This window comes from Lysinibacillus sphaericus (genome assembly GCF_001629735.1).
GTDB lineage: Bacteria > Bacillota > Bacilli > Bacillales_A > Planococcaceae > Lysinibacillus > Lysinibacillus pinottii.
This window is the reverse complement of the sequence record NZ_CP015224.1, coordinates 2,879,756-2,995,098: the sequence shown is the minus strand read 5'-3', so window position 1 is coordinate 2,995,098 and position 115,343 is coordinate 2,879,756. Positions and strand designations below refer to the sequence as shown.

110 protein-coding genes, 1 other RNA gene, 2 pseudogenes, 1 riboswitch and 1 other annotated feature are annotated in these 115,343 nt (G+C 36.4%); of the genes and pseudogenes, 73 read left to right on the top strand and 40 right to left on the bottom strand.

All coding sequences use genetic code 11. The features are described 5' to 3' along the window. The first annotated feature begins 460 nt into the window (after positions 1 to 460). Positions 461 to 997, top strand: a complete 537-nt coding sequence (locus A2J09_RS14705) for a DUF6241 domain-containing protein (RefSeq protein WP_012292249.1) — start codon at positions 461 to 463, stop codon at positions 995 to 997. A 117-nt stretch (positions 998 to 1,114) separates the two neighbouring features. Beyond that, the gene (locus tag A2J09_RS14700; protein ID WP_012292250.1) at positions 1,115 to 1,636 is read left to right on the top strand and encodes a GNAT family N-acetyltransferase; all 522 of its coding nucleotides are present in this window, start codon (positions 1,115 to 1,117) and stop codon (positions 1,634 to 1,636) included. Between the two features lie 64 nt (positions 1,637 to 1,700). Here A2J09_RS14700 and dltD read toward each other — a convergent pair whose 3' ends face one another. From dltD to A2J09_RS14665, 7 genes are all read right to left on the bottom strand, one after another. Further along, the gene (gene dltD, locus A2J09_RS14695; protein WP_012292251.1) at positions 1,701 to 2,876 is read right to left on the bottom strand and encodes a D-alanyl-lipoteichoic acid biosynthesis protein DltD; all 1,176 of its coding nucleotides are present in this window, start codon (positions 2,874 to 2,876) and stop codon (positions 1,701 to 1,703) included. Next, positions 2,873 to 3,106, bottom strand: a complete 234-nt coding sequence (gene dltC / locus A2J09_RS14690) for a D-alanine--poly(phosphoribitol) ligase subunit 2 (protein WP_012292252.1) — start codon at positions 3,104 to 3,106, stop codon at positions 2,873 to 2,875. The genes dltD and dltC overlap by 4 nt, the downstream gene beginning before the upstream one ends. 48 nt (positions 3,107 to 3,154) lie before the next feature. Continuing rightward, entirely contained in the window at positions 3,155 to 4,318 is a 1,164-nt protein-coding gene (gene dltB, locus A2J09_RS14685) for a D-alanyl-lipoteichoic acid biosynthesis protein DltB (RefSeq protein ID WP_012292253.1), read from the bottom strand. Then, the gene (dltA, locus tag A2J09_RS14680; protein ID WP_012292254.1) at positions 4,315 to 5,790 is read right to left on the bottom strand and encodes a D-alanine--poly(phosphoribitol) ligase subunit DltA; all 1,476 of its coding nucleotides are present in this window, start codon (positions 5,788 to 5,790) and stop codon (positions 4,315 to 4,317) included. Before dltA ends, dltB begins: the two co-directional genes overlap by 4 nt. A 17-nt stretch (positions 5,791 to 5,807) precedes the next feature. Next, the gene (locus tag A2J09_RS14675) at positions 5,808 to 5,945 is read right to left on the bottom strand and encodes a teichoic acid D-Ala incorporation-associated protein DltX (RefSeq protein WP_004228095.1); all 138 of its coding nucleotides are present in this window, start codon (positions 5,943 to 5,945) and stop codon (positions 5,808 to 5,810) included. A gap of 280 nt (positions 5,946 to 6,225) precedes the next feature. After that, entirely contained in the window at positions 6,226 to 7,872 is a 1,647-nt protein-coding gene (locus A2J09_RS14670; RefSeq protein WP_012292255.1) for an alkaline phosphatase, read from the bottom strand. 178 nt (positions 7,873 to 8,050) lie between these two features. Then, complete coding sequence (locus A2J09_RS14665) at positions 8,051 to 9,316, bottom strand: transglutaminase domain-containing protein (protein WP_036160515.1); 1,266 nt, start codon at positions 9,314 to 9,316, stop codon at positions 8,051 to 8,053. A 208-nt stretch (positions 9,317 to 9,524) separates the two neighbouring features. Between A2J09_RS14665 and secG the strand changes: the two genes are divergently transcribed. The 5 genes from secG (at position 9,525) to ssrA (ending at position 14,644) form a co-directional block, all read left to right on the top strand. Then, positions 9,525 to 9,752 (top strand): preprotein translocase subunit SecG, encoded by a 228-nt coding sequence (gene secG / locus A2J09_RS14660; protein WP_008173196.1) that lies wholly within the window; start codon positions 9,525 to 9,527, stop codon positions 9,750 to 9,752. A gap of 188 nt (positions 9,753 to 9,940) precedes the next feature. Then, entirely contained in the window at positions 9,941 to 10,687 is a 747-nt protein-coding gene (locus tag A2J09_RS14655; RefSeq protein ID WP_012292258.1) for an alpha/beta hydrolase, read from the top strand. 39 nt (positions 10,688 to 10,726) lie between these two features. Further along, on the top strand, positions 10,727 to 13,198 hold the full coding sequence (gene rnr / locus A2J09_RS14650; RefSeq protein ID WP_031417774.1) for a ribonuclease R: 2,472 nt from the start codon (positions 10,727 to 10,729) through the stop codon (positions 13,196 to 13,198). Positions 13,199 to 13,269: 71 nt separating this feature from the next. Continuing rightward, the gene (gene smpB, locus A2J09_RS14645) at positions 13,270 to 13,737 is read left to right on the top strand and encodes an SsrA-binding protein SmpB (RefSeq protein WP_012292260.1); all 468 of its coding nucleotides are present in this window, start codon (positions 13,270 to 13,272) and stop codon (positions 13,735 to 13,737) included. Positions 13,738 to 14,288: 551 nt separating this feature from the next. Beyond that, positions 14,289 to 14,644, top strand: a transfer-messenger RNA (tmRNA) gene (gene ssrA, locus A2J09_RS14640). 124 nt (positions 14,645 to 14,768) lie between these two features. Here the strand turns inward: ssrA and A2J09_RS14635 are convergent. The 3 genes from A2J09_RS14635 to A2J09_RS14625 all read right to left on the bottom strand — a co-directional run bounded on the left by A2J09_RS14635 (position 14,769) and on the right by A2J09_RS14625 (position 18,276). After that, a complete protein-coding gene (locus A2J09_RS14635; RefSeq protein ID WP_012292261.1) occupies positions 14,769 to 15,941 on the bottom strand; it encodes a site-specific integrase in 1,173 nt (390 codons plus the stop codon). A 108-nt stretch (positions 15,942 to 16,049) separates the two neighbouring features. Then, a complete protein-coding gene (locus A2J09_RS14630; RefSeq protein ID WP_012292262.1) occupies positions 16,050 to 16,289 on the bottom strand; it encodes a helix-turn-helix domain-containing protein in 240 nt (79 codons plus the stop codon). A gap of 16 nt (positions 16,290 to 16,305) precedes the next feature. Further along, positions 16,306 to 18,276: a DNA primase family protein gene (locus A2J09_RS14625; RefSeq protein WP_012292263.1), complete on the bottom strand. Its 1,971-nt coding sequence runs from the start codon at positions 18,274 to 18,276 to the stop codon at positions 16,306 to 16,308. Between the two features lie 132 nt (positions 18,277 to 18,408). Between A2J09_RS14625 and A2J09_RS14620 the strand changes: the two genes are divergently transcribed. Then, the gene (locus A2J09_RS14620; protein ID WP_012292264.1) at positions 18,409 to 19,692 is read left to right on the top strand and encodes a hypothetical protein; all 1,284 of its coding nucleotides are present in this window, start codon (positions 18,409 to 18,411) and stop codon (positions 19,690 to 19,692) included. A gap of 154 nt (positions 19,693 to 19,846) precedes the next feature. Here A2J09_RS14620 and A2J09_RS14615 read toward each other — a convergent pair whose 3' ends face one another. Then, positions 19,847 to 20,308, bottom strand: a complete 462-nt coding sequence (locus A2J09_RS14615; protein WP_227256890.1) for a JAB domain-containing protein — start codon at positions 20,306 to 20,308, stop codon at positions 19,847 to 19,849. A 447-nt stretch (positions 20,309 to 20,755) separates the two neighbouring features. Then, positions 20,756 to 21,112: a helix-turn-helix domain-containing protein gene (locus A2J09_RS14610; RefSeq protein WP_258858660.1), complete on the bottom strand. Its 357-nt coding sequence runs from the start codon at positions 21,110 to 21,112 to the stop codon at positions 20,756 to 20,758. A 173-nt stretch (positions 21,113 to 21,285) separates the two neighbouring features. On the opposite strand from A2J09_RS14610, the gene A2J09_RS23790 reads away from it, so the two are divergent. Both A2J09_RS23790 and A2J09_RS14605 read left to right on the top strand, forming a co-directional pair. Further along, on the top strand, positions 21,286 to 21,462 hold the full coding sequence (locus A2J09_RS23790) for a hypothetical protein (RefSeq protein WP_012292267.1): 177 nt from the start codon (positions 21,286 to 21,288) through the stop codon (positions 21,460 to 21,462). Between the two features lie 716 nt (positions 21,463 to 22,178). Further along, on the top strand, positions 22,179 to 23,210 hold the full coding sequence (locus A2J09_RS14605) for a hypothetical protein (protein WP_012292269.1): 1,032 nt from the start codon (positions 22,179 to 22,181) through the stop codon (positions 23,208 to 23,210). Between the two features lie 698 nt (positions 23,211 to 23,908). Here the strand turns inward: A2J09_RS14605 and A2J09_RS14600 are convergent. Genes A2J09_RS14600 through A2J09_RS14590 form a run of 3 tightly spaced genes read right to left on the bottom strand, consistent with a single transcriptional unit; the run spans position 23,909 to position 28,058 of the window. Then, positions 23,909 to 25,228, bottom strand: coding sequence for a hypothetical protein (locus A2J09_RS14600; RefSeq protein ID WP_012292271.1), 1,320 nt, complete (start codon positions 25,226 to 25,228; stop codon positions 23,909 to 23,911). A 16-nt stretch (positions 25,229 to 25,244) separates the two neighbouring features. Further along, the gene (locus A2J09_RS14595) at positions 25,245 to 27,230 is read right to left on the bottom strand and encodes an ATP-binding protein (RefSeq protein WP_012292272.1); all 1,986 of its coding nucleotides are present in this window, start codon (positions 27,228 to 27,230) and stop codon (positions 25,245 to 25,247) included. A gap of 12 nt (positions 27,231 to 27,242) precedes the next feature. Beyond that, on the bottom strand, positions 27,243 to 28,058 hold the full coding sequence (locus A2J09_RS14590) for a DNA adenine methylase (RefSeq protein WP_036160521.1): 816 nt from the start codon (positions 28,056 to 28,058) through the stop codon (positions 27,243 to 27,245). A 418-nt stretch (positions 28,059 to 28,476) separates the two neighbouring features. Between A2J09_RS14590 and A2J09_RS14585 the strand changes: the two genes are divergently transcribed. Beyond that, the gene (locus A2J09_RS14585; RefSeq protein ID WP_041658734.1) at positions 28,477 to 30,222 is read left to right on the top strand and encodes an AAA family ATPase; all 1,746 of its coding nucleotides are present in this window, start codon (positions 28,477 to 28,479) and stop codon (positions 30,220 to 30,222) included. Next, a complete protein-coding gene (locus A2J09_RS14580; RefSeq protein ID WP_012292275.1) occupies positions 30,219 to 30,950 on the top strand; it encodes an HNH endonuclease in 732 nt (243 codons plus the stop codon). The genes A2J09_RS14585 and A2J09_RS14580 overlap by 4 nt, the downstream gene beginning before the upstream one ends. A 321-nt stretch (positions 30,951 to 31,271) precedes the next feature. On the opposite strand, the gene A2J09_RS14575 is transcribed toward A2J09_RS14580, so the two are convergent. From A2J09_RS14575 to A2J09_RS14565, 3 genes are all read right to left on the bottom strand, one after another. Then, positions 31,272 to 32,552, bottom strand: a complete 1,281-nt coding sequence (locus tag A2J09_RS14575) for a DNA cytosine methyltransferase (protein ID WP_012292276.1) — start codon at positions 32,550 to 32,552, stop codon at positions 31,272 to 31,274. A 101-nt stretch (positions 32,553 to 32,653) separates the two neighbouring features. Then, positions 32,654 to 33,550, bottom strand: a complete 897-nt coding sequence (locus A2J09_RS14570; RefSeq protein WP_036160533.1) for a hypothetical protein — start codon at positions 33,548 to 33,550, stop codon at positions 32,654 to 32,656. 556 nt (positions 33,551 to 34,106) lie between these two features. Continuing rightward, entirely contained in the window at positions 34,107 to 35,855 is a 1,749-nt protein-coding gene (locus A2J09_RS14565) for a methyl-accepting chemotaxis protein (RefSeq protein WP_012292278.1), read from the bottom strand. 392 nt (positions 35,856 to 36,247) lie between these two features. Further along, positions 36,248 to 36,499: a binding site (T-box leader), on the top strand. A gap of 81 nt (positions 36,500 to 36,580) precedes the next feature. On the opposite strand from A2J09_RS14565, the gene A2J09_RS14560 reads away from it, so the two are divergent. Further along, positions 36,581 to 37,942, top strand: coding sequence for an amino acid permease (locus A2J09_RS14560; protein ID WP_012292279.1), 1,362 nt, complete (start codon positions 36,581 to 36,583; stop codon positions 37,940 to 37,942). Positions 37,943 to 38,083: 141 nt separating this feature from the next. Continuing rightward, positions 38,084 to 38,233 (top strand): hypothetical protein, encoded by a 150-nt coding sequence (locus A2J09_RS23985; RefSeq protein ID WP_012292280.1) that lies wholly within the window; start codon positions 38,084 to 38,086, stop codon positions 38,231 to 38,233. 149 nt (positions 38,234 to 38,382) lie between these two features. Here A2J09_RS23985 and A2J09_RS14555 read toward each other — a convergent pair whose 3' ends face one another. Both A2J09_RS14555 and A2J09_RS14550 read right to left on the bottom strand, forming a co-directional pair. Next, the gene (locus A2J09_RS14555; protein WP_051563314.1) at positions 38,383 to 38,724 is read right to left on the bottom strand and encodes a GNAT family N-acetyltransferase; all 342 of its coding nucleotides are present in this window, start codon (positions 38,722 to 38,724) and stop codon (positions 38,383 to 38,385) included. Positions 38,725 to 38,873: 149 nt separating this feature from the next. Next, positions 38,874 to 39,158 (bottom strand): annotated as a pseudogene (locus A2J09_RS14550) (transposase); the annotation flags it as partial. A 309-nt stretch (positions 39,159 to 39,467) separates the two neighbouring features. Between A2J09_RS14550 and A2J09_RS14545 the strand changes: the two are divergent. Further along, positions 39,468 to 40,409, top strand: a complete 942-nt coding sequence (locus tag A2J09_RS14545) for an alpha/beta hydrolase (RefSeq protein ID WP_171821101.1) — start codon at positions 39,468 to 39,470, stop codon at positions 40,407 to 40,409. Positions 40,410 to 40,563: 154 nt separating this feature from the next. On the opposite strand, the gene deoC is transcribed toward A2J09_RS14545, so the two are convergent. Continuing rightward, positions 40,564 to 41,208 carry a deoxyribose-phosphate aldolase gene (deoC, locus tag A2J09_RS14540; protein WP_031417744.1) on the bottom strand — a complete coding sequence of 215 codons (645 nt, stop codon included), beginning with the start codon at positions 41,206 to 41,208 and terminating at the stop codon, positions 40,564 to 40,566. 395 nt (positions 41,209 to 41,603) lie between these two features. Here deoC and A2J09_RS14535 point away from each other — a divergent pair, with 395 nt between their 5' ends. After that, entirely contained in the window at positions 41,604 to 42,875 is a 1,272-nt protein-coding gene (locus tag A2J09_RS14535; RefSeq protein ID WP_031417743.1) for an MFS transporter, read from the top strand. Between the two features lie 40 nt (positions 42,876 to 42,915). On the opposite strand, the gene A2J09_RS14530 is transcribed toward A2J09_RS14535, so the two are convergent. Continuing rightward, positions 42,916 to 43,356, bottom strand: a complete 441-nt coding sequence (locus A2J09_RS14530) for a cell wall hydrolase (protein WP_025116607.1) — start codon at positions 43,354 to 43,356, stop codon at positions 42,916 to 42,918. 141 nt (positions 43,357 to 43,497) lie between these two features. Beyond that, complete coding sequence (locus A2J09_RS14525) at positions 43,498 to 44,049, bottom strand: ECF transporter S component (protein ID WP_012292287.1); 552 nt, start codon at positions 44,047 to 44,049, stop codon at positions 43,498 to 43,500. Positions 44,050 to 44,224: 175 nt separating this feature from the next. Between A2J09_RS14525 and A2J09_RS14520 the strand changes: the two genes are divergently transcribed. Together A2J09_RS14520 and A2J09_RS14515 are read left to right on the top strand one after the other, a co-directional pair. Beyond that, entirely contained in the window at positions 44,225 to 45,073 is an 849-nt protein-coding gene (locus tag A2J09_RS14520; protein WP_012292288.1) for a pyridoxamine kinase, read from the top strand. A 63-nt stretch (positions 45,074 to 45,136) separates the two neighbouring features. After that, positions 45,137 to 45,646 (top strand): GNAT family N-acetyltransferase, encoded by a 510-nt coding sequence (locus A2J09_RS14515; RefSeq protein ID WP_012292289.1) that lies wholly within the window; start codon positions 45,137 to 45,139, stop codon positions 45,644 to 45,646. A gap of 30 nt (positions 45,647 to 45,676) precedes the next feature. Here A2J09_RS14515 and A2J09_RS14510 read toward each other — a convergent pair whose 3' ends face one another. Then, positions 45,677 to 45,940, bottom strand: coding sequence for a hypothetical protein (locus A2J09_RS14510; RefSeq protein ID WP_012292290.1), 264 nt, complete (start codon positions 45,938 to 45,940; stop codon positions 45,677 to 45,679). 107 nt (positions 45,941 to 46,047) lie between these two features. Next, positions 46,048 to 46,203, bottom strand: a complete 156-nt coding sequence (locus A2J09_RS23125; RefSeq protein ID WP_080695160.1) for a YvrJ family protein — start codon at positions 46,201 to 46,203, stop codon at positions 46,048 to 46,050. Between the two features lie 172 nt (positions 46,204 to 46,375). On the opposite strand from A2J09_RS23125, the gene A2J09_RS14505 reads away from it, so the two are divergent. Beyond that, positions 46,376 to 46,927, top strand: a complete 552-nt coding sequence (locus A2J09_RS14505; protein ID WP_036160539.1) for a sigma-70 family RNA polymerase sigma factor — start codon at positions 46,376 to 46,378, stop codon at positions 46,925 to 46,927. Positions 46,928 to 46,930: 3 nt separating this feature from the next. Further along, positions 46,931 to 47,128, top strand: a complete 198-nt coding sequence (locus A2J09_RS14500) for a hypothetical protein (RefSeq protein ID WP_012292293.1) — start codon at positions 46,931 to 46,933, stop codon at positions 47,126 to 47,128. Positions 47,129 to 47,178: 50 nt separating this feature from the next. Here A2J09_RS14500 and A2J09_RS14495 read toward each other — a convergent pair whose 3' ends face one another. Then, entirely contained in the window at positions 47,179 to 48,078 is a 900-nt protein-coding gene (locus A2J09_RS14495; protein WP_012292294.1) for a 3-hydroxyacyl-CoA dehydrogenase, read from the bottom strand. A gap of 226 nt (positions 48,079 to 48,304) precedes the next feature. Continuing rightward, entirely contained in the window at positions 48,305 to 49,201 is an 897-nt protein-coding gene (locus tag A2J09_RS14490; protein ID WP_012292295.1) for a copper oxidase, read from the bottom strand. A 335-nt stretch (positions 49,202 to 49,536) separates the two neighbouring features. Between A2J09_RS14490 and A2J09_RS14485 the strand changes: the two genes are divergently transcribed. After that, the gene (locus tag A2J09_RS14485) at positions 49,537 to 50,598 is read left to right on the top strand and encodes an S-layer homology domain-containing protein (RefSeq protein WP_012292296.1); all 1,062 of its coding nucleotides are present in this window, start codon (positions 49,537 to 49,539) and stop codon (positions 50,596 to 50,598) included. A gap of 150 nt (positions 50,599 to 50,748) precedes the next feature. Here A2J09_RS14485 and A2J09_RS14480 read toward each other — a convergent pair whose 3' ends face one another. Next, a complete protein-coding gene (locus A2J09_RS14480) occupies positions 50,749 to 51,435 on the bottom strand; it encodes a ZIP family metal transporter (RefSeq protein WP_227256897.1) in 687 nt (228 codons plus the stop codon). A gap of 229 nt (positions 51,436 to 51,664) precedes the next feature. Between A2J09_RS14480 and A2J09_RS14475 the strand changes: the two genes are divergently transcribed. Then, entirely contained in the window at positions 51,665 to 53,353 is a 1,689-nt protein-coding gene (locus tag A2J09_RS14475; protein ID WP_012292298.1) for an FAD-dependent oxidoreductase, read from the top strand. Positions 53,354 to 53,488: 135 nt separating this feature from the next. Further along, positions 53,489 to 55,108: a GNAT family N-acetyltransferase gene (locus tag A2J09_RS14470; RefSeq protein WP_036162526.1), complete on the top strand. Its 1,620-nt coding sequence runs from the start codon at positions 53,489 to 53,491 to the stop codon at positions 55,106 to 55,108. Between the two features lie 48 nt (positions 55,109 to 55,156). Here A2J09_RS14470 and A2J09_RS14465 read toward each other — a convergent pair whose 3' ends face one another. Then, positions 55,157 to 55,780 (bottom strand): hypothetical protein, encoded by a 624-nt coding sequence (locus tag A2J09_RS14465; RefSeq protein ID WP_012292300.1) that lies wholly within the window; start codon positions 55,778 to 55,780, stop codon positions 55,157 to 55,159. Between the two features lie 279 nt (positions 55,781 to 56,059). Between A2J09_RS14465 and A2J09_RS14460 the strand changes: the two genes are divergently transcribed. The 8 genes from A2J09_RS14460 (at position 56,060) to A2J09_RS14425 (ending at position 64,054) form a co-directional block, all read left to right on the top strand. Further along, positions 56,060 to 56,509, top strand: a complete 450-nt coding sequence (locus tag A2J09_RS14460; protein WP_012292301.1) for an SACOL1771 family peroxiredoxin — start codon at positions 56,060 to 56,062, stop codon at positions 56,507 to 56,509. A gap of 140 nt (positions 56,510 to 56,649) precedes the next feature. Beyond that, complete coding sequence (locus A2J09_RS14455; protein ID WP_012292302.1) at positions 56,650 to 57,285, top strand: sugar transferase; 636 nt, start codon at positions 56,650 to 56,652, stop codon at positions 57,283 to 57,285. 10 nt (positions 57,286 to 57,295) lie between these two features. Next, a complete protein-coding gene (locus A2J09_RS14450; protein WP_012292303.1) occupies positions 57,296 to 58,426 on the top strand; it encodes a glycosyltransferase family 4 protein in 1,131 nt (376 codons plus the stop codon). 1 nt (position 58,427) lies between these two features. Beyond that, positions 58,428 to 60,101, top strand: a complete 1,674-nt coding sequence (locus A2J09_RS14445) for a GNAT family N-acetyltransferase (protein WP_036160542.1) — start codon at positions 58,428 to 58,430, stop codon at positions 60,099 to 60,101. A 22-nt stretch (positions 60,102 to 60,123) separates the two neighbouring features. After that, positions 60,124 to 60,828, top strand: coding sequence for a hypothetical protein (locus A2J09_RS14440; protein WP_012292305.1), 705 nt, complete (start codon positions 60,124 to 60,126; stop codon positions 60,826 to 60,828). A gap of 4 nt (positions 60,829 to 60,832) precedes the next feature. Continuing rightward, on the top strand, positions 60,833 to 61,825 hold the full coding sequence (locus A2J09_RS14435) for a polysaccharide deacetylase family protein (protein ID WP_012292306.1): 993 nt from the start codon (positions 60,833 to 60,835) through the stop codon (positions 61,823 to 61,825). Positions 61,826 to 62,065: 240 nt separating this feature from the next. Continuing rightward, positions 62,066 to 63,058 (top strand): agmatinase family protein, encoded by a 993-nt coding sequence (locus A2J09_RS14430; RefSeq protein WP_031417726.1) that lies wholly within the window; start codon positions 62,066 to 62,068, stop codon positions 63,056 to 63,058. A gap of 108 nt (positions 63,059 to 63,166) precedes the next feature. Then, the gene (locus A2J09_RS14425; protein WP_171821103.1) at positions 63,167 to 64,054 is read left to right on the top strand and encodes a 5'-3' exonuclease; all 888 of its coding nucleotides are present in this window, start codon (positions 63,167 to 63,169) and stop codon (positions 64,052 to 64,054) included. 90 nt (positions 64,055 to 64,144) lie between these two features. Here the strand turns inward: A2J09_RS14425 and A2J09_RS14420 are convergent, their stop codons facing one another. Further along, on the bottom strand, positions 64,145 to 64,648 hold the full coding sequence (locus A2J09_RS14420) for a C39 family peptidase (protein WP_036160547.1): 504 nt from the start codon (positions 64,646 to 64,648) through the stop codon (positions 64,145 to 64,147). A 59-nt stretch (positions 64,649 to 64,707) separates the two neighbouring features. Next, entirely contained in the window at positions 64,708 to 65,025 is a 318-nt protein-coding gene (locus A2J09_RS14415) for a thioredoxin family protein (protein WP_031417721.1), read from the bottom strand. Positions 65,026 to 65,401: 376 nt separating this feature from the next. On the opposite strand from A2J09_RS14415, the gene A2J09_RS14410 reads away from it, so the two are divergent. The 15 genes from A2J09_RS14410 to A2J09_RS14340 all read left to right on the top strand — a co-directional run bounded on the left by A2J09_RS14410 (position 65,402) and on the right by A2J09_RS14340 (position 83,803). Next, positions 65,402 to 67,786: a 3-hydroxyacyl-CoA dehydrogenase/enoyl-CoA hydratase family protein gene (locus tag A2J09_RS14410; RefSeq protein WP_012292311.1), complete on the top strand. Its 2,385-nt coding sequence runs from the start codon at positions 65,402 to 65,404 to the stop codon at positions 67,784 to 67,786. Between the two features lie 48 nt (positions 67,787 to 67,834). Next, positions 67,835 to 69,007 carry an acetyl-CoA C-acetyltransferase gene (locus A2J09_RS14405; RefSeq protein WP_012292312.1) on the top strand — a complete coding sequence of 391 codons (1,173 nt, stop codon included), beginning with the start codon at positions 67,835 to 67,837 and terminating at the stop codon, positions 69,005 to 69,007. 256 nt (positions 69,008 to 69,263) lie between these two features. Continuing rightward, positions 69,264 to 71,048 carry an acyl-CoA dehydrogenase FadE gene (locus A2J09_RS14400; protein WP_012292313.1) on the top strand — a complete coding sequence of 595 codons (1,785 nt, stop codon included), beginning with the start codon at positions 69,264 to 69,266 and terminating at the stop codon, positions 71,046 to 71,048. A 186-nt stretch (positions 71,049 to 71,234) separates the two neighbouring features. After that, entirely contained in the window at positions 71,235 to 71,591 is a 357-nt protein-coding gene (locus A2J09_RS14395) for an arsenate reductase family protein (RefSeq protein ID WP_031417717.1), read from the top strand. 81 nt (positions 71,592 to 71,672) lie between these two features. Then, the gene (gene gcvH / locus A2J09_RS14390; protein WP_025116632.1) at positions 71,673 to 72,053 is read left to right on the top strand and encodes a glycine cleavage system protein GcvH; all 381 of its coding nucleotides are present in this window, start codon (positions 71,673 to 71,675) and stop codon (positions 72,051 to 72,053) included. A gap of 91 nt (positions 72,054 to 72,144) precedes the next feature. Beyond that, positions 72,145 to 72,486, top strand: coding sequence for a toprim domain-containing protein (locus A2J09_RS14385; protein WP_031417716.1), 342 nt, complete (start codon positions 72,145 to 72,147; stop codon positions 72,484 to 72,486). Positions 72,487 to 72,501: 15 nt separating this feature from the next. Then, positions 72,502 to 72,813, top strand: a complete 312-nt coding sequence (locus A2J09_RS14380; RefSeq protein WP_012292318.1) for a thioredoxin family protein — start codon at positions 72,502 to 72,504, stop codon at positions 72,811 to 72,813. 56 nt (positions 72,814 to 72,869) lie between these two features. Further along, positions 72,870 to 72,973: riboswitch (SAM riboswitch) on the top strand. An 83-nt stretch (positions 72,974 to 73,056) separates the two neighbouring features. Beyond that, entirely contained in the window at positions 73,057 to 74,085 is a 1,029-nt protein-coding gene (locus A2J09_RS14375; protein WP_031417715.1) for a methionine ABC transporter ATP-binding protein, read from the top strand. Further along, positions 74,075 to 74,743, top strand: coding sequence for a methionine ABC transporter permease (locus A2J09_RS14370; protein ID WP_031417714.1), 669 nt, complete (start codon positions 74,075 to 74,077; stop codon positions 74,741 to 74,743). The genes A2J09_RS14375 and A2J09_RS14370 overlap by 11 nt, the downstream gene beginning before the upstream one ends. A gap of 66 nt (positions 74,744 to 74,809) precedes the next feature. Further along, the gene (locus A2J09_RS14365; protein ID WP_012292322.1) at positions 74,810 to 75,661 is read left to right on the top strand and encodes a MetQ/NlpA family ABC transporter substrate-binding protein; all 852 of its coding nucleotides are present in this window, start codon (positions 74,810 to 74,812) and stop codon (positions 75,659 to 75,661) included. A 669-nt stretch (positions 75,662 to 76,330) separates the two neighbouring features. Beyond that, a complete protein-coding gene (locus A2J09_RS14360; protein ID WP_227256893.1) occupies positions 76,331 to 77,656 on the top strand; it encodes a nucleotide sugar dehydrogenase in 1,326 nt (441 codons plus the stop codon). A 16-nt stretch (positions 77,657 to 77,672) separates the two neighbouring features. Next, positions 77,673 to 79,103 (top strand): polysaccharide deacetylase family protein, encoded by a 1,431-nt coding sequence (locus tag A2J09_RS14355; RefSeq protein ID WP_227256894.1) that lies wholly within the window; start codon positions 77,673 to 77,675, stop codon positions 79,101 to 79,103. Beyond that, on the top strand, positions 79,100 to 80,971 hold the full coding sequence (locus tag A2J09_RS14350) for a glycosyltransferase family 2 protein (protein WP_012292325.1): 1,872 nt from the start codon (positions 79,100 to 79,102) through the stop codon (positions 80,969 to 80,971). The genes A2J09_RS14355 and A2J09_RS14350 overlap by 4 nt, the downstream gene beginning before the upstream one ends. After that, positions 80,968 to 82,719 (top strand): polysaccharide deacetylase family protein, encoded by a 1,752-nt coding sequence (locus tag A2J09_RS14345; protein ID WP_012292326.1) that lies wholly within the window; start codon positions 80,968 to 80,970, stop codon positions 82,717 to 82,719. The genes A2J09_RS14350 and A2J09_RS14345 overlap by 4 nt, the downstream gene beginning before the upstream one ends. A 22-nt stretch (positions 82,720 to 82,741) precedes the next feature. Continuing rightward, a complete protein-coding gene (locus tag A2J09_RS14340; RefSeq protein WP_099806109.1) occupies positions 82,742 to 83,803 on the top strand; it encodes a glycosyl hydrolase family 18 protein in 1,062 nt (353 codons plus the stop codon). A 323-nt stretch (positions 83,804 to 84,126) separates the two neighbouring features. Here A2J09_RS14340 and A2J09_RS14335 read toward each other — a convergent pair whose 3' ends face one another. Next, entirely contained in the window at positions 84,127 to 85,029 is a 903-nt protein-coding gene (locus tag A2J09_RS14335; RefSeq protein WP_031417711.1) for a glutamate biosynthesis transcriptional regulator GltC, read from the bottom strand. A 520-nt stretch (positions 85,030 to 85,549) separates the two neighbouring features. On the opposite strand from A2J09_RS14335, the gene sufC reads away from it, so the two are divergent. The 13 genes from sufC to A2J09_RS14270 all read left to right on the top strand — a co-directional run bounded on the left by sufC (position 85,550) and on the right by A2J09_RS14270 (position 98,543). Further along, positions 85,550 to 86,329: a Fe-S cluster assembly ATPase SufC gene (gene sufC / locus A2J09_RS14330; protein WP_016994918.1), complete on the top strand. Its 780-nt coding sequence runs from the start codon at positions 85,550 to 85,552 to the stop codon at positions 86,327 to 86,329. 18 nt (positions 86,330 to 86,347) lie between these two features. Further along, positions 86,348 to 87,655: a Fe-S cluster assembly protein SufD gene (sufD, locus tag A2J09_RS14325; protein WP_012292330.1), complete on the top strand. Its 1,308-nt coding sequence runs from the start codon at positions 86,348 to 86,350 to the stop codon at positions 87,653 to 87,655. Then, the gene (locus A2J09_RS14320; RefSeq protein ID WP_012292331.1) at positions 87,655 to 88,884 is read left to right on the top strand and encodes a cysteine desulfurase; all 1,230 of its coding nucleotides are present in this window, start codon (positions 87,655 to 87,657) and stop codon (positions 88,882 to 88,884) included. The genes sufD and A2J09_RS14320 overlap by 1 nt, the downstream gene beginning before the upstream one ends. Further along, positions 88,874 to 89,299 carry a Fe-S cluster assembly sulfur transfer protein SufU gene (sufU, locus tag A2J09_RS14315; RefSeq protein WP_012292332.1) on the top strand — a complete coding sequence of 142 codons (426 nt, stop codon included), beginning with the start codon at positions 88,874 to 88,876 and terminating at the stop codon, positions 89,297 to 89,299. The genes A2J09_RS14320 and sufU overlap by 11 nt, the downstream gene beginning before the upstream one ends. 98 nt (positions 89,300 to 89,397) lie before the next feature. Beyond that, complete coding sequence (gene sufB, locus A2J09_RS14310; RefSeq protein WP_031417705.1) at positions 89,398 to 90,795, top strand: Fe-S cluster assembly protein SufB; 1,398 nt, start codon at positions 89,398 to 89,400, stop codon at positions 90,793 to 90,795. Between the two features lie 189 nt (positions 90,796 to 90,984). Next, the gene (locus A2J09_RS14305; RefSeq protein ID WP_012292334.1) at positions 90,985 to 91,953 is read left to right on the top strand and encodes an ABC transporter substrate-binding protein; all 969 of its coding nucleotides are present in this window, start codon (positions 90,985 to 90,987) and stop codon (positions 91,951 to 91,953) included. A 134-nt stretch (positions 91,954 to 92,087) separates the two neighbouring features. Further along, positions 92,088 to 92,945: a DUF72 domain-containing protein gene (locus A2J09_RS14300; protein WP_012292335.1), complete on the top strand. Its 858-nt coding sequence runs from the start codon at positions 92,088 to 92,090 to the stop codon at positions 92,943 to 92,945. Continuing rightward, on the top strand, positions 92,945 to 93,769 hold the full coding sequence (locus A2J09_RS14295; RefSeq protein ID WP_012292336.1) for a sulfite exporter TauE/SafE family protein: 825 nt from the start codon (positions 92,945 to 92,947) through the stop codon (positions 93,767 to 93,769). Before A2J09_RS14300 ends, A2J09_RS14295 begins: the two co-directional genes overlap by 1 nt. 35 nt (positions 93,770 to 93,804) lie before the next feature. Then, positions 93,805 to 95,169, top strand: coding sequence for a bifunctional metallophosphatase/5'-nucleotidase (locus A2J09_RS14290; RefSeq protein WP_031417701.1), 1,365 nt, complete (start codon positions 93,805 to 93,807; stop codon positions 95,167 to 95,169). A gap of 36 nt (positions 95,170 to 95,205) precedes the next feature. Continuing rightward, positions 95,206 to 96,315 (top strand): HD-GYP domain-containing protein, encoded by a 1,110-nt coding sequence (locus A2J09_RS14285; protein ID WP_012292338.1) that lies wholly within the window; start codon positions 95,206 to 95,208, stop codon positions 96,313 to 96,315. A 23-nt stretch (positions 96,316 to 96,338) separates the two neighbouring features. Next, complete coding sequence (gene yunB, locus A2J09_RS14280) at positions 96,339 to 97,136, top strand: sporulation protein YunB (RefSeq protein ID WP_012292339.1); 798 nt, start codon at positions 96,339 to 96,341, stop codon at positions 97,134 to 97,136. A gap of 106 nt (positions 97,137 to 97,242) precedes the next feature. After that, positions 97,243 to 98,160: a lipoyl synthase gene (gene lipA, locus A2J09_RS14275; protein ID WP_031417697.1), complete on the top strand. Its 918-nt coding sequence runs from the start codon at positions 97,243 to 97,245 to the stop codon at positions 98,158 to 98,160. A 32-nt stretch (positions 98,161 to 98,192) separates the two neighbouring features. Beyond that, on the top strand, positions 98,193 to 98,543 hold the full coding sequence (locus tag A2J09_RS14270; RefSeq protein WP_031417695.1) for a YutD family protein: 351 nt from the start codon (positions 98,193 to 98,195) through the stop codon (positions 98,541 to 98,543). 161 nt (positions 98,544 to 98,704) lie between these two features. Here A2J09_RS14270 and A2J09_RS23115 read toward each other — a convergent pair. Beyond that, positions 98,705 to 99,282 (bottom strand): annotated as a pseudogene (locus A2J09_RS23115) (transposase); the annotation flags it as partial. A gap of 256 nt (positions 99,283 to 99,538) precedes the next feature. Here A2J09_RS23115 and A2J09_RS14255 point away from each other — a divergent pair. Next, positions 99,539 to 100,066 (top strand): D-glycero-alpha-D-manno-heptose-1,7-bisphosphate 7-phosphatase, encoded by a 528-nt coding sequence (locus A2J09_RS14255; RefSeq protein WP_012292342.1) that lies wholly within the window; start codon positions 99,539 to 99,541, stop codon positions 100,064 to 100,066. Positions 100,067 to 100,128: 62 nt separating this feature from the next. After that, a complete protein-coding gene (locus A2J09_RS14250) occupies positions 100,129 to 100,311 on the top strand; it encodes a hypothetical protein (protein WP_031418564.1) in 183 nt (60 codons plus the stop codon). Between the two features lie 128 nt (positions 100,312 to 100,439). Here the strand turns inward: A2J09_RS14250 and A2J09_RS14245 are convergent, their stop codons facing one another. Continuing rightward, a complete protein-coding gene (locus tag A2J09_RS14245; protein WP_008178058.1) occupies positions 100,440 to 100,706 on the bottom strand; it encodes a DUF3055 domain-containing protein in 267 nt (88 codons plus the stop codon). Positions 100,707 to 100,794: 88 nt separating this feature from the next. Here A2J09_RS14245 and A2J09_RS14240 point away from each other — a divergent pair, with 88 nt between their 5' ends. Both A2J09_RS14240 and A2J09_RS14235 read left to right on the top strand, forming a co-directional pair. Continuing rightward, positions 100,795 to 101,247, top strand: a complete 453-nt coding sequence (locus tag A2J09_RS14240) for a DUF86 domain-containing protein (protein WP_031418562.1) — start codon at positions 100,795 to 100,797, stop codon at positions 101,245 to 101,247. Next, on the top strand, positions 101,244 to 101,996 hold the full coding sequence (locus tag A2J09_RS14235; RefSeq protein ID WP_012292345.1) for a TIGR01457 family HAD-type hydrolase: 753 nt from the start codon (positions 101,244 to 101,246) through the stop codon (positions 101,994 to 101,996). Before A2J09_RS14240 ends, A2J09_RS14235 begins: the two co-directional genes overlap by 4 nt. Before the next feature lie 81 nt (positions 101,997 to 102,077). Here A2J09_RS14235 and A2J09_RS14230 read toward each other — a convergent pair whose 3' ends face one another. Beyond that, entirely contained in the window at positions 102,078 to 102,314 is a 237-nt protein-coding gene (locus A2J09_RS14230) for a YuzB family protein (protein WP_008178065.1), read from the bottom strand. Positions 102,315 to 102,583: 269 nt separating this feature from the next. Between A2J09_RS14230 and A2J09_RS14225 the strand changes: the two genes are divergently transcribed. Further along, positions 102,584 to 103,648, top strand: coding sequence for an NAD(P)/FAD-dependent oxidoreductase (locus tag A2J09_RS14225; protein ID WP_036160550.1), 1,065 nt, complete (start codon positions 102,584 to 102,586; stop codon positions 103,646 to 103,648). A gap of 46 nt (positions 103,649 to 103,694) precedes the next feature. Here A2J09_RS14225 and A2J09_RS14220 read toward each other — a convergent pair whose 3' ends face one another. Continuing rightward, positions 103,695 to 104,030, bottom strand: a complete 336-nt coding sequence (locus A2J09_RS14220; RefSeq protein WP_012292349.1) for a YuzD family protein — start codon at positions 104,028 to 104,030, stop codon at positions 103,695 to 103,697. Between the two features lie 84 nt (positions 104,031 to 104,114). Between A2J09_RS14220 and A2J09_RS14215 the strand changes: the two genes are divergently transcribed. Next, complete coding sequence (locus tag A2J09_RS14215) at positions 104,115 to 104,351, top strand: NifU family protein (RefSeq protein ID WP_004228295.1); 237 nt, start codon at positions 104,115 to 104,117, stop codon at positions 104,349 to 104,351. 47 nt (positions 104,352 to 104,398) lie between these two features. Here the strand turns inward: A2J09_RS14215 and A2J09_RS14210 are convergent, their stop codons facing one another. After that, positions 104,399 to 105,091: a DUF2225 domain-containing protein gene (locus A2J09_RS14210; protein WP_012292350.1), complete on the bottom strand. Its 693-nt coding sequence runs from the start codon at positions 105,089 to 105,091 to the stop codon at positions 104,399 to 104,401. A gap of 186 nt (positions 105,092 to 105,277) precedes the next feature. Here A2J09_RS14210 and A2J09_RS14205 point away from each other — a divergent pair, with 186 nt between their 5' ends. Further along, positions 105,278 to 105,652 carry a HesB/IscA family protein gene (locus A2J09_RS14205; RefSeq protein ID WP_025116662.1) on the top strand — a complete coding sequence of 125 codons (375 nt, stop codon included), beginning with the start codon at positions 105,278 to 105,280 and terminating at the stop codon, positions 105,650 to 105,652. Between the two features lie 240 nt (positions 105,653 to 105,892). Here A2J09_RS14205 and A2J09_RS14200 read toward each other — a convergent pair whose 3' ends face one another. Next, positions 105,893 to 106,414 (bottom strand): GNAT family N-acetyltransferase, encoded by a 522-nt coding sequence (locus tag A2J09_RS14200; protein ID WP_031418555.1) that lies wholly within the window; start codon positions 106,412 to 106,414, stop codon positions 105,893 to 105,895. Positions 106,415 to 106,573: 159 nt separating this feature from the next. After that, on the bottom strand, positions 106,574 to 107,125 hold the full coding sequence (locus tag A2J09_RS14195) for a hypothetical protein (protein ID WP_036160554.1): 552 nt from the start codon (positions 107,123 to 107,125) through the stop codon (positions 106,574 to 106,576). A 171-nt stretch (positions 107,126 to 107,296) separates the two neighbouring features. Between A2J09_RS14195 and A2J09_RS14190 the strand changes: the two genes are divergently transcribed. The 5 genes from A2J09_RS14190 (at position 107,297) to A2J09_RS14170 (ending at position 112,764) form a co-directional block, all read left to right on the top strand. Beyond that, complete coding sequence (locus A2J09_RS14190; protein WP_031418553.1) at positions 107,297 to 107,794, top strand: NUDIX hydrolase; 498 nt, start codon at positions 107,297 to 107,299, stop codon at positions 107,792 to 107,794. A 24-nt stretch (positions 107,795 to 107,818) separates the two neighbouring features. Further along, complete coding sequence (locus A2J09_RS14185; RefSeq protein WP_036160556.1) at positions 107,819 to 109,570, top strand: sensor histidine kinase; 1,752 nt, start codon at positions 107,819 to 107,821, stop codon at positions 109,568 to 109,570. A 6-nt stretch (positions 109,571 to 109,576) separates the two neighbouring features. Next, positions 109,577 to 110,320, top strand: coding sequence for a LytR/AlgR family response regulator transcription factor (locus A2J09_RS14180; RefSeq protein ID WP_012292357.1), 744 nt, complete (start codon positions 109,577 to 109,579; stop codon positions 110,318 to 110,320). Positions 110,321 to 110,438: 118 nt separating this feature from the next. After that, entirely contained in the window at positions 110,439 to 112,232 is a 1,794-nt protein-coding gene (locus A2J09_RS14175; protein WP_031418550.1) for a carbon starvation CstA family protein, read from the top strand. 202 nt (positions 112,233 to 112,434) lie between these two features. Continuing rightward, entirely contained in the window at positions 112,435 to 112,764 is a 330-nt protein-coding gene (locus tag A2J09_RS14170) for a YuiB family protein (RefSeq protein WP_012292359.1), read from the top strand. A gap of 97 nt (positions 112,765 to 112,861) precedes the next feature. Here A2J09_RS14170 and A2J09_RS14165 read toward each other — a convergent pair whose 3' ends face one another. Then, positions 112,862 to 113,344 (bottom strand): divergent PAP2 family protein, encoded by a 483-nt coding sequence (locus A2J09_RS14165; RefSeq protein ID WP_036160560.1) that lies wholly within the window; start codon positions 113,342 to 113,344, stop codon positions 112,862 to 112,864. Between the two features lie 123 nt (positions 113,345 to 113,467). Here A2J09_RS14165 and A2J09_RS14160 point away from each other — a divergent pair, with 123 nt between their 5' ends. Both A2J09_RS14160 and A2J09_RS14155 read left to right on the top strand, forming a co-directional pair. After that, complete coding sequence (locus A2J09_RS14160) at positions 113,468 to 114,976, top strand: leucyl aminopeptidase (protein ID WP_036160563.1); 1,509 nt, start codon at positions 113,468 to 113,470, stop codon at positions 114,974 to 114,976. Between the two features lie 134 nt (positions 114,977 to 115,110). Beyond that, complete coding sequence (locus A2J09_RS14155) at positions 115,111 to 115,314, top strand: hypothetical protein (RefSeq protein WP_012292362.1); 204 nt, start codon at positions 115,111 to 115,113, stop codon at positions 115,312 to 115,314. The last annotated feature ends 29 nt before the right edge of the window (positions 115,315 to 115,343 follow it).

The window sequence follows — 115,343 nt, the reverse complement described above, 5'->3', positions numbered from 1 at the left end:
TTGGTAAAAACCATTAACACTATAATTCAATTGTTGAGGTCGTTTTCCACGTATTTGGTGGCAGAAGAATATGTCACATTAATAGAAGTATACGATTTTAACACATAGTTAACCGCGGAAGTCATGGGTTGCTTTGTTTGCAGATATAGCCATTAGATGTTCAGAATTAATAAATTTAGAAGTGGATTAGATGCAAGAGACAACAAGAGTACCTGCCAACTTTGAGGTTATGTTTAGTCATAAAATTGAGTATATGGAAATTTCTCTAGTAAGGGAGTCCTTGAGTTTTTCCAAGTTTTTCGGAAAAATACGACAAAACAAATGATGGACGTGGTCGATTTTGACAACATAGAATAGCGGACGTTAAATAGTATCCATTGAACGCTATTTCAATATTTTGTTATTATTAAACTAATTACTTAAAATAAACCAATTATAATAATAAGTGAGGTTTAATAAGATGCAGAGAAAAACCAAATCGGCTATTGTCATTATTGCAGTATTGGTCATTTTTGGAGGGATTTTTGGTTACTTCAAATTCACGGAACCAATGGAGAAACCTACGCCAGTAAAAGAAAAAGCAATTGTTGAAAATGCTGGAGTAACGCTTGATGATAAAAGAGTTACAAAAGAAGAATTACTTTATCCTGACAACTTAATAGAGCACAAAATGAACGAGGCTATCCATAGCATGTCTCACCAAAAGGTTGAAGCTAAAACAAAATGGGGTCATACGCAAATAACACAGGCTAAAGTTGACCGATTGTTGGAAATTTCCAAAGAAAGCAATTATAAATTTAGAGAGCTTTACATTGAAATATTGGAAAGATGGTCAAAAGGTGATTTTTCTCATGCTATAGAAGATCATAACGCAATTTGGGAGATGCAAGGAGGTGACGAGTCAGGAAATTCAGGGAAAGCTATTCGTTTGTTGACTCCTGCTGAAGAGCAAGCTTATATTGAAAACAATTTAACCTATGACCTATATGATAAATAGCGCCCAATAATGAGCACCATTTTTTATGTATACGCCATTTTAGATTTGTTATCATAAAAGTAATGACTAAAATCCTCCAATCTTAAGATAAAAAAATAATCAGAGGAGGTTTTCTATATGAAAATTCTTGAGACCGAACGACTTATCCTGCGCTTACAAACAACGGAAGATGCGCTATTTATTCTTGAGCTAGTGAATGATCCCTCGTGGATACAATTTATTGGTGACCGCGGTGTGAAGACCGTAGAGGAGGCAGCTAGTTATATAGAAAATGGGGCAATACGTATGTATGAGCAATTTGGATTCTGCTTATATGTAGTTGAAATAAAAGAAAATCAAACCCCGATTGGGATATGCGGTTTTGTCAAAAGAGAAACGTTAGAAGATGTAGATATTGGTTTCGCGTTTCTCCCTGATTATTGGGGAAAAGGATACGCCTATGAAGCAGCGTCTGCTGTATTAGCCTATGGTTTAGTTACACTAGGATTTAATCGAATTGTGGCTATTACTACCCAAGAAAATTATGCGTCAGCTAAATTACTCGAAAGAATAGGCTTACAGTTTGAAAGAGTCATCCAATTTTCCAATGACTCTGAAGAACTTAGACTTTTCTCATTAAATGGTGAAAAAAGCAAATGAAACAAAAAAGGTCAGTCTGTAGTGAATGAACACTTCAGACTGACTTTCCATTAGCTACTATAGATTATTGCTGTGCCCAATATTTATCCATATGCTGGTCTAAATAAACCCAGCCCTTCCAGCCAATATGAATCGTATCCATAATAAAATAAGGATCATACTCATGGTCTGTAAAATCAACATAGTCGACATCGGCATCCTTTAATAGTTGTGCCATCTTCTCATAATATTGTTGGCGTCGTTCCTTAGGATAGCCATTATAATCATACCAATAACCGTTAACGGGAATAGAGATAAATAATGGCTTAGCACCAGCATCCTTTAACACATCCATAACTAACTGAAAATCCTTATACTCAGGAGACTCCGTATAATCTTCATGCTTTCTCATGTCCTTAAACTTTGAAAAATTAGCGTTCACCAGTCGTTTAAAAGCTCGATTTTCAATCATATATTCATTGGAGACTCGTTTCTCCCCATAGGCTTCAGCATGCTGTATTTGCTGTTCAAAGCTTTGGTCTGTAACAAGCTTATCATTATTTTTTAAAGGATGCCCCTTCCGAGGAAATAGCGAATAGTAGAGGTCCTTTTTCTCTAGTAATTCCTTATGAAAGCGACCGGCTACCATAGCCATACGTCCAGTAACTGGATGTTTTTTGCCATTAGACATTTGATATTGATACATCGTTTTTAAGAGACGATCTCGCTCAACGGTATCAAATTCTAACAAGCGTTCCATAGCCTGTTTACGAAGATCAGCATCCATGTCATCATTAAACGCTAAGTCATAGGCATGTAACATAGAGTAATTCGGTGAAAAATGGAATTCACCCATGCCTTTTTCCGTAAACCATTGCGGTGAAATAATAAAGACTAATTTTTTGCCCGCTAAATTTTTCTCTTGCGCAGCAAAATTTAAGAAATGCGTAATGGACTGCATCCCCCCACGACCAATCATAAATGTCGAATACGGAGCGTCTGTTGCTCGCGTATAATTATAAGGATGAAACGGGTCAAACCGATTTAATTCAGAGGAACCGTATAAAGGCATGGAAGTAGGTTCCTGTAACATTCGCTCCTGTAAATACGTACCTTGAAAGACGAGTGGGGACATGTTTGTTTTGGCTTGCTCCACATCATCTTCTGATATCCAGGCTTTAATCCATGAGTTTGGAAAAAAGACAAAGCCAGTAAACAGGGCAAAGGCAATAAATAGTGATAGAAAGCCTTTTTTTATCATTGTCTTTCAGCTAATTTCCCTGCAATACGATTCGGCGTATTCCATTCTTCTCGATTAAAATCAGTGATAGGTACAGAAATATTAAAGCGATTCTCAATTTCCACTAATAAATTAATCGTACCAAAAGAATCGAGAAGACCTTCCTCGAATAGATCGATATCTGGGTTTTCTACAATAATTTCATCTTCACATAACTCCACTAGCATTTCTAAAACTTGTTGTTTATCCATTAATAATTCTCCTTTATTGAACAGGCTTTATTTGTAGAAAGCCTTTGGTTAAAATAATTTTCCTGAAAAAATATAGAAGCCAAAACATACGGCATTGAAAGTGATAAATACACCGATGGCATGGGTCCATTTATTTTTGGGCCAAAGCTTATGCTTTTTATTCCAGCGTTCGAATTTATCAAAGCTAATAATTAATAAAGCATGATAGAGACCATAAACGACAAAATGCCATTCTAGACCATGCCAAATGCCCATTAAAAAGAACAGTAAAAAGAATCCTATATATGAAATGGTGAATTTATTTTTCAACCATTTTTTCTTCGTCATCCAAAGTACAAAGCGCATATAGACATAATCTCTAAACCAGAAGGAAAGACTCATATGCCAACGATTCCAAAAGTCTTTAATATTGCGACTGGCAAATGGACGGTTAAAGTTAATAGGTGTTTGAATGCCCATTATTCGGCTCACACCCACTGCAAATGCACTATAGCCTGCAAAATCAAAGAATAAGTAAAAGCTATACATATACATATACGCCAGTTGTCCCTGGAAAGGTGTCAAATAGTTATACGTATGATTTGGCAAATAAATAAGTGTGTAGTTGTAGATTAAGTATGCCAAAATAAATTTATATAAAAAGCCTACAAAGATATAGTTAATGCCACTTAATAACAGCTTTTGATAGTCTTCCGAAGAGGGAACCGAATGAAAATCCTTTGTAAAACGGCGCCAACGATCGATAGGACCGGATGAAACTGTAGGAAAGAACAGTAAAAAATAGGCCAATTCTGCGATAGAGATTTTTTCCTTCATTAAGCCATCGCGTGTTTCTAAAATCATTTGCACAGCTTTAAACGTAATGTAGGACACACCTAGAAAGCCAAATAAATGATGCAGTCCAAGGATAGGCAAAACCTTCACTAGTACAAGCGGCAAAATCGACAGGAGCACGGCCATGACAAAAACGGGTCCATTATTTTGTCGTAGCCTATAGCGTTGATAGGCTGTAATCAGGATTATTTGAAAGACTGTAAACAAAATTAACGAAATTGATCCGTTCAATGAGTGTCCGAAGATAAGGGCTAAAACAATCAACGAAACAAATAAATTATAATGCTTCGCAGACTTACCACGTAAACCTAATAGGATGGTAGGTAGCAATAATAGTCCAATAATGAGAAAGAATGCTATATTTCCATAAGGCGTCATACTGTTTCCATAACCGCCAATCCTTTACGATCAACTTTACCATTTGCGTTTAGCGGTAAAGCGTCCATATATTTAAAAGTTCTAGGAATCATATAGGCTGGTAAATATTCCGATAATAGAGCCTTCAATTGCTTAGTCATTTTGAAAGCAGAATCTGCTAATGGTTCACGCAAAACGATATGAGCATTAAGAGAAACAATTTCCTTATCCTTATAAACAGGAACCACTACGCAGCTTGAAACAGGTGGTAGGTTACTAATTTGTTTCTCAATCTCCTCGATTTCTAAGCGATAACCATGTAGTTTTACTTGGAAATCCTTGCGACCTAAAAAGAACAAATAACCATCCTGCTCATAGCCCATATCTCCAGTTTGATAGATGCGATGACCATCTACAGTCGGAAAGGCTTTAGCTGTTAGCTCGGGTGCTCCTAAATAACCTGCACTAACCGTTGACCCCGAAATGACAATTTCTCCATCATCTAATAAAGACACGTTCGGCTCAGAAATGGGTGCAATCGGTAATTGCTCAAATTGTTCTAATAATGCTTTGGTTACCTTTACATAGGATACAGCGACAGTCGTTTCTGTAGGCCCATATAAATTATAGATAGTAGCCTGTGGAAACCGTTGCATAAGCTCTTTAATGACGGCTATTGGTAAAACTTCACCACAGAATAAAAAGGTATCTAATGCAGGCATGAGCTGTTGCTCCCATTCCTTGTTCATTAAGCACATTTTGGCAAAGGAAGGGGTAGACGTCCAAACACGCGTATTGGACAAAGCTAATGAGTCAAATAATGCTCGCGGGTTGGCGATTTCTTGTTGTGTAATTGCGTAAAGCGTGTGTCCTCCTACAAGAGCTGGGTACAAATCCATTACGGATAAGTCAAAGGAATAGGGTGCTTGATTTAAAAATACACCTGATTTCTGTAAGGGAAAATGCTCCTGCATCCAAGTAACAAAATGGGCTAGATTATTGGCAGTTATTTGGACACCTTTTGGCTGCCCAGTTGAGCCAGAAGTGTAAATAATATAATGAATGTCCTCCTGCTGCACCCAGTCTCTTGTTGCTGGACTGTTTGGGAGGGAGGGTGAGTCTAACACGTCGCTCACTGCAACTACAGGTATGTTTGTGAGCATCTGTAAAGGCTCTGTCGTGAATAGTAAACCAGCCTTCGATGCCTCTAAAATTAACTGTAATCTTTCAGAGGGTGTAGACGAGTCAACTGGTACGTATGGATGGCCTGCTTTTACAGCACCCAAAAAGGCAACAATCTGTAAAGGGGACATATGTCCATAAACGACAATTGGTTGCTGTCTCTGCAAATGATGGGTCATGATATAATCGGCTATACAATCCGAAAAATGCCAAAGCTCACCATATGTTAAGGAAGCATTATGGGTTTGATAAGCAGTTTTTTGTGGCTGTTGGATGGCCACACGTTCAATAGCTGCTAAAATACTTAACATCAGTAAAACTCCTTTATTTAAAATTCCGTATATATAAATGGTCCAGCGTTCATATCATGAAAGCCATGTATAAGAAACAATAGTACCAAAACGATTAAATAAAATAACGTGAATCCAATAAAGCGTAGATACTCATTATTTTTGATGGATTGCATTTGTCCACCTCCATTGAAAAAAAGTATAGGATTAAACTTTCAAAAAATACTAATTTACTAGTTAAAAATCCTTACCTTATGTTTTTAACACTGATTTGACGGAATGTGGAGAAAAATGTTGCTGGATTAAGGTGAATTCAGTAAATCATAAGATTAATTTAAGGTAAATTTAAGGTTTTGGGGGAATGTACATAAGTTACAAACGATTGGAAGGCTATTTTTATGTAAAAAGGGCACGAACATAAGGGAATAATCTCAACTTATGTTCGTACCCTTGTCTTTATTTCACTGCATTAATAACTTTTTTAGAAACATAAAATTCAGAGCCATTGTAGACATTTATAGTATTGAATGTATGTGTTTTTGTTGTATTCTTTGAAGCTTGTTCATAAATCATGGTGTTTTTATTGACAGGAATTTTCACTGTCACATCCGCCTTTTGAGCAATGAAGATTGGGTTTTCTTTATCGGATAGATCTATTTTAGTTGTAAAACCTTTCTTTGTGAATGCTTTTGTCGCTGGCACATACAAATCATCTGTTAATGACTTCAGATCGAAGCCCATAAACTGCGCCATTGTATGAGCTACATCTGTATTTTCAACAAGTCCAGTTAATTTAGAAGGACCAAATGAGTAAAGAAATACATCTTCACCCGTATGACCGCCTGTTGTATAACCAATGTTTGCACGGTTTGCTAGCATTTTTACCATTTCACTGCCTACATCTTTAGCAGATTTTAAAGTTGAAAGCTCGTCCTTTGTCAATGGATCTAATCCATACAGAGCAGCTACCTCCACTAAGTTGGAGCGGTCTTCTTTTAGTTGGCTTAAAGCCCCTTCAACGGTCATGGAAGCCTTTTTCAGCGGATCAATATAAGCTGAAACAGGAATGCTTGAATAGGTACTAGTCGTATTGGCGTTCCCCATTGTAATTCCGCTATTCCCATGGTCTGTGACAGCAATAACTAATGTATTACCATCTTCCTTCGCAAAATCAACGGCTTCTTTTACCGCATCATCAAACGACAATATATCACTAATAATACCGATTGTGTCATTGGCATGTGCAGCCCAGTCTACCTTACTACCTTCAACAAAAAGGAAGAAGCCGTCCTTATCCTTTTTAAGCGTGTTGATTGCTTTATTCGTCATTTCAGCAAGTGTAGGCTCAGATTTTCTAGTTTTGGCACGATCTAAATCATATGCCAGGGCACTTGGTGCAAAGCTGCCCCAAATTTTTGATGAGGGACTATTCAATAACTCATCACGAGTATGCACTAAATCATATTGATGATCTTTTAATACCTTCAATAAATCCTCGCCGTCCTTGCGGGCATTTTTAGAGGTACCAGGTGTCAGCGATTCTAAGCCTCCACCTAGGACAACGTCAATATTTTGGTAAACCTGTTGTTCGGCAATATCTCCATATTGGCTCCTATTATTAGCATGTGCAGAGAAACCAGCAGGCGTTGCATGTTGAATTTCAGAGGTAGAAATCAAGCCAGTAGCTTTTCCCTGTTGTTTAGCACCTTCTAATACATTAGCTACGGGTCTAAACGCATCCTTTTTATCTATTTGCGCTAATCCAGGTGAATTAATCTCAGAAGGGAGTACACCTATATATTTATCATTCGATTTATTGCCCGTAGCTAACGCAGTAGCGGCAGGGGCAGAGTCTGTTATGGCTGATTCAGCAGAATATGTGCGCATCGCACCCGATAAAATTTCATCCATTGCTAAGCTCTCACCTTTATACCAACGGGAAAGTGTTACAGCATTATTACTGCTCCCATCCATCACCAGCATGATGACATTTGTCGGTTTCTTTACTGGAGCTGCTTGTACATCTTGCTGTGGAATACTGACTGCGGATAAAGTCACTGCACTTGCTAAAAACAATGAAGCCCATTTTTTTGCGTATTTCATGAATTTCCTCCTTTAGGTGAATGATCAACTGTAAGTGTAAAGGAAGGGTGTAAAGCTACTGTTAAAAACTTGTTAATAAAATATGGTAATACTGTAAATGTGAAGAGATAGCGGTGTATTAGCCAACTGAAGGTGAGGGGGAGAATCTGTGAGGCAGTCGCACAGATTCAACTTAGACTTACAAATTTTGTTGATGCTTGGAGCCGTCAAGCGTTTCGTAATACAAAATACCATCATGGATGTTTAAGTTCAGTACCTCGTCTTCGAATAATACTTCCTCGGACCCGTCATGGACATTTATTTTTGTTAAATAGCCAGCATTATCATAGTCACTACAATAAATAGATTGTTGGTCAGTCACTAAATAATAGCAGGCAGTGTCTGTAATCTGCTTATTTTCATTTGTCGTTAAGTCGTAAGAATAAACGGTACTATCACTCATGCTGTTATAATAGATCACATGATCTACTGTGTTGGCATACCACATATCATGCATAAAATCATAGTCATTACTAGTAGCAGCAAAATAGTTTTCATTAGCCCATAAATGATCTTGGCTTAGTTTTTCATCATTGACCAAAAAGTATTCGTAGGAAATTGTAAAAGGCTCAGTAGGAGCAACGTCATTCCAGGTTGTATCGAGATGATACCAATTGCCATCAACATTGACTAGATTCCAGGCATGTAACTGATCCTCACTATAGCCATAAACATACTTCGCATCGAGATCAGATGCTGTTAATAGGCGGTATGTTAGTAAAGCATAGGCCTGACACACAGCAGTTTTTTCATTAATTAATTCGAAAACCGATTGACCCTCAGTAGAGCCCTTTTCCGTATAAGTGGCTAACTGTACAACATAATCATTAATGACTTTAGCGCGATCAAAGTCTGTCATATCTTTGGTAATATATTGATTGGCAAACGTCTCTACATATTGGTCTACCTTTTGTTCCTTCTTGGCATCGGTTAAATATTGAATGGATAATTCAACTGAATAGCCATTATCGGTTTCCCAAGCTACCCATTCATAATATAAAAAATACCCAGCAGTATAAGGGTCAACAAAGGTAATCAGGTTATTTAAGTCATTCAACTGTACTTCAAAATCCTCAAAATCAAGCTTCCCAGTATAAGAAATCTCAAAGTGCTCTTCAAATTGAGCAACCTGCTTCTCCACTTTTTTCGCAAATTGTAGTAATGCTGGATCATCCTTAAATAAAGTGGTCGAAAATAAATCGGTAGGTGAAAATGAATCAGATAATGCTTTGCTTTCTGGCATCTTTACTTCTGCATTTGTTTCACTTGTTTCATTTGTTTCTTCTAAAGTTGTCATTGTGACATCCTCTTCTTCTTGTAATAGGATGTCGATTGCCTTTGAGCATGCTGTAAGAAAGGGAATGGTGCAGCATAATAAAAGCAACAGTACTATTTTTTTGTTCAATCGTTAAATCCTCCAATAAAATATCATTTTTTCCATTATAATCTAAAATTAGAGGGAGTGTTATCCACAAATAGTCGTATAATTCGACAAATAGAAATACGTGAAGAGGAAAAATTCCTACTAAACAGAAAGCTAAGTTTGTCATGGCACCCTTTTTTTGTTATAATATAGTCTGTTGTGATGTTTCAAAGTTCGGGAGGTGCAGTGAATGCATACAGTAGTATTAGTTTCATTAGTTATCGTATCATTAGCGTTGATCGTTGTGGTATTACTTCAATCTAGTAAAAGTGCAGGCTTATCAGGTGCCATCTCGGGTGGAGCTGAGCAACTATTTGGAAAGCAAAAAGCGCGTGGTATGGATTTAATCCTTCACCGTGCAACAATTGTGTTAGCTATACTATTCTTTATTTTAGCAATCGCTATTACAAAAATCTAATAGTTGAAGATATATCGCCTAACCACATTGGTTGGGCGTTTTCTTTTATCATAACCGAATGGGAAATTTTATCGATGGAGTAAAAATTGATATGTAAACTTATAGCCAATGTTATTCTCGAGGCATAATGGAGAGGGCTATAATGGGTATAGTATATATGAGTGTTTTAGGATGAAGGAGTGCTTACCATGAACAAATCATTATCGCAGCCATTTTTCTTTCAAGCAGGACCTCGTGCCGTTTTATTACTACATGGCTTTACAGGTAGCTCGGCAGACGTACGAATGCTTGGTAGATTTTTAGAGAAAAAAGGGTATACTACTTTAGCACCTCACTATAAAGGTCACGGTGTGGAACCTGAAGAACTAATCACAACAGGTCCAGCAGACTGGTGGCAAGATGTCGTGGCCGCCTACAAACAGTTACAGGATGCTGGCTATGAAGAAATTGCTGTTGCTGGCCTTTCATTAGGCGGTGTAATGGCATTAAACGTTGCCTTAAATAACCCTGTTAAAGGAATTGTTACAATGTGTGCACCTATGACTATGCGTACTACTGACGTCATGTTTGACGGTGTTTTGAAATATGCTAAAGACTATAAAAAGTTCCAAGGTAAACAGGAGGAACAAATCGAAACCGAAGTAGCACTCATTGCTGAAAAAGGCATGCCATCTCTTCAAGAGCTACGTGAATTTATTGTGCGTACTCGTCAAGAAATTGACATGATTTATGCCCCAATTTTTGTTGTTCAAGCTACAAATGATGAGGTAATAGAGACAGAATCTGCCAACATTATATATAATCAAACTGAGTCACTTGATAAGCATATTAAGTGGTATGAAAACTCAAAACATGTTATTACATTAGATCAAGAAAAAGATCAATTACATGAAGACATTTATCGCTTTTTAGAAAGCCTAAATTGGGCACAATAAAATTATAAATAGGATTTTCTCATGAAGGAGGGAATATGTATGAAAGACCAAAAAGATACACTACAAGGTCGGTTACTTGTTTTTTTCGGCCAAGATGATTACGAGCCATTAACTGTCGGCGAAATCGAGGATGAATTCGGCTTTGAGGATGCGGAAGAATTTAAGGAGCTTGTCAAAACATTAGTCCGTATGGAAGGACAAGGCTTAGTTGTTCGTTCTCGTTCCAATCGTTATGGCCTACCAGAACGTATGAATTTACTAAGAGGTAAATTTATCGGTCACGCGAAGGGCTTCGGTTTTGTAGCGCCTGATATGGAAGGCATGGATGATGTATTCATTCCACCACATGAAATTAATGGGGCTATAAATGGCGATATCGTTCTTATTCGTGTGTTAAAAGAATCATTTGGTGACCGCCGTGAAGGGACCGTAACAAAGGTCGTTGAACGTGGTCAAACAAGCTTTGTTGGCACATTCCAAGCTAACCGTGGCTTTGGCTTTGTTGTCCTTGACGATAAGAAGCTACCAATGGATATCTTTATCGCAAAAGGTGATACATTAGGCGCGGTTGATGGACACAAGGTTGTGGTCGAAGTAGCAACTTGGCCAGAAGATTTAAAATCTGCTACAGGTTATATTACAAAAATTTTAGGACATAAAAATGATCCAGGTGTGGATATTTTATCGATCTTATATAAGCACGATATTCCACCCGAATTCCCAGACGAGGTCATTGCTGCTGCACAAAGAGTGCCAGATGACATTACAGAGGCTGATTTAGTAGGTCGTCGTGATTTACGTCATGAAACGATTGTGACAATTGATGGGGCTGACGCTAAGGACTTGGATGACGCAGTAACCGTAACAAAAAATGTAGATGGTACTTATAAGCTTGGCGTACATATTGCAGACGTTAGTTATTATGTAACGCAAGGCTCTGTCATTGATCTTGAAGCCTATGACCGTGCGACAAGCGTTTATTTAACAGACCGTGTTATCCCGATGATCCCGCATCGTCTATCAAACGGCATTTGTTCATTAAATCCGCAGGTTGATCGTTTAACACTATCCTGTGAAATGATTATTGACGCGAATGGAAATGTTATTGCACATGAAATTTTCCAAAGTGTTATTAAAACAACTGAACGTATGACGTATAAGGATGTCTACAAAATTCTAGAAGAGCAAGATGAAGCGTTAATGAAACGCTACGAGCCACTTGTACCGATGTTTAAAAATATGGCAGAGCTGTCTGGCATATTACGTCGTAAACGCGAATCGCGAGGGGCCATTGACTTTGACTTTAAAGAATCCAAAGTGATTGTAAATGAGGAAGGTTGGCCAGTTGATATTGAGCTTCGTGAGCGTACAGTAGCAGAGAAGTTAATTGAGGATTTCATGCTAGCTGCCAATGAAACAGTAGCGGAGCACTTCCACTGGATGAATGTACCATTCCTATACCGTATTCACGAAGATCCAAAGCCAGAAAAGCTTCAACGCTTCTTTGAGTTTGTTACGAACTTCGGGATTTTAATTAAAGGTACAGGGAATACGGTGCATCCTAAAGCATTACAGGATGTCTTAAAGGCGATTGAAGGTATGCCAGAGGAGCCTGTTATTTCAACGATGCTGCTACGCTCGATGCAACAGGCAAAATATTATCCAGAAAGTCTAGGTCACTTTGGTCTATCAACGGATTTCTATACACACTTCACATCACCAATTCGCCGTTATCCGGACTTAATCGTACACCGTTTAATTCGTACGTATTTAATTAATAAGGATACTTCACGAGAAACGGTCGCTCAGTGGGGAATGGCAATGGATGAAATTGCCGACCACACATCAGAGCGTGAACGCCGTGCGGTTGATGCAGAACGTGATACAGATGCTTTGAAAAAGGCACAATATATGTCAGATAAAATTGGCGAAGAATTCGAAGGAATCGTGTCATCCATTACCAACTTCGGTATTTTCGTGGAGTTGCCAAACACGATTGAAGGACTTGTCCATATTAGCAATATGACAGATGATTACTACCGTTTTGATGATCGTCAAATGATTATGATCGGTGAACGTACAAATCGTCAATTCCGTATTGGTGATGAAGTAACAGTCCGTGTGGCCAATGTCATTATTGAGGAGTCATCCATTGACTTTGAAATCGTTGGAATGGTAACTTCATATGGACGAACACGCAAAGCAGCGCCAACGGTTATCCACGCACGTAAAAATTATAATGACAACAAAGGTGGACGCAGTAGCAGAAGCACACGTAGCGATGACGAAAAAGGAGGGCGTGGTGGCAGCCGTAGAAGCAGTCGCCATGAGGAGGAAAGCGGAAGTCGTAGTACAAAACGCGGAGAACGCCGTGAAGGTGATCGCGACCCACGTGGACGTCGCAAAGATGACTCCAGCAGCCCAGGTCCTAAAAAACGCGTGAAACAAAAGCAAAAATTCTATGAAGGCATTGCAAAGAAAAACAAAAAGAAAAAATCAAAACGTAAATAAGCATGCGCGAAAGTGTCCTAGGAAAGGATGCTTTCGCTCAAGCTCAACCTTTAAGTAGAGGGTGAATCAAAATGGCAAAAGGTTCAGGAAAAGTATTAGCACAAAACAAAAAAGCTGGACATGATTACTTTATTGAAGACACAATCGAAGCAGGCATGGTACTAACCGGCACAGAAATCAAATCCATCCGTGCAGGAAAGGCCCAACTAAAAGATTCTTACGTTCGAATTACAAATGGCGAAGCATGGATTAGCAATATGCATGTCAGCCCCTTCGATCAAGGAAACCGTTTCAATCACGACCCACTGCGGGCCCGCAAATTGCTTCTTCATAAAAAGCAAATCGGCGAGCTAGTCGGTGCCGTCAAACGTGACGGCTACACGATAGTGCCATTGAAAATGTACATCAAGGACGGCTATGCCAAGCTCTTAATCGGTGTCGGCAAAGGGAAAAAAGACTACGATAAACGTAACGACATGCGCAAAAAAGAAGCCAAACGCGAAATGGAGCGTACCTTCAAATCCAAAAATCAATATTAAGAGATTACGAGAAAGCTCACCTAGTTGAGCTTTTTGTTTTGGTTGGTGCAGTTGCGGAGCGGGTGAGACAGATAGGATCGGGAAAGTGATGGATAAAAGTAAGAATGGGGTGGATAAAGTAGAGAAAGTGGCGAATAGAAGTTAAAGGTGGGGGATAGAACAGGGAAAGTGAAGGATAGAAGTTACAGTGTGGCGGATAGAACAGGAAAAGTGACGGATAGAAATTAAAAAGTAGTGGATAGGAGAGGGAAGTGATGGATAGAAGTTAGAGTGTGGAGGGTAGAGCAGAGAAAGTGATGGATAGAATCGAGAAAGTGACGGATAGAATCGAGAAAGTTGCGGATAAAAGTTAAAATGTCACGGATAGCCTCTAAGTCCAAGCCTTATGTTTCCTACTAAAGCGGGACACTTGAACTATCGCTCATTATGTTCTATAATATGAATTACTGATTGCCAGATTTCATGGAAGCGTAATTTAAGCTCCCACCGTACTAGAAGCAATTCTAGCTCTTTGTTTGAACGAGGCCAAACCGCTTCGATTCATATATCAAGGGGACGTTACGGATTCGACAGGGATGGTTCAAGCTTTAGTCGCGCGTCGGAGGGCTCGGCTCCGTCATCAACGACAGTTATATAATAACTGGCAAACAACAAAACTTAGCTTTCGCAGCGTAAGCTCGTAAGCGCTCTGCCTCTCTATCGCCCATGTAGAGAACGTGGGGCCCAACTTTAGTGGGATACGGTCGATGGTGCCACCTGAGTCATCGTCAAGAGATTTCCAGGTTAGCGTACAGGACGCCTGTTTGTCGGCATAATGTTACGCGAATCGTAAATAGGCAAACTACACGCGTAGAAGCTGAAGTATTGGAGTCTTTGGACGCGGGTTCGACTCCCGCCGTCTCCATTTTAGAATTTTATTGAGTTTCACTGAACGTCAAAACCCTTGATATATATGGGTTTTGGCGTTTTTTCTATATCATGCAATTTCATCTAATTTCAATCGAACGTAGTCAAAATCGTAGTCGTTTATCTTACATTTCAAGATAGCTAGCAAACTTTTGGATAGCTTCCTCTTTTGCTTTTTTCGTAACATGTGCATAGATGTTCATCGTAGTTTGCACATCACTATGTCCTAAGCGGTCTTGTACTTCTTTCAAGCTGGCACCCGCTTCGAATAACAATGAACAATGAGTATGACGTAAGCCATGTGTAGTAATGGTGCCAAGCTTATATTTCTTTTGCACATGTAAAATCCATTTACGTGTTTTTGTTGGCTGTAGAAATTCATTACGTTCATTGCTAAATACAAGCTGTTTTGGCTGCATTGTATTAAAGCCAAGCACTAAATATTCCTGCTTCTGTTTTTTCTTCCATTCTTTTAAAATAGCCATTGTTTTATCGTCCATTTTAATGGTACGAGCAAAACCTGTTTTTGTAGATTTAACATAAAGCTTATTGTTTTTACCTCGTGAAAGTGCCTTGTTAATACGCATTTCATTTGTAGTAAAATTTAAATCATTCCATGTAAGAGCCAAAGCCTCACCTTTACGCATACCACTAAATGCTAATAAACGGAATAGTGCATAGGCTTTGTAGTTATTTTCTTGCTCTAAACAAGCTAAAAATTGAATAAGTTGTTCACGAGTATAAAAGTTCTCCGCTTCCTCTTCTTCTATTATAGTAACCTTTTTAGAAGCGGCAATAGGCATATCTACATGTGTAAATGGATTTGTTTGCATATAGCCACGCTTAATGGCAAAATCCAATACCTTCGCTGCATATGCTTTTACTACACGAAACTTCTTTAATTTTTCTGCCCATTTGTCCACATGCTTTTGACATACATCTACTGTGATTTTGTCAATTTTGTATTCACGCATAGCTGGTAAAATATGATTTCTAAAAATACCCACTGTTTTAGTAAATGTACTTTCTTCAACAGTCTTTTCATAATGTGGTATCCATAGATCATAAAGCTCTTGATATGTTTCAGCACGTGCTTGTTTGTACGTACCGTTTGCAACATCTAGTTTAATACGTGCTAATGCTAATTCAGCTTGTTTATGTGTTTTAAAGCCACGTTTCATTGTCCGTTTTTGTTTACCTGTTAGTGGATCAATCCCTAAATAAACAGGGAATTCATATCTAGTTTCACCGTTTTTTAGTTCATAGCTTTTGATGGGCGATACTTTTTTCTTTGCCATGCTTATACCTCCTATATCGCTTGCGAGGGCAAAATATAAAAGGAGAGGATTAAACCTCTTAGTAATAATATATACTTTCACTAATGGAAATTCCTCTCCAGAGAACTATTAGAAGCTATGACTTTCTAAAAAGCTGTCTATTTCTTTGCGTGATACGCGTTTAATACCATCAATTTCACATACTTTAAGACCCATATGACGGAATTTAATAAAGGTGTTATAAGAAACACCGATGTATTTTGCAGCCTCAGAAAGTGAGAGCCATTCTTTTACTAAGCCATTATTTAAAGCTGAGTTTAATGTTTTTAAAATTACATCTTCAATTTTTTGTATATTTGTATATTCCATATTTATAACTCCTATATTAAAAATTTTTTAGTCCAATTCCAATAAAACCATATTTATTAGTACCCCTCATCCGAAAACGCCTAAATGATAAATTAGATTGTTTTTTTAAAATTTGGATGAATGATTTTTTGCTTATGATTTTGAAAGAATAATTTTCACAATATACAATGTATGCCTGATATAAGTCATCAGTATGGATTTGATACTTTGTTTGATAAGCGCACTCTGATAGTAAAAATTCTTCTAAAGAATTAGATAAATAAGGTTTAAAAGTATCTTCAATTTCAAAAGATGTAGTAAATTGGAAATTATTATTTAAAAGCCTGTGTATCCCCTTGATAGACCAATGAGCGATATAGTCTATTTCTGCTATTAGTTTATCTATTAATTCATTATCTTGGTGCTCCTTCGGAATAGGGTTATTAAAAGGAAATAACAGTAACCGTTCTTTGAAAGCACTAGAGGAATCTAAGTTTTCTATATTAGGTAAATTGTTACCAGCAAATAATAATACTGATTGGTTGATAAATTTTATAGGATCACTATACATGGGTCTAGCAGTTACATAATCATTACCAGATAATTTTTTTAAGATATCTAGCCTTTTTAAATTTAATTCTGAAATTTCAGCACATGAGTTTAATCTTTTACCATATAATTCAGCTAAATATACACTGTTGTTAAATTGATCAATACTAATATTAGAAAAATTATCTTCACCAATTATATATTCAAGTAATTTTAGAATTACTGATTTACCAGTATCCTTTTGGCCTATTAGAATAGGAATATACTTTATATCTCTAATCTCAGAAAGAACATATCCAAATAACTCTTGAAGACGATCATAGAGAACAGAGTCATTTTGAGTTATAGTATTTAAAAATTTCTCGAAGTGAATTCCTGAATCTGAAGTCAGAGGAATTGTAAAATTTGCATTCAATTTATTAGTAATAAAATACCTTGATGAATGATCTAAAGTGATTTCATTTTTTATGTCATATACATAATTGGAAAATGAAATGAGGTATTTTGAAGATAAAGTATTTGTTTCAGCACAAACTAATTCATCACTTGATTTTATCCATACTAATATTTCAGTTATTTTATTTGAGTTAATATATTTTTTACTGTTTTCAGGGATTATTTTTCTGATTATTCTATCTGAATTTTTATTGACTAAAGCAATATAATAGCCTTTTAAATTATCCCAATAATATAGAACACCATATTTATTCATAACAAATTGGTTATTTGCTAATAAAATTTTTGATAATTCATATTCACTTAGTCTATAGTTGGATTTTTCATTAGATTTCTTTTTATTAGATAGTGCCATCTCTGTTACCCTTTGTGATTGTTTTGGTACAAGTTGGTCATCTCCATCTTGTTCAGTCAGTTCACTAAAATCAGATTGAGGAATCTGCTTAGAGCCTGAGCGTACTGTGAAGTTAAATAGATCATCAGTTGCCGATGTTACAGTATGCTGTTCATTGTGTTCAGTCAGTTCACTAAAATCAGATTGAGGAATCTGCTTAGAGCCTGAGCGTACTGTGAAGTTAAATAGATCATCAGTTGCCGATGTTACAGTATGCTGTTCATTGTGTTCAGTCAGTTCACTAAAATCAGATTGAGGAATCTGTTTAGAACCTGAGCGTACTGTGAAGTTAAATAGATCATCAGTTGCCGATGTTACAGTATCCTGTTCATTGTGTTCAGTCAGTTCACTAAAATCAGATTGAGGAATCTGTTTAGAACCTGAGCGTACTGTGAAGTTAAATAGATCATCAGTTGCCGATGTTACAGTATCCTGTTCATTGTGTTCAGTCAGTTCACTAAAATCAGATTGAGGAATCTGCTTAGAGCCTGAGCGTACTGTGAAGTTAAATAGATCATCAGTTGCCGATGTTACAGTATCCTGTTCATCTTGTTTAAAATAATCCCTAATGTTATTTTTCTTCTGGTTATTGGATTTTTTTTTTGACATAATTTTTCTCAGTTTCATTATTTGACATAGTATTACAATAAACATTTGGCTACAATGAAAAAAGGGAATTACTCGCCCGTGTTTTTTATTATGAGAATTTTAGATGACTTGTAATTTAGGAGGAAATATGATATGGACAAACCTTGCTTTAGCAGAAAGATATTAAAAACTAGGATAGATGAATATACAAGTAATGTAGATGAATTTTTACAGAATTATAAAGGGGATATGCTCTCCATTTCTTTGAGTAATAAAGATATTCAATTCAACGGATTAAAGCAAATATATCAATATATGAATATATTTAATTTAGCTAACGCTAATAATTTTTACACAAAAGAAGCGCAATTACAGGCTCTTAATATTGAAGAAATTTGTGCGCTACAAGATAAATTTATAGAGGATTTAATTATAGTGAAGTTGGCTGAGTCAATTCAGAATATTAGAGGATTTTTTAGAAAGAAAAAGAATCAGAAAGAATTTAAGCCTATTTTTGAAAAAATGACTTTTAGTGAAAAAGAAATAGAGAAAATAAGTAAAAATGTATTTTTTTCAAAATTTGAAAAGATTAGAGATTATTTTGAAATGTATGCAGATGAAATTGCTCAAAATATTGAAAGAGCATATTTACCTATATTCATATATAGTTTGTACCTTAGACATAATGAGGATGGATTTATGGATATAGAAGTAAAATCAGTATTAAAAAAACGCAGTATGGAATTAAGATACACAAAAAGTAAAAAATATGACTTAGATAGTGAGACAAATGTATTTGAAACTGCCCAAGAGAATTTAGCTATATTTATTGAAATTAATACGATCTTTAGTGAGGAGTATAATTTAAATTGGTCATTAAGTTTATATGAATTTAATAATTACACAAATTTACTAGATATATATGAATTATCAAACTCAATCTCCAATTCTAAATTAAAAAATACACTACTCGATGATAAATTATATAAAATAGAGAAAAAGAAACAAAAAAAACGCTTGAAAAAATTCATACAAAATGAGAAAAGTTTGTTGCTTGATTTAAAAGAGGATAAAAAGTTTTTCAATGATAATTTTTACAAACTTGAGCCAGTATCATTTAAATTATATATTGGAGATGCTTTATATAATCCCATAATAAATGATAACTCTGATATTTGGATAATATGTGAAAAATTATTTAAACATTGTAAAGTAGAAATTGAACGGTTTGTTGAAAATAATAAAATGGGGATATTAGGTAATAATAAAAAATTTCCATCTGAAATTATTAATGACTTAATTATAATTGAATTATTTGGTAAACATAATCCTTATGATATTTGGAAAAATATTAACTTTTATAAAATGGATCCAATACATAAAAAGGTATATAGAAGGATTTATAAAGAGGCGTATTCATCAATAAATAAAAAGTAATTTCTGTTTGATGTATATAATAAGGATTGTAGAAGGCTCAAATTGAACCTTTCTACAATTTATTACTTAATTAGTTCTATCATCTTCTAAAACCTTTGTTACTACCACAACTATTACAGTTAAAATAATATCTTTCAGCAAGAAACTTCTCCCCCTAGATATACCCTAATTCTTTTAATGATTTAAATGAATCTGTACTTAGTATCAAATGATCCATTAGTGTTATACCAATGATTTCAGCAGCTTTAATTAAACGCTTAGTGACTTCTATATCTTCAGGGCTAGGTTCACAATTATTGCTAGGGTGGTTATGTGCAACAATTATAGAAGCAGAGTTACTTAATATGGCACTTTTTAGCACCTCTCTTGGATGCACAATGGAAGCATTTAGATTACCTATATGCACGATTTGTAGGCATGTAGGCTGATTTTTAGTATCCAAACACAATACAACGAAATGTTCTCGATCGTTATCTCCTGAAAAGTTCTGAATTATCTCACAAGCATTTTGAGGGGAGCGGATTTGACGATCTTTGTATAAAATACTTTTTTCTCTAATTAATTTAATCTGTACAATATTTATACGTTTTGCAGGTAGGGATTTTATTTTATCCATTCTATCCAATCCTTTCATAATGTAATAAAAAGACGTAGAATGATTGTTTGATTGCAATCATTCTACGTCTTTCTGTATTTATAATATATATTTATTTTTAGGTTCAAAACCGAAATCTGTTCTTGACATAAAAAAGTACATGGAGCGAAGGATGGCGACTCCAGAACAGCACGAGCTGAAAGCCCCGCAGGAACGCAGTGACGAAGAGATTAAATCCGTGCCTGCGAAAAGCGTCCACTCGTAGCGGAATGTACAGTCAAGCACACGTTTTGGTAAAGAGCCTATTTTTAAATAAAACTTAAAAATTTTACTGTGTAGTATAGGGTATTATGATTTGATATGTAATTATTAACAATGCAACTCAATGAATTGTTAACAAAGTGGCAAGATATTTAAAGTATATATCGTTTCTTAAATTATTGATTGAACTTAGTGGTTTTGAAAAATTTATTGATTATCATCTATATATTTAGAGTTTAATAATTTTTGTTGGGTGTTGAGCAATTCTTTTGCTATAACCAATAGATATTCTTGTGTTTCAGGAGTAAGGCTATCAAAGATTTCAATTAGCTCCTTTTCATATAGAGAAGAATTAAACATTTCACCTTTCCCATTTCGTAACCAATCTTCATTAATATTAAAGGTAGAACAAATAATTTTAATATGTTTATCACTAAATGTACGTTTTCCTACTTCAATCATAGCAAGAGTTGATTGACTTAAACCAAGATGTTGAGCAAATTCTGTTTGATTCATACTTAGTGCATTTCTAATCTCCTTAATTCTTGTATAAATTATAGCCACCTCATTTCTGTGTAATTATAATTTATCACAAACAAATTTTATGTTCAAATATCACAAGTGAAGTTTTTTGTTTAATTAAAACTTCATTTGTGATATTTTTTGTTTTAAAAATACTTTATTTGTGATATTCTGTAATTGGAAAATAACATAAGAAAAGTAAATGGGGCAGCATAATGAGAAATGAAACAATTATTACTGAAATAAATGAAATCGTAAAACAATTGTCTACTGAAAACCAACGATATTTCCTTACCTTGGTAAAAGTAGCCGCCTTTGCTGAAGATGCAGCTAAAAAACATGAATGCTATGGAAAAAATAAGAAGCCAGATGCAAACCAACAAAATGAATAAACCTAGTGTGATTTATTAAATAGTTTTTGAATATTTAACAATTATCTATTTAATCATGTTAGGAGGTTTTACATGAATACAGGAGTAATTATTTTTTGGGGAATTATTTTTATTTAATTTGTATTTTAAGCGTATCGAAATTGCGTATTGGTTTATTTAGCTTGATAGGTTATTTTTTAAAATTGATAGGGTCTATTATTGTGCTAACTATTTAGAGTGTTTTATTTTTATCAGGTTTTATAGAGAAAGCAAGAAAGGATCGATCATTTATCTTATGGTATGAAGACTCTCTTAATCTTAGATACACCCCTAACTTGGTTAGGTACATATAATCCAAACGTACAAGTAATGAAGTCTGTTATTCTCCCGATATGACAGAAATATTTGATCAATATTTGAAGGAGCCAGTTTGAAAGTAAGAACTACTTAATTATTAATGGAGAAGTTGAAAACACCGATTTATTTATATGGTCTGAAATATATGAACTATGACTTTTACGATAAAAATGGAAATCAATTAGCTACATTTGAATCAGAGAATGGCTTAGACCAATTTCTTAATGTGGATTATGAGATAAATTTTGAAGAGTAGCTACCAGATTAAATTTATTTATGTTAAAAAAACAGAAATACTGTCTATTATATTTAAATATAATTTCATAGGAAGTTGCAAGCATATTATTTTTATTCTAATTACAAAATTTAAGGAGAAAAGTATGGGAAATTTAGTTTTATTTCTTGCAGTATTTGTGGTATTTGTTTTAGGTTCATTCTTTATTATTCAATCATTGATTAGACAAATAAAAATTCGTAGAGCTATCCAAGCGAATAAACTTTTACTAAATCGAATGAGAGATAAAAATGAAGATGGAAATTTTCATACATACAATAATCTTCTTCATCAAACTTTAGTAAATTTAAAGGGGAGAATAAAAAATTTACCTTACAAAAAGTTGCAAAGTGTTATTGATAAGGAAATCAATAATTTAACTGGTGGATACGTGCGGAGGTTTGTAAGCAGTATCTGGGTACTTTTAAAGTTCACATTTGCATTGGTTTTTGTATTTATGAGTTTTATGTTTGCACTTATTGTTATAGACGAATTTAAAGTAGTGGAAAACGTACAAGATGTATTTGATATTAATTCCAATAATGATGTAAGGGATATTGAATCAGATGATAATCCTTTGACAACTCAAGAATCAAAAGATGATAGAGACAAGCAAATTTATGAAGAAGGTTTGACTGCTTATAATGAAGGTAGAACGAGCGAAGCAGTTGAGGCATTAAATAAAATCAATGGGAAATCTGAGTATTACGAAAAGTCGCAAGAAATGTTAAAAGATATTGATAAAAAAATCTATTGGGAAAATATCAAGTATCCAAATTATGCAGAAATTACAAAGAGCCCCCAAAATTATATTGAAAAAAAAGTAGGCTTTACTGGAAGTATACTTGATGTTGTTGAATATAACGGAAAAACAATGATGATTATTGGAACTGATCTAATAAATGATTACTATAAAGTTTATGGTGGAGATATTTTAGTTCTTTATGGTAATGTAACAGGTTATGAGGAAGGAGATTTTGTTAGTATTGCTGGAACGATGAAAGGGAGTTACATTGAAACAGAACAAAAGGGTTTAATAGGAAGCTATTTAAATAATGCTTCTAGTTTTTCTCCATCTGGTTATGTAAATATCAATCAAATGCCAGTAATAATTGCAGACATAATTGACTATCAATAATACCGTTTGCACACGTTTTTAAAGAAGCTTCACCATAGTATCTTTACAAAAAAAAGTTTATTGATTTATGTATATGGCGAAGTTAGTTACTTTGTATAAAATTGTTAATACAGGAGAATAGATATGCCCAATTGTACAAAATGTAATATATTTAATAATAGTGGAGTAATATCATGTATTTATTGTGGGACAGTGAAAGTAAATGATGAAGGTTATTATTGTGTAGATTGTGGAGCTTATAATGGTTCATTCGCAAAAAAATGTAAAGGCTGTTACATAAAAATCATGTAAAGTCAGTTAGAGTATCTAGAATTAGAAGCCTAAAATATATACTATTAATCTTCAAATTATCAAATGTATTTTATTCTTTTAAGTGAACTAGACCCTTTTACAATAGCGACTTTAATTGAAAACTATGAATTGATTTCTAAGGATTTGGATGTTATACCGACGATGATAGTACATAAAAGAGGGACTCATCTACCGGGGTAGGGGCCATTGTGATTTACAGAGCTGCCAAACTTACCGATTTATCAACAACCTGAATTTTTAAATTGGTACATGTCTTGGTCGAAAGAATGCAACCCAAATGTGCAAAATAGCCAGCTATCTGAAAAAATTTCAGATAGCTGACCATTCGTTGTGCGCACCGAAAAGGTGCGCTTATTTTTATATTTCATAGCTTCTCTATGTTGAAGTTATTCTAATAATTTTTGAAGTATTTTAGCTGATGGATAACTTGAAAGTGAAGCTATACCATTCGCTAATTCAATAGGATACAAACCTCCTAAAAATCTTCTACTAATGATATGTGGTATGACAGTTAGAATGACTTCTAAATTAATTAATTCATTTGCTAAAGGTGCATTTTTTCTATCTAAATAATCACCTGTTGGTACATTAATTACCAATTGTGTAACTGGGTCGACTTTTACAAGTACTTTTTCTCCCCAATTAGATCTTTGTCCATAGTTGATTGTACTTGGTTTATCCTGTACTTCCGTTTCAACATATTTATGACTTAAAACATGGTAATGAAGTCTATCGCACTTTTCCAAAGGTTTAACGTAGCGGGCTATCGTAGACAAGTGATCAACAAACTTACCAGACTTCTCCTGGCCAAGTATATTAATTAATATACCTTGTTGTTTAGCATACTCTAAAAAATCACGAATACGTGGAATCAATTTTACATATTGGCTATTTAAACTTAACGGTCCATCTTTAATAAATAAGGTATTAATAAATAACGATTTGTCTTGTTTAGACCAATATAATCTAATGATAGTAAACAACATTAGATGTTCCATGATAGACATATAAGCTGAAGCAATAGCGTCTGTAGCTTTATCTTCAGTCATATCTAAGTGAAAACCAATCATATCAGTTAAATATAGTTCTTTACTACAAGTTGTACAGTTCATTTTTTCAAGATCAGCTGTAAATTCTAAATTAGTTTCACAGTATGGACAGTTAAATGAAGGTGAGTTAGTAGGCGCAACTAACCATTTTTGATAAGCTAGCCATTTCAATGTTTCGAAATATTCACCCTTCTCATCAATTTTTATAGATTCAAATATAATATTCCTAATGGTATCAAAATTAGTACCTTTGCTAGATTTAATATTTCTTAATGGTAAAACAGTAGAATGGAATAGAGCATTATCTTTCATGATTTTTTGTAAATCCATAGGATGTGGATTGTATTTATCAATATTTTTCAAAGACGCTTCAGAGATGTTTAAAATAGCAGTTTTAATAAATGCTACTTCTTTTGGAGGTGTTGCATCTGATTGAACTGGAACATAAGATCCATCTACAACCCAAATTTGGTCAATAAGATTTTGTGAGCTACTATTAAATTCGGTCCAATTTGAAGTAACGCTTGAACTGGGTGAACTAAACTGAGCTTCGAAATCTTTTACTAAAGAATTGATCCATTCCGAATTCATTAGAGATAGATGTCCTAATTTTGAAGCACTTTCAAATGGTAATCCACCTTTAGAATTATAAGCCATAAAATATTGTGCCTCCTTAAACCGTAAACTTTTTCACTTGAACAGGTATTACAAATCGATGTGAATTTGTTAGAGTTCTCATATATCCAGGAGTTCTAGACTTTTTAATATCTTCTTCAAGTCCGCTAAACGTATGCTGTAGTTTAGATAATGCATTTGCTTCATTTGTAGAGGCTAAATGACCTACAAAGAAGTTTTCAGTTTGAACTAATAATTCTTGGCTAATTGTAGAAGGAGATTGTGTTGAATACACCATACCGATATGGAATTTTGCACCTTCTTTTGCGAAACGATGATAAACTGTATCATTGTCTTTATTGCTATTAGGAAATAAATTGTGTGCTTCTTCAAAATATAATTGAATGAAATGATTACCTAGAGTGTTTGAAACGAATTTATTTTCTTGTGCAGCAAATACGGCTTTAGATAACATATCAGAAAAATACTGTCTTATTTCTTGTGCAGCATTTCCTAAATCTAAAATAACTGTTTTTCCATCATTTAAGAATTGGATAATCTCATTAATAAAATCTCCAGCATTTGGAGAGTGGTATTGTCGATAGCTTGTTAGAATTTGTGGACCAGAACCTGTACTAGGATTTAGAAATCTTAAAAGTGCTAATGCATCTTGGTCAAATAAAGGCTCGGAAGAACCCATTAATAATTTTGAATCTTTGTTATTTTGCACAAATGTTGATAGAATTTTTAATTCATTAACTAAATCATTAAGAGAACTAGGATGATTAGGTACATTTCCACTATAAATTGCTTCCCTTAAATTTTTACTATAGCCTGGATTAAATCCTCTGCTAGTTCCAGATGATAGATTCAATGAATTTAATTTAGACTCATCCATACTAAAACCTGCACTTTTTAATATTGCCCAAAACATTTGGATTTTCCTAATACCTCTAGTTTGTTTCCCCTTATCTGACTCGGACTTTATTTCCATAATAGAAGGCAGTTCTACGTTAGCAAAACTTTTAATATAATCAGATGTTTTTTTGTCTCTTTCTAAAAAAGATTTTAAAATAGATATAGCACTATCTGGTTGATCAGAAAAATTTATTTTTAATTCTTTGAAACTAGAATTCCTAGGATTAAGAGCATATACCACACAATCATTAGGGTGTGCTGAAGCTAGTGAGCGATTTCCATCCTGTGGGTTATCGTTCGCATATTCACCATTAATATCGAAAATTAATTGGCCAACACTTTGTGTAGTTATAGAAGTTCGAATGATAGCATCAGCCAACACTTTTACTACGTTTGATTTACCAAGTCGAGTTTTACCGAACATGGCAGTACGGCGCCCTTTAAAATCCTCTATTGATATATTTATTTCTGGATAATTGTTATTTGATAGCCCAATTTGACACTCTGTAGGTCTAAACACACCAAGCTGTTGTTGGTTTTTCTTGTTTACTAACCCATTGAGTATTAAGTCTAATAAATCTTTATCAGGAGAAAACACTTTATATTTATGAGCGCTTACTACATTATTCACATCACCTGAAAATTCTACCAAATTGTTATCAGATGGGTTTGGATAGAACATTCCAATAACATCACATTCTAAAGCTCCCCATTGTAGTTCCGCCTGCGTCCAGATATCTAACTCAGGCATTGATTTCTTATGAAGTTCAAAGTAAGTTTGCTGTACTTGATTACTCAGAGGAGTTGAAGAAACAGATTTCACTCGTAATAAAGTAAAATGTGGTGGCAACCCAGTCTGAATAGGATTTCCCTGTTCATCTCTTTCATCTAAAGCTAAAATTAGGAAACTGCCTCTTGGAATTCCACCTACAGCAATTTTATAAGGGTCTGAAGTAATAATTTTAGCTGTATCATATCCTAAATCTAAAACATATCCAATAAAACGATAATCTTGTTTTACCCCTGCGGAATGAAGTTGATGTTGATTATCTAAGAAGTCTTTTAACATTATTAGGGGGTTGTTACTTAATACTGCATTAGATACTAAACCTTGAATCGCTGACATAATAACACCTCTTTAAAAGTTAGATTTTACAATAATTTCTTCGTATTTTTTTCTACCTTTAGCTTTTGATGAAATTCCAGAAAAACGTGAAACAATTTGATATTCAAAGCCATGCCCTTCGTATAAATTTCTAACAGATTCATGATTAGCATTTGTTACTATGATTTTTGCGCCTCTATCACGAGCTCTTCCTAGTGCTTCACAAAGTCGAACTTGGTCAGCCCATGAAAAAAGTTTTTCATTGTACTGAATGAATCCATTATCATTGTGATTAACGGTATATGGAGGATCAACGAATATAAAGTCATCTCTAGTAGCCATGTTAATTATAGCTTCGTAATCATGATTTAAAATAAGGACACTTTTCAATCGATCTGAAATTTCTTTAAAGTCGTCTGTATTCAAAATTACATTTTGTTTAGAGCCGATTGGAACATTAAATTTCCCTTGCTTATTAACTCGATAGATACCGTTAAAGCAAGTCCTATTTAAATAAAGAAATCTGGCAGCTTTAGTTTCTAGTTTCCTAGGGGTGTAATCGCGTATTTTGTAGTAATAATCAGGGGAATGTTTTCTTTGATGAATTTTTAAATGTTTATATACATTCTGCCAGTCCGTTTTTAATGCTATATATGTATTGATTAAATCTTCATTTATATCCGATAAAATAGCTTTCTGAGGTTTTAAATGAAAAAAAACTGAACCAGACCCTAAAAATGGTTCGATATAGACGTTAAAATCGGAAGGGAAAATTTCAGGGTAGTTGTTGACTAGCCATCTTTTTCCGCCAGCCCAAGTTAAAAACGGTAGGATCTCCTTATTAGACATTGAACACCTCCTATCTAACTCCATTTTAATAGATTAAAGGTAAAATAGGTACTATATAACAAAAAAATAATTACATTTACATTTGTGGTTTGGTTGATAGAGTAACTGAAAGTGAATATTTGTTATAATAATAGTATTTAATAATGATTAGACTTATATATAATTATAGAGAATAAAAGAAAGTAAGGTGAATAAACTTCCTATTTTTATTGATTTATTTAATTTAAAAGTATCATTAAGGAAGTTAAAAAATTAGTCTTATAAGGAGTATTATCTAATTCAGGGGATTGAGTATAGAATATCCTTGACATGTTAATTCTTAGTTAGTAGGTTATTATTTATAATCAGAATATCTAATTAGATAATTATATTTTTGGGGCGTAAAATATATATGACTATTGTTGTTGGGGAGGTACAGATGGAATTATTTAGACAGTTTATTGAACTCAGAGAAGAACAGGAAAGGTTAACAAATTTAATTAACGATATCCAGGAAAATGGTTTTGAAATAAATTTCATTAAGAAAAAGATTTATCTATATAAAAATGGGATTGCCTATATAGGTTTAGATTGTCAAAATATAGAGAGAGAAAAATTGATTTCAGTTTTTTTGATTAAAGAAAGTAAATCTAGACGTATACAAGAAATTGATTCCTATTTTATAGATTATTTTAATGCAAATCTAAAAGATATTGTTATCAATTTAGAAATTGAAAACCTGTTTTTAGAATCAAAAGCTTATTTATTAGAAGAGTTATTTATGTTAGAACAATTGATCTCAGAAGATTTAACAGTTGATTTTAGAATTAATTCAATTAAATTTGAAGAATATAAATGTTTTAAAGATGAAGAAATTACGTTTGAAGAAAGAATAACTGTATTAGTTGGAAAGAATGCAAGTGGAAAGACAAGTATTCTAGATGCGATCTCTGTTGCTATTGGTGCATATTTAAGTGGGATTGATGAAAGTACCGATACAAAATCAATTTTAAAAAGTGATGTTCGTTTTACTTCTAAAGATGTTCATGGTACTAAGGTAGTAAAACATCATGCACCTACAAGAATCAATTTTAATTCAGATTTTATTAATAAAAGATTTGATTGGTCTAGAACTAGATCGAAATTGAAATCAACAAAATTAACTACAAAGGACTCTAAACAAGTTGTAAATTTATCTAGATTTTTATATAGGGAAATAAATAATAATGATCTTAGAAATATAACATTACCTGTTTTTTCTTACCATGGAACCGGTAGGGTCGCGAATTTTACAAAAAATATGAATCAACTAGAGAAAACGGAAAATATTTCTAGGTTTTTTGGGTATAAAGATTGTTTAAAACCAGCATCAAATTATAAAACGTTTATTTCTTGGTATTCGAAGATGCAGTATAGGGCATTTATGTTGAATAAAAGGATAGAAGTATTAGACCAAGTGACTAAGTGTTTAAAAGAAACCTTTGTCTTTTTAACAGAAGAAGATAAAAATAAAGTTTCTGATGTAATATATTTAGAGGGCAGTTTACATTTGAAATATTCAAATGGGGATATGATTCCAATAGAGTTTCTAAGTGATGGCTATAAAGATATAATAGGTATTATTTCAGATATTGCTTATCGAATGGCTATTTTAAATCCTCACTTAGAAAAAGATGTAATAAAAGCAACACCAGGTATTGTTTTAATAGATGAAATTGATTTACATTTACATCCAAGATGGCAACAAAAAATAATTAAACTGTTAAAAAATCTTTTCCCAAAAGTACAATTTGTTGTTACAACTCACTCAGCTTTGGTAGTCTCATCAACTGAATATAGAGAAGCAAAAGAATTAAAAGTAGTTGAAGAAAACCTGAATGAAAATTTTACAATAGTTGCTGAAATAATCGGAGATTCCAAAGAATGGTATATTCATGATATTTTAAGAAACGTTTTTCATGTAGATCCATTATTGCATACACGTCTTACATCTGAATATATAGATCAGGATGAAGTTGATGATTTAATTAATGACTTGAACGAATATGTTAAGAAATATTTAGTTAGTAGAGAAGAGCATATTTTAAAAAAAATAAATACTTTAAATGGAAAGTTGAATACTTGCTTAACGCCTAATACACCTAAAAAAAGAGTAGTTGATGCTTTAATGGAGATGGTGAGATGAAAGCATATTATCGTAATCCAAAAGAAATACCCAAAAAGCTTATCGATGATATTAATAAAAAGAAATGGTATGAAAATTTAAGAGATGGTAAAAATAATATTAGAGACCGTTGGAATACTACACAGGAAGATAAGCGTCCAATTATCAGAGAGAAGCTTTATCAAATTACAAATGGATGTTGCGCATATTGCGGTAAAAAAATAAAAATAAGTGAAATGGATGTAGATCATTTTTTACCATCACATAAATTTAATTACTTGTCTTATTGTTGGCTAAATTATATACCTAGTTGTAAGACTTGTAATCAGAGTTTTAAGCATCAATATTACCCTAAGTCTATAGCGGAGAAACAAATTATTGAGCATTGTTGCCAAGGAATTGTTGTTCCTTTTGATGCAACATATAATCAAAATATTTTATTTACTGTTACACAAGATAGAATCATAGATCCTTTTTATGATGACATTTCTATACATCTTACTTTTCAACCATTAACATATTCTTATAAAGCTCATACAGATATAGGAAAAGAGATGAATAAGATATTTTTCCGTAGACAAGAATTTATAGAATATATAGAAGGAATTAGTTTTGCAGTGAAGAGACTTGTAAAAAATAATAATCCAAGAAATATTTTGGATCCATTTATTAATTTATATGGTAGCGAATTTTATTATAATGCATATTGGGATTTTTGGAGTGAAAGAAAATCCGATGGATTACTTTAATCTTTTTTCCTAATCAAAAATATAGCTTAAATAGATTATTTAATTATAATTAAATTTACAATAGGGAGTACTCTATAATCTATCTTACTATACAAGTATAGTCAAAAGCGTAGTAAAGAAAATCAATTGACGGTTGGTTTAACTCCTGTTATTCCCATAAGTAGAAACAATCGGAGTTTAATTCCGTGTATTATCAAACCCTTGAGATTCAAGGGTTTTTTTTATTTGATTTACAATTAACTACATCTTTACAAAAAAAGCCAAAGTACAGTGTGTTGTACTTTGGCTTTGAAGATTAAAAACAAAATATTCCATTAAATTTTAAAATAAACTTAATTGCAACATCGGCTCTTCTTGTTCATCCTTATTCTGTAAATGCATTTTTGCAAATTCTGCAATTGGTTTAGCTATTTCTTTAGCTAGAAGTACTGGAACAGCATTACCAATCTGTTTATATTTTTTATCTAAACGTCCACTTTCAGACATCTTTTCTTTAGCACCGTCACTAAATTCAAACCAATCAGGAAAAGTTTGGATGCGGGCAATTTCTTTTACAGATAGTCTTCTGTTTTCACCAACAAGCTCCCATTTATTCTTTTCAATATATCTCATCGGCTCTCCACTTGGATGTATTGGTGCTTGTCTACCTGAAGCTTGAATAGTAAAACTTTGCTCTTCCCATGTTTTCTTCCTATTTCGTGATAAGTAAATAGGTGAGTATGTTCCCTCAAAATAAGGCCCCGGTGATTCTTCTAAATCCCCAATAGCATCTCTTAACGTAACATAAGGTTTCAAGCCATCGCCATGTGTGGGTTGAGGTTTAGGATATTTAAAGCCATATTTTTCTGCAATTTTTTCCTTATGAACCCCTATTAAAAATACCCTTTCACGCAATTGAGGTACACCAAAATCTCTGGAATTTACTAAATACGGTGTAACTTCATAACCGGCTGAAGAAAAATCCTCCACAATTTGGCGTAGAACTTCACCTTTACCTAAAGTCATCATTCCTTTAACATTCTCAGCCACAAAAAACTCTGGCTGGGTTTGCATTAATGCTCTAATAAAGTGAATGTATAAAAAGTTACGTTCATCATCAATTAATCGAGGTCCAGCCTCCGAAAATCCAGGACAAGGGAACCCTCCAAGCATTAAATTACACATTGGAAAATTTGCTACTTTACGAATATCTTTTTCATGCTGAATAATATGGTCAGGGAAATTTAATTTATATGTTTCATTTGCTTCCTTAAACATATCATTGGTATAAATGGTATTAAATACACTTTTATGTCGAATTTCATCAAACTTCTCTTTATTTTTAAATGCTGTCATTGCATTTTCTTCACCTATTTCAGCTATTAAACCCGCTAATTCAAAACCTAAGTCTAAACCTCCACAACCAGAGAATAATCCAACAACATTATATTTTTTTGATTTATACTGAACTTGCTTTAAAACCTCTAAATCTTTTGGGTCATCTATAATTAAAGCTTTTTCTTCGCTAATTTTATTTAGCAATACATTTCTAACTGTTTCTCTATCTAAATCAGGAGCAGGTTTAAACTTTCCTCTGCCTTTTTCTTTTCCTTTAAATTCCATATTATCTCTCCTTTTAAATCTATTTCATTATATCATTTTAAAGAACATAAAAAAGCGATTGGATCGAATCCAATCGCTTTTTTCCATTACTAAGTATTGAATTAATTAACAATTTGGAATGAAGCAAAATTATCTTCGTTTATATCATTTGTATTACTAATTTTTAGTAAATTCAGACTTTCTTTTAATTTATCTCTAACTTCATTGCCTTTAGTTAAAAGTGGATTAGAGTATACTAAATTTGGAACTAACTTATTATCAACAACTTCCCAATTAATAAATACTGATAAAGGTCGGTTACCTTCGATTTTATCATCAAAGCTACGATAATTTAGTGCCTTACAAACAAAGTAAACATTAGGATTATTTTGAGCGAAGTCTTCGATTGAAATAATACTATCTATAGCATCTTGAATCGATTGTAAACTTGAGACGTCACAGTTAATCATACAATTAGCAACACCTGAATCCTCTATAATTCTTCCATTTACGATTGCGTTTTTCTTGCTAGCTGCTAATTTACGTCCAGCATATACTTCTAGAACTTGCTCAGGCGTTAAATTTGCTAAACCCGATAAACCACCTCCAGATTTGTTCACTAGTTCAAAACGCCAACCTAATGTAATACTTCCAGCAGATGTTCTTCCTTCTTTATTTTTAAAAATATAATTACGAGTTGCAAATTTCTGATCTATTGATGACGTGAAAGATTCAATGATATTTTGCCAATTTGGACCAAAAATTTGCTCTGCACGTTCTGCGGTCATTTTATTTTCTAAGAAGTCTGCATTGTCTTGTTTAAAGGATATCTTAAACTCTAAATATTTTGAATTGTCTAATGATATGCTCATAACGTAAATATCTGTTTTTGGTTCACCTTTAGAAGACGTAGGCTTACCTGATTCAACAACTTTATATCTTACGCCGCCGTATACAAATTCATTATTAGGTGAAAATAACGATAAAACATATCTTTCGTTCTGGCTGAAATTACTCAAAAAAGTCCCTCCCAAATACAGTTTATAGAAATTATAAACTATATTTGGAGGAATGTCCTACCAAAACCCCACATAATTAAGATATGGTTCACTTTATCATAAGAGAGTAAAATAGAAGAATTGATCTAATGTATACATATAATTTTGCCCTCGCAATTTGTTTTTGAATTATACGTAGTCAATTACGTAGTCAAACATTTTCAATAGCATCTGTTAACCCTTATAAACACTAGTATTATAGCGATTTGTGAGATAGTTGGTTCGATTCTCGCCGTCCCCATCTTACAAAATTATTGAATTTCATGGAGAGCCATATTGTAAACAACCCCAAAAGAGTATGGATATCATTTTTTGAAATTGAAGTGAAAAATTGAAGTATCAACCTACCGAAAAACAAAAGCATCGAATCATTTGATTCGATGCTTTTGTTTTTCAATCTACTGTATGTTTCATCAAAAGCTCCAAACAGTCTGGAATACCTGCAGTTTTGTAAAGTCTTTAAACCGGCTTTTTTTTCGGCTTAGACCATGTTCAATGTTCAAAACATTGCTAGCTTTTATATAGTATATCGCTCCATTAAAGTATTTAATTCACGATTTAGTTCCGTTAGTTTTTCAGCAGCATGAGCTACATCCGTAATTGCTTTAATGTGCTCGTCAATGGAAGACGCAATTTCCTGTACTGAAGCGGCCGTCTGCTCTGATACGCTGGACGCACTTTCGATTCCTTCACTCATCAACTTATTATAGGATGTCATCACATCCATTTCTTTATTAACGGCTAATATGGATTCTACAATTTGTTTAACAGAATCAGACATCTGATTGAATTTACTTTGTGTTAGGGCTACATCATCATTTAACTTTTTAGCAGTTTCCATTGTTCCTTCTACAGTTTCAACTGTTTTAGTAGTTTCTGAAACAATGGATGAAACTACTCCTTGTACTTGGTGGGTGGCCATTTTCGATTGTTCTGCTAGTTTTCTTATTTCATCGGCAACCACTGAGAATCCTCTACCATACTCACCTGCTCTTGCAGCTTCAATACTCGCATTTAAAGCTAGTAAATTAGTTTGTTCTGCGATTGTTTCAATGGTTTCCATCACCTGTGTGATTTGATTTATTTGATCATGTAATTTTTTAATTTCATCACTGACTTCTTGTGAGGCTGCTAGTGAAATAGTATTGGACTGTTGTAATTGTTGTACTATTTCAATTCCCTCGGATGATATTTTTTCTGCATGTTTTGTAATGTCGTACATAACTTTACTTTGTTTTTCTGTGGTTTCTATAGAATTGGATAATAGCTCTACTGTTTGGTTTATGGTATCCAAATCGTGGGCTTGTTCCTGTGTACCAGTAGCAATTTCAGTAATGGCTCTACCAACTTCGTCACTACTAGCAGATGTTTCTTCTGAAACGGCAGATAAGTTAGTTGCTGAATCCAATAAATGTTCACTTGTATTTTTAGTCTTTTCGACGAGCGTGCATAATTGCTGTGACATTTTATTGAAAGCGGTCGCAAGTTGTCCAATTTCGTCATTTGATTCAGGTAGATGGGTAACCATTATATGACCATCAGAAATTTTCGTTGCGGCTTCAGCTACTTCTTTTAACGTGTTTAATTTCTTCCGAATACCTAAATAAAATACCAGTGAGCTTAAAGTAATAAGTACGACTGTTGCACCAAAGATAATATATTGTAAAATGTTTAATCCTTCATAAAATTCATCTTGAAAGACAGCAATTCCAATAGTCCAGCCCCAAGGCTCAAAATATTCTGTATAGGCTGTTTTATCTTTAAAAGAACCATCTGGCTGTTTATCAGAATAAATGACAAAGCGATCTGATTCATTTTTGGACTTGCCGCCTGCAATGATTTTTTCGCGATTACTTCTGTTCAGGTCATCGGCAGGAGCTCCACCTATTTTAGAAGGATGGAGTTGTAACACTAAATCCTCGTCAAAAGCTAATATATATCCATTTTCTTTGTAAGTAAAATTGGATTTTTGATAATCGTACTCTCCCATTTCATTGACGGGTCCATTTAGAATAATTCTGGCTTGTTCTTTTCCTTCTTCTAGTGTTATTTTGCCACTTTCCACTTCTTCATTAATCAATTCTATTGAAGTATAGGCCCCTTTGACAATGCTTTGGAGTTCTCTTTGACCTGATTCTAAGAGCTGATCTTTGGCAACCCAATAGCTTGTTGAGCCAATAATCACAACTGTTACAAGTATAATAATTGTGATTAGTAGCATTAACTTCCCAGAGATGCTTTGTAACCGTAAATTTTTCTTCATCATTCGCTTCCTCCCGCAACTATATATAGGTATATTTCGACAGTAATCTACATAATTCAATAGTATGGAAATTATTTTTTATAGTAGGCTAAAGGTTCTATCATAAACTAGAAGCAAATTCTTATGATTATAAGGATGAGTATGATTCTATTATTGGCCAGTATGCTGAAGGGAAGTGGAAAAATGGTAAATACTATCGTCAATATTTGGTGATAATCAAATAATGTGTAAAACGTCTTTCTTTATAAAAGGGCTAAATTACTGAATAAAATTTGGTGAGTTGTATGTATTTAGTAAAATGTCATATATAAGTTAAGCGGGTTATGAAGAAAATGGTATTGACAAAATATTTTTTTTCTGTAAAATGAAAAACAATTCAAAAATATTTGTATAGAACAAAGGCTATGAAAAGAAATAGTATCAGTTATTTTTACGAACAGAAAGTTACCGGTTGATGAGAGGTGCATGTAAAACGATTGAGAATTCATCTTGGAGCTGTGTACCGAAAGGATCATTCTGAGTAGGCTACACCGGTAAGCACCCGTAATCATGTGCGAGAGTATCGTCAAATGACCGTACTTCTTAAGGTAAGTAATGTGAATTGCTTATAAATTAAAGGTGGTAACACGAGTTGAATCGTCCTTTTGGTTAATCCAAAAGGGCGTTTTTTTTTATTCCTTTTTTGAGCAAAGTATTTGAAAATCTATACGTATTAGGAGTTAGACATTATGAATGACAATCATCAAGATTCACAGCTAAAACGCGGATTAAGTACTCGTCACATGCAATTAATTGCACTTGGCGGGTCCATTGGGGTCGGTTTATTTTATGGCTCTAGTTCAACCATTCAAATGGCTGGACCATCTATTTTACTAGCTTATTTAATTGGCGGATTAGTTATTTTCACCATTATGCGTGCATTAGGCGAAATGGCAGTAGCGGAACCTGTATCAGGCTCGTTCAGTACGTACGCGAATAAATATTTAGGACGCTTTGCGGGGTTCTTATCGGGCTGGACGTATTGGTTTATGTGGATTGTCGTTGGTATGGCAGAATTAACAGTAGTCGGTGTATACATTAACTATTGGTTTCCTGATATTCCACAATGGGTAACTGCTCTTGTAGTACTTGTTATGATGACGCTTGTAAACTTAGCAAATGTAAAAGCCTACGGAGAATTTGAATTCTGGTTTGCAATGATTAAAGTTGTTGCGATTATCGGGATGATCGTTCTTGGATTAACCATTATTTTCTTCGGTGTTGGTAACCACGGTGAAGCAATTGGCTTCGAAAATTTATGGGCACACGGTGGCTTCATGCCAAACGGTTTCCATGGTATTTTAATGTCACTTGTATTAGTTATGTTCTCATTCGGTGGGGTTGAATTAGTTGGTATTTCTGCAGGAGAAGCAAAAAATCCTAGCAAGTCCATTCCTTCTGCTATTAACAACATCGTTTGGCGTATTTTAATTTTCTACATTGGTGCATTGGGCGTTATGATGGTTATTTATCCTTGGAACGAAGTTGGTTCAGAAGGTAGCCCGTTCGTTCAAATTTTCGATTACGTCGGCATCCCTGCTGCAGCTCACATTATTAACTTTGTTGTCATTACAGCAGCGATGTCTGCATTTAATAGTGGTTTATATGGCTCAGGACGCATGCTTCACAACTTATCGGTACAAAAAAATGGTCCAAACTATTTTAAAACGGTAAGCAAAAACGGTAGTCCGCGTAGAGGGATTTTATTTTCTTCAGCGGTGTTATTAATGGCAGTTGTCTTAAACTATGTAGTACCTGAAAAAGTGTTCATCTATATTTCTGCTGTTGCGACTGTTGCAGTCATTACAAGCTGGATGATTATTTTATTTGCACAATTGAAATTTAGAAGGGCAAAAACGAAAGAAGAAGTAGCTGAACTAAAATTTAAAATTCCGCTTTATCCACTATCTACGTATATTGCCATTGCTTTCTTATTAATGGTTATTGTGTTAATGGCATTTATTCCGGACATGCGTGTTGCCCTATATGTCGCACCAATTTGGTTTTTAATCTTATTTGTTGGATACAAAGGTATCAATATTAAAAAATAGTTACAACATTTCATTTAACATCAAAAAAGTCCTTTTGGTTAACTCGGTTGGCTATGCCTATAATGTATACATCAGCAAATTAAGGTATATTATATTTGTTGAATAGAATATTTGTAAGACAGGAAAAGTAGGTGAACCAACATGGGGAAATATCAATTAGATACTAAAGGTAAGGTTGCTGTGGCAAAGTATCATGAAAAACACAAGCCTGCCAAATTTGATAAAAAGCAGCAACTTGAGAAAATACGTGCGGAGTATTTGAAAAAGAAGCAAGAACAAACAGATCAATAATATGAATGAAAACATAGGAAGATCTATATTATCAAGACCTAATTTAAAAAAAGATAGCAAAATTAAAGGGTTCTACATATTAGTCATATTTAATATGTAGAACCCTTTCTTCTTTTACTAAAGCACCCCGTTAGTCTTATAAGAAGTTATCATTTTCTATGCAAAACAAATTGTGATTTACTGTATTTAAAATTATTTTTTTTGTAAAAAGGAATTAAATGTTCTTCACAAAACAAGCTAATAACATCAATGTGAGATAGTTCGTCTAACAATTTTGATACAAGATTCTTTCCAATACCTGATTTTTGATATGCTTTATGTATAACAACGTCTTCTATATAAGCCCTAAATTTACCGTCCGTTACAGCCCTTGCAAACCCAATAAGAGTACCATCTTTCCATACACCAATTGAAATTTCCCTTTTTAACATTTCTTCAATATCTTGTTCTTTTCTTTCCTCCCACCAACCTGCATCGTTATAAAGTTTCATAAGTTCGATTGCTTTAATTGGTTTTTCATAAAATCTAAAATATTCAAGTTCCAAGTCTTTATCCTCGATTCGTTTTTATTCTAATTTTACATAAATAGTACAGAGTTGTCTTATTCAACTTGGTATGTCAACACTAAACTGGTCAAAAATTATAAGGTCTGTTGCTTGAATTCCACTGGAGTTAAATAGCCTAGTGTTCCGTGAATTCGAATGTTATTGAACCAATGAACATAATCATCAAGTTCAAGAGCGAGCTGTTCAAGAGTAGAAAAATGTGCTCCGTTAGCGAATTCGGTTTTAAATACCTTAAATATCGCCTCAGCCACGGCGTTATCATAAGGGCATCCCTTCATGCTCAGAGATTGCTGGATTCCAAATGTTTCCAGGGCTTTTGAAATGAGCGTATTATCAAACTCTTTTCCTCGGTCTGGATGAATATCTCCCTATGTTTTTTCAATTTGATAATAGCGTTTTTGATTCTTGACAAAAACTCGTCATCAGGTATCCATTCTTTGTTAATAGATTTTGACATTACGTGAACCGCCCTAGCATTTTTTTATTTGTTCATCCTCTGTTCATATGGTTGTCATGAGGGGGACATCTTCATTGTATAGGGTATTCTTAACGGCTTGCGAAAGTGGCCGGGATTGAAGATGCGAAGTTGATAACGAAAGGGAGGAGTGGCACGAGATCAAAATAGTAAAAGGCTTTCACTGGCTGTTTTATATCGTCGTGCAAAGAGAATGAAAAAAAAGATAACCATTATAGGTAAAATACTAGCGGGTTTAGTTATAGCTATATTACTTTTTTTATTGATTGTTTTCTTAGTCAATACAATTTGCAGCAAAATGGAGCAGGGGAAAATAGAAACGTATGGTCAGTCTGTAAGAGTAGACGGAAAAAATATGAATGTTTTCATTCAGGGAGAGGGCGAGGAAATTGTCGTACTTTTACCTGGTTATGGAACGGCAGCACCGGGACTTGATTTTCAACCATTGGTAGATGAATTGTCTCCATTTTACAAGGTTGTTGTCGTTGAGCCATTTGGTTATGGATTGAGTGATTTAACTGAGAAGGAGCGGAGTTCAGAAAATATTGTTAGTGAAGTACATGAAGCTTTACAGCAGCTTCATATTGAGCGGTATATTCTAATGGGTCATTCGATTTCGGGCCTTTATGGACTGGATTATGTGAATAAATATCCTAATGAAGTGAGTGGATTTGTGGGGCTCGATAGTAGTGTACCGACGATTAGCGAGAAAAAGATTGGTGCTTCCATCATTACCACTATAAAATTCCTTAAACAATCGGGTTTAGCAAGATTGCAGGTGAAGCTGGGTGATGACCCATACGCCGAGCTATCATATGATGAAAAAACAAAAGAACAATTAAGAATGCTACAGCATAAAAACCTGTATAATTCCACTCAGTTAAATGAAGCTGAAATTATGTATGAAAATTTTAAAGCAGCTGAAAATTTATCATTTCCAAAAGATCTTCCTGTTATTTTCTTTATCCAAGCGAATCATCCAGTCACTGATAGATGGGTACCAGAACATCAAAGGCAAATAAAAAATTCAGTGTATGGTCAGGTCGTGACATTTGACGGGGATCATTATTTGTATCGTGCACAAGCAAAAGAAATTGTGGATAGCTTAAGAGAATTTATGAAAGTGGTAAGGTAGTGAGCTAATCTGTAACCTAGTCGAGTCAACTAGGTGAGTCATCAATTAAGCGTAAAAGCCTCATGGGTTCTACAAATAAACGCTCATTTAAATTTCCCTTTATGCATATGGCTAAGTGATTTAAAACCGCCCATTTGGACGGTTTTTTTCACTTTTAACGAAGTATTTTTACAGCAGAGCTAGTGCCTATTCTTGAGGCACCTGCATCTATCATAAATTTTATATCTTCCATGGTACTTACTCCGCCTGAAGCTTTTACTCCAACATTTGGTCCGACTGCTTGTCTCATTATCGCAACGTCTTTAGCAGTTGCTCCATGCAGTGAAAAACCTGTGGAAGTTTTAAGAAAATCGGCGCCAGCTTTTACGGCTATTTGGCATGCACGAATTTTTTCTTCATCTGTTAAGAGACATGCTTCTATAATCACTTTTACTAGCGCTTTTCCTTGTACAGCGTTGACAATCATTGAAATTTCTTTTTCCACTAGCATGTTGTTTTTGTTATTTTTTAATTCTGCTATATTCATCACTACATCTATTTCGGTGGCTCCGTTACCAATGGCATTTAAAGTCTCGAATACTTTCGTTTCAGTTGTGTTTGCACCTAAAGGAAATCCTATTACTGTGCATATATTCACATCCGACTCACGTAATAGATCAGCAGATAAGCTCACCCATGTAGGATTCACGCATACAGATGCGAACCCGTATTGTATGGCTTCTTGGCATAATTGAATGATTTCTTTTTCGGTCGTATTAGGTGAAAGTAATGTGTGGTCTATTAATTTTGCATAGTCCATAAATATATCATCTCCGGCTTCAAAATATGTTTCTGAAAAATAGGCGATAGGACATGTTTAGCTGGAAAGCGATGTTTCCCTACTAAAAGCTTTGTGAGGATGTTAAGCAACCTACGTGTTATATATTAAAGGGTTTAACATTTTTTAGACCATCCAGTTTATGTGATTTTTCCTCATCCATTAGGACCTAGGTCTTTATGTGTTTTTAAGTTCAATTTTCTAGAAATTAAATATGGTCCATATATTTCCAACATTTAGCTTGCAGTTGGGTGCAATTGGTTATTTGAAATTTTTGAAATAGGTTTGAAATATTAAATGTGACACTGGCAAAAAAAGGTCTCCCCCCAACCACCAATTCATATACATAAGGTAAAAACTAATAGGAGTAGTGATTATTGGACAAACAACATCACAGATATAGATGGGTTGTGTTTGTTGCGGTATTGTTTACGTATTTGTTAATGGCCAGTCAAAGAACTGCTCCCGGGTTAATTACAGACCAATTGATGAGCGATTTTGGGGTGATGGCATCGACCATTGGGCTATTGACGAGTATCCAATTTTTTGTGTATACGAGTTTACAAATTCCGATGGGGGTTTTAGCTGATCGGTTTGGACCGAACTTGTTTCTTATAATGGGTGCTATCCTTACAGGGCTAGGCACGATTCTGTATAGTCTAGGTACACATGAATTCATCCTATTTTTTTCTAGAATACTTACTGGTATAGGAGACGCGACCATTTGGGTGAATATGGTGCTTATTTTGGCACAATGGTTTCAGAAGAAGGAATTTGTTCGTTTAATTGGCTTTGCAGGTATGACAGGTAGTCTAGGGTTCTTATTGGCGACGGTTCCTTTTGCTACTTTGATTCTTTTATTGGGTTGGAGAATTTCATTTTTTTCAACGGGACTCTTATTATGTTTATGTGGTGTTCTTCTTTATTTTGTACTTGTTAAAAATGCGAAACGTATCTTTTCAGTAAAATCGATAGTGGAAGCTGAAGTGCTACAACGTGAGAAAACGTCTGTTTTATTACGGAAAATATTTTTAAATCGACAAGCTTGGGCTTTATTTTTTTGCCATTTTGGGGTTGTTGGGGGATATGTTGGCTTTATCAGTTCGTGGGCTGTTCCCTACGGAATCCATATGTATGAGATGACACGTTCAGAGGCCAGTCAGCTAATTATGATTGGTCTTTTTGGAGCACTTATCGGGGCTCCTCTAACAAGCTGGCTAGCTGGCCGGCTAGAAACGATTAAGAAGCCTTATATAGGTGTTCAATTGGCTGTTTTATTGAGTTGGTTATCCTTTCTCTTACGGAAGGGTCATCCGTCCCTTTATTTACTTATTATACTATTCTTCATCATCGGCTTTGGATATGGAGCAAGTGCCTTAACATTCGCGGCGGTTCGCCAAACTTTTCCTATCAGTGAATCTGGTATCGTTTCTGGCTTTGCGAATACGGGAGGCTTTTTAAGCGCTGCATTACTACCGATTATTTTTGGCTATGTGTTGGATTATTTTCAATCCACTTCAGGTTATTTAGGGGATGGGTACTACTATGGGTTTTTCACCCCAGTTTTATTCTCCGCCATTGGCTTGATGGGAGTACTATTATTGAAGGAACAGCGTATGAGAGCAGGCAAAAAAATGTCAAATAGATGAAAGGAATACCTGTAAAATAAGGTATTCCTCTTTCAACGACTTACCCCATATAAACACTTTCACAAGTATCTGGTGCTGGTTCATAGAAGCAATGATTTTTAAATTGCCCTGTAAACGGTTGGCCGTACCATGTTGGGGGACATGGGGCATACGGATTGAAGTACCAAAGGGCGTATTTGGCTGGGTGCTGACGCCAGAAGTCTAAGTTCTGTTTGGCTAATCTTTTTTCCGTTTCTCTGGCACGTTGGTAAAACATATTGCCTTTTTGAACGGCTTCAAATGAATAATTTCCTCCTTGCACTTGATAAATCACTTGCTCGATAGTTCTAACATCGTTAAAGTCTAAGCAAGATGCAACAGCGCGATTGACAATCACATTGCCTACGTATAACATACCTTGCTGTCCTTCACCTTCAGCCTCTGCTCGCATCATCCTTGCCATTAATGCAACGTCTGCATCACGGTATTTTACTCTTGGCATTTTTACCACCTCCACCATATAGTATGAAAATGATCGAGGCTAATTTCACGTTATCCTGAAAATTAGCCGTTTTCTATATACGAGGAAAGAAAAAAACGCCATTCGAGCTGCAAAATAAATGAGCAGGATGGCGTGTTTATATTAAAAATTCCTTTTGAAATAGGGGGTTTTTTTCAGAACGACACATACTGGAATAGCGATAATTAGGCCAACCATGTTTTGAATAACATCACCAGGAATGGATGCTAACGGTGCAATCCAGCTATTGAACATAATCGCTTGCCCGATATAATAGACGGCAATCATTACGGGCATGGATACAACAGCCCCTAAAATGTTTAAACCAATATGGTCGCCTTTATATCCTTTTGACCAAGCAATTTTACCAACGATAAAGCCTTGTAATGCGCGTGAAATAATAGTAGTGGGTGCCCAAATTAACCAGCCCCCTACGATATCGAACAAGCCCATTCCGATGGCTCCTGCAAGTGCTCCCTTTTTTGGACCAAATAAAATGGCTGAGATAAACAGCATGGATGTCCCTAAGTGAATCAGCCCACCTTGACCAAAAGGTAATTTTAGATTAATAAACATGGTTGCAACGAAAACAAGTGCCGCTAAAATGGCTGTAATGACTAAATCAAATGTTTTCGTACGTGGTCTTGTATAGGATGATCTTTGTATATTTTGCATCTTTATCTTCCTCACTATGATGAATATTTTGATGATTTTTACTTTAGCAAAGGACTGACTGTTGTAAAAGTGTCAATTTTATAAAAAAGTTAGAGGTCAGTTGATGGATATTTTCGCATTTTACGAATTGTGATACGATGAGGTGAGTATAAACAGGATGAGTTAGGTGGAATGTATGATGAAAAAAGTGGCTGTAATTCAGGATATGTCATCCTTTGGGAAGTGCTCGTTAACGGCTGCAATGCCTGTATTATCTGTGATGGGTATGCAGGCGGTGCCATTGCCAACTGCGATTTTAACGGCGCAAACAGGATACTCGAGCTTTTATTGTGAGGATTTAACCTCAAGGATGGACTACTTTATGGATGAGTGGAGCAAACTTGGGGCGAGCTTTGATGGCATTCATACGGGCTTTGTTACAGGGAAAGAGCAAATCGATAATATTTTTCGTTTTTTAGGCGTGTTTCACTCAACAGATACAACCTTGCTAGTTGATCCTGTAATGGGGGATCACGGTGAGGTATATAAAATGTTTACGGGCGACTTACTGGAGCGAATGAAGGAGCTAGTAAAGTGTGCCGACATTATTACGCCAAATGTGACGGAATGTTGCTTGCTCACAGGTTTGTCGTTTGAGAGGATGCAAAGCTATCAGCATGAAATAGATTATATTCAGGTCCTAGAAGAAGCGGGTCAGCAGCTCCAACAGGCCACTGGTGCAAAAGTCATTATAACTGGCTTGAATCCACCAACAGCTGCGGGCAAGCGTTATGTGGGCAATATGTTTGTCGATGCGGAGCGGTCTTTCCATAGTATTCGTGACTATAATGGTGAAAGCTACTCAGGCACGGGTGATCTATTTGCGTCTGTTATTATGGGCGGCATGATGCGTGGGCAGGATTTAGTGGAATCCATGAAGCTAGCAGAGACGTTTTTAGCAGCTGCTATTGAAGCGACTTCCAAGGAGCAAGTACCTCGCGAGGCAGGCGTTCATTTTGAACAATTTTTACGGATGTTACTTTAGAAAAAAGTTTTTAACGTTTTAAAAACGTTGTTAGCAATCAATAGAAATGGGAGGGGAAGACATATGGAAATTAGGTTATTAACAGCACAAGATGCTACATCCTATCGAACATTAAGATTAGAGGGATTACAAACAAATCCTGAGGCATTTGGTTCAAGCTTTGAAGAGGAAAAAGATATGGGGCTTGAGTTGTTTGCAAGTAGACTGGAAGCGCAAGGTTCTTTTACCTTCGGAGCATTTGATCAGAATGAGTTGTGTGGGGTTGCCACATTAGTGCAGGAAAGCAAAATGAAGCTAAAGCATAAGGCAAGCATTTTTGCTGTTTATGTGTCTCCCAAAAAGCGAGGGCATGGCTTAGGTAAACGTTTGATGCAGGAAATAATCAAGCAAGGAAAGCAATTAGCCGATGTAGAGCAGATTAACTTAACCGTAGTATCTTCTAATGAATCGGCAAAAGGACTGTACACATCATTAGGCTTTCTAATGTTCGGGACAGAGAAGAGAGCTTTAAAAATAGACCACCAATGCTTTGATGAAGATTATATGGTTCTATATGTAAAGCCTTTGAAGTAAATCCAAACTTCAAAGGCATTTATGCAAAATTCAAAAAAACAATACAATGAATAAAGTAATGACCGCAATAAAAAGAGCTAATAAAGTGCTAACCATACTTACTTTCTTTTTCAGTAACCATAAGCTTAGCGCAACAATAATGATTGATAATGGGAGTATCAGCCAAAATACAAGATTGCCCAAGTATTCAATTTGAATGGGGAATGAATCATAAAAGTAATTATAAGTGATGCCTAGCATGAAAAAAATGGTTATGGCTATATCGGCTGATACCATTGTATTGTGAGTAATCATAATCCCCTCCCATCTCAGAAATATTTATTTTTACATATATTGTATGCATAGACAGAGCGAAATCACACGGCAGCATTCATTAACAGGATGCTGCCGTATTTTTTTTACTATTCCTCATGTTTATTTAAACTTCTTATGATGACAGCTTCTAAATTTTCCATTTTCTTTTCAAATCGCATAAAGAGATAGATGGTGATGGCCATTGGAAATCCTGAATTACCAATTAAGTTCATCCACATTTGAATATTTTCGGGTGTTAACATGACATCTTCCTCCTTCACCAATGTTGTGTCTTACATATGTAAAAGTGGTTTTAAGTTAAATAAAAACAATATTAATTTGATTTTTAAGAACATTTGTTCTTATTTTGGTTTATAATAGATAGATGATAGTCACTTTATTTAGCAAGAAGGCGGATAGATAGGAGTGATGATGATGAAAAACGAGAACTATAAAATCGAGAATTTTTTTGGCAGGAATATGGAACAGATAAAAAATCCAATTATCAAAAGCTTTTTGGCTAATGCTAAAAACCTTTATTTGGTTGAAAAAGCAATCTTATATCCAACTGATTGTAATATGAAATTGGTTGATGAAACATTTCAATTACACTATATAAATGTTCAAAAAATAAAATATGTCAGTAATTTAATTTATTTCTATAGCTTGGATTTTGATAAAAAAAGGAGAAGATTACACGACCGTTTCTTATTAATTGTAGACGATGGTCTATTTGAGACTGGGATGGTGAGAAAGGACGAAATCATTCAAGAAGGGTTATTAGACGCTGTTGAAAACGAAGAATTATTTCAATCTTTGAAAAGCTTAACGGATAAGCAGCTTCAAATTTTAGAAATGATTTATGCTCATGATTATTCGATAAAAGCTGTTGCTGAAACATTACAAACAACACCCCAAAATATATCGAATCTTCATCGAAAGGCATTAAAAAAACTACAACAAAAGCTTCGTAAAGAGGAGGGGTAAGGGATGGAAAGGGAAAATAGCTATCACGAGGAGTCACTTCAATTCATCGAGAATTTTTCACCTAAAATTAAACAATGTCTCCATCAGACAAGCTATCAGGAAAGAGAAGATTTGGAGCAGGAGATTAAATTAAAAATTATTGAAAAACTTGCGACAAAGGAATTTATCAATACCCCTAGCTTTTGGGATTTCTTCACCTAAGCCAAAAAAAGAGCAATTATCCTTGTTTGTGGACAATTGCTCTCTTTTCATTAACCTTTTAAGAAATCTGGTTTAGCAAAGCTTGGGTTTGGATAGGTATAGAAGCCCTCACCTGTTGCACGACCGAGCTTACCTTTTTCGATGTACTCTGTTTTCAGTAGGTTGGCAAGCTTTTTCATGTTTTCATCACCAGTAGCCGTTGCTTTTGCTTCAACAATGTTATAGGCAGTGTTGATACCAACGATGTCTAAGATGGCGAATGGACCAAGAGGCGCGCCTGTACCAATCATCCATGTTTTATCAATCGTTTCCGGGTCTGCCACTTCTTTTACTAATAAAGATTCGGCGGCATCTAAAAATGGTACGAGCAATGAGTTTAAAATATAGCCAGGTTGCTCCTTATATAATGGTAGTGGAACCATGCCGATTGCACGTGCAAATGCAACAACCTCATCGAATACTTTCATATCTGTGCCTGGGTGTTTCATAATTTCAGCTGTGTTGTTTTTCCAAATAGTATTGGCAAAATGTAGAGCTAAAAATTTCTCAGGACGGCCTGTTGCTTCTGCAAATTGGCTAGGTAATAAAGTAGATGAGTTAGTCGCAAAAATTGTTTTGGCAGGTGCTACTTTGCCAAGGTTCGTATAAAATTCTGTTTTAATTTGGACAACTTCAGGGATTGCTTCAATTACAAGATCAGCATCAGCAACAGCTTGTGCTAAGTCGCTTTTAAATGTTAGTCGAGCATAGGCAGCATCTACTTCTTCTTGTGTAGCTCCTAAGTCTTGTTGATAAAGTGGTTTCAATTTTGTAATACGATCCTGTGCATTTTTCAACGCCTCGTCGTTAATATCGTAAATGGTTACTTGAAAACCTTTAAAAGCAGATTGATAAGCAATTTGACTTCCTAAGACACCGCTACCTGCGACCGTAATATTTTGATAATTCATCGAAATTCCTCCTTTAAAATTGTTACATTAATATAATAGTGTGGATATGTAAAAAATCCTTCGATACTATTAAATACTACTTCTTTAGGTAATATAAAATCAAATGATAGCCTCTATTATTATAATGATATAAAGTTTATGGTCTTGCTCCTTTACAAGTATGTACCCAATATCGACTAAACATAACTGTAGAAATAAAAAAGACAGCAACTAAGCTGTCCATGTCTTAACAATAATCCACTGTGGTAAACATCCCGCCAACATCAGGAGCGCCGTTATTGGTAACGTGGTGAGGCATATGACAATGGAGAGGCCAAATGCCTGGGTTATTGGCCAGAAATTCTATATCCCACGTTTCACCAGATGCCACAAGAATAGTGTTTTTTGCGATTTGGGTATGACGAGCAATTGGAAAACCATCTGCGCCAACAACATGAAATTGATGGCCATGCAAATGGATGGGATGGTGATGCATTTGGATATTGCCAAAACGAATTTTTACTGTATCACCGAAATTTACAGATAAGGATTTGGTGAAGGGATAGCACTTCCCGTTCATCGTAAAAAAATTAAATTCTGGCTTCTTAAAATTTAAAGGATACGTGCCCTTCGTAAGAGCCCCCCAGGGTAATTGATCAACTGCCCATTCCTGTAATAAACATAAATAATCTTTGTGCTGTGAAAGGTTCTGTTTGCTTGGATCTTCAACAATAAACCCTCCTAATAGGCCAGCATTATCTTGCACAGCTACATTTACATGAGAGTGATACATATACGTCCCTGGTGGATTTTTTATCGTAAAGTGATAATCAAAATAATGCCCCGGTTCAATAAAAGGGGATGGTTCAATAGGTGGTACACCATCCATAGCATTTGGCACCATTAAGCCATGCCAATGTACACTTGTTTTTTCGGGCAACCGATTAATTACACGAATACAAACACGATCCCCTGGAAAAACGCGGATGGTCGGACCGGGTGTAGAACCATTGTAGCCCCATACCTGAATGAATATCCCATTTACTAGCTCCCATGTTATTTCCTCTGCAGTCAAGGTGAACAGCTTTGTTCCATCTACTTGAATTCTATAAGGTAAATCTGAAATACCAGGGGTAATAACCATTTAGCACCCTCCTGAAGGTTAATCTTCACTATTGTATGTCAATGGTGATTCAATGTAGGACTAGTTACTTTATACCTATTTTTTCATATTTATTACATTAGTAGCATATATAAGGGGAATGATGTTTTGTAAATGACTAGCCTATGCATACATAACATAAAAACTTATCTTATTTCTTCAATGGTCTTTGCTGTGAGTGAAAATAGAGGTAGTCCTATTATAATAGGACGAAAATAGGTCTTTTTATATAATTATTGTAGAATTTACATATTTTTATAGAAATACAAACTATTGATTTAGTACACTGAATTTATAGATCAAAGGAGGAAATAGTAATGATGAAAATAATGTTAGCCGGAGCACTAAGCATTGTATGTTTTACAGGAGGATTGGGTGGACAAGCGTATGCACAGGAAGCGGTAGATGTTGCAAATTTGATTCATCAAAAGCAAACAGTAGCAGCTGCTGATCAATTACAAGCCATGTCCTATCAAGATATCTATAAAATATTACTACTATCTAAGGTAGGCTATGAAAATAATGAGGTTACAATCGTTACAACAAATACAAATATAACCGTGAAAATTTCACTAGAGGCGATTCTTCAATCCTATAAAGATGGTACAAATCTTTATCCGGAAGGCGAAAAAGATTTTACGGAAAACTATGAAGAAATTAAGAAATTATTCGGTAACGCTATCCAAATTCGAATTACGCAAACTGGAAATGGCTTTAAGAGTGAAATCTTTACGGCAAATAAATGGGAAGCTATAAGTGCGGCAGATTTAAATAGTATGTTAGTAGTATTTGCTCGTGCAGATGTGGAATTAAAACCAGGTGGGTACTTCAAGGATGCAATTGGACATTGGGCAGAGAGCTATATTCAATTGCTCTATCAAGCAGATATTATAAATGGCTCATCTGCCACAACATTTAATCCAAATGGACAAGTTACTCGTGGAGAACTGGCAGCTATTATTTTCAGAGCATCAGGTTTAGATGTAAATGAAGATTATGAAGGACCAGCTACTTATACGGACCTTAACGGCTTTTGGGGTGCGAAGGAAGTAGCCATTTTAGAAGAGTATGGCTTAATTGATATTTTCGATGGTAGTAAGTTCGAGCCCAAAAAACCTGTTACACGTGAGGAAATGGCATACGTGACAGCGAGATATTTAGAAGCTATGGAAGTGGATCTTTCTAAAGTAAGCAAGGCCAATACATTTACAGATAAAAATCAAATGCGCAAGGAAACAGTAGAGTCTATTGGTTTATTGCAGCAATTAGGGATTTTAAATGGTACGAATGGTAAGTTTAATCCGAAAGGAAATCTTACTCGTGCAGAGGTTTCAAAAATTCTTACACTCACACTAATGGAATTAAGTGACGAGGAATAACAATAAAAAGCAATCCACCTTATGATTGTGGATTACTTGAATTCATGGCAAAGGTCGTCGAAAAGCTTACTCTCGATGGCCTTTGTCATTTTTTCTCGCAGCTCATGGCAAAGCAAGTAGGAATAAACGGTTTTACTTTAATTTCATAGTCTATTCGACCAGTGTATGGAAGATATAGCTTAGGAGATAGCCTAAAATGAGATACATAAAAAATGATCTGAACGAGACATACCTTAGTTGATGCAAAATGAATTCAGAGATGCTGGCTGTGGCAATCAACCCTATAGATATGCCCATTAAGATACCCTGTGCCTTTTCGGGTAATGCCCAATATTGCCCAAACCAGATGAAAATACTGAAAAAGACAGAGAAGATAAAGAAATAAATAAAAAGTCTCCATAGCCTCTCGCCCTGAGAAATGAGTGCGGTTGATAGGGCAAAACCTTCAGGAACATGGTGAAGAATAATGGAGGCTGTGAGAGAAATACTTAGTGCTGCATTACCAAGTAAATTGCCAACAGTAAGACTAATGGGTATGGTATGAATAATCATGGCAAGGGTTAGTAGGGAGACAGAGGGATTTTGCGCATGAGAAGCATGGAATAAAGTATCTAACAGTTGAAAAATGAAATAGCCAATAAAAATACCGAGTATAATTCCAAATGATTGATAGATTTGAAAGGAAGAAGGAATGATATCTAGAACGAGTAGGCCTACTAGAAAACCACCACATAATAATGACAGCCCTTGTGTTGTATGTTGAAATAGCTTAGAGAAAATCCAGGCAATTGCGCCACCAAAGCTCACACTGAAAAATAGAAATCCACCAAGTATCATTGCACTCACCTGTAAAATCCCCCGCCTCATCATAAACTTAAAGTCGTTTTTTCAAATATATGCTAAGTAAAGTTGAATATGCTTGTAGCAAACTTTCTTGAAATGGGATGTCAGCTTTATGTAGGAAAATGGCGAACCTATTAAATTGACTGAAAATTAGTTTAATTCTATACTTCTTTAAGAGGGAGATTATATTCATCGATTTAGCTCATAGGGGAGGAATGGTTGAATGAAGTGGGATGCAAGTTTTGATGTAGTTGTAGTAGGGTCTGGAGCAGCGGGATTGACAGCAGGTTTATCAGCAAAATTACAAGGATTGAAATCATTAGTCATTGAAAAAACAGATCGTTATGGTGGTGCTTCTGCAATTTCTGGTGGTGCCTTATGGATTCCCAATAATCATGTTATTAAAGGTGAAGGTGTCCCAGATACACATGAACTTGCACGCCAATATTTAGATGCCACAATAGGTGATCGTGTACCCGAAGCGTTAAAGGAAGCTTATATCACGAAAGGGCCAGAAATGTTGCGTTTTTTATACAATAAAACGAACCATATGCGCTTCCAATATGCCAAAGGCTATTCCGATTATTATCCTGAAAAATTGGGTGGTTTGTCGCAGGGACGCTCCATTGAACCACTTATTTTCGATTTAACAAAAATGGGCTCACTAGCTGATCATATGCGTCGAGCAACTCTATCGACCAAAGGCTTTACGATGAATAGTTACGAGTTTCATAAGGTCAATATGATTACGCGAACGTTCAAAGGGAAAACAACAGCATTGAGATTAGGAATACGTTTAGTGAAATCTAAGGTGACAAAGAGCGAGCCAGTAGCGCTAGGTGAAGCATTAGTGGCTCGTCTACGATTATCACTTGCCGAAGCAAATGGAGAGCTTTGGTTATCAACGGCTTTTAAAAATTTCATAATGGATAATGAAAGAGTAGTTGGCGTGATAATTGAACGTGATGGACAAGAGCAGCGGATAGAGGCAAAAAGAGGTGTTGTCTTGTCGTCGGGTGGCTTTTCACATCATCAGGCATTGAGGGAAAAGTATTTACCAGCTCCTACTAATGCTGCTTGGACATCTTCACCTGTGGGGCAAACAGGGGATATCATTGAACCTAGTGTGACAATTGGAGCTACTCTCGATTTAATGGATAAGGTATGGGGAGCACCTTCTGTTATTGATCCACAAGGACAGCCATTCTTCCTTGTGGCTGATAGGGGTGTACCTAATATGGTGGTTGTAGATAGTGCAGGACAACGCTATGTCAATGAAGCAGCACCTTATCATGAGTTTGTAGATACAATGTACAAACATCAAGAGGAGACGAAGCAGGCTGTACCTTCCTGGATACTTATTGATGCTGCTGCTAAAAGCCGTTATATTTTTACAGGACTGTTTCCTGGACAAGCGTTTACGAAAAGCTGGTATGACCATGGAATCGTGAAAAGTGCCGAAACGATTGAGGATCTTGCGAGGCAAATGGATGTGCCGAAAGAAAACTTAGTCGAGACGGTCAATCGTTTTAACATCTTTGCACACAATGGTCATGATGATGACTTTAATCGAGGCGATAGTGCTTATGATAATTACTACGGGGACCCGACATTACCTAACCCTAATTTAGCAGAGTTAAAGAAAGCTCCATTTTATGCTTTGCGTCTCTATCCTGGAGATATTGGTACAAAGGGTGGAGTAGTAGTGGATGAATTTGCTCGTGTTGTGAAAAAGGATGGCCAACCAATAGAAGGATTGTATGCATCAGGTAATTGCTCAGCGTCTATTATGGGGGAAACCTATCCAGGACCAGGTGCAACGATTGGACCTGGTATGACACTTAGCTATATAGCAACTACACATATGGCTAATGCCGTCACTAAAATAGAGGAACCACTTATAAAGGTATAGTGTGTGCGAAACCCTTCCTATTCATTTGAATAGGGAGGGTTTCACGTTGGTGGACTGTTCTAATACTTTCTTGCTAGGAATATAGTGGCTACTAAATATGTGGTGAGGATAACGAAAAGGGAGCGATTCAGTGCGGTGCTAGACTATAAAATAATCACTTCAATGGACATGTTAGAGCCCTATCGAAGTACTTGGTCAGGTATACTCGAACAAGAAAAAAATAATAATCCTTTTATTGAATACGAATGGGTTACGACATGGTGGGCAACGCTTGGTATACATGACAATGTAGAAATATTTATAGTCGAACATCAAGGGACCGCTGTGGCATTTTTTCCGTTAGTTCATACTGTCGGTTTTGGTAAAATTCATTACTTTGGTTTTTTAGGACAAGGGTATGCGACTTATATGGAAGTGATAGCAGAGAAGCAATGGATGGAGCGGGCCATTCATTATATATTGAAGGTGTTCACGCAAAAATATAAGCGTTATTTGCTCGTGTTTCAGGGGCTCATTGAAAGTAAAGATACTTCTCAACAACTTGAGAAATATGCGATAGAATACCAGATGCCTTATTCTATATTTCGAACTGTAACGTCATTTATAGATTTTCAATCAATGACAGTTGATGACTTTTTAAAAAAGCATCGCAAGACATTTAAAAGCATTAAGCGTTATGAGAAGAAATTAAAATTATTTGGACGCCTTGACTTTCAGGACGTTGGCGTCAATCATTTTCATAAAATGTTTACGCTTTTTATGCGAAGATGGCGCAAGAAGCTGGACAAAAGTCGATTTACCGAAGCACAGACTCGATTGTTTTATGAACGCTTGGCTGATGTCTCTAATGAAGCCTTTAGAGTCGAGGTTGACAGTTTGCAATTTGAAGGGCATTGGATTAGCTTTACTATTGATTTATGCTGTAGAGATCGTAATTTTTGTCAGGCTATGGGCCATGAGCCTGATTTCAATAGGTTTGGCCCTGGCAGTTTAATAGAAAAGGAAAACATGCTCAAAGCACATGATTCAGGCTTTCGTTATTATGATTTTGGTAGTGGCTATGAGCCCTATAAGTTTCAATGGTATACCGATATTGATTTTACACGAAAATTTATTATGAGTACGAAAGGCACTACTGAGCGCTTTATTCGATCATGGATGGTATTACGAGATCGGGTAAAAGGAAAATTAACAAACAATCACCAGCTTGTGAAATTGAAGCGGGACAGGTTAGGGGAATTGTTGTATTTTTTAAAGCATGCTCGAACAAGAGAATGGTTACGATTAATGAAAGGGGTCCTTCAACGAATCGTAGCTATTCATAGGATAGACATCTATATCGCGGAGCAAAAATACGATCAAGGTTATATGCCCTTTGAAGAGCTACATATGAAGGATATTATGACACTGAATGAGCGGCCTGCTTATATCGCGCATTTTTATAAGGGAAATCGTTTTTTTGGTGATGGAGATCAAATTGTTTATAGGAGGCACGATCATATAGCGTACGAAGAAGTGAGCGGCTATACGTACGAGCTATCTGCCAATATGTCTTTCATCAGAGAATACGACACCCAGCTACTAAAGGAAATTGTTGTAGAAGTGCAGCGTGAAGGGCGATCCGTCTGTACAATCGCTCCGTGGTATGAGGGGCGAAGACGACGAAAGCTGAAGCAGGCGGGTTTTCATAAAGTGAGCCAAATTACCTTAGTTAGGTTGTTCAAATGGCGAAAAGAATTTCATGCTAAACAGTAAACCCTCAGTGTTTTCAACTGAGGGTTTACTGTTTAGTAGAGAATTAGATTAAAAATGGATACCAGGTTTATCGATTAGCTTACAACCTGTCCCGTATTTTGCTTTTAAGGCACCTTTGAATTGAGTTTGCTCTACCTCAGGGAATGTTTGTTTCCAAAGTTCAAAGACATTATGACTGGAAGCCTTTCCGTCCTTTGTAAGTCGTGCAATATGGAAGCCATATTCGTCATTACAACGAGCTAATGGACGATTTTCACGTACAGTAATAATGCGACCACTTACTGTCATTTTATATAGGTCTTCATAGCCTGCAATAGCACGGCTTTCTTCGGTTTCATCAACGACTGCTACTTCTGCTACTTCTGCTGCTACAGCTTTCTCTTCTAACGTTGCTTCGTTTTCAGATGTTTGCGTTTCAGCAACGTTATTTTGAGTTGGAAGCTGTTCTACAATGACAAAATCCTTATTGGATGCTTTGTCACTCATCGTTGCCATAACATTCATAATAGAACCAACATAACGTAATGGCTTCTCTTTTCCTTCCTCAAAAACAAAAATATTATAATCGGTTTTATTCATCTTTTTCATAATAATATTACCTGTTGTAATAGTAAAACCGATAAACTTGTTCTTTTTAAGTGCCTGTATTGCTTCTTGCTTTGTTAAAATCATTTTAAAATCTCCTAATGAATTATTTATTCTATTCTACCATAAAATTTATCACATTGTTTTTTGTAAAATTATAGTTAGTTTTTATGTAGTAAAGTAAAATACTCCTATTTTAGAACTTAACGCTTATTTCGAGCATACCGTTAAAATGTGGTAGAGTTAGAGACAGCAGTATCATAAAATGGTGGCGTTACGTATCTCTTATCATAATTGGCGTTGAATGCTCGTCTTCTCGGGAGAACGAGCATTTTTCTGTCATACGTACGTAAAGGAGGATTTAAAATGGTTCAGCATAAATTTACAATGGACTTAACTTGGTCGGATGGAAGAAATGGTACTGGAACTATCAACGCTAGCAACCTGAAAACGCAAATTTCTATTCCTCAGGAGATGGATGGACCTGGCATTGGTACAAATCCGGATGAAATGTTATTAGGGGCTTCAGCGACTTGTTATTTAATTACATTAGCGGCTCTTCTTGAAAGATCGGAGGTGGCTGTACATGATTTATCTCTGCAGTCTGAAGGGTATGTCAGTGTAGTAAATGGTGTGTTTACCTATGAAAAAATTATTCATAAGCCTAAAATAGTTATCTTAAATTTAACAGAGCATCTTGAAACAAAAATTACTCGCTTCGCACAAAAAGCGGAACAAACATGTATGATTAGCAAAGCATTAAAGGGTAATGTGGAAATCGAATGTGATGCCCAAATTTTAGGAGCGCGCATATAATAAGAAAAATCGAGTTATTCAGCATGTGCCGCTGGTATAACTCTTTTTTTCATCTAGACTCACTTTTCTTAAAATAGTTCTATAAATGTTCAAAATGAATATATAGTGTTAAGTAGTAAAAAAATGCAAAGGATGGTGAAGTGCACGTTTCGACAACTAAGAATCTCACATTCTATGGTCAGTATGGCAAAAGAATATTTGATATTACCGGGGCATTATTATTACTTTTTATGACAATCCCTCTAATGCTAGCTGTATTCCTCATTTTACTCTTCACAACAGGTCGCCCCATTTTTTTTAAACAAATACGAACTGGCCTGGATCATCACCGCTTTGTTATTTGGAAGCTACGCACAATGTGTATACAGGCAGTTCCAATCAATATGCCAGCTATATGTACGAATGGTATTCCAGATGACTATTTTTTTAAAGTAGAGCAGGATACACGGATTACCAAAGTAGGGGCTATCCTGCGAAAGCTAAGTATTGATGAAATTCCACAGCTGTTAAATGTATTAAAAGGAGAAATGAGCATTGTGGGGCCTCGTCCGGAGGTTCCGACCATTACAAATGCCTATAACAATTTACAGGCCAGAAGACTAGAGGTAAAACCAGGTTTAACAGGTCTTGCCCAGATTAACGGCCGTTCTAATATTTCCCATGGACAAAAAATTTCATATGACATTGAATATGTTGATCATTACTCCTTTTGGATGGATGTCCAAATTGTTTTGAAAACCCTTTATGTAGTCCTAGCAAGAACGGGTGCCTATTAAATTACGGGGAGTGGCCATACTGAAAATTGTTCAGCTTATTACACGAATGGATAAAATCGGTGGAGCACAAAAGCATGTGGAGGCATTAGCCATCCAACTCAAGCAAGATGGGCATGAAGTAACTGTCGTGACTGGCTCCTACCAGCCATCCCTTTGGCGCTTACAAGAGGAAAAAATTACGGTTATCCGTATTCCCGCTATGCAACGTGCAATTCATCTAGCAAAGGATTTCCGCACATTTTGGCAATTAAGAGCCGTTATCAAACGTTTACACCCTGATGTGGTAGCCACACATTCATCTAAGGCTGGTGTGATAGGTCGTATAGTGGGTAGTTTACTGCACATCCCAACAGTTTTTACTGCACATAGTTGGAGCTTTACAGAAGGTGTTCCTCAAAGGAAACAGATGCTTTACTATCGAATGGAAAAATCGGTTCAGCGATTCTCCACAAAAATTATAACGGTATCTGATTATGATCGGGAGCTAGCACTCATGAAAAAAGTTGCTCCAGCTCATAAACTGCTTACTATTCATAATGGTATTGCTCCAATAGACAGTAATCCTTCAACAGAAAAGACTTATACGGAGCAGCCAGTCATTGTGATGGTTGCTCGTTTTGAAGTGCCAAAAAGACAAGATCTATTGCTGGAGGCTTTAGCAGAACTGACGGATGTTCCGTGGCAACTTCAATTGGTTGGAGATGGTTCTCTACGACCTGCCCTAGAAGAGTTTGTTGCACAGCATAATTTAACAGATCGCATAATATTTTTAGGTGATCAATTAGATGTACACACCTATTTGGAGAAAAGTCATGTATTTGTTTTGTTGTCAGATTGGGAGGGCCTGCCAATCTCTATTATTGAAGCCATGCGTATAGGCCTCCCTATTGTTGCAACAAATGTGGGTGGTGTTAAAGAGTTAGTTGTGGATCATGGCAATGGTTTTTTAGTAGAGCGAGAGGATAAAGAATTATTGAAGCAGAGGCTTCGTCATTTATTATTGGATGCTACCTTAAGCCAAAAAATGGGCAATGCGAGTGAACGACGCTATTTACAGTATTTTACGTTTACCCCTATGTATCAAAAAACGTTAATGGTCTATCAACAAGCTGTTTCAGAATTCGGAAAGAAAGGAGATTAACTTGCAATTAATACGCATAAGAACAGATGATGAGCTCATGTGGTACAAGGAAATCTGGGATGGCATTTTAGAGGAAGAGGACAATGATAATCCTTTTATTGAATTTGCTTGGTTTTATAATTGGTGGCAAATAGTTGGGCGAAAAGAACGAGTAGAGCTTTTCGCTATTGAACATGAAGGAGTCATCCTAGCCTTTTTCCCCTTTACGGTGACTAGTCGATGGGGAATTAGGGTGTATTCCTTTGCGGGTGAAGGTATTGCCAATTATACAGGGGTTGTTGTCAAAAAAGAGTGGTTAATGAACACTACAACCTTTGTGTTCGATGAACTTATTAGAAAGCATCGGCACGTAATTTTTTCACTGCATGGCTTATTAGAAAGTAAAGTGTCTACTAAAGTCATTGAACAATATTTCGTGGAAAGACAGTTACGAGCAAATATTTTCCGTGTGGTCACTCCCTATCTCGCTTTTTCTGAGGTAGATTTTCTACAACATTTCCAGCAACGCCGGAAACTGCATGGGGTCGATCGGCGGGAAAGAAAGCTACGGAAGCTAGGTACAGTAACAAGGAGAGTTCCCGCACAGGACGAGCTCTGGCAAATGTTTCGATTGTTTGATCGACGATGGGCAAAAAAACTGGATACGAGTGACTTTACAAAAGGGAAGAAAAGAGACTTTTTTGAGCGCTTAACCATGCTTAATGGAGAGGCATTACAAGTAGAGGTTGATGCACTTGTCTTTGAAAATCAGTGGATTGCTTTCACATATGGACTTTTTTGTCGTGGACGCTATGTAACCTACGCGCTTGCCCATGAACCGACATTTAATGTATTTGGTCCCGGGCGTATAGTCAATCAGGAATCTATTCAGCGAACTTTTGCTGCTAATTATCGGCTATTTGATATGAGCATTGGCTATGAGCCTTACAAATTTGATTGGCGTACGAATATCGATTTTACTAGGCGGATGCTTGCCAGCAGTGGGACAAAGCGTGCAAAGCTAGTGACAGGTTTAATGCTGCTAAAGGAACGGTTCAAGGAATATGTAAAAAGTAATCAACGAATTGTAGACTGGAAACGCAATACACTTGGCCGTTTTCGCTATTTAGTAAAGTATGGAAAGCTCAGAGATTGGCTAGAATATGGACAACAATTCGTAGATAGGTTTATTCGTTTGAAGCACGTGGAGCTCTATGAATTATCTCCAACAGAGGATGTGTTTCCACAGCAACCTGTGGGCAACTTATTTGAGGAAATGACTATTCAGGAAGCGATGCAGCTTGATCAGGAAGAAGTCATTGCTCTCTATTATAAAGGGTACACGGTTTATAAGGATTCCTTTGCGGAGACAAATAAGCCAGCATTTGCATTACACGCGACAAATTGGCGTGTAGATTCGCTGCAAATAATAGAAGCATTACCGAAGCAAACGTATTTTTTAGCCTATGATATGTTCAAGCAGATCGAAATTATAACGGCCTATTTCAGAAAAGTCAAACCGCGACAAACATTGTGGGTAACGGCAAGCTTTTGGCAATGGAGAAAACGGAAGCGCTTAGGACAGCTAGGCTATAAACCTATTATTCGAATGAAACATTATAAAGTTGCTCGTTTTGAGCGACAACATGTACAAAAAAATACGGAGAGTGGGGGCGATGTTCATTCTGTCCATTAAAAGTAAGCGGTGGAATATTGCGATGCAACATTTTTATTTTTTAGAAAAGCCAGCCAATGTTCGAAAATCCATGAAAGTAATAGGCTATACAAATTCACTTGTACCAAGTCGAAAGCTTGTTAAAAGTGAAGCGATTCATATTGATCTCCAAGGGCATGAACTTTCATTGTATTTAGCACTTTCTGAAGGGAATCGTAAAATATTGCGACGGGCACATAAAGAATATTACCAAGTTATTTTATATAAAGAACCTTCCGTCGAAAACTTACGAGCTTTTCAGCAATTTTATAATCATTTTGCTAAAAGAAAAAAGCTTGAGGCTATTGGTAAATCACAAATGGAAACGATCATGCTTCTCAACAAACAGGGAGCATTATTATTATCTGAAATCCAAAGTATCTGTGGACAGACACTGTGCTATCGATTGGATATTGTACATGAGAATAAAGCGATGTCTTATTATGAAGCTACCTGTGCGGCGTCAGCCATATCGACACATTTAAAGAGACCTTACCGCTATGCAAATCGTTTTTTAATCTGGCATAATCTTCTTCATTTTAAGGAGCAAGGTTTTGTTTTATATGATATGGGTGAATTAACCGATAATCGAAATGTACGTGCCTTCAAACTAAGCTTTGGTGGACAAGTTGTCAATGTTTACTCAGGCTACATTACCCAATCAAAAATACGTGCACTATTACTAGGCGTGCAAAAATGGAGGAAGTAGCAACATGAATGGTGGGGGTCTCGTTATTTCATTAGATTTTGAGCTGAATTGGGGCGTCCATGATGTATTTCGATATGGACAATACAATAAAAACCTATATGGTGTACGGAAAGCCTTGCCCAGTATACTTGCGTTATTTGAGCAATATGACATTCATGCAACTTGGGCGACAGTCGGACTATTGTTTGCAGAATCAAAGGCTGAAATGGCTCATTATTTACGAGGTATCCCTGTTAAGTATGACAATATGCGATATGCAGCACATAGCCAGCTAGCTAAAGTAGGCGAAAACGAACAAGAGGACCTCTTACATTTTGGTAAATCTTTGATAGAGGAGATTAAACGTACACCACATCAGGAAATTGGTAGTCATACCTTTTCCCATTATTACTGCTTGGAAAAAGGTCAAACAGAAGCTGCCTTTTGTGCAGACTTAGACGCGACAAAGACCATAATCGAGGGTTATATTTCGCCCATGAAGTCCATGGTTTTTCCGAGAAATCAAGTGAATAAAGACTATTTTAAAGCATGTGTAGAAGCGGGCTATGTTTGTTACAGAGGAACAGAAAATCATCCATTGTATGATGCTCAAAAGTTTACGAAAAAAGGCAGATTTTTGGGAGCGAAAAAATGGCTTGATAGCTATATTAATCTTACTGGTCATCATATGGCAACATTGGAGGAAATGCGGGACGAGCAACTGATTAATATTCGTTCAAGTGCCTTTTTAAGACCCTACTTTCGTCCATTGCACGTATTCGAGGGCTCAAAGGTAAAACGCATAAAGGAAAGTATGCTCGAAGCTGCAAAGGCCCAAGCTTTTTATCATTTATGGTGGCATCCCCATAATTTTGGGAAGAATACAGCTAAAAATTTAGCGATGCTAGAAGAGCTATTACGTTATTTTCAAGAATTACGCAGTCAATACAATTTTGAAAGCTATTCCATGTATGAGGTAGCTGAACTTTGTGAAAATATTTCCAAACAACAAAAGTAACAAACTAAAAACCTCATTGAACACTGCGCCAACTCATATGAAATTTGAAGCAAACTGATTTTTAGTTTGCTTTTTTGTGTTTCAAATTTAAAAAGAAAAGAGGAAAAAAGAAAAAAATGACGAAGATGAATGTACGAATGGTACTATATAGAAAGAGTAGGAATTGGGTAGGACATTTGAGGGGCATGTGAAAAAATGTAGGTTCATTTAACTTGAATAGAAAAGATATAAAGGTGGTAGATGTATATGTTTATAGAACCGGAATGCCGATGGAAGCAAGAGAATGGATCGGCCATGCATCAGTGGATAAAGCAGCAAACAAATCCAAACCCAAATGATGTGGATATTGTCGTGTATGGGGCTCTTTTATCATATGCAGAAGAAGCATCTGGAAAAGCGCAATATCCAACTGCGTTTCGTAAAGTATGGCCAAGCTTCCAATCATATAACTTAGACGAGCAAATCAATTTACGCGCATTATCAGTCGTTGATATTGGCGATGTGGCGATTCATGAACAAGATAGAATGCTTTCTGAATCTGCCATCGAGGCTGCAGCAGAGAATTTGAGTATAGCTTTTCAAAAAAGCTTTACTTGCTTGATTGGGGGAGACCATGCCATTACCGCCTGTTCACTAAAAGGAATAAAGAATGCCTTTCCGCAGGATCGTATTGGTATCATTCAAATTGATACACATTTAGATGCAAGAAACCAAGAGGAAATTGGCTTGGCTCAAGATTCTCCTATCCATCAATTGATTGCCTCAGGCATTGTGGAAGGGAGACATATATATAATGTCGGATTGCACGGTTTTTTTAATTCACCTGAAATGATTCATTATGCTAGAGAACAGGGCATTCATATGATTACATTAAAGCAAATGCGACGTGACGGTATTCAGCTCACCATACATGAAATGTTACGTCAGCTTATGTATGAGGTTGATCGAATTTATGTTTCAGTGGATTTAGATGCACTTGATATTATGTTTGCACGAGATGTTCCAGCTGCCACACCAGGCGGTCTAACAGCCTATGAATTATTTGATATCCTCAAACTTATAGGTGAAAATGAAGGGGTTCGCCATATTGATTTTGTTTATGCAGACCCTAAGGAAGGAACGCTACGTCCAGAAACCGTTAAGATTGGTGTGACAGCATTTTTACAATGGCTAACAGGTATTCAGCTTGATCATCGCAATCGCATCTCAAATAAAGGAAAAGTGACGTTATAAGCATATTGCCGTGTATTGACAATGCCGATTGTTAAAAGTTTGCTATAATATTTCATAGGTATCAAAAATTTATATAAACTTTGCACGGTTATAGAGAGGAAAATTATGATGACAACAAAACCAAAACTACTGATTGTTGACGGTATGGCATTGTTATTCCGTTCATTTTTCGCCTCGGCTGCCATGGGCCACTTTATTCGCTTGGCGGATGGCACTCCAACGAACGGAGCACAAGGCTTTGTACGACATGTACTAACTGCACAATCTTTAATGAAGCCAACACATATGGCAGTTTGCTGGGATATGGGGGCACATACCTTCCGCAATGAGCTATTTGATGGCTATAAAGCAAATCGCCCAGCGCCACCTGAGGAAATGTTGCCTCAATTTGATATGGCAAAAAACCTATCTCTCCAAATGGGCTGGCAAAATTTTGGCGTGAAGGGCATGGAGGCTGATGATTTAATTGGTTCTATGATTGCCAAATGGCAGGACGACGCAGATATTACCGTAATTAGTGGGGATAAAGATTTACTTCAACTTTTAAGACCATCTACAGAGATTGCTTTTATGAAAAAGGGCTACACAGAATATGATATTTATACGCATGGGCGTTTTAAAGAGGAGTATAGTATTGAACCAGCGCAGTTTGCACAGGTGAAAGCCTTTATGGGAGATACGAGTGATGGTTATCCAGGCGTTAAAGGTATTGGTCCTAAGCAAGCACTCACATTAATCCAAACATATGGCTCGATTGATAGTGTGCTAGCGTCGCTCGGTGAATTAAAGCCAGGTCAACGAACAAAAATTCAAGACCAAATAGATATGCTGAAATTATCGCATGAGCTTGCAACGATTCAAACGGATGTCCCTATTGAAGCAGACCTTTCTAGCCTCGTATTACCAAATTATGAGCCACAAATATTTAAAGAGATGGAAGAGAGTGGCTACACGCTTATTGCCAAGCATGCCCGTTCTTTGTATTCCCTTATTTAATCAGTTATCGCAGAGTATAGTATTATGCTCTGCTTTTTTTATTGGTGGGAAAAGAATAGAGAGCAAATAGTAGGCTATTCGATAGTTGCTCTAGTGAGGAACCATTTTTACAAAGGATAATACTTTTTCATTGTTTTGATAGAGTACCTGACGAATGATGCTATCACGATTTGATGTACCATTGTCATGGAAAATTAACCATAGCTGATTATTTTTAATATCATAGCCAATTAGCGGTACCCAATGATAGGCGAAAGTAGAGGTTTGATCTCGCCAACGAAAACTAAAATAACGATCAAAACGCATAGCAACTGGACGCCCTGCATCAATTTCCTGCAAAGCTTCTTTTAATGAACAAGTACGAACATCCCACGATGGATATAATTGGCGTAATTTGCGAATCAATCGCCATTTGAATAAACCAATTTTTGTACTACCAAGCTGTTTATAGAGTTCATTAATTGAAGGAGCGGACCCATTCAAATAATTTAAAATAACGTGTACTGTAGTAGGACCACAAGCAGAATTACGATAGTTTGGCGCAATCGATGCATCATATTGTGATTTTCCGAGTAGTCCCAATTGTTGGCGCATAATGGTATCTCCTTTCAAAAAGAGCTGCATTTCATGAAGAAATGCAGCTCTCATTATTGTTATTGTTGAGCAGATAAAAATTCCGTTACTTGTTGAGGTGTTTTTGCATTGGCACTGTGTAAGTGAGCAAGCTTTTCACCGTTTTGGAAAATTAATAAACTTGGGATGCCCATTACATCATATTTGTCTGCGATTTCTGGAAGCTCGTCACGGTTTAGTTCATACCAATCAAATTGGTTATACTCTTCAATGATTGGGTCGATGAACATGTTCATACGTGTACAATCTGGGCACCAGCCAGCGTAAAATTTCACTAGTACTTTTTGGTCGCCATTGATTAATTCATTAAATTGTTCTGCAGTAGTAATTGTTTTCATTAAGTATTCACTCTCCTTGTTTACCATTCTACACATTTTTCCCGTAACCTGAAAGTTTTCTGTTTGACTGTGGTGATAGCTACTTATTGTCTCCTTTTAGCTCGTAAACAACAAAAAAAGATGTATATTGCGAAAATAATTCTTGAAAAAAGATTGCTAAATTAGACAAAATAATCTACACTAAAAATAGAAAAGTAGTTTTATCTTCATTCATTAGCAATCTTTTGAAACGGAGATAAACCTTAGGGCTCCTTGGTTGAATTGAGTAAATAGTCATTCAGCAGAGGAACAAAAATCCACTAAGGTACACTTGATATTTTTTTGACCAAAAAATGAATGGCTATTCATTCAATGGAAGAATAAGGGGGAATTGCTTGTGACTTATAACATTAAAAAAGCTGCTGTTCTAGGTTCTGGGGTGATGGGCTCTGGAATTGCAGCACATTTAGCTAATATCGGTATACCAACATTACTATTAGATATTGCACCGAAGGAACTAACACATGAGGAAGAGGCAAAAGGTCTTTCCTTAGAGCATCCAGCTGTAAGAAATCGTCTTGTTAATGGAGCTTTGCAAAAGTTGTTAAAGCAAAAGCCAGCACCACTTACTTCTAAGAAAAATTTATCACTACTAACGGTCGGCAACTTTGAGGATGATTTAGGGAAACTAAAAGATGTAGATTGGATTATTGAAGTTGTTGTAGAAAACTTACCTATAAAACAAAGTTTATATGAAAAAATCGATGCTATTCGTACACCTGGAACAATTATTAGTTCAAACACATCCGGGATTAGTATTAATGCAATGGCAGAAGGACGTTCAGAGGATTTTAAAAAGCATTTTCTTGGCACACACTTTTTCAACCCGCCTCGCTATTTAAAATTATTAGAGGTGATTCCAGCTGATACAACTGCACCTGAAGTAGTGAGCTTTATGAAAACATTTGGTGAAGATGTGCTTGGAAAGGGCGTTGTGCTAGCAAAGGATACACCTAATTTTATTGCTAACCGCATCGGCACTTATGGGTTACTCATCACGTTACAAGAAATGTTAAAAGGTGGTTACTCAGTTGGGGAAGTGGATTCCGTGACAGGTCCACTTATTGGTCGTCCTAAATCGGCAACTTTCCGAACGCTAGATGTTGTTGGTTTAGATACATTTATTCATGTAGCTAAAAATGTTTACGATCAAACAACAGGTGAGGAGCAGCAAGTATTTGCTGTACCAGAGTTTTTGCAAAAAATGGTCACGAACGGTTGGCTCGGGGCAAAATCAGGCCAGGGCTTCTTCATAAAGCAAGGAAAAGAGATTCATGAAATTGACCCAATGACTTTGGCGTATAGTCCTGTGAAAAAATTAAAGACACCTTCCATTGAAATGGCGAAACAAACTCGTGGATTAGCTAATAAAGTGAAGGCTTTAACATATGCAAAGGATCGTACAGGTGAATTACTATGGGGGATATTTGCTCCAACATTAATTTATTCTGCTCAGCTATACGGTGAAATTGCAGACGATATTGTGGCTATTGATAATGCGATGAAATGGGGATTCGGCTGGCAACAAGGACCATTTGAAATTTGGGATGCTATTGGCGTGAAAGAGGCTGTCGCAAAAATGGAAACAGAAGGTCGAGAAGTACCTGCCTTTGTAAAAGAGATGATAGCCAATGGGTTTGAAACTTTCTATTCCGATATAGATGGTGACTTGGCTTACTATAATGGGTCGGATTATGTTAAAGTGCCTATCAATGAAAAGGAAATCGATTTAAAACGATATAAGAAAAAACATGGCGTGATTAAATCCAATACAGGTGCTAGTTTAATAGACTTAGGTGATGGAATTGCATTATTAGAGTTCCATTCACAGTCGAATGCTATAGGCTTGGATATTATTCAAATGATAAACTTTGCCATCGATGAGGTAGAAGCTAATTATAAGGGCTTAGTGATAGGAAACCAGGGGAAAAACTTCTGTGTTGGTGCAAATCTAGGAATGATTTTAGTCGAAGCACAGGATGATAATATCTTTGAACTAGACTTTGTCATTAAGGCTTTCCAAGATGCGATGCAAAAAATTAAATATTCACGTAAGCCGGTTGTGGCGGCTCCGTTTGCGATGACATTAGGTGGTGGTGCAGAGGTTTGCTTACCTGCTGCACATATCCAGGCAACGATGGAAACATATATGGGCTTAGTAGAAGTAGGCGTTGGATTAATTCCAGGTGGCGGAGGGAATAAAGCGCTTTATCAAAAATTCCTAAAGGGTCTACCAAATGGTGTAGAAATAGACTATCAACATATTGCAAATAAAGTATTTGAAACAATTGCCATGGCGAAAGTTTCAACATCTGGTGAGGAAGCACGTGAAAATAACTTCTTAAACTTCGCAGATGGAATTTCTGTTAACCCAGACCATCAATTATATGACGCGAAACAAGCGGCTTTAGCACTTTATGAAGCAGGCTATCAACCACCTGTCCCAACAAAAGTTCCTGTGGTTGGTGCATCAGGCTACGGTACATTACTCATTGGTGCGCAAGGTATGTATGAGTCAGGCTTTATCAGTAAGCATGATTTGAAAATTGCTAAAAAGCTAGCTTATGTGATTGCGGGTGGTAAGGTTCCATATGGCACATTAGTAGATGAACAGTATCTATTAAACTTAGAGCGTGAGGCATTCCTTAGCCTTGTTGCTGATCCACTTTCACAGCAAAGAATGCAACATATGCTGTTAAAGGGGAAACCACTTCGTAACTAATGGACGAAATAGACAAAACTTGCACATGAAACAAAGGGGGATTATACGATGCGTGAAGCCGTTATTGTAGCAGGAGCACGAACTCCAATTGGAAAAGCAAAAAAAGGTTCTTTAGCAACAGTAAGACCAGATGACTTTGGTGCTGCCGTTGTCAAAGAAACATTAAAAAGAGCAGGCTATGAGGGACCGATAGATGATTTAATTTTAGGCTGTGCTATGCCAGAAGCAGAACAGGGTATGAATGTAGCTCGTAGCATCGGTGCACTTGCCGGACTACCAGATACAACTCCTGCACTAACCATTAATAGATTTTGTTCTTCGGGTCTACAGGCGATTGCCTATGCAGCTGAGCGAATCATGCTCGGGCATTCAAAGGCCATCCTCGCTGGTGGTGTTGAATCAATGAGTATGGTACCAATGGTGGGGAACACGCCCCGCTTAAATCCAACGTTAGCTGAAACAGCTCCACAATATTATATGGGAATGGGGCATACAGCTGAGGAAGTAGCTCGTCAATACAATGTAAGTCGCGAAGATCAAGATGCTTTTGCTGTTCGCTCACATGTACTTGCTGAAGAGGCAATTAAAGAAGGTAAATTTAATGATGAGATTGTACCTATAGAAGTGGAACAACATTATGTTGATGAGAACAATAAGCCACAGGTGAAAAAATTCACTTTCAGCATGGATGAGGGTGTCCGTTCAGGTACATCGGTTGAAGGTTTAGCGAAGCTTCGTCCAGCTTTCCATGTGAAAGGGAGTGTGACAGCAGGGAACGCTTCTCAAACATCTGATGGTGCAGCAGCTGTATTGGTAATGGAGCGTGAAGAGGCAGTCAAGCAAGGTTTAACACCAATGGCAAAATTCCTAGGTTTTGCAGTGGGTGGTGTACCACCTGAAGTAATGGGGATTGGTCCCATTGTGGCGGTACCAAAAGCGTTAGAAATCGCAGGTTTATCAATAGATGCGATTGATCTATGGGAAATCAATGAAGCATTTGCATCGCAATCCTTACAGGTGGTCCGTCATTTAGGCATCGACCAAGATAAGGTCAATGTAAATGGTGGAGCTATCGCATTAGGACATCCACTTGGTGCAACGGGTGCTATTTTAACACTAAAACTTATTCATGAATTAAAGCGTCAAGGTAAGAAATATGGCGTGGTAACTATGTGTATTGGTGGCGGCATGGGAGCCGCTGGAGTATTTGAAATTCTATAATTTTTCACTAGATCAGCTTGAGGTGTACTGTTTCCGGTTGCCTCCGAGCAAGTATATTTCAAGCTTTTCTATATATATTTGTCTTCACTCAGCAAAAGGTTTTTGGACCAAAATGAAAGCGTCAGAAACCTTCTCTAAAAGGTAGGAGAGTAGGCTGAATAAAAATCAAGCCTCTGAGCAAATACTACAGATTTTGAAGAGGCAGCATTCAATAGGGGATTAAACTATCAAAATAGATAAATTGGGAGGATTTTATATGACTGAAAAAACAACGGATTTCATTAAAGGCGGCGGATTTCTAATTGAAGATGTGGAATTAGATCGTGTGTTTACACCTGAAGATTTCACTGACGAGCATAAAATGATTGCCAAAACAACAGAAGAATATGTAGCAAATGAAGTTTTACCTGTAGTTGAAAATTTAGAGCATCATGAATTCGAGCACTCAGTACGTCTCCTTAAAAGTGCTGGTGAATTAGGCTTGCTTGGAGCAGATGTGCCAGAAGAATACGAAGGACTAGGCTTAGATAAAGTTTCTTCAGCATTAATTGCAGAAAAAATGTCTGTAGCAGGTGGTTTCTCCATTACTCATGGTGCACATGTAGGGATTGGCTCATTACCAATCGTGCTATTCGGTGACGAGAATCAGAAGAAAAAATATTTACCTAAGCTTGCCTCGGGTGAATTAATTGCTGCTTATGCTTTAACAGAGCCAGGTTCAGGCTCGGATGCTTTAGGGGCAAAAACAACTGCGAAACTAAACGATGCAGGCACACATTATATTTTAAATGGTGAAAAGCAATGGATTACAAATGCCGGCTTTGCAGATGTATTTGTTGTTTATGCTAAAATTGATGGTGATAAGTTCTCTGCCTTTATTGTGGAACGTACATTCAATGGTGTTTCAGTCGGTCCTGAGGAGAAGAAAATGGGGATTAAGTCTTCATCTACCCGTACACTTGTGTTAGAAGATGCAGAAGTGCCAGTAGAAAATTTATTAGGTGAAATTGGTCGTGGGCATGTCATTGCCTTCAATATATTAAATATCGGTCGCTATAAACTAGGGGTTGGAACAATTGGTGGATCAAAACGCGCATTTGAGCTAGCGGTACAATATACAAACCAACGTCAGCAATTTAAAACAAAGCTATCTGACTTCAACCTAACAAAAGAAAAATTATCAACAATGGCTTCTCATTTGTATGCATCAGAGTCATTAAACTATCGTACTGTGGGTTTATTTGAAGACCGTTTAAGCCAGCTAAGCCCAGAGGAGCAAAAGGAAGGAAAAGTGATTGCAGGTGCTATCGCTGAATATGCGATTGAATGCTCCATTGCTAAAGTATTTGGATCAGAAACATTAGATTATATTGCAGATGAAGCTGTACAATTACACGGCGGTTATGGCTTTATGGCTGAATATGAGGTAGAGCGTATATACCGTGATTCTCGTATTAATCGAATTTTTGAAGGTACAAATGAAATTAATCGCATGATTGTACCAGGTACATTTATGAAAAAGGCACTAAAAGGTGAGCTGCCATTATTACAGGTTGCGCAAAATTTACAGCAAGAGCTTCTAATGCTAATGCCAGAGGATATCGGCACTGAGCCACTAGCTCAGGAAAAATACTTAGTGAAAAATGCCAAGAAGATTGCTGTATTAGCTGCAGGCTTAGCCGCACAACGCTTTGGTGCGAAGCTTGATCAAGAGCAAGAAGTATTAGTGAATATTGCTAATATCGCTAATCAATTATTTGCAATGGAATCAGCTGTATTACGCACAGAAAAAGCGATTGCTCGTGATGGCGTTGAAAAAGCACATCAAAAATTGCTATACACTCAAATTTTCTGCCAAGAAGCATTTGCAGAAATCGAAAAAGAAGCAAAAGATACAATTCTGGCTTCCGCAGATGGTGATGCAGCACGTATGACATTATCTGCATTACGTAAATTAACACGTAATAATCCATACAACCTCATTACGAAGAAACGTGAAGCATCTGTGAAATTAATTGAAGCAGAAAAATATATCGTTTAATCGTAGGAAAATGCTAGCTATCCGTAAGTGGGTAGCTAGTTTTTTATTGTGCCAAATAAATTATTTGTCAAAGTAACGGATAAAAATACAAAATGGATGGATAGACTTACGGAAATGAGCGAAGTTCCACCATTCTCGATGATTATGATGGTATACTACAGAAAAAGACAGCAAAGGAGCATTTTAATGACGATTCAATTTTTCCATTATCCCAAATGTACAACATGTAAAAAAGCGCAAAAGTGGTTAAATGATCATGACGTTTCCTATGAAGAGGTACATATCGTAGAGCAGCCGCCAACAAAGGATGAAATAACAGCTTTATGGCAAGTCAGTGGTCTTCCTTTGAAGAAGTTTTTTAATACTTCAGGCATGAAATATCGTGACCTTGGTTTGAAGGACAAGCTAGCTGATATGACTGAGGAAGAACAGCTTGAGCTACTTGCTTCGGATGGGATGTTAATAAAACGTCCACTCGTAACAGATGGAAAAAAAGTAACTTTAGGGTTTAAAGAATCCGATTTTGAGCAAGCTTGGATATAGCCGTTTTTATTCTTGTTTTTATAGGAGAAGTATGGCACACTGAAAGTGAATATATTACATAATTATGGAGGGGTTTTTTGCATGAGCACACCGAAAGACTTACGTTACTCTGAAGAGCATGAATGGGTTAAAGTAGAAGATGGAAAAGTACGTATTGGTATTACGCACTTCGCACAATCTGAATTAGGAGATATCGTTTTCGTTGAGCTTCCACAAGTTGGCGATGAAATCAAAACGGATGATCCATTCGGTAGCGTAGAATCAGTAAAAACTGTTTCTGAATTATATGCACCAATCTCAGGCACTGTAGTTGAAGTTAATGCAGATTTAGAAGATAGCCCAGAATTCGTTAATGAATCACCATATGAAAAAGCATGGATGATCGTCGTAGAGCCTGCTGATGCATCAGAAGTTGATAAACTTATGACAGCAGAACAATACGAAGAGATGACAGCAGAATAAGACAAGCCATAATCAAAAAACGTCGGAAACTACCGGCGTTTTTTATTATATAATAACGTATAAGTGGGAATGTCTAAATGGAGGTGGCGTAATGTTCGATGGGAAATGCTTGATAGTAGAAGGACGCTCAGATAAGCTACAAATTGAGCCAATTTTAAACGAGAATGTTACAATACTATGTACGAATGGAACAATTGGTGTGCATCAATTAGAAGAGCTAATCGATCCCTATGAGGGCTATGAGCTATTTACCTTTTTTGATGCCGATACTTCAGGCGATAAGCTACGTGCATTAATGGACAGACATTATCCTGAAGCGGAGCATTTACGGACAATGCCAACATATAAAGAAGTAGAAACGACACCTAGAAAAGTGTTAGCCATGATTTTACTTCGTGCGCATTTCTCAATCCATAATGAATATATTTTGTAAGGTTGCGTGAACTAAATGGAAGAATGGTCGAAAGAGCAGTGGGAAACGGCATTACAGTCCGGAGAAAAAGCTGCGTTTTATTTATATACACCGATGTGCGGTACTTGTGCAGTGGCATCAAAAATGATGTCAATTGTAGAACAACTATTACCTCACCTAAAGCTAGGGAAAGCAAATATTAATTTTTTGGAGCAAATTGCTTTTGAGCATCAAATTGAAAGCGTTCCGTGCTTACTTGTTTGTGACGGTGGCAAAGTGACAGAAAAGATTTATGCTTTTCAATCCGTACCTTTTTTGTACGAATTGTTAAAAAAATCAATTGACTGAACTTTATTAGCGTGGTAAAGTAACAAATATATTACTAAAACATTAAATATATCGAACTCTTATGAAGAGCGGCGGAGGGAAGTGCCCTATGAAGCCCGGCAACCATCACATAGTGAAAAGGTGCCAAATCACCCAAAGATTTTTCTTTGAAAGATGAGAGAACGGTTCAACGTATAATACGTGACCCCTTCTACTTGTCTATAAGTGGAGGGGTTTTTTTATATAAGAAAAGGAGTATTCGCTATGATACAGCTTCAAAATATAACGAAGAAATACAAAACAGCAAATGGCGAATTAACGGCAGTCAAAGATGTTAACCTGACTATTAATAAGGGTGAAATTTTTGGCATTATCGGCTATAGTGGCGCTGGTAAAAGTACGATGATTCGTTTACTTAATGGCTTAGAGAAACCAACAACAGGAACAGTAACAGTGAACAATCAGGCTTTTTCATCGATTAAAGGTCAAAAGCTTAGAGCAGCTAGACAAAAGGTTAGTATGATTTTTCAACATTTCAACCTACTTTGGTCACGAACAGTTGCAGAAAACATTGCCTTCCCATTAGAAATCGCAGGTGTATCAAAAGCTCAACGTGAGGCACGGGTGAAGGAATTGATAGCACTTGTTGGCCTAGAAGGTCGTGATCAAGCATATCCATCACAGCTCTCTGGTGGACAAAAGCAACGTGTAGGGATTGCGCGAGCATTAGCCAATAATCCAGAGGTTTTACTATGTGATGAGGCTACATCTGCTCTAGACCCTGAGACAACAGATGCCATTCTTGATTTACTGGTGGATATTAATGAACGTTTAGGGTTAACGATTGTCCTCATTACTCATGAAATGCATGTCATCCGCAAGATTTGTCATCGTGTAGCAGTGATGGAGGCAGGCGAAATTGTAGAGCGTGGAGAAGTATTGCAAGTTTTCCAGGCTCCTCAGGCTGCCATTACTAAGAAATTTGTAGCGCAAATTACCAATACAAAGGAAACACAGGATACAGTAGAACAAATCAAAGCAAATTATCCAACTGGACAACTTGTCAAATTGATTTTTGTTGGTGAAAAAACAGAACAGCCAGTTATTTCACATCTAGTAAAGCAATTCGATGTGGAAGTAAGCATTGTACATGGGAATATTTCGCAAACCAAAAATGGTGCATATGGTACTCTCATTGTGCAAATTGATGGGTCGAAAGCAAACGTGACTGAAGCCTTAAGCTATTTAAATACAGTGGAAGTGCAAACGGAGGTGATTGCAGATGCTAACTAATCTCTTTCCCAATGTAGACTGGGATAGCATGTGGCAGGCTACATATGAAACATTATATATGACGGCCATTTCAACAGTTATTACATTTATTCTAGGGTTAGCCATTGGGATTGTCCTGTTTTTAACTAGTCCGAATCAGTTATGGGCTAATAAAATTGTTAGTTTTTTAACAGGGTCACTCGTTAATATATTCCGTTCTATTCCATTTATCGTGTTAATTATTTTATTAATTCCATTTACTAAGTTTTTACTTGGTACAATCCGTGGAGCCAATGCTGCTTTACCTGCTTTAATTATCGGTGCGGCTCCGTTCTATGCACGTATGGTATTAATTGCGCTACGAGAAATTGATAAGGGTGTTATTGAAGCAGCTCGTTCAATGGGGGCTAAAACAGCCACAATTATTTGGAAAGTACTGATCCCTGAATCATTACCAGCACTCATTTCGGGTATTACTGTTACGGCTGTAGCACTTGTCGGTTATACAGCAATGGCAGGGATAATCGGTGCAGGGGGTCTCGGGAACTTAGCCTTCCTAGACGGTTTCCAAAGAAATCGCCAAGATGTGACATTAATGGCAACTATTTTGATCTTAGTAGTAGTCTTTATCATCCAATGGATAGGTGATTTCATTACAGAAAAAATTGATAAACGTTAATAAAACTGAGGTTATTCCGGTTCTTACCGCTAACATATTTTCATTAAAATAAAGGGAGTGTCATACATGAAAAAGTTATTAACAGGATTATTTTTATCAATACTTGTACTAGCATTAGCAGCTTGCGGTACTGATAAAAAAGAGGATTCAAATGCAGCATCTGGTGATAAAACAGATAGTAAAGAAAACGTTACTTTAACAGTGGGAGCTTCTAATACACCACATGCAGTAATTTTAGATAAAGCAAAACCGATTTTAGCTGAGAAAGGTATTGACCTTAAAGTAGAAACATATACAGACTATGTGCTACCAAACCAAGATTTAGAATCAAAAGAGTTGGATGCAAATTACTTCCAACATATTCCGTATTTAGAGTTGCAAATTAAAGACAATGGCTATGATTTCGTCAATGCTGGTGGTGTTCATATTGAGCCAATTGGTATTTACTCTAAAAAGTATAAGTCTTTAGAAGACCTTCCAGAAGGCGCAACAATCTTACTTTCTAACTCGGTATCAGACCACGGTCGTATGCTGTCATTATTAGAAGCTAAGGGCTTAATTAAATTAAAAGATGGTATTGATAAAACAGCAGCAGAAATTAAGGATATAGAAGAGAATCCTAAAAACTTTAAATTTGATGCGAATACAGCACCAGAAATGCTTGTACAAATGTACGAAAACAATGAAGGGGACGCAGTACTTATCAACTCTAACTTTGCTATTGATAATGGCTTAAACCCTATTGAAGATGCTATTTCTCTTGAAGACAAAGAGTCACCATACGTTAACATCATCGCAGTACGTGCTGGAGATGAATCAAGACCTGAAATTAAAACATTATTAGAAGTATTAACTTCTAAAGAAATCCAAGACTTTATCTTAGAAGAATGGAAAGGTGCAGTAGTACCTGTTCAATAATCTACAAAAAAGGGTACGTAAGTATTGAGTTACTTACGTACTCTTTTCTTTTGAGGTTGCTTACCTGCTTTTAATAGTGATTATCGATAGGATGTCGATTTCCGTGGAAATAAAAATAGCTATATCAAGTATTTAAAAGCTCCTATAATCCCCTGTTCTACATGTTTGTCTAATCCCTCCAGTATCGGTGAAAGCCAATGCTGTGAGGGATTTTTAGCAACTTCCTGAAAAGGAAAAATGTTAATTCCTATTTATTAACATTCTTCAGTGTTGCCTAGCATCTTTTTCGTTTACGCTTAATAAGTGACTCTGAATATATTTGTTAAATATCTTAATAATTAATGAATTATTTTGTTGTGTATGTGAAAAAAAAGTAGGTGTTTTTTCGTGAGTAAAGAAATTATTTAGAAATTGTTTAGTTACGAGTAGTACTATATAATTGTTAGAAAAGTTTTTTTTGTGAAATTTGGATTTTATTAATCTATTTTGACTAAAAAAATCATACTAAAGTATGTGGAGAAGAAAGGGGTTTGTACAGAATGGCGATGAGGAAAAGAAATAACCTATTACGTTGCAAAATACTCGATATGACTAAATATTGAGGATGAATAGATAACGGAAAAATGGCGATAAAAATTACATGTAAGTTTAGCCAAAGGAGTTATTGTTATGACGATAAACACGAAATCGATGAGCTCAGCTTTATTAAATAAAATTCAATTAAAAAAAGCGACAATTGGGGTAATTGGTCTCGGCTATGTAGGCCTACCATTTGCCATTGAAATTGTCCAGAAAGGTTTTCATGTTTTAGGCTTTGATAAAAATCAAGAAAAAATCGCCATGTTGCAAAACGGTGAGAGCTATATAGCTGATATCCCGAAAGAAAATATACAGCAAATATTAAAAGATCAACATTTTGAAGCAACCTTTGATTTTTCCAAACTTGCTTCTGTAGATGTCGTCATTATTTGTGTACCGACTCCTACAACAGTGGATGGTACTCCTGATATTTCCTATATAGAAGAGGCAGCACATGACATCGGGCGTTATATTAAAGCAAATGCATTAGTTATTCTTGAAAGTACGACCTATCCTGGGACAACAGAGGAAATTGTTCAGCCTATTTTGCAAAAGCATGGCTTTGCTGTGGGTCAAGATTTATTCTTAGCTTATTCACCAGAGCGAGTGGACCCTGGTAATAGTAATTTTTCAGTTTCCAATACACCCAAAGTTGTTGGCGGTGTTACTTCTAATTGTTTGGAAGTTTCAAAGGGTTTTTATGAAACAGTCATTCATACTAGTGTATTTACGGTAACAAGTCCCAAAGTTGCCGAAATGGAGAAATTGCTGGAAAATACATTTCGCCAAATCAATATCGCCCTTGTCAATGAGCTCAGTCAAATGTGCTATAAAATGAACATTGATGTTTGGGAAGTCATAGATGCTGCCTCAACAAAGCCTTATGGCTTTATGCCATTCAAGCCTGGCCCAGGAGTAGGGGGGCATTGTATCCCTGTCGATCCCAAATATTTATTATGGGCGGGTCAACAGCATGGTATCTCAGCAACTTTAATTGAAGCAGCAGATAAAATAAATGATTCGATGCCTAATTTTGTTGTGGAGAGGCTGGAACAGTACTTACGTATTCAAAATATTGAGCTGTGCCACGCAAAAATTGTTATTATTGGTGTCACTTATAAGCCAGATATAAACGACTCACGCGAATCTCCTGCACTACGAGTCATTCAGCAATTACTTGATAGTCAGAGCTCATTACAGATTATCGACCCTTATATACAAACGTTCCCGGTAGAACAAACTCTTTTAAACACAGTTCCTTTAACAGAGAAAAGTGTTAAAGATGCAGATGCTGTGTTGATTTTAACCAATCATTCCAACATTGATTATTCATTAATTGATCAGGAAGCCTCATTAATTTTTGATACTCGTAATACCCATTTTTTATTTAAGAATAAAAATTATTACAGACTATAAGGAGAGTTCGTGGGAAATGAAACAGCTAAAAATATGTGGGCTTCTAATCCTGATGTTCTTAGCAGGATGTCAATCCACTCCACAAAAAACGATTCAACCAATTGATTCTTCTATAGAGATTAAGGAATCTGATGGTACGATGAGTGATTCAATCAGTCATGTCGATATTATTAAGCCAAAAGTAGCTCTAACGTTTAATGGCTTTGCGGATAATCAAACAATGGAGCTACTATTGGCGAAATTAGATGAATCTAATATGAAAGCCACCTTTTTCTTAGAGGGGCTACGTGTGGCACAGGAACCAGAGCTTGTTCGAGACATTCTAAAAAGAGGCCATGATGTACAAAACGGTACATTGTCATTTCCAGATGTCACAGCTTTAAACTATGACCAAACCTATGAGGAGATTTATTTAACGAATCAAATATTTGAAGAACATTTAGGATATAAGCCGAAATTTGTTCGAAGTCGTTCAGGTGATATTACAGATAATATGCGCTTAGCAGCTGCTGCACTGGATATGAAGGCAGTGATAGGTTTATCCATTAATCCACTTGATCGAAAAATGCAAAGTGCCCAAGATTTGATTGATTATATTGACAAATATATTGATAGAGGTTCTATTATTCATCTCAACACTTATATTAATCCTGCTATTATAGATGCCATTCCTTTACTAGCACAATTAGCAGAAAAACATGATTACACCATTACGACTTTAAGTGATGTGATAGATGAGCGATATTTAACAAAGTCTTTAGAAGAAATAGCAGGTTATGATGCCGTCAAACCTAATTTGAATTATGAAAATGTTGAACCACATTTGTATTATCGAAAAGAGACCTCTAAAAAAGAAATCGCCATTACCTTTGATGATTGGGCACATGAACAGCAGGTGAAAGCTGTTTTAGATGTATTAAAAAAATATAATATTAAAAGTACATTTTTTTTAATCGGTAGTGGGGTGGAGAAAAATCCACAATTAGCCAAGTTAATACTAGAGGAAGGTCATGAAGTGGCAAGTCACTCTTATTACCATTTAGATGTAACTAAAATGACGCCAGAGGAAATACAAGATGATTTAGTGAAGGCCCATAATGCTCTTACTTATGCGTTACAGGAGCCACCATTACTTTATTTTAGACCAGCACAAGGAATTATGGATGAGCGTACTGCTAAAGTGATTACCGCTGCCGGAATTAAAACCATTGCCATGTATGATATTGCTTCCTTTGACTGGAATTTAGATTACAGTGCTCAGGACATTTATGATCGGGTCATATCTAGAGCAGCACCAGGAAAGGTTATTGTCATGCACATCTTAGACGGTACGAAAACAGTTGAAGCACTTCCATTAATTATTGAAAAGTTGCAACAAGATGGTTATAGCTTTAGTAAAATGTCAAATTGGATTGAAGAAGATGCAAATGGGGATGTGAATAAATGATAAAAACGAAAAAAGAGGTTTTAACAGTACCGCGCTCAGATCGTCGGATTCTATCAAATATTCCTGATCCCGAAAATGTCCGAAACCTTGTCAATCGTCGAGGTGCATCTTATCAGAAAGAAGAAATTGATCCGACAGATGTCAATGAAATTTATCGTCTTCAACAGCTTAGCTTACGCTATGAAACTCATTTTGAGGTTCAGGTTAGAAGAGCAAGACATAAAATGAGTTCAGACAAATACTATGCTGAAGATATTTCCGTAACGGGAATTCTTGTTTATTCTCAACAGCCTCAGCAATTATTAATTGATGAAATTTTAGAAATGAATTTTACGATCCCAGGTGGGGCAATGCCTGAAGGATATGAGGCAAAAGTGAAGTTGAAGGCAAAGGTGGTCCGGCATTTTACCAAAGAGGTGGATGGTCAAACGCTATATTACTTTGCTTGCGAATTTCTCCAACCTTTAAATAAATATATGGTAAAAAAACGTTGGGGCATTTCTGTTTTTATGGCGAGTTTATTCTTATTGGTTGTCTCACTTATTGTCATGCTGATGAGAGCAGAAAGTGTTATTTATTTTAGATTCAATAAATTTTTATACCTTTATAGTATTATAGCGGCAACGTTTCTATTAAGTAGATACCTATTTGGTATTTTTTATAAAAATGTACCCATCAATCCAAACTATGAGCCCGGTGTATCCATAATTATCCCTGTGTTTAACGAGGAAGAATGGATACATCGCACGATTTCAAGCTGTATTAATCAGTACTATCCTGTAGATAAGTTAGAAGTCATTGTCGTGGATGATTGCTCTACGGATAGGACGGAGGAAAAAGCTAAGGAAATGATAGATCTTATTCATTTTGAGGGTGGGCGTTTTAAAACAACCGATCGCTTAAAGTTTTCTAAGCTTCCTCAAAATGGTGGAAAACGTGAAGCGCTGGTAGCCGGTGTTCATCAAGCAAAGCATGACTTAGTGGTTTTTGTGGATTCCGATAGTTTTTTGGAGCCACATGCAATCCGCAATCTAGTCCAGCCTTTCCAAGACCCTAAAATGGGTGGTGTAGCTGGACGGACAGAGGTAGAAAATAAATTTACAAATGCTCTGACAAAATTACAGACAGTTCGTTATTATATTGCCTTTCGTATTATGAAGGCCGCTGAATCTTGGTTTGATACGGTGACTTGCTTATCAGGACCATTAGCTTGTTATCGAAAAGAACTTATTTTAAAAAATGAAACAGCCTGGCTCAATCAAAAATTTCTTGGGCAGCCTGCTACATTTGGTGATGATCGTAGTATGACAAACTATATTTTGAAAACACATCGAACAGGTTATCAGGATAATGCCATTTGTTCGACGATTGTTCCCTCTGACACTAAAGTTTTTTTATCTCAGCAAATGAGATGGAAACGTTCTTGGCTAAGAGAATCTTTACGAGCCTTTCTATTTATGTGGAAAAAAGAACCCTTCATGTTCCTTTTCTTCATAATAGGCTTAATTGTCCCAATTGCGGCACCAATTGTCGTCGTCTACAACTTAATCTATGTGCCAATCATGTATGGTGTTTTTCCGACTACCTTTTTATTAGGCTTACTTTTAATGGCCATGCTCATGAGTTTGGCTCATCTATTCTTTAGGAAAAGTAAATTATGGTTATTCGGGTTTATCTTCGTTCTTTATTATGAATTTATTTTGCTCTGGCAAATGCCAGTTGCATGGGTAACATTCTGGAAATCAACATGGGGAACAAGGGAAACACCACAAGACGTTTTGGCAAAAGAAAAGAAAATAGAAAAGCAAAAATTACGAAAATCCCGATTTTCAATGTTGAAAATTAGAAAAATGGGTGAGAAGGAATGAAAGAAAAAAATGTAATTTTACAGCCAGCTAAAAAAAATCGAAGGAAAATTATACGCTCGATTATACAATTAGTAGTTGTTATCTTTTTAGCAGTCGTGTTAATTAAAGCCGTCTTTCTGACAGACAAGCGATTTGCTGAGGCGGTCCCGTTAAACAATAAAGACGGATTTATTGCACTGTCCTATTTTGGTGTAAGTAGAAATGACTCCTCTAAATACGTGTCAAAGAAAAATTTAGAAGAACAGCTTACATTGCTTGAAAAACAAGGCTATCAAACGATTACACAAAAGGATATATTGGATTTTTATCAAAAGAATAAACCACTACCAGAAAAAGCCTTGTTTTTATCATTTGAGGATGGCCGTACCGATTCTAGTATTTTCGCACAAAACGTTATGGAAAAATTAAATTATAAGGCTACGATGTTTACGTATGCCAATAAAATGGATACCCGCGACCATAAATTTTTAAAGCCAAAAGATTTGAAGTTGATGGAGAAAAGCGGCTATTGGGAATTAGGCTCTAACGGGTATCGACTAACCTACATTAATATTTTTAATGATAAAGGGCAGTCCTTAGGGATGATTGACGAAAATAATATACCGAATAAAACAACAATCGAATATTATAACCACTATTTAATGGATTTTATTCGTAATCAATATATGATCCCAAGTGAAACTCGACAAGAGATGGAAGCTCGAATTAAGAAGGATTACAAGCTTATGCAGGAAATTTATCAGCAAGAGTTTGGGGAAGTTCCTAAAGCCTATGCCATTATGCATGCTAATTCATTGTATAATAATATGGACCCTCTAGTGCAGAGTGTGAATGACAAGGAAATTAAAGACAAGTTTCGTATGCACTTTAATTTAGAATTGAGTGCCTATAATGATAAAGATAGTGATCTATATAACTTGAATCGATTACAAGTTTCTCCTTATTGGTCAACCAATCATGTCATGATGAAAATTAAACAGGCAAGTAATCAAAATATCGAATTTAAAATAGGAGATCCTCAATTAGCCCAAAAATGGCAAACCATTAATGGGGCAGCAGAATTTGATAATAATGAAGTTACATTAACATCGGCTCCTTCTAGTGAAGGTAGGATTCTCTTAAAGGAGATGATGCCACAGCAATATAACGTGAACTTTACATTTAAAGGGAATGTTGTTGGTGAACAAGCGTTGTATGTAAATTATGATGAGAAAACAAATAGCTATTTACGTATTGCCTTGGTAGACAATGAGCTTGTAGTGAGTGAAAAATTACCTGCTTCAGATATTGTGGAAAAGGCTCGTTTCCCATTGAATGAGATTAAGTGGAATGAAGAGGAGTATGCGTTTAATAAGGCGACCGTCTATACGTATCAGGACACCCAAAAGGGATCGCGGATTGTTGAAGAAGAATACCCAAGAAACTTAACTAAAAATAGAGTATTTAACATTACAGTAAATAAGGATAAAATAAAAGTAGATGTAGATCATGTATTATCTGAAACTATTCAAATAAACCCTGGCCTCCATGGCTCTCAAATTGGATTTGGAGCATTGTTTAGCCATAAAGATACATCTCATGAACAGTATGCAGATGATATATACGATACAATAATTGAAGATATTTTAATTACAGATAGGAAAGATCAAACTATTTTTACAAACCAATATACGAATTTCGAGAAGGTTAAGCATAAAAGCACAACATTGTTTAATCATGTTGTAGATTTCTTTATTGAAACCTTCTAATTTGGGGTGAAATTTGAAACAAGTGAAAAATTTTATATTATTTATCTGTATAGCCCTGTTGTTTATCACTGCTTGTAGTAATAGTAAAGAACCACCTGCTATAGCAAAGGAAGAATTAAAGGATAAAGCGAAGTTGCGTTTATCGATGTGGTTACCTGAATGGCAAAATCAATCAGCCTTAGAAGATGTCCAAAACTCCCAACAAGGATTACAAGATATGCGCGTTTTCGGTGCCTATTTTAATCATAAAGATGAATTGCTATTAACGGATAATGCAGTCGATATGTTGCGACAGACACAGCAGCAATTCAATGAATCACATCATGTAATTCTAACGCTTATAAATGATTATGTGACAGATAATGCCTCTTCTGTTCAAAAGGATAGTACACTTTTGCATAGGTTAGTACAGGATTCTTCAGCAAGAAAAAAGCATATCAATAATATATTGCAGGTAGTTGAACAATACCAACCAGATGGCATTGAAATTGATTATGAAAAGATAGCTAAAGAAGACCTTTCAAAATATGTTCAATTTTTAAAGGAGCTATACCGAGAACTTGCGAAAAAGAATGTTACACTGCATGTAGTGCTAGAGCCGAGCTTTCCATTTGATGTGAAGTTACCGAATGGGCCTAGCTATACCGTAATGGCTTATAATGTACATGGCTATCATAGTGGTCCAGGTGCGAAGGCTACATTTTCATTTCTTAATGATTTAATAAAAAATATCAAAAAATCCAACCAAAAATTAGCTATCGCCTTTGCTACAGGTGGTTTCGATTGGGTAGCTCAAGGTAATACGGTTGCATTAACGGAACTTGAGGCGGAGAAAGTATTAGCTGAAACAAACGCAAAGAAACAACGAGATAAAGCAAGTGGTGCTGTTTATTTTACGTATACAGATACTAGCAATATGAGTCATGAGATTTGGTATGCTGATCAGGAAACACTTGAAAAATGGGTCAAATATGTCCAAAGGAAAAGCTATCATGATGTAGTGTTGTGGCGTGCTGGTGGATTAGGTGTCAAAACATTACAGTGGATTAATGAGCAAGAAACTGGTGAGCGTTTGTCTCCCTAAAAAATCGGTAATATAGACACGTTCAACAAAAGTCATCGAGAAGTTCACGCTCGATGGCTTTTTGTCATTCTCTTGTTCGATTTTTGGAGAAACAAAACAGAAATGATGTTGACAAAGAATGAAATCAATAAACGTAACGATTTGCCAATTAGTTACCTAAAACCCTTCAATTTGGGAAAGTCGAGCGAACGTAGAGAGGGAAGCGGCTCGCCTCGGCCGTCATATCCAGGTTTTACCTTATTTGATTGTAAAAAAAGACTATCGGCAAACTCAAAATTTTTGAGTTTATCTATAGTCCCAAATCGCCAGTAAAGGCAATTTTTTTATTGAAATTGAGATAGACGTGAAAAGAAATCTTTGACGAAATTTAAAAAAATGGCTTCTGATGGGGCGATTTCTCGATTTACAGGAGAAATAATACCAACCGTCCTTGGAATGGAGGGTGATTCAATAGGCACCTTTACAGTAAAGCGAGCAGCAGAATCGTAAAGTGAACTTTCTGGTAACAGACTAACGCCTATTCCAGCTGCTACTAAGCCTTTAAGTGCATCCAAATCTTCACCCTCTGAAATAATATTAGGCATAAAGCCTGCAGCACGACAAGCATCCATTGCCACTTTATGTAATATATAACCATTTGGAAATAACACAAATAAATCATTTCTTAATTCAGCAAGCTGAATACTCTCTCTTTTTGCTAACGGATGATTAGCTGGTAGAAGAGCGGCAATATTTTCCGTAAACAATATAGTCGACTCAATGGATTCATCTTTTGGAGGAAGCGGACCTAAAAAGGCAAGGTTTAACTCTCGATTTTTGACAGCATCAATTAAAAATCGATAAGATCCTTGTCGTAGCTGAAATTGCAAATTGGGATACTCTCGTTTAAAGGCTGAGATAACGGTTGGCAGTACATAGCTTGCTAAACTTGTTGGAAAGCCAATCTTAATAGAGCCCTTAGCAGGATCAAGATACTCTTCTACTTGTTTGGCAGCAAAATCAATGGCCTTCAATGCCGTAATGGTATGTTCAAGAAAGGTCTTTCCAATCGGCGTTAATTTCACATTGCGTCCCACTCGTTCAAATAACGGAGTGCCTAACTCATCTTCAAGATTTGCGATTTGCCGACTAATGGCTGATTGAGCGACGTGAAGATGCTCAGCAGCTTCTGAAATATGCTCGCGTTCAGCAACCTCCACAAAATAGCGTAATTGACGTAACTCCACTAACATTTCACCTCTATTAATCTAAAAATAAGATTGATTATAGCTCAATTATATAATATTGAAGATAAAAAGTGACTGTAAATACAAAAAAGTTTAAGTATTCAGTAATCTTGCACAATAGAATTTTTTAGTGTGTAAAAGAGACTGCCATGAAAATATCTTATTTTTAATTGATTCCATTTTAATGAAATAGGTTATAGTATAGTTATGGTTGTTACTGCAAATTTGTCACAAAACCTCTACAATTAGCCCTTTTCACGAGGTTTACACTATGTAGCTAGATGAAATCAATTCTCAATTAGAGATATTTCATTGAAAATGAAGAAAGTCTATTCTCAATATCTATTCCAGATAGTAATAATCTGAAAATGCTTACAAAGCCTTTATTTTTCAAGATTTTATTTGAGGAGAAGGAAAGTAATTGAAATGGTTTGCATAGAGAACGATTTTCAGTTAAGATTAGAATGATGATAATTAAGGAATGGTTGACCCATTCACTGAACACTATGGAGGTATTTTCATGTCAACTTTAGTTATTAAAGATCTTCACGTTGCTATCGACGGAAAAGAGATTTTAAAAGGCGTAAATCTTACAATTAATACAAACGAAATTCACGCAATCATGGGACCAAACGGAACTGGTAAATCAACACTAGCTTCTGCTATTATGGGTCATCCTAAATATGAGGTTACTTCGGGTACTGTTGAACTAGATGGCGAAGATGTACTTGAGATGGAAGTAGACGAGCGTGCTCAAGCTGGTTTATTCCTAGCTATGCAATACCCATCTGAAATTGCGGGTGTTACAAATGCTGATTTCTTACGCTCAGCTATCAATGCTCGCCGTGAAGAGGGCGATGAAATTTCATTAATGAAATTTATCCGTGAATTAGATAAAAACATGGAATTCCTAGAAATGAACGAAGATATGGCTCAGCGTTATTTAAATGAAGGTTTCTCTGGCGGTGAGAAAAAACGTAATGAGATTCTTCAATTAATGATGATTAAACCGACGTTCGCAATTTTAGACGAAATTGACTCTGGACTTGATATTGATGCACTTAAAGTAGTATCTAAAGGAATTAACGCAATGCGCGGTGAAGGCTTTGGCTGCTTAATGATCACGCACTATCAACGTCTACTTAACTATATTACACCAGACCATGTACACGTAATGATGCAGGGACGTGTTGTGAAATCAGGTGGTGCAGAGCTGGCACAACGCTTAGAAGCAGAAGGCTATGACTGGATTAAAAAAGAATTAGGTATTGAAGAAGAAACAGAAGAACAAGAAGCATAAGAGGGAGGACGAACTAGCATGACAGTGGAACTTAACTTGCCTGTAACAGTACAGGACGTGCGCTCGTTCTCAGAAGCAAATGGTGAACCAACTTGGTTTACAGAGCTTCGCGCGGCAGCACTAGACAAAGTAACTGGTTTAGATTTGCCAAAACCAGATAGAACTAATATTACAAAATGGGATTTCATGAACTTCCCAGCATTTACAGTTCATAGTGAGGCATTTCCATCGTTGGATGCTTTACCTGAAGAAGCAAAAGGGTTAATTGACCTTGAAGCGCAAGAGAATCTTTATATTCAGCGCAATAATACACCAGCTTACATTAAAATATCACAAGAGCTTGTTGATAAAGGCGTTGTTTTTACGGATATTTTTACAGCAGTTCGTGAACATGGTGAGCTTGTTCAAAAATACTTTATGACTGAAGCTGTTAAAGTGGATGAACATAAGTTAACAGCGCTTCATACAGCACTAGTTAATGGTGGCGTATTTGTTTACGTCCCAAAAAATGTAGTCATTGAACAACCACTTCAAGTTGTTTTCTTAAACGATAATGCTGAAGCATCATTATACAACCATGTATTAGTAGTGGCAGAAGCAAATTCTGCTGTAACATACGTGGAAACATATGTTTCAACGGTGGAACAAGCAAAAGGCCAAGCAAATATTATTGCGGAAGTAGTTGTCCAAGATAATGCGCAAGTAACATATGGAGCAGTAGATGTACTTGCAAAAGGCTTTACGACTTATGTAAACCGTCGTGCACGCTTAGCACGTGACGCAAAAGTAGATTGGGCTCTTGGTTTAATGAATGACTCAGATACAATCTCAGAAAATATTACTCATCTAATTGGTGACGGTTCACATGCAGATACAAAAACAGTAGTTGTTGGTCGTGGAGAACAAAAACTTAACTTCACTACGGAGGTTCGTCACTGGGGTAAAAACTCAAACGGGCATATCTTAAAGCATGGTGTTATGAAAGATGCAGCTCAATCTATCTTTAATGGTATTGGCTATATCGAACATGGTGCGACGAAAGCAGATGCACAGCAAGAATCACGTGTATTAATGCTTTCAGAAAAAGCTCGTGGGGATGCAAATCCAATTTTATTAATTGATGAAGATGATGTAACAGCAGGACACGCAGCATCTGTTGGTCGAGTAGATCCATTACAGCTTTACTATTTAATGAGCCGTGGTATCTCGAAAGCAGAAGCAGAGCGCCTTGTTATCCATGGATTCCTTGCGCCAGTTGTTACGCAATTACCAATTGAGGGCGTTCAAAAGCAACTGACGGAGGTTATCGAAAGGAAAGTTCGCTAATGATGAATAAAGACATTAAAAGCTATTTCCCAATTTTAAATCAGGATGTAAATGGTCATAGACTTGTTTATCTTGATAGTGCGGCAACGTCTCAAAAACCTGTTCAAGTGATTGAGGCAATTAAAGCCTATTATGAATTTGATAATTCCAATGTTCACCGTGGAGTGCATACTCTAGGGAACCGTGCTACAGATAAATATGAAGGTGCACGTGAAAAGGTTCGTAAGTTTATTAATGCTCAATCAACACAAGAAATTATTTTTACTCGTGGAACAACGACCTCTTTAAATACAGTAGCAGCCAGTTATGGACGTGCAAATGTTGCTGAGGGTGATGAAATTGTCATTACTCAAATGGAGCATCATTCCAATATTATTCCTTGGCAACAGTTAGCCAAAGAAAAAAAGGCGACATTGAAGTACATTGAGCTAGAAGCTGATGGAACGATTAGTCTAGAAAAAGTACGTGCAACGATTACACCTCAAACGAAAATCGTTTCGGTGTCAATGGCGTCAAACGTGCTTGGAACTATAAATCCAATTAAAGAAATTGCGCAAATTGCACATGCTAATGGTGCTGTTATGGTAGTTGATGGAGCTCAAGCGGCTCCGCATATGAAAATTGATGTGCAAGAATTGGATGTAGATTTCTTAGGGTTCTCTGGGCATAAAATGTGCGGACCTACTGGAATAGGTGTACTATATGGTAAAAAGGAACACCTTGAAAAGATGGAGCCAATTGAATTTGGTGGCGAAATGATCGATTTTGTTGGGTTATATGATTCAACGTGGAAGGAATTACCGTGGAAATTTGAAGGTGGAACGCCTATTATTGCAGGTGCAATAGGATTAGGAGCTGCTATTGATTTCTTAACTGAGATTGGGCTAGATAATATTGCAGAACATGAACATAAGCTTGTTGGCTATGCAATGGATCAGCTTGAAACAATTGACGGTTTGAAAATTTTCGGCCCACGTGACCCAATGAAACGTTGTGGACTTGTGACATTTAATTTGGATGATGTCCATCCACATGATGTGGCAACGGTGCTTGATATGAATGGTATTGCTGTTCGTGCGGGTCATCATTGTGCGCAACCACTAATGAAATGTCTTCAGCAAGTAGCGACAGCGCGTGCAAGCTTCTATCTGTACAATACAGAGGAGGATATTGACCGTCTTGTTGCAGGGTTACGTTCTGCGAAGGAGTATTTTGGCGATGTCTTTTAATAATTTAGATCAACTATATCGTTCAGTCATTATGGATCACTATAAAAATCCTCGTAATAAGGGTTCTTTAGAAGGTGAAGCTGTAACGATTGATATGAACAATCCGACATGTGGAGACCGTATACACTTAACATTAAAAGTGACTGACGGTGTTGTAGAGGATGCCAAATTTGAAGGTGAAGGCTGTTCAATTTCTATGTCCTCTGCATCCATGATGACTCAACTTATCAAAGGGAAAAAGGTAGATGAAGCTTTAGAGCTTGCTGATATTTTTTCTAAAATGATGATGGGTGAAGAGTATAGCGATAAATATGACCTTGAGGATGTTGAAGCACTGCAAGGTGTCTCTCAATTCCCTGCACGTATTAAATGTGCAACATTAGCTTGGAAAGCAATGGAAAAAGGTGTGAAATAAAGCATACTGCCTTGTCAGCTGGGTGAAAGTGACATACTTTCACTCATGGCAAAGGTTGAATACCTCGAAAATATAGCTCAATGAACGGAGGAGAAACGATGGCTAAAAAAATGCCTGATATCGGCGATTACAAATACGGTTTCCATGACAAGGACGTATCAATTTTCCGTTCAAAACGTGGTTTGACTGAAGAAATCGTCCGTGAAATTTCAAATATGAAACAAGAGCCAGAGTGGATGCTAGAGTACCGCTTAAAGGCACTTGAAACATTTTATACAAAACCAATGCCGCAATGGGGTGGCGATCTTGGCGATTTAGATTTTGATGAAATTACGTACTATGTGAAACCATCAGAAGCGACACAAAAATCATGGGATGAAGTTCCTGATGAAATCAAAGCTACTTTTGATAAATTAGGTATTCCAGAAGCAGAACAAAAATATCTTGCGGGTGTATCTGCGCAGTATGAGTCAGAGGTAGTTTATCACAACATGAAGCAAGACCTTGAAGATCTTGGTATTGTGTTTAAAGATACAGACTCAGCATTACGTGAAAACGAAGATATTTTCAAACAATATTGGGGTAAAGTAATCCCATACACAGATAATAAATTTGCGGCATTGAACTCAGCTGTATGGTCAGGTGGATCATTTATCTATGTACCACCAGGCGTTAAAGTTGAAACACCTCTACAAGCTTACTTCCGCATTAACTCTGAGAACATGGGTCAATTCGAACGTACGCTAATTATTGTGGATGAAGGCGCACATGTACACTATGTTGAAGGTTGTACAGCCCCTGTTTACACAACAAACTCTTTACACTCAGCTGTTGTAGAAATTGTTGTTCGTAAAGATGCCTACTGCCGTTATACAACGATTCAAAACTGGGCAAACAACGTATACAATCTTGTAACGAAACGTACAGTTGTTGAAGAAAACGGTACAATGGAATGGATTGATGGTAACATCGGTTCTAAATTAACAATGAAATACCCAGCATGTATCCTAAAAGGTGAAGGCGCTCGTGGTATGACGCTATCTATCGCATTAGCAGGTAAAGGTCAACATCAACATGCTGGAGCGAAAATGATTCATATGGCACCAAACACATCTTCTACAATCGTTTCTAAATCGATTGCTAAACAAGGTGGTAAGGTAACATATATGGGACAAGTTCGTTTCGGTCCTAAAGCTAGTGGTGCTCGTGCCAATATTGAATGTGATACGCTGATTATGGATAACCAATCAACATCTGATACAATTCCATACAACGAAATCCTTAATGATAATGTTTCTTTAGAGCATGAAGCTAAAGTTTCAAAAGTGTCTGAAGAACAATTATTCTATTTAATGTCTCGCGGAATCTCTGAAGAAGAAGCGACAGAAATGATTGTAATGGGCTTCATTGAGCCATTTACAAAAGAATTACCAATGGAATACGCAGTAGAAATGAACCGTCTTATCAAATTCGAGATGGAAGGTTCTATTGGGTAATTTATCAATTAACCCTTGTCACAACGATGTGTGTGGCAAGGGTTTTTGTTTTGTAAAGAAAACAACTTCCTTAATATATTGAAATAATAGTGGATTTTTATAAGGAGACATACTAAAATGATAATGAGAATCAATATCAATTAAAGAAGGGAGAATGAATACGTGAGAAACAAGTTTCTATTTATTAGTATGATAGCGGTATTTATGCTGAGCCTCGCTGCATGCGGAGAGAAGAAAACAACAGAGGAAGATAGGTCCACAGAGTCGATGAAAGAGGAAGTGGCACAAACACAAGATAGTACTACCAATGAAAATTTGACAAGAACAATAGATTATCTAGGAGAAAGCTATGAAGTGCCAGAAAAGGTCGAAAGAATTGTTGTGACGGGTGCGATGGAAGCCATGGAAGATATGGTGGTACTTGATGTCCATCCAGTAGGAGCGATTGCGGTTGGTGGTAAATTCCCTGAGTTATACGCTGCTGTTACAGATAAGGCAGAGTCGATTGGGGAGAAGATTAAGCCAAACTTTGAAAAAATATTAGAATTAGATCCAGATGTGATTTTAGGCTCAACGAAATTTCCAGAGGAAGTACAAAGTAAATTAGAAAAAATTGCTCCAACCATTTTAGTTTCGCATATCTCTACGAATTGGGAATCTAATTTAAACTTATTAGCTGAATTAACAGGCAAGCAAGCAGAGGCAGAAAAAATATTATCTACATATAAGGCAGATATTGAAGCGGCAAAGTCTAGCTTAACAAAAAAACTAGAAGACAAAAAAGTAGCAGCCATTCGAATTCGTAGGGGACAAGCTTATGTCTATCCAAAAGAAGTATTTTTAAACCCTGTTCTATATGGTGAGCTTGGTTTAGAAGTCCCTGCTGAAATTGCTAAGGCAACATCTCAAGAAGCGATTTCTGTTGAGCAACTAGCGGATATGAATCCAGATTTTTTATTTGTCCAGTTTTCAACGGATGAAAATGCGGATGCTCCAAATGCGTTAGAAGATTTTAAACAGAATCCCATTATCCAAAATATAAATGCCTTTAAAAATGAGCAAGTGTTTGTTAATGTTGTGGACCCACTAATGGAAGGTGGCCCAGCGTTTAGTCGTATTACTTTTTTAGAGGCAATCCAACAAAATCTTGATAAATAGCTTGTTTGGCATGAGTTCAATCCTATAAGGACTCATGCTTTTTCTTGTGAAAAGCTATATTTTTTTTACATGATGTTTAATTGTAGGAGAAGACTGTATGCTATGATTATGTTGTAGATAAAGGAGGATGTCACATGATTGTAGTTGGATTAACTGGATGGGGCGATCACCCTTCACTTTATAGTGGAGTGACTTCTTCAAAGGATAAATTATTTGACTATACAGGTCATTTTTTAGCGGTGGAAGTAGATACTTCTTTTTATGCCATACCATCCAAAGATAATGTTCGTAAATGGTGTGAGAATACACCGGAGAATTTTCGTTTTGTAGTGAAGGCCTATCAAGGCATGACTGGACATTTACGGGGAGATATTCCCTTTGAATCAAAGAATGATATGTTTAACGCTTTTATTGAATGTGCCCAAGAATTTAAACGTTTTGGAAAATTAGGAATGATTTTAGCTCAGTTTCCACCATGGTTTGATTGTCAGTCAAAAAATGTTCAATACTTATTGTATATTCGTCAACAATTAAAGGATTTCCAAGTGGCTATCGAATTTCGCAATCAAACATGGTATGCAGATAATGTAGTACAACAAACAATGGACTTTTTAAGAGAGCATCAATTTATTCATACGATTTGTGATGAGCCGCAGGCTGGCGTAGGATCGGTACCCTTCTATCCTGTAGTAACTGCCGATAAGGCGCTGGTGCGTATTCATGGGCGAAATATACATGGCTGGCGTAATACAGGGAATGCAGAAAACTGGCGCAAAGTGCGCTTTTTATATGACTACAATAAAGAAGAATTGCAACAGCTTGGGCAGCAAATTCTCAAGCTTGAGCCAGAGGTGCAGGAACTTTTTATATTATTTAATAACAATTCAGGTAATCATGCAGCGAAGAACGCAAAGGAATTACAGGGTGTTTTGAATATTAAAGATGTTGGGTTAGCGCCTAAACAATTAAACATGTTTGAAGGGGAATTATAATGGCGTTTATTTTATTAGTAATTATTGCATTATTTTCAGGTCTCCTTGGCTCATTAGTTGGGCTTGGTGGTGGCGTGGTATTAGTGCCAGCAACTTTATATATCGGTTTAAACCTTGGTATGATCCCAGATATAACACCACAAAAAGTTGTTGGTTTATCTGTTGTCATGATGATTTTTACAGGACTTGCCTCGACATTAAGCTATATGAAATCGAAAACGGTGGATTATAAAACTGGCTATATATTTTTTATCGGCAGTATTCCAGGCTCCATTTTGGGTGCATGGGTTAATAAAGGATTAGATTTACCATCCTTCAATTTATACTTTGGTATTTTGCTTATTATTTTATCCATTATTTTACTTGTCCGCGACAAATTGAAGCCGGTAGAATGGTTTGTGAAAAATGGCCTGCAACAGGAGTTTACTGATGCACAAGGGAAAACCTTTGTCTATGGCTATCCGATTTGGTTTGCCATTTTATTTACATTTGGGGTAGGGTTTGCCTCAGGTCTGTTTGGTATAGGTGGGGGCTCAATGATTGTGCCAGCTATGATTATTTTGTTCTTATTTCCACCACATGTAGCAATAGCAACTTCGATGTTTTTAGTTTTTTTAACGTCTGTTGTAAATACGGCTAGCCATATATATTTAGGGCATGTTCCATGGCTTTATACAATTCCCGTAATACCAGGAGCATATATTGGAGCGAAGCTAGGTGCAGCCTTAAATAAAAAAATTAAATCAGATACGCTTGTACTGGTTCTTCGGATTATTTTATTATTATTAGGAATTCGTTCCATCGTTGAAGGGATATTGGCTTAATCGGCTATACTAGCGAATGAAATGAGGTGGCTTTAATGCTTGAAAAAATCCATATTTTTCACACAAATGATTTGCATAGTCATTTTAAGTATTGGCCACGAATGCAAAGCTATGTGAAAGAGAAGCGCAGCAGTCTAGCGAAAATAGGGGAAACAAGTTATTTGTTTGATGTGGGGGATCATTTAGATCGCTCTAATATTTATACTGAAGCGACGATTGGTAAGGGGAACGTACAATTACTTAATGAGGCAGCATACGATGTAGTGACAATTGGGAATAACGAGGGCATTACATTGTCCCATGATGAGCTTTTTCATTTATATGATGATGCGAATTTTGATGTTGTCGTAGGTAATATTGATGCGTATCAGGGGAGAAATCCAGCCTGGCTGAAGCCCTATGTTGTGCTTACAACGGAAAAGGGTACGAAGCTAGGAATAATTGCAGCAACGGCTATGTTTGAAGTGTATTATCAGGCGTTAAATTGGCAAATGGTTGAAGCACGAAGCACACTTCTTCGTTTAGCTCATCAACTACGTAAAGAGGTTGATATTGTTTTATGCCTATCCCATTTAGGGATAACTGAAGACGAGCTATTAGCAGAGGAATGTCCAGAAATTGACGTCATATTTGGATCACATACACATCATGTCTTGCCAGAAGGGAAACTCGTCAATGGTGTTTTATTGACAGGTGGAGGAAAATTTGGTCAATACACAGGACATCTTGTTATCGAATATGATAAAAAAATGAGGAAAATTGTTGAAAAAAAGGATGCTTTAATTCATAATAAGGACTTGCCAAATATCCAAAACGAACAGCAAATTGTACAATCCCTAGAGGATGAAGGAATTAGAATATTGGATACACCAGTATTTACGACAAAGAAATCTTATAATAAGGAATGGTTCCACTACTCACAGCTATCTGATTTATTTGCACATGCTATTTTAGAAAAAAGTGGTGCTGATTGTGCCTTGTTTAATGCTGGTATTTTTTTAGACGGTCTCCCAAAGGGAACTGTGACAGCATTAGATTTGCATCGAATTTTTCCACATCCTATTAATTTATGTACAATTGAATTATCTGTTATGGAAATGAAGGAAATCTATATGCAATCCAAAAATGAGGAATGGCCTTATATTGAATTAAAAGGATTAGGCTTTAGAGGTGTGATCTTTGGAAAAATGTTGACATATGGTTTTTCCATGAACGACAATCGTCAGTTGTTAATTAATGGTAATCTGGCAGATGACAATCACATCTATAAACTTGTTACATTAGATTTGTTTACTTTTGGATATTTTTATCCAAGTTTCAAATATGCAAAGAAGCAATATATTTTACCAGAATTTTTACGAAACATTATGATAGATTATGGTCAAAGTTTCTTTAAGTAACAGAGTGAGCTTAAAGAATGGATTGGGGAAGAAATCATGCGATTAATTTCAATCGATGTATTAAAAGAAGGAATGGTATTAGGCAGAACCATTTGGAATGAGGCGGGGCATCCGCTTTTAAAGAAGGATGTTATCATTAATGACCGTATTATTCAGCGACTTCAACAGTTAAATACACATTACCTATACATTGACGATGATATTTCGGAGGGCATTGAAGTAGAAGAAACTGTGCCACCTGCAATGCGAAATAAAGTCATTACAACAATTAAAGATTCATTTCAATCAATCGATGGTTTAAATTCAGTAAATGCCTCTTATATATTAGATCAACAATCAAAGACAATTGTCTCGATTGTAGATGAATTACTTTCTGCTGTTACTGGAAATGATGAAATTTTAACGATATTAACAGATGCTTATTTATTTGATGAGTATTTATATCAACACTCCTTTCAAGTGACACTTTACTCGATAGCCATCGCCAAAGAGCTCGGCTACTCTGCTGAGGATTTACGGTTAGTAGGGATAGGTGCATTACTACATGATGTAGGTAAACTAATGGTACCAAAAGATATCCTAACGAAACCAGGTCGCTTAACCAATGAAGAATTTGAAGCCATGAAAATGCATGCCCGCTATGGCTTTGATTTATTACGCAATTTACATTCTATTTCATTGCTTGTGGCCCATTGTGCGTTTCAACATCATGAGCGTATTGACGGTAGTGGCTATCCACGAGGACTAGTTGATTTTGAAATTCACCCATTTGCCAAGATTATTGGCGTGGCTGATGTTTTTGACGCGGTTACGACTAATCGAGTATATCGTGAAAAAATGCTTCCTTCACAGGGACTAGCTATTGTAGAGGCAGGCTCTGGTACGCTATATGATGCTCGCATTGTAAATGCCCTAAAAAGAGCAGTCGTTCATTATCCAAATGGAGTTATCTTAAAATTATCAGATGGTCGACGTGGCATAGTATCTAGACAAAACCCGTTGGATGCCGCATTACCATGGATTCGTATTTTTGAGGAGCAAAATCAATTGCTCGCAGCTACATATGAAATCAATTTAGTGGACTTTCCTAGCATTCTAATTGAAAATGTTGAGACGGATTACATGGTTCCTGCAAAGGTAGAATAAAATACTCCTCCTGTTCATACGTTATGGAACAGGAGGAGATTTTTTTGTTTTTCCCTCGAAAAAGGATGAAATTGCGCTCTTATCATAAAAGGGGAATACGTCTTAATCGTTTAACCATTTTAATTGTTAGTATGGTTGTTTGTCTTATATTATTTATTTATTATTTAAATGAACGGCTCATGCCCACCTATTTGCAATATGCAGAAGTACAAACTACAAAAATTGCATCATATGTAGTAAGTAAAGCCATTAACTCACGTACCTCCAATGTATTAGATGTAAATGATATCATTGAAGATATTCCTCCAGGTAGTTCTGATATGATGACAACCAAGTTTAATACGGAAATTATTAATCGCGTTCGAGCGGAGACATTAGAGCTTGTAAAAATGTATTTAGAGCAGGCAGAACAAGGAGAACTATCACATTTACCTGAATTAGATAATGTTGAATATGATATTAATAGAATTCAGGAAGGGGATGGTATTGTCTTTTTTGTACCACTCGGGCAAGCAGCGAATATTCCTTTGCTCGGAAATTTAGGACCAAAAATCCCTATACGATTCCATGTGATAGGAAATGTCCATAGTAACGTGACCTCATCTATTCAGGAATTTGGGATTAATAGTGCGTATGTTGAGGTGGGCATTCATTTAGAGGTAAATGTCCAAATTATTGTTCCTTTTGCAAGTAAATCTTCAACCGTTGCACAGGATATTCCTGTTGCTATGGGATTAACTAGAGGTCCAGTACCGAACATCTATACCAATAGCAGTGATGCGCCTCAACCTTCCATTGAAATACCTGTGCCTTTTAAATAGAAATGTTTACTGTGATAGTTGTTGGAGTTCATTTAATATGTTACATTGACAACAGTGAAGATAGTTAATATAAAAAATGCATATTTTTGATAGGGGCGATATCCGTATGACATCTTGTAAACCTACAAGTAAAGAAGAACATTTAAGAAAACCAGACTGGCTAAAAATAAAACTAAACACTAATGATGAATATAAAGGTCTTAAAAAGCTTATGCGTGAGAAAAATCTTCATACTGTTTGTGAAGAGGCTCGCTGTCCAAATATTCATGAATGCTGGGGAGAAAGACGTACGGCTACAATGATGATTCTTGGTTCGGTTTGTACACGTGCTTGTCGATTCTGTGCAGTAAAAACAGGTTTACCAAATGAGTTAGACTTGGCAGAGCCAGAACGCGTTGCAGATTCAGTAGCTATTATGAACCTAAAACACGTTGTCATTACTATGGTAGCGCGTGACGATTTAAAAGATGGTGGAGCGGAAGTTTTAGCAGAAACAGTACGTGCTATTCGCCGCAAAAGTCCTTTCACATCTGTTGAAGTATTACCATCTGATTTAGGTGGTATGAAGGAGAATCTTCAAATGCTAATGGATGCGAAGCCAGACATTTTAAACCATAACATTGAAACCGTACGTCGTTTAACACCAAGAGTCCGTGCTCGTGCAAAATACGAGCGTTCTTTGGAGTTCCTACGTCTAGCTAAAGAAATGCAACCAGAAATTCCGACGAAATCATCGTTAATGATTGGTTTAGGAGAAACGCATGAAGAAATTTTAGAAGTAATGGATGATTTACGAGCAAATAATGTGGATATCATGACGATTGGTCAATATTTACAGCCTACGAAAAAGCATTTACCAGTTAAAAAATATTATTCACCGATAGAGTTTGGGAAACTGCGAAAAATTGCTATGGAAAAAGGCTTTAAACATTGCGAAGCTGGCCCACTTGTACGTAGTAGTTATCATGCCGACGAACAAGTAAATGCTGCAACAAAAGAACGTCAGTTACAAGCAGAGCTCTAAACGTCAAGGATGAACAAGAGGGTGGTGTCACTTTGATCATAGTTGAAGGATTAGAATATGAACTATTAGAAGATTTTCGCGAAGCCTTTCAGGAGGAAGTTTTTCAGGAAAGGTATTCCGATATATTAGCTAGATACGACTATATAGTAGGTGATTGGGGCTATAATCAATTACGATTAAAGGGCTTTTTTGATGATAAAAATCAAAAGTCAACTTTTGATACGAAAATAAGCACGCTTCAAGATTATTTATATGAATATTGTAATTTTGGCTGCGCTTATTTTGTCTTACGTAAAACAGGGAAAGTTATGAAACAGCCAGAGGTGCTGGATGTGAATGAAGTAACTGCACAGCCAACCGACCAAGAACCATTAGCAGAATAAAAAGAAGAAACTTGATGTGATCATACATCAAGTTAGACTGTAGACAAAAGTCATCGAGAAGTTTATTCTCGATGGCTTTTGTCATGTTTCTTTCTCTTTCATTTTCAATATCTGGTAAATCATTGCTGTATCCAACATACTCTTCGAGCATAGAGGCTCTCTTAAGCTGTCTGCCACGTCCAAGTAGCTAGTTTCTTTAAATTCATGGCAGCAAAAGTAAGCATCGCCTGCATGGACCATTTTTTTAGACCTCTTAAGTTTGTCCATCGCATACCATGCTTTTCTTTTGCATCCGCAAAGACACGCTCAATCGTTTCTTTGCGCTTGGCATAAATTTGTTTGATGTCATAGGAATAGCGTAAATGTTCAGCTTCTTCCACATACGACGCCCAAATATGACGTTGAATGAGTTTTTGATGATGCTTACTTTCTGTACATTGGGAAAGGCTTGGACACCTCGCACAAATCAAAGGATTCGATTTATATTGGCAATATCCTTCCTTCGTCGTTGTCGCATACTTCAATATCTGCCCTTTGTTTCTTTCCATTCTTCCTTTTCAAACTTCTCCAGGGGAAAGGGCTTTTTTCCGTGTTCTTCACGATCCATATTTAACTCTAATGGAAGTTTTTCTTCATAAGCCCGTGTTTCTTTTCGCACAACCTTTTTATCATACTTCCGTTTATTCAGACTCGCTTTCACATGTGTGGAATCGATAAATAAATGTTCTGCATGGAGCATTTACTTTTCAACAGTTGATGGGAACGAAGCAGCTCGACCCCGCCCGCGGAAAGCGTCCGCCCGTAGTGGAAATCAACGGCTTTACTTTATTTCATTGTAAAAGAAAAAAGACTGTAGGCAAACTCTCAAATTTTTTGAGTTTGTCTACAGTCTGACTTGATGTGATGATACATCAAGTTTTTTCTTTGTTTTTATTAGCTTTTGTATAATTGGGGAATAATAAAGCTCAAAACAGCTGATTAAAGGTGAGATACAAATGAAAAGAGCCGTCTTTTTAGACCGTGATGGTGTGATCAATGAAGTATTAACAAAACGTGTGAAATTTGTTAATAAACCTAGGGATTTATACTTTTTACCCCAAGTTCCAGAAGCTATTCGAAAATTAAATAAACATTTTGACTATATTTTTGTTGTGACAAATCAGGGTGGCGTGGGTTTAGGTTTTATGAGCGAGAGTGGTTTGCAAAAAATACATGAACATATGGTGAAGGAGCTAAAGAAAAAAGGCGCCATTATTCATGAAGTTGTTTATTGTCCCCATAAGCCTAAGTCGGGCTGTGCCTGTAGAAAACCTAATAGTAAGCTCATTATTGATTTAGGAAAGAAATATAACATTGATTTATCGAAATCCTATATGGTTGGCGATACGGATACAGATATTATAGCGGGAAAACAAGCGGGTACAAAGGGCGTATTTTTAGGCGAGGATGACCCATTAGCAGATGCAATTTTTCCTGATTTGATGAGAGCTGCGCGATGGATCATAAAAGATGCAACAGCTTAAGCAATGAAGGTACAAGAAGTATAAAACTTTGGAAAAGGGATAATTTATGAGTGGAGGTGATGATGTTGACGAAGGATAAGCGCAATAAAAAGCACCTAGATCGTGAAGAATACGGATATGGTTTTGATATTAGTGTAGATGATTTAGGCGTTATTGGTCAAAATAATGAAGCGAAAAAGCAAAATGACAATGAAAATAAAGACAAGCCACATAATAAGGATAATCCATCCACGCTCAATAAATAATCGACCTTAAAAGATTTCGCAAAAGCCGACTGGTGAGCGGAATTTTTTTATCTTGATTTAATAATCCTCAGAAAAATATCTAGTGCAATGTAATGATGTCATACAAAAAACACCCTGTAAAAAGGGTGTTAATTCAATAGTTCACGTAAATATTCTCGAAGTTCTTCGGTTTCGTCTTCTGTCCGATTGTAAACATGTTCTAAATAGCCAGGCTCTTCTACATCATCAGGGCCAATAATAGCAAAGCGACCAAATTGAATATCCATGACAAGTACTTTCCCAAAGAAGCGGCCAGATTGTAATATCGCTAAATCATAGCGTAGTTTTTTTCCTGCAAAGCTAACAAAGCGTGTTTTTGTATCTTCTACATCATCATATAAAAAAAAACGTTCCATCTTTTAATCTCCTTCCAGTCCTATAGTTATGGTACTATAGAAGAGAAAAGACTATCAACTTTTAAAGATTTGAATGGGGGCTTTCCTTGTGTATTTTGTAGATCGTAATAAAATCACAAAAAATTTACAGTACTTAGATGGGCTATTAGCCATTTTGGAGACAGAGAATAACTGGTCTCAAAATGATATAAAGAAATTAGCTATCGAGCGAATTGGACACAACATTATGGAGTCAATGATGGACGTAGGAAATTTAATGATTGACGGTTTCATAATGCGCGATCCAGGAAGCTACGAGGATATTATTGATATATTAATCGATGAAAAAGTCGTAGTTGCTGAAATGGAGGCACCATATAAAGCAGTTGTTGGCTTGCGTAAAATGCTTGTACGTGAGTTTATAGAAGTAGATATTGATGAAGTTATACACGTACTTACAGCCAATTTATCGGCATTAAAGCAATTTTCACCTGCAGTCCATCATTATTTAACAAATGAGCTAGGCCCAGTTTCTGCATTTTTACCAGAGGATCATCAATGAGAGCGTATAAGGCCTATTGCTTTGATTTAGACGGCACTGTTTACCGTGGAAAGGAAGGAATTCCTTCTGCGATTGCATTTATTCATCGCTTACAGCAAGCAGGAATTGAGCCTTTTTATGTCACGAATAACTCTTCTAAAACGCGAGAACAACTGCAAGATGCTTTACTGTCTATAGGGATTCGTGCACCATTAGAGCATATTTATTCAAGTGCGTCCGTCACAGCGAAGTATGTAGCACTCCATTATGCAGGAAAAAAAGTAGCTATGATGGGTTCAGATGGTATTCGTCAGGCATTACTTAGTGAAAATATTGTGCCTGTTGAAGACGAGGCGGATGTATTTGTCATGGGGATTGATCGAACGCTTGATTATATGGCACTTGCTAGAGCGGCAATTTTTGTCCAAAAAGGAGCAATTTTTATTGCCACTAATCAGGATATTAAGTTCCCAACAGAATATGGCTTCTTACCAGGGAATGGTTCTTTTGCTCGTTTAGTAGGAGAGGTTGCGGGCGTTGATCCTATTTATATAGGAAAGCCATCACCTGCTATCCTAGAAGTGATTGCGACAGAACACAATTTTTCTAAAGAAGACATGGTTATGATTGGTGATAATTATGATACGGACATTATGTGCGGTATTAATTTTGGCTGTGATACAATCCATGTGAATACAGGCGTTACGCCCACAAAGGTTGTACAAGAGAAAGTACTTCAACCTACATATGTAGTGGATGCGTTACAATAAATAAAGGATGTTATGCAGATTTATTAGCATAACATCCATTTTTTTTGTTCAAATTTATTTATATAGGTGCGTTTTAGGAACCTACCATAAAGGGTTTTCTTCAATAAACTGATAAATGGCTTTCGTTAACGCTTCTGGAGAATCAGCTTCTACTAATTCACCATTGACAATAGCATAAAAAGATTCTGAGCACTTTGTACAATAACTGAGGCAGCCATATTCCAAAACGTCAATATTCGGATCGCGTTCGAGTACTTCATAAGTTGCTTGAGAGCCATTTGCTAAATTACTAATACAAAATTCAACCATTGGATTCATCCATGTCACCTCACCAAAGTAATGCTACTCGGTTTTACGAATTTCGTCAATTATTTAAGTTGAAAGTATTAAAGTGTTTTTATATAAAAAATAAAGGGAAAACCGTTATTAATTGCTTAAAAGTCTATCGAAATGAACATCTTTTCATTTATTTTGTGAAATCTTTCACAAAATTTCATTCTGATATTGTGAAACTTCTCACAATCGGTTATACTCGTTTGTGGATACTTTGTGAACAATTATTAAAAGAGATATAAAAGGAGAATATTATGGGTAAATTAGTACTTTTAGGTGGCGGCTATGGCAATATGCGTGTCATGCTTCGTCTATTAAATAATCTGCCATTAGACAGAGAGGTAGTCATAGTAGATAGAGCCCCTTTCCATAGTTTAAAAACGGAGTTTTATGCGCTAGCAGCAGGAACTGCTACCGATAAAGAAATTCGTGTAAGCTTCCCTGAGCATGAACGTTTAACGCCTGTATATGGAGAAATAACTGAAATTAATCGTGCGGAAAAAGTAGTCATTTTAGAAGATGGACAACGTATTGAATATGATGATTTAGTCGTTGGTCTTGGTTGCGAAGATAAATATCATGGTGTACCGGGTGCAGAGGAGTACACTTATAGCATTCAAACGATGGGGCAATCACGTGCCACACTTCAAGCGCTATGTGGTTTACCTGCTGGTTCTACAGTTGGGATTGTAGGGGCTGGCTTAAGTGGTATTGAACTTGCAAGTGAGCTCCGTGAAAGTCGATCTGATTTAAAAATTAAGCTATTTGACCGAGGGCCACGTATTTTAAAGGATTTCCCAGAAAAATTAAGTAAATATGTAAAAGATTGGTTTGTTAAGCATAACGTTGATGTTATTGCCAATTCCAATATTACTAAAGTGGAACAAGGTAAAATTTTCAATCATGAGGAAGAAATTTTACTCGACAAGGTGGTATGGACTGCTGGCGTACAGCCTGTCAAAATCGTACGTGATATGGATGTTGAGAAGGATAAACATGGTCGTCCACTAGTAACACAGTATTTTAATGTACTTGACGATGAACATGTATATATTGTTGGGGATTGTGCTTCCTCAGATTTACCTCCAACGGCACAGTTAGCAGAGGAACAAGCAGAGCTAATTGTAAAAGTACTTCGTATGCGTTGGAAGGGCGAACAATTACCTGAAAAAATGCCAGAAATTAAATTAAAAGGTTTCATGGGTGCGCTTGGTAAAAAACAAGGCTTTGTCTATTTGGCAGATACAACAGTTACAGGCCGTATTGCTCGTTTAATGAAATCCGGACTATTATGGTATTATAAACGTCAAAATGATTAGTTAGTAAAAGGGATTGTTTCCATTTGAAACAATCCCTTAGCTTTGGTTATACTGTTTCATCTGGGACAAAACCTAAACCTTCAAGTGCAGTAAATACCGGTTTCAGCTGTACATAACCTTCGCCTACAACTTCATTATTTATGAGGACAAGTGGATAGAAAAACTCATCCTCCTGGATACGAGTCGCATAGTCTTGATCACGTTCATTCTCAATTGGTCCTTCAATATCGATATAGCGAATATCGTATTGTTGATCTGGATATTTTCGATCGATAGCTGATTGTAGCCACTCATATGTATCTTTGGAAGATGGAGCATTGACACAGCTAGCGCAAATTACAGCTGTTCCATAAATTTCAATCATAGGTTTAGTTGGTTGCATCGTATTTTCTCTCCTTGTGATTCAATATTGGATTTTTTCTGTTGCTAACATTATAATCATTATAAGGAAAGGAGTCGAGATAAAATGGCAGAAGCAACAATTAACGACCAAGTTCAAGAGGTATTAGATAAATTACGTCCATTCTTACTACGTGACGGTGGAGACTGTGAATTAGTAGATGTTGAGGATGGCGTTGTAAAATTACGTTTATTAGGTGCTTGTGGCAGTTGCCCAAGTTCTACTATTACATTGAAAGCTGGTATTGAACGTGCATTATTGGAGGAAGTACCAGGTATTGTGGAAGTAGAGCAAGTATTCTAAGACATTAAAAAGTTCTAGCTGAATCTCAGACTAGAACTTTTTTTAAATTATATGTGGCGCGCATGCTCTTTTTCTTCACGGATGATAGCCCATTGCTCTTTTGCCATATCTACAATTTTAGCCTCGCCACCGCTACTTTGTTTTTCAATCACTCTCGAAAAGAAACGTGTCGCATTTTCAATGTCTCCGATTCTTCTTGATAATTCCGCAATCATATACATGATGCGTACAGCAGACATTTGTGTAGAACTGTAATCTTCTGTGGAGTACGATTCCATATAATGATCACGTGCTAGTTTCATAAAGCGTTCCTCTTGCCCACTATTTTTGAGCGAACGGTAAAGCCAAGCAAGACGTAAAGCTAAACCAGCAATAGCGACATGTTTTTCTTTTTTTATTGTGCCACAGAGGAAAGCTAATTTATAAGCTTGTATGGCCTGAAAAACAGTACGCTCTCCCTTAAAATCATGATGCACCCACTTTTTTGTAATTTGTGTGTGTATTTCATCTTGAATACCTGGTGCAAAATATTTTGTAAAGTCCTCTGTAAACGAAAAGCCACAATGCTCGCAAACGAAGACATTGTAATAAAGCGCATTCACATCATCTGTGTAAATAGGGTGGAAATCGGTTTCTGTATGTTCTACTTTAATAAATTTAGAACGTACTTTTAACGTCGGAAAATCCTTTTTACAATTCAAACATTGAATTTGTTTTTCATAATACGGTGAAATATCCATATATATTACCCCCTACATAGAAGTCATTGTAACTATTATACCAATGGAGCTGTTAGAAGCATGAACAAAAAATCCTAAACATGTGAAAAATATAAGAACTATCACTAAAATTTACCTTGAAGCTGAATGTTTGTCATACATTGGTCAAAATTGATATGATAATACGTAAGAAGGAAGGTGATGGGGATGACAAGTACAAAGCAAGTTATTGAAATTACACAGGCTGCCGGCTTTCATATTAATGAAATGATGGAGCATAACGAAGAGCAAGGTTCTTTTTTACGTGTAGTAGTAAACGGTGGCGGCTGTAGTGGACTATCCTATGGCATGCATTTTGATCAAGAGAAAAAAGAGGATGACTTTGTAGATGTACAACATGGTTTAACAATTCTTGTTTCCCGTGAAGATGCGCCGATTTTGATGGGAACAAAAATTGACTATAAACAATCGCTAATGGGCGGTGGCTTCACAATTGATAATCCAAATGCCATTGCATCGTGTGGCTGCGGTACATCTTTCAAAACAGCAAAGCGTGAAGGTACACCTGAGATTTGTGAGTAATTAAACGTCATATAAATGTAGAAGAAGGATTGTAAATAACGGTTAGAATTGATGTGTACACAATCCAGATTATATGTAAACACAACCCTAAAATAGCGTATTTAGGGCTGTGAATACCAAGCCTTTTTGATTTGTTTGTTTTGATAACAACAAATTGAAGAGGCTTTTACTATGGCTTGAAAACATCAAAACCTAAAACAAAAGCCCTGTTTACATAATTAAACAACGCATTCGGATTATTTAAAATCTATAATACCAAAAAATTGCTATTTCATTTGCTGTTGGAAAGTTTGAATAAAGCATGGTATCCACTGCACCTATTACAAATTGATTTTTGGCATAAAAATGACAGGCTGAAACATTGATATCCTGTGTTTCAAGCATGAGACCACAGTAATTCCTTTCTTTTGCCCACTCAATGGCTTTTTTTATTAAAGCTGTACCAATGCCATCTTTTCTGTAATCTTTTGCAACAGCAATGTCTTCAATAAGTGCATATCCATTCCAGTTAGAGCACAACTTAATCTGCCCCACACAATTGGATTCAATATAGTAAAAAAATACGGCTTTCTCCATATCGTTTATGTAGCTAAGGTCAATTTCATCATCTTCATATTTTTTAAAAAAAGGCTCAGTGCCTATTTCCTCTGTAAATGTCCAAACTTTATTTTTGTATGTCGGTATAATTTTTCCTGAGACTATAAAACCGTGGTTTGATTTATTATAATCCTTCATATTAGAAGAAGTCATTTTTATAATCATTTTACTCTCCCTTTCTGTATTCATCCATGAGGTAGGACGTGAGGACGTGAAGGGCTTTTATTTTATGAAAATCTATATCCTCTCTCAGCTCCTGCTGGATATTGAAATATAAGAAAAGTGGTCTTTTCCTGAAGATCAATAAAGCCTTTTCGCATTGAGTTAATCCAATTTTTCGCGTTCCGTAAACTTTACCCCATTTAAAACAGCTAGCTTATAAATGGCCCTCTTTTCGTCGAGACCAAATTGTCCGTTCTCCACAATCATAAATTGTTCATTGTTTGTTGTTAGAAAAAAATAGGTTCCCACTGTACCTATTTCGTATTCATAGGTAACCTCCTTTATATCTTGCCATTTATAAATAGTTTGGTGGTGATACTGTTGAAAAACGATTTCCTCCTTTTTTATAGCGCTATAGCTTAATAAAGAATAATAACCTAAGACGATACTACCTAAGATGATTACACATGCGAGGATGTAGATTTTTGTATTCCTTTTTAAACCGAGTACTAGTAAAACTAAGAAAATCAATCCTAAGGCGATTAAAAGCATAATAAAGTTGCTAGGTGGTGTCATCAGGACGACATCCTCTCTATGAGCATAGAATGTCTGCGATATGGTTAGAGGCATAAAAAAGGCTAAAAAAGGCGTGAGTATCGCGAATATAAGGGCTACTATAAAGTACTTTGCTCGTACTGATAGTGCATGTAACATACAATCCTCCTTTCGTACTTAAAATGATGAGTTTCATTAAGTGTAACATATTGACAAATGAGGATTGTAAATGTATTTTTTCACTTTATAAGGATTGGTCTTAAAATTCTGAATAAAAGCTTTTTTCCATTGAAAGCAAGCAGGTATAATAGATATATAGAGGTGAAGGTTATGAGAAAAGATCGAGGGAAAATATGGTTGGGTGTATCAGGTGTTACAGTTAATGAGCTTGGACAATGGTTAGTGGTGAAAAAGGCTTATAGTGGTTTGAAAGGACGTTGGTCATTACCAGCAGGATTTGTTAACGCAGGAGAAACCGTGGATGAGGCAGTCATTCGTGAAATAAAAGAAGAAACAGGGATAGATTGCAGCGTATCAGGGTTAATTGGATTTCGTACAGGCGTCATCCGTGACGATATCAGCGATAATATGGCAATTTTTTATTGTCGTATGCTGGATGAACAGCAGCAAGTATGCATTCAGGAGAAAGAAATACTAGAAGCCAAATGGTTGTATCCTCAGGAGCTCGCACAAGATGAAGCAACCTCCGTTATGTTAAAAGAAATGGCAACTAATCAATTTCAAAAGCATCAATTAGAAGCGATAGAGGGGATTAATCCTGGGGATATTTTTGGTTATACCTCTTATCGACTGTTCTTTAAAAAATAATATGACTTCGAGAGGGGACCTATGATGGAGCTATTTTTATTTATGTTAGAGCGAGTTGGGCTGATCATTGTGTTTGCCTTTTTAATGTCGAGATGGAGACTGTTTCGAGAGAAGCTATTTCAGGAGCAAGGGACGAAGGAGAAAATATGGCTCATCATTACCTTTAGTAGCTTATGTATTATTAGTAGTTATACAGGGATTAAAATTGAAAGCGGTACGATACATCCTTTAAATCAGATGATACATAGTACGATTAACGCTGAGGAGGCTATTGCCAATACGAGATTGATCGGTGTAGCCATTGCAGGTATTTTTGGTGGGCCTCTTGTTGGTGTATGCGTGGGGATTATTGCAGGTATTCACCGCATGACACTTGGGGGCTTTACAGCAATAGCCTGTGGCATTTCGACGATTTTAGCGGGCTTTATGACTGGTGGTTTAAGCAAACGTTTCAAAATACGTCAAACTTTTTCCTACAAGAAAGCTGTCATCATTGGAATTTGTGCGGAAACGATTCAAATGATTGTGATTTTAGCTGTTGCGAAACCATTTGAGCAAGCTTTGCAGCTAGTCACGTTAATTGCCATGCCAATGATTTTGATGAATGCTTTTGGAATCTTTTTATTTTTTATGATTATAAAAACATTTATTGATGAAGAAGAACGAACAAAGGCATTGCAAACACATCAAGCTTTTTCAATTGCCCAACAAACGATTGAGCATTTCAGAAAAGGATTGAATGAGGAATCCTGTCAAACGGTGGCTGAAATTATTAAAAGAGAAATTAAAGTAGAGGCGGTCGCTATTACCGATAAAAACGGTGTATTAGCACATGTTGGTGTTGGAGAGGACCATCATTTAATTCATCGGGAAATTATGACGGCTTTGACGAAGCGAGTATTAGAGGAAGGCAAAATTTTAATGGCTACCTCGGCAACGGAAATTCAATGTCCACATGAGGATTGTCCTTTAAGCGCTGCCATTGTTTTACCTTTAATGGTACAGCATCGTACTGTTGGAAGCCTCAAGCTGTATTTCACGAAAGCAGATTCATTAACAGGGGTGCAGAAGGAGCTTGCGGAGGGCTTAAGTAGACTATTCTCTTCACAGCTTGAATATGCTGAAATTGAACAACAGCGGAAGTTATTAAAGGACGCTGAAATTAAAGCGTTACAGGCACAAGTGCATCCGCATTTCTTCTTTAATAGCCTTAATACCATATCAAGCTTGATCCGTACAGATGCAGATGAGGCAAGAGCATTATTAATCAAACTTAGTACTTTTTTTAGAAGCAATTTGCAAGGCGCACGGCAAATGCTCATTCCATTGAAAAATGAAATTGATCATGTTGAGGCATATTTATCTATTGAGCAAACAAGGTTTCCTAATCGTTACGAAGTTGAGTTTTTTATGGATGAATCACTTTTCGATGTACAGATTCCGCCATTTACATTACAGCCTCTTGTTGAAAATGCTATTTATCATGCATTTAAAAATCGTAAGGAAGGAAAGATTTTTGTCCAAGTACAACGAGTAAACGATAAGCTAGTCCTGTTAACAGAAGATAACGGCTGTGGCATGAGAAAAGAGCAGGTAAAGCAGCTTGGTAAACGGATTATGCAATCGGAGCAAGGGACTGGAACGGCTTTATGGAATATTTATCAGCGTATTCATGAAATTTATGGCACAGAGGCTGATTTTCATATAACGAGTACATTGGATGTAGGAACAAAAATAATGATTCAGCTGCCGTTAAAGGCGACTAGATGGGAGTAGAATAGAGTGAATGTATATATTGTGGATGATGAACCGTTGGCACGTGCTGAATTGCGCTATTTATTAGAGCAAACAGCGTTAGTAAATATTTGTGGTGAATCTGAAAGTCTAGATGAATTCTACCATACGACACAGTATGAACAAGTAGATTGTTTATTTTTGGATATTGAGTTAGGCATGAATAATGGGCTCGATTTGGCTAAGCAATTACTGTTGCATGAACAAAAACCAGAAATTATTTTTGCTACTGCCTTTGATGAATACGCATTACAGGCATTCGAGGTCAATGCTTTTGATTATATTTTGAAACCTTTCGAAGCACAGAGAGTACAAGCTGCAGTAGAAAAGTTAGTAGCTAAAAGAAGAGCCGCACAGGTGAAAACAATAGAAGAAATAAAAGTTTCACAGCTGGACAAGCTTGATAAATTAACGGTTTATGTCAACGATCGAATTTTATTAATGAAAATACAGGATATTTTATATTGTACATCGGAGGACAGTAAAACGGTGGTTGTGACAGAGCAAGGGAGGTTTTTTGCTTCGGAGTCATTGGCAGCATTAGAAAAGAAGTTGACATTAAAAGGATTTGTGCGTGTCCATCGTGCGTTTATCGTGAATTTAGAGCATATTGTGGAACTAGAGCCTTGGAGTAGCTCTAAATATAATTTAATATTGTACAACAGACATTCCATTCCAGTCAGTAGGCTCTATATGAAGGATGTACGAAAAATTTTTGACCTATCGAGATAATTGCATTTCAACAGAAGAATACTACGTTTCAACTTTTAATTCTGACATTTCAGTTAATTTTGTGAATATAGTGGACATTCCTTTGCTATGATGTGGAAAAAGTATAAGGGGTGTTGATATGAATGCGATTACAATTGTGATAGGTTCTATTTGTGTTTTGGTGATTAGCTATCGTTTGTATGGCATATTTTTTACAAAAAAGGTACTCAAAATAAAAGATGATACGCCCACGCCCGCCCACGCTTTGGAGGATGGTAAAGACTATGTTCCGACGAATAAATGGGTAACCTTTGGTCATCACTTTGCAGCAATCGCTGCTGCGGGCCCATTAGTAGGGCCGATTTTAGCTGCTCAATTTGGTTACTTACCTGGCCTTCTATGGTTATTGATAGGGGCGGTCATTGGGGGAGCTGTACATGATGCAGTGGTATTATTTGCTTCTATGCGCCATGGTGGGAAGTCTTTATCAGAAGTGATGAAGGAAGAGCTCGGCCCAATAGCTGGCTTCTGTACAGGCCTTGCGATGCTGTTTATTATTACAATTACAATGGCAGGTCTATCTATGGTGGTTTTAGGAGCTTTAGAACGAAATCCATGGGGGACGTTTGCCGTAGGGATCACCATTCCAATTGCTATGCTTGTAGGTATTGCTTATCGTAAAACAGGCAATTTACTTGCCACGTCAGCAGTTGGGTTTATTTTATTAATGATAGGTGTATTTATTGGACCGCTTATTCAAGGAACTGCATTTGGTGATTTTTTAACATTTGATCGTGATACATTAGCAATTATTTTACCTATCTATGCATTTTTTGCTGCGGCATTGCCTGTGTGGCTATTATTGGCTCCACGTGATTATTTAAGTAGTTTTATGAAAATAGGGGTGTTCATCGCTTTAATTATTGGCGTATTTTTCGTTAACCCAGCTATTCAGTTCCCACCATTTACAGAGTTTATTCATGGGGGAGGTCCGGTAATTGCTGGTCCTGTGTGGCCATTTGTATCCATTACGATTGCCTGTGGAGCTATTTCTGGCTTCCATGCCTTTGTAGGCTCAGGAACGACACCTAAAATGATTGACCGTTGGGAAGATATTCGAATTGTTGGCTTTGGAGCAATGTTAGTTGAGTCGTTAGTAGGTGTGATGGCATTGATTGCAGCTACCGCTCTTCATCCGGCAGACTATTTTGCTATTAACTCAGCGCCAGCAGTTTTTGCTACATTAGGAATGGAGCCTGTTCATTTACAAGCATTATCTCAAAGTATTGGAATGGACTTAGAGGGACGAACAGGAGGAGCCGTGACATTAGCTGTCGGAATGACGGATATTTTTACAGGTATTCCTTGGTTTGCGGAGTTATCCTCCTATTTCTATCAATTTGTCATTATGTTTGAGGCTGTGTTTATTCTAACAGCGATAGATGCAGGAACACGAGTGGCACGCTATTTAATTCAAGACTTTGGGGGCAATGTTTATAAGCCATTGAAGCGAACTAATTGGATACCGGGCACAATTTTTGCTAGTGCACTGGCTTGCTTTATGTGGGGTTACTTATTGTATTCAGGGGATATTAGCTCCATTTGGGTATTATTCGGTGTTTCTAATCAGCTCATGGCAGCAATTGGTTTAGTATGTGGAGTGACGATGGTACTGAAGGTGGCAGATAAACGAATCTATGCACTAACTTGTTTTATCCCATTAACTTATTTATATATCACTGTGAATGTTGCAGGCTATTGGATGATTAAAAATGTTTATTGGAATCCAGCAGCAGCCGGCTTCAATATGTTAAACGGCATCTTATCCGTTATTATGCTGATGCTTGGGCTACTCATCGTTATTTCAGCCTTTAAGAAATGGGCACAGCTGTGGAAATCTCAAAAGTTTGTATTAACTCAATCAACTTCATAATGTAAGAGAAGAAACTATTGTAGATAAGAAATTGTCTTCAATAGTTTTTGTGGTATTTGCTAGGATAAAATATCCCTTATTAATCACAATCGATGAAAATGATTTCCTAAATATGTCGAACAAGCGAAAACAAGGATATGTTCATTGAAAGCGTTGTCGTAATCATGTAAACTAATGAGAGGAAAACGGAGGTTATACATACATGGATGGTCCAGTTTCATTAGTACAGTTAATCATTTCTATTTTGTTATTTTTCGTCATGTTCTTTGGTATCGGATTCTTATTAAACATGCTGTTACGTATGACGTGGTTAATGGCGATTGTATATCCAATTGTTGTGATCTTTATCGTGGATGAAGTAAGCTTCTTAGATTATATTTTCAAGCCAGGTTCTGCATTTCCAGCGTTAATCGATAAATTACAAGCTCTTCAGTTTGTAGATATTGCTATTTTATCAGGCGGCTTGGCAGGCTCAATCGTTGCAGGTATTGTGATGATTTATTTACGAAAAAGTGGATATCGCATGTTCTAATTTGCTCAGTATTCTTCTTTCTATTGAATGAAAGAAGAGTACTTTTTTTATTCGATAAAAAACACATCCTTCATTATTAAAAGGATGTGCTTAGCTATCATATGAAAAATTCGTAGGTTATGATGGCGATAAAAATACCTGTGAGAGCCCCAAAAAATACTTCGCTTCGTTTGTGTCCTAATAACGTTTTTAATTCCTCCATTTTCTCTTGCCCATCCATCTGAGGCCATTTTTTTAAATCATGAAGTAGTGTTTGGAAATCCTTACGCAATTGATTTAAAATCGCAGCATGTTGCCCAGCTTGGTAACGTACACCGCTGGCATCGTACATAACAATGATGGAAAACATAGCGGCTACCGCAAAAATTGGGGATGCTAAACCTGTCTCATAGGCAATAGATGTTGCCAGTCCAGTAACAGAAGCGGAGTGAGAGCTAGGCATTCCACCTGTAGAAGTAAAGAGGCTCCATTTCACCTGTCTGGTCATTAGAAAATGAATGGGAATCTTGACAAACTGAGCAAAGATAACTGAAAAGAGGGCAATCAGTAATGGGGTGTTTTGGAGTAAACTCATATTCATCACAACCTTCGCAAATAATTGCTTTTATTATAACATTCATTATTTTCTAAAAGAAGATATAGGCAAATATTACGCGCTTTTCAGAAACTTCGTTATAATAGGAGATGGAATGGAGGAATTTACATGAATATTTTAAAAGAAGCAAAGACATTTGAAACGATTTCGACTGAATTATTAGTGGTGGGTGTCACAAAACACCGTGAACAAATGCAGAATTGGACAAGCTTTTCATCTTTTTATGGTGAATCTCTTGATATGTGGGTTAGCGCGGGAGATGTGTCAACTGAACTTAAGAAGTTAACGAAGTTACCATTTGTGAAGGAGCATGCCAATCTAAAACGTATTTTATTTGTAGGGCTGGATGAGCGTAAAAACTTAACTGAAGGGGATGTTCGAGCAGCCTTTGGTTTAGTTGGGAAAGAGTTAAGGGCTTTAAAAGTGAAAGAGTATTCGATCTGGCTTGAGTCATTTACAACGGAAACAATCTCAGTGACAGATGTAGCTTTCTTAGCAGGTGAGGGAATTGGTCTAGGCTATTATTCTATTCCTCATTACAAAACAACTTCAAACGAAGTGGATAAACGTATTGAAGCTGTTCATCTTGTGACAACAGCAGGGGATTTAGATGAAGTTGTAGCAGGCTTCGAGGTCGGCGTCATTTATGCGGATGCAGTAAATGAGGCACGTAGTCTCATTAATTTACCACCGAATTTACTAACAGCAACTGATTTAGCAAATTATGCGGAATCTCTGGCAAGTGAATATAACTTTGAAGTAGAGATTTTAGGTAAAGCGCAATTAGAAGAACTTGGAATGGGCGGTATTTTAAGTGTCAACCAAGGCTCTTATGAGGAACCTCGATTAATCACATTAAAATATAAAGCGACTGATGATTTTGAAAATCCAATTGGTCTCGTTGGTAAAGGTGTAACATATGATACAGGTGGCTATTCCTTAAAACCAAAGGACTCAATGGTTGGGATGAAAGGCGATATGGGCGGTGCAGCAGCAGTGCTCGGTGCTATGAAAATTATCGGTGAATTACGTCCAAATAAAAATGTAGTAGCCGTTATCGGATCTACTGATAATATGGTATCTGACACAGCATTTAAACCAGATGACGTAATTACAACGTATAGTGGAAAAACAGTTGAAGTATTAAATACAGATGCAGAAGGACGTTTAGTTCTGGCAGATGCAACTACATATGCAAAGCAGCAGGGGGCTGCATCACTTATTGATGTAGCTACTTTAACAGGAGGCGTTATTACTGCGCTAGGTATGGATAAAACAGGTGCTCTTTCTAATGATGATGAATTTTTTGCAGCATTTATGGAAGCAGCAGGGGAAACGGATGAATTTGTTTGGCGCATGCCTTTAACAGAGAGTGATAAAAAGAGAATTCGTAAATCTGATGTGGCAGATTTAAACAATTCACCTGGCCGTGATGGTCATATGATTTTTGGTGGGGGCTTTGTCGGCGAGTTTGTTGGTGAAACACCTTGGATTCACCTTGATATTGCTGGAACATCGGATGCAGTAGCTGCACACGATCTAGGTCCTAAAGGTGGGACAGGTGTAATGGTACGTACACTCGCTAATTTTGTGCAACGTTTAGGAGAAGAAAAATAAGAGAGCATTTGAAACAGCGGGGTTGTCTTCCCGCTGTTTCTTTGCATTTTAAGTACTTATCCCGATACAATAGGCATTATACATATGATAGATGTATCTTCCTTCATACGATAGAGTAAAAAGGGAGGTAGCATATGCGTAATTTCGGAGGTTACCCAGGAGGAGGATTTGGAGGTTTTATTTGGCCATTCGGTGCACCGTTTTTTGGTGGCTTTTTAGGAAGTTTCCTTGGCTCTCAATTTAATCAATATCCTTACAATCCATATTATCCAAACTATCGGCCGTATCCACCTGGTCCATTTTACCGACCAGGACCACGGTATCGTAGACCTTGGTAAGAACATAAAATGAAAAAACCAGTTGCCTA

Excerpts from the sequence above, each read along its gene's own strand:
- A2J09_RS14705 (WP_012292249.1), top strand. The coding sequence starts at position 461 with ATGCAGAGAAAAACCAAATCGGCTATTGTCATTATTGCAGTATTGGTC.
- A2J09_RS14700 (WP_012292250.1), top strand. The coding sequence starts at position 1,115 with ATGAAAATTCTTGAGACCGAACGACTTATCCTGCGCTTACAAACAACG.
- dltD (WP_012292251.1), bottom strand. The coding sequence starts at position 2,876 with ATGATAAAAAAAGGCTTTCTATCACTATTTATTGCCTTTGCCCTGTTT.
- dltC (WP_012292252.1), bottom strand. The coding sequence starts at position 3,106 with ATGGATAAACAACAAGTTTTAGAAATGCTAGTGGAGTTATGTGAAGAT.
- dltB (WP_012292253.1), bottom strand. The coding sequence starts at position 4,318 with ATGACGCCTTATGGAAATATAGCATTCTTTCTCATTATTGGACTATTA.
- dltA (WP_012292254.1), bottom strand. The coding sequence starts at position 5,790 with ATGTTAAGTATTTTAGCAGCTATTGAACGTGTGGCCATCCAACAGCCA.
- A2J09_RS14675 (WP_004228095.1), bottom strand. The coding sequence starts at position 5,945 with ATGCAATCCATCAAAAATAATGAGTATCTACGCTTTATTGGATTCACG.
- A2J09_RS14670 (WP_012292255.1), bottom strand. The coding sequence starts at position 7,872 with ATGAAATACGCAAAAAAATGGGCTTCATTGTTTTTAGCAAGTGCAGTG.
- secG (WP_008173196.1), top strand. The coding sequence starts at position 9,525 with ATGCATACAGTAGTATTAGTTTCATTAGTTATCGTATCATTAGCGTTG.
- A2J09_RS14655 (WP_012292258.1), top strand. The coding sequence starts at position 9,941 with ATGAACAAATCATTATCGCAGCCATTTTTCTTTCAAGCAGGACCTCGT.
- rnr (WP_031417774.1), top strand. The coding sequence starts at position 10,727 with ATGAAAGACCAAAAAGATACACTACAAGGTCGGTTACTTGTTTTTTTC.
- smpB (WP_012292260.1), top strand. The coding sequence starts at position 13,270 with ATGGCAAAAGGTTCAGGAAAAGTATTAGCACAAAACAAAAAAGCTGGA.
- A2J09_RS14635 (WP_012292261.1), bottom strand. The coding sequence starts at position 15,941 with ATGGCAAAGAAAAAAGTATCGCCCATCAAAAGCTATGAACTAAAAAAC.
- A2J09_RS14630 (WP_012292262.1), bottom strand. The coding sequence starts at position 16,289 with ATGGAATATACAAATATACAAAAAATTGAAGATGTAATTTTAAAAACA.
- A2J09_RS14625 (WP_012292263.1), bottom strand. The coding sequence starts at position 18,276 with ATGTCAAAAAAAAAATCCAATAACCAGAAGAAAAATAACATTAGGGAT.
- A2J09_RS14620 (WP_012292264.1), top strand. The coding sequence starts at position 18,409 with ATGGACAAACCTTGCTTTAGCAGAAAGATATTAAAAACTAGGATAGAT.
- A2J09_RS14615 (WP_227256890.1), bottom strand. The coding sequence starts at position 20,308 with ATGGATAAAATAAAATCCCTACCTGCAAAACGTATAAATATTGTACAG.
- A2J09_RS23790 (WP_012292267.1), top strand. The coding sequence starts at position 21,286 with ATGAGAAATGAAACAATTATTACTGAAATAAATGAAATCGTAAAACAA.
- A2J09_RS14605 (WP_012292269.1), top strand. The coding sequence starts at position 22,179 with ATGGGAAATTTAGTTTTATTTCTTGCAGTATTTGTGGTATTTGTTTTA.
- A2J09_RS14600 (WP_012292271.1), bottom strand. The coding sequence starts at position 25,228 with ATGGCTTATAATTCTAAAGGTGGATTACCATTTGAAAGTGCTTCAAAA.
- A2J09_RS14595 (WP_012292272.1), bottom strand. The coding sequence starts at position 27,230 with ATGTCAGCGATTCAAGGTTTAGTATCTAATGCAGTATTAAGTAACAAC.
- A2J09_RS14590 (WP_036160521.1), bottom strand. The coding sequence starts at position 28,058 with ATGTCTAATAAGGAGATCCTACCGTTTTTAACTTGGGCTGGCGGAAAA.
- A2J09_RS14585 (WP_041658734.1), top strand. The coding sequence starts at position 28,477 with ATGGAATTATTTAGACAGTTTATTGAACTCAGAGAAGAACAGGAAAGG.
- A2J09_RS14580 (WP_012292275.1), top strand. The coding sequence starts at position 30,219 with ATGAAAGCATATTATCGTAATCCAAAAGAAATACCCAAAAAGCTTATC.
- A2J09_RS14575 (WP_012292276.1), bottom strand. The coding sequence starts at position 32,552 with ATGGAATTTAAAGGAAAAGAAAAAGGCAGAGGAAAGTTTAAACCTGCT.
- A2J09_RS14565 (WP_012292278.1), bottom strand. The coding sequence starts at position 35,855 with ATGATGAAGAAAAATTTACGGTTACAAAGCATCTCTGGGAAGTTAATG.
- A2J09_RS14560 (WP_012292279.1), top strand. The coding sequence starts at position 36,581 with ATGAATGACAATCATCAAGATTCACAGCTAAAACGCGGATTAAGTACT.
- A2J09_RS23985 (WP_012292280.1), top strand. The coding sequence starts at position 38,084 with ATGGGGAAATATCAATTAGATACTAAAGGTAAGGTTGCTGTGGCAAAG.
- A2J09_RS14555 (WP_051563314.1), bottom strand. The coding sequence starts at position 38,724 with ATGAAACTTTATAACGATGCAGGTTGGTGGGAGGAAAGAAAAGAACAA.
- A2J09_RS14545 (WP_171821101.1), top strand. The coding sequence starts at position 39,468 with ATGAAAAAAAAGATAACCATTATAGGTAAAATACTAGCGGGTTTAGTT.
- deoC (WP_031417744.1), bottom strand. The coding sequence starts at position 41,208 with ATGGACTATGCAAAATTAATAGACCACACATTACTTTCACCTAATACG.
- A2J09_RS14530 (WP_025116607.1), bottom strand. The coding sequence starts at position 43,356 with ATGCCAAGAGTAAAATACCGTGATGCAGACGTTGCATTAATGGCAAGG.
- A2J09_RS14525 (WP_012292287.1), bottom strand. The coding sequence starts at position 44,049 with ATGCAAAATATACAAAGATCATCCTATACAAGACCACGTACGAAAACA.
- A2J09_RS14520 (WP_012292288.1), top strand. The coding sequence starts at position 44,225 with ATGATGAAAAAAGTGGCTGTAATTCAGGATATGTCATCCTTTGGGAAG.
- A2J09_RS14515 (WP_012292289.1), top strand. The coding sequence starts at position 45,137 with ATGGAAATTAGGTTATTAACAGCACAAGATGCTACATCCTATCGAACA.
- A2J09_RS14510 (WP_012292290.1), bottom strand. The coding sequence starts at position 45,940 with ATGATTACTCACAATACAATGGTATCAGCCGATATAGCCATAACCATT.
- A2J09_RS23125 (WP_080695160.1), bottom strand. The coding sequence starts at position 46,203 with ATGTTAACACCCGAAAATATTCAAATGTGGATGAACTTAATTGGTAAT.
- A2J09_RS14505 (WP_036160539.1), top strand. The coding sequence starts at position 46,376 with ATGAAAAACGAGAACTATAAAATCGAGAATTTTTTTGGCAGGAATATG.
- A2J09_RS14500 (WP_012292293.1), top strand. The coding sequence starts at position 46,931 with ATGGAAAGGGAAAATAGCTATCACGAGGAGTCACTTCAATTCATCGAG.
- A2J09_RS14495 (WP_012292294.1), bottom strand. The coding sequence starts at position 48,078 with ATGAATTATCAAAATATTACGGTCGCAGGTAGCGGTGTCTTAGGAAGT.
- A2J09_RS14490 (WP_012292295.1), bottom strand. The coding sequence starts at position 49,201 with ATGGTTATTACCCCTGGTATTTCAGATTTACCTTATAGAATTCAAGTA.
- A2J09_RS14485 (WP_012292296.1), top strand. The coding sequence starts at position 49,537 with ATGATGAAAATAATGTTAGCCGGAGCACTAAGCATTGTATGTTTTACA.
- A2J09_RS14480 (WP_227256897.1), bottom strand. The coding sequence starts at position 51,435 with ATGATACTTGGTGGATTTCTATTTTTCAGTGTGAGCTTTGGTGGCGCA.
- A2J09_RS14475 (WP_012292298.1), top strand. The coding sequence starts at position 51,665 with ATGAAGTGGGATGCAAGTTTTGATGTAGTTGTAGTAGGGTCTGGAGCA.
- A2J09_RS14465 (WP_012292300.1), bottom strand. The coding sequence starts at position 55,780 with ATGATTTTAACAAAGCAAGAAGCAATACAGGCACTTAAAAAGAACAAG.
- A2J09_RS14460 (WP_012292301.1), top strand. The coding sequence starts at position 56,060 with ATGGTTCAGCATAAATTTACAATGGACTTAACTTGGTCGGATGGAAGA.
- A2J09_RS14440 (WP_012292305.1), top strand. The coding sequence starts at position 60,124 with ATGCAACATTTTTATTTTTTAGAAAAGCCAGCCAATGTTCGAAAATCC.
- A2J09_RS14435 (WP_012292306.1), top strand. The coding sequence starts at position 60,833 with ATGAATGGTGGGGGTCTCGTTATTTCATTAGATTTTGAGCTGAATTGG.
- A2J09_RS14430 (WP_031417726.1), top strand. The coding sequence starts at position 62,066 with ATGTATATGTTTATAGAACCGGAATGCCGATGGAAGCAAGAGAATGGA.
- A2J09_RS14425 (WP_171821103.1), top strand. The coding sequence starts at position 63,167 with ATGACAACAAAACCAAAACTACTGATTGTTGACGGTATGGCATTGTTA.
- A2J09_RS14420 (WP_036160547.1), bottom strand. The coding sequence starts at position 64,648 with ATGCGCCAACAATTGGGACTACTCGGAAAATCACAATATGATGCATCG.
- A2J09_RS14415 (WP_031417721.1), bottom strand. The coding sequence starts at position 65,025 with ATGAAAACAATTACTACTGCAGAACAATTTAATGAATTAATCAATGGC.
- A2J09_RS14405 (WP_012292312.1), top strand. The coding sequence starts at position 67,835 with ATGCGTGAAGCCGTTATTGTAGCAGGAGCACGAACTCCAATTGGAAAA.
- A2J09_RS14400 (WP_012292313.1), top strand. The coding sequence starts at position 69,264 with ATGACTGAAAAAACAACGGATTTCATTAAAGGCGGCGGATTTCTAATT.
- A2J09_RS14395 (WP_031417717.1), top strand. The coding sequence starts at position 71,235 with ATGACGATTCAATTTTTCCATTATCCCAAATGTACAACATGTAAAAAA.
- gcvH (WP_025116632.1), top strand. The coding sequence starts at position 71,673 with ATGAGCACACCGAAAGACTTACGTTACTCTGAAGAGCATGAATGGGTT.
- A2J09_RS14385 (WP_031417716.1), top strand. The coding sequence starts at position 72,145 with ATGTTCGATGGGAAATGCTTGATAGTAGAAGGACGCTCAGATAAGCTA.
- A2J09_RS14380 (WP_012292318.1), top strand. The coding sequence starts at position 72,502 with ATGGAAGAATGGTCGAAAGAGCAGTGGGAAACGGCATTACAGTCCGGA.
- A2J09_RS14375 (WP_031417715.1), top strand. The coding sequence starts at position 73,057 with ATGATACAGCTTCAAAATATAACGAAGAAATACAAAACAGCAAATGGC.
- A2J09_RS14370 (WP_031417714.1), top strand. The coding sequence starts at position 74,075 with ATGCTAACTAATCTCTTTCCCAATGTAGACTGGGATAGCATGTGGCAG.
- A2J09_RS14365 (WP_012292322.1), top strand. The coding sequence starts at position 74,810 with ATGAAAAAGTTATTAACAGGATTATTTTTATCAATACTTGTACTAGCA.
- A2J09_RS14360 (WP_227256893.1), top strand. The coding sequence starts at position 76,331 with ATGACGATAAACACGAAATCGATGAGCTCAGCTTTATTAAATAAAATT.
- A2J09_RS14355 (WP_227256894.1), top strand. The coding sequence starts at position 77,673 with ATGAAACAGCTAAAAATATGTGGGCTTCTAATCCTGATGTTCTTAGCA.
- A2J09_RS14350 (WP_012292325.1), top strand. The coding sequence starts at position 79,100 with ATGATAAAAACGAAAAAAGAGGTTTTAACAGTACCGCGCTCAGATCGT.
- A2J09_RS14345 (WP_012292326.1), top strand. The coding sequence starts at position 80,968 with ATGAAAGAAAAAAATGTAATTTTACAGCCAGCTAAAAAAAATCGAAGG.
- sufC (WP_016994918.1), top strand. The coding sequence starts at position 85,550 with ATGTCAACTTTAGTTATTAAAGATCTTCACGTTGCTATCGACGGAAAA.
- sufD (WP_012292330.1), top strand. The coding sequence starts at position 86,348 with ATGACAGTGGAACTTAACTTGCCTGTAACAGTACAGGACGTGCGCTCG.
- A2J09_RS14320 (WP_012292331.1), top strand. The coding sequence starts at position 87,655 with ATGATGAATAAAGACATTAAAAGCTATTTCCCAATTTTAAATCAGGAT.
- sufU (WP_012292332.1), top strand. The coding sequence starts at position 88,874 with ATGTCTTTTAATAATTTAGATCAACTATATCGTTCAGTCATTATGGAT.
- sufB (WP_031417705.1), top strand. The coding sequence starts at position 89,398 with ATGGCTAAAAAAATGCCTGATATCGGCGATTACAAATACGGTTTCCAT.
- A2J09_RS14305 (WP_012292334.1), top strand. The coding sequence starts at position 90,985 with ATGATAGCGGTATTTATGCTGAGCCTCGCTGCATGCGGAGAGAAGAAA.
- A2J09_RS14300 (WP_012292335.1), top strand. The coding sequence starts at position 92,088 with ATGATTGTAGTTGGATTAACTGGATGGGGCGATCACCCTTCACTTTAT.
- A2J09_RS14295 (WP_012292336.1), top strand. The coding sequence starts at position 92,945 with ATGGCGTTTATTTTATTAGTAATTATTGCATTATTTTCAGGTCTCCTT.
- A2J09_RS14290 (WP_031417701.1), top strand. The coding sequence starts at position 93,805 with ATGCTTGAAAAAATCCATATTTTTCACACAAATGATTTGCATAGTCAT.
- A2J09_RS14285 (WP_012292338.1), top strand. The coding sequence starts at position 95,206 with ATGCGATTAATTTCAATCGATGTATTAAAAGAAGGAATGGTATTAGGC.
- yunB (WP_012292339.1), top strand. The coding sequence starts at position 96,339 with ATGGAACAGGAGGAGATTTTTTTGTTTTTCCCTCGAAAAAGGATGAAA.
- lipA (WP_031417697.1), top strand. The coding sequence starts at position 97,243 with ATGACATCTTGTAAACCTACAAGTAAAGAAGAACATTTAAGAAAACCA.
- A2J09_RS14255 (WP_012292342.1), top strand. The coding sequence starts at position 99,539 with ATGAAAAGAGCCGTCTTTTTAGACCGTGATGGTGTGATCAATGAAGTA.
- A2J09_RS14250 (WP_031418564.1), top strand. The coding sequence starts at position 100,129 with ATGTTGACGAAGGATAAGCGCAATAAAAAGCACCTAGATCGTGAAGAA.
- A2J09_RS14245 (WP_008178058.1), bottom strand. The coding sequence starts at position 100,706 with ATGGAACGTTTTTTTTTATATGATGATGTAGAAGATACAAAAACACGC.
- A2J09_RS14235 (WP_012292345.1), top strand. The coding sequence starts at position 101,244 with ATGAGAGCGTATAAGGCCTATTGCTTTGATTTAGACGGCACTGTTTAC.
- A2J09_RS14230 (WP_008178065.1), bottom strand. The coding sequence starts at position 102,314 with ATGAATCCAATGGTTGAATTTTGTATTAGTAATTTAGCAAATGGCTCT.
- A2J09_RS14225 (WP_036160550.1), top strand. The coding sequence starts at position 102,584 with ATGGGTAAATTAGTACTTTTAGGTGGCGGCTATGGCAATATGCGTGTC.
- A2J09_RS14220 (WP_012292349.1), bottom strand. The coding sequence starts at position 104,030 with ATGCAACCAACTAAACCTATGATTGAAATTTATGGAACAGCTGTAATT.
- A2J09_RS14215 (WP_004228295.1), top strand. The coding sequence starts at position 104,115 with ATGGCAGAAGCAACAATTAACGACCAAGTTCAAGAGGTATTAGATAAA.
- A2J09_RS14210 (WP_012292350.1), bottom strand. The coding sequence starts at position 105,091 with ATGGATATTTCACCGTATTATGAAAAACAAATTCAATGTTTGAATTGT.
- A2J09_RS14205 (WP_025116662.1), top strand. The coding sequence starts at position 105,278 with ATGACAAGTACAAAGCAAGTTATTGAAATTACACAGGCTGCCGGCTTT.
- A2J09_RS14200 (WP_031418555.1), bottom strand. The coding sequence starts at position 106,414 with ATGATTATAAAAATGACTTCTTCTAATATGAAGGATTATAATAAATCA.
- A2J09_RS14195 (WP_036160554.1), bottom strand. The coding sequence starts at position 107,125 with ATGTTACATGCACTATCAGTACGAGCAAAGTACTTTATAGTAGCCCTT.
- A2J09_RS14190 (WP_031418553.1), top strand. The coding sequence starts at position 107,297 with ATGAGAAAAGATCGAGGGAAAATATGGTTGGGTGTATCAGGTGTTACA.
- A2J09_RS14185 (WP_036160556.1), top strand. The coding sequence starts at position 107,819 with ATGGAGCTATTTTTATTTATGTTAGAGCGAGTTGGGCTGATCATTGTG.
- A2J09_RS14175 (WP_031418550.1), top strand. The coding sequence starts at position 110,439 with ATGAATGCGATTACAATTGTGATAGGTTCTATTTGTGTTTTGGTGATT.
- A2J09_RS14170 (WP_012292359.1), top strand. The coding sequence starts at position 112,435 with ATGGATGGTCCAGTTTCATTAGTACAGTTAATCATTTCTATTTTGTTA.
- A2J09_RS14165 (WP_036160560.1), bottom strand. The coding sequence starts at position 113,344 with ATGAATATGAGTTTACTCCAAAACACCCCATTACTGATTGCCCTCTTT.
- A2J09_RS14160 (WP_036160563.1), top strand. The coding sequence starts at position 113,468 with ATGAATATTTTAAAAGAAGCAAAGACATTTGAAACGATTTCGACTGAA.
- A2J09_RS14155 (WP_012292362.1), top strand. The coding sequence starts at position 115,111 with ATGCGTAATTTCGGAGGTTACCCAGGAGGAGGATTTGGAGGTTTTATT.